Source organism: Bacteroidales bacterium (assembly GCA_035342335.1).
Classification (GTDB): Bacteria; Bacteroidota; Bacteroidia; order Bacteroidales; family JAGONC01; genus JAGONC01.
Genome location: DAOQWY010000003.1, coordinates 124,310 through 223,592, shown reverse-complemented (window position 1 = coordinate 223,592; position 99,283 = coordinate 124,310). Strand labels below are relative to the sequence as shown.

General features: G+C 48.5%; 66 protein-coding genes, 3 tRNA genes and 2 pseudogenes. 32 read left to right on the top strand and 39 right to left on the bottom strand.

Annotation, left to right across the window (positions count from 1 at the left end):
- The 3 genes from PKI34_02940 to PKI34_02930 form a co-directional block, all read left to right on the top strand.
- Nucleotides 1-1,555 (top strand): FISUMP domain-containing protein (locus PKI34_02940; protein HNS16758.1); only part of this gene is annotated, 1,555 nt, incomplete at its 5' end.
- 441 nt (nt 1,556-1,996) lie between these two features.
- Complete coding sequence (locus PKI34_02935) at nt 1,997-3,802, top strand: FISUMP domain-containing protein (protein ID HNS16757.1); 1,806 nt, start codon at nt 1,997-1,999, stop codon at nt 3,800-3,802.
- Between the two features lie 105 nt (nt 3,803-3,907).
- Nucleotides 3,908-4,297 carry a hypothetical protein gene (locus PKI34_02930; protein ID HNS16756.1) on the top strand — a complete coding sequence of 130 codons (390 nt, stop codon included), beginning with the start codon at nt 3,908-3,910 and terminating at the stop codon, nt 4,295-4,297.
- Nucleotides 4,298-4,398: 101 nt separating this feature from the next.
- On the opposite strand, the gene PKI34_02925 is transcribed toward PKI34_02930, so the two are convergent.
- A tRNA-Gly gene (locus tag PKI34_02925) sits at nt 4,399-4,471 on the bottom strand.
- 298 nt (nt 4,472-4,769) lie between these two features.
- On the opposite strand from PKI34_02925, the gene PKI34_02920 reads away from it, so the two are divergent.
- The gene (locus PKI34_02920) at nt 4,770-8,021 is read left to right on the top strand and encodes a PDZ domain-containing protein (GenBank protein ID HNS16755.1); all 3,252 of its coding nucleotides are present in this window, start codon (nt 4,770-4,772) and stop codon (nt 8,019-8,021) included.
- Nucleotides 8,022-8,108: 87 nt separating this feature from the next.
- Here PKI34_02920 and PKI34_02915 read toward each other — a convergent pair whose 3' ends face one another.
- A complete protein-coding gene (locus tag PKI34_02915) occupies nt 8,109-8,786 on the bottom strand; it encodes a DUF4918 family protein (protein HNS16754.1) in 678 nt (225 codons plus the stop codon).
- Nucleotides 8,787-8,926: 140 nt separating this feature from the next.
- Here PKI34_02915 and PKI34_02910 point away from each other — a divergent pair, with 140 nt between their 5' ends.
- Nucleotides 8,927-9,778 (top strand): ATPase, encoded by an 852-nt coding sequence (locus PKI34_02910; protein ID HNS16753.1) that lies wholly within the window; start codon nt 8,927-8,929, stop codon nt 9,776-9,778.
- A gap of 10 nt (nt 9,779-9,788) precedes the next feature.
- On the opposite strand, the gene miaA is transcribed toward PKI34_02910, so the two are convergent.
- Genes miaA through PKI34_02895 form a run of 3 tightly spaced genes read right to left on the bottom strand, consistent with a single transcriptional unit; the run spans nt 9,789 to nt 12,782 of the window.
- Nucleotides 9,789-10,742, bottom strand: coding sequence for a tRNA (adenosine(37)-N6)-dimethylallyltransferase MiaA (miaA, locus tag PKI34_02905; GenBank protein ID HNS16752.1), 954 nt, complete (start codon nt 10,740-10,742; stop codon nt 9,789-9,791).
- A complete protein-coding gene (locus tag PKI34_02900) occupies nt 10,739-11,305 on the bottom strand; it encodes a hypothetical protein (protein ID HNS16751.1) in 567 nt (188 codons plus the stop codon). Before PKI34_02900 ends, miaA begins: the two co-directional genes overlap by 4 nt.
- A gap of 55 nt (nt 11,306-11,360) precedes the next feature.
- On the bottom strand, nt 11,361-12,782 hold the full coding sequence (locus PKI34_02895; GenBank protein HNS16750.1) for an HD domain-containing protein: 1,422 nt from the start codon (nt 12,780-12,782) through the stop codon (nt 11,361-11,363).
- Between the two features lie 186 nt (nt 12,783-12,968).
- On the opposite strand from PKI34_02895, the gene PKI34_02890 reads away from it, so the two are divergent.
- The 3 genes from PKI34_02890 (at nt 12,969) to PKI34_02880 (ending at nt 16,771) form a co-directional block, all read left to right on the top strand.
- Nucleotides 12,969-14,162: an isocitrate/isopropylmalate family dehydrogenase gene (locus PKI34_02890; GenBank protein HNS16749.1), complete on the top strand. Its 1,194-nt coding sequence runs from the start codon at nt 12,969-12,971 to the stop codon at nt 14,160-14,162.
- A gap of 86 nt (nt 14,163-14,248) precedes the next feature.
- On the top strand, nt 14,249-14,794 hold the full coding sequence (locus PKI34_02885; GenBank protein HNS16748.1) for an HDIG domain-containing protein: 546 nt from the start codon (nt 14,249-14,251) through the stop codon (nt 14,792-14,794).
- Nucleotides 14,795-14,965: 171 nt separating this feature from the next.
- Entirely contained in the window at nt 14,966-16,771 is a 1,806-nt protein-coding gene (locus tag PKI34_02880; protein ID HNS16747.1) for an aconitase/3-isopropylmalate dehydratase large subunit family protein, read from the top strand.
- On the opposite strand, the gene PKI34_02875 is transcribed toward PKI34_02880, so the two are convergent.
- Nucleotides 16,768-17,412: a hypothetical protein gene (locus tag PKI34_02875; protein HNS16746.1), complete on the bottom strand. Its 645-nt coding sequence runs from the start codon at nt 17,410-17,412 to the stop codon at nt 16,768-16,770. The two genes, PKI34_02880 and PKI34_02875, sit on opposite strands and share 4 nt — an antisense overlap.
- A gap of 359 nt (nt 17,413-17,771) precedes the next feature.
- Here PKI34_02875 and PKI34_02870 point away from each other — a divergent pair, with 359 nt between their 5' ends.
- The 5 genes from PKI34_02870 to PKI34_02850 all read left to right on the top strand — a co-directional run bounded on the left by PKI34_02870 (nt 17,772) and on the right by PKI34_02850 (nt 24,308).
- A complete protein-coding gene (locus tag PKI34_02870) occupies nt 17,772-18,098 on the top strand; it encodes a cupin domain-containing protein (protein HNS16745.1) in 327 nt (108 codons plus the stop codon).
- 197 nt (nt 18,099-18,295) lie between these two features.
- Nucleotides 18,296-18,856 carry a cytochrome c nitrite reductase small subunit gene (gene nrfH, locus PKI34_02865; protein HNS16744.1) on the top strand — a complete coding sequence of 187 codons (561 nt, stop codon included), beginning with the start codon at nt 18,296-18,298 and terminating at the stop codon, nt 18,854-18,856.
- A gap of 39 nt (nt 18,857-18,895) precedes the next feature.
- Nucleotides 18,896-20,374: an ammonia-forming cytochrome c nitrite reductase gene (gene nrfA, locus PKI34_02860; protein ID HNS16743.1), complete on the top strand. Its 1,479-nt coding sequence runs from the start codon at nt 18,896-18,898 to the stop codon at nt 20,372-20,374.
- A 1-nt stretch (nt 20,375) separates the two neighbouring features.
- On the top strand, nt 20,376-21,353 hold the full coding sequence (locus PKI34_02855; GenBank protein HNS16742.1) for a lipoate--protein ligase: 978 nt from the start codon (nt 20,376-20,378) through the stop codon (nt 21,351-21,353).
- 15 nt (nt 21,354-21,368) lie between these two features.
- The gene (locus PKI34_02850) at nt 21,369-24,308 is read left to right on the top strand and encodes an FAD-linked oxidase C-terminal domain-containing protein (GenBank protein HNS16741.1); all 2,940 of its coding nucleotides are present in this window, start codon (nt 21,369-21,371) and stop codon (nt 24,306-24,308) included.
- A 38-nt stretch (nt 24,309-24,346) separates the two neighbouring features.
- On the opposite strand, the gene rpsA is transcribed toward PKI34_02850, so the two are convergent.
- From rpsA to PKI34_02820, 6 genes are all read right to left on the bottom strand, one after another.
- Entirely contained in the window at nt 24,347-26,521 is a 2,175-nt protein-coding gene (rpsA, locus tag PKI34_02845) for a 30S ribosomal protein S1 (protein ID HNS16740.1), read from the bottom strand.
- Between the two features lie 163 nt (nt 26,522-26,684).
- Nucleotides 26,685-28,631 (bottom strand): membrane protein insertase YidC, encoded by a 1,947-nt coding sequence (gene yidC, locus PKI34_02840; GenBank protein ID HNS16739.1) that lies wholly within the window; start codon nt 28,629-28,631, stop codon nt 26,685-26,687.
- Nucleotides 28,632-28,701: 70 nt separating this feature from the next.
- A complete protein-coding gene (locus PKI34_02835; GenBank protein ID HNS16738.1) occupies nt 28,702-30,333 on the bottom strand; it encodes a CTP synthase in 1,632 nt (543 codons plus the stop codon).
- Nucleotides 30,334-30,347: 14 nt separating this feature from the next.
- The gene (locus tag PKI34_02830) at nt 30,348-31,826 is read right to left on the bottom strand and encodes a glyceraldehyde-3-phosphate dehydrogenase (GenBank protein HNS16737.1); all 1,479 of its coding nucleotides are present in this window, start codon (nt 31,824-31,826) and stop codon (nt 30,348-30,350) included.
- A 126-nt stretch (nt 31,827-31,952) separates the two neighbouring features.
- Entirely contained in the window at nt 31,953-32,819 is an 867-nt protein-coding gene (locus PKI34_02825; GenBank protein ID HNS16736.1) for an RNA polymerase sigma factor RpoD/SigA, read from the bottom strand.
- 130 nt (nt 32,820-32,949) lie between these two features.
- A complete protein-coding gene (locus PKI34_02820) occupies nt 32,950-34,419 on the bottom strand; it encodes a Do family serine endopeptidase (GenBank protein ID HNS16735.1) in 1,470 nt (489 codons plus the stop codon).
- Nucleotides 34,420-34,722: 303 nt separating this feature from the next.
- Here PKI34_02820 and dapF point away from each other — a divergent pair, with 303 nt between their 5' ends.
- The 3 genes from dapF to mltG are packed head-to-tail and all read left to right on the top strand — an operon-like array spanning nt 34,723 to nt 37,098.
- Nucleotides 34,723-35,511: a diaminopimelate epimerase gene (gene dapF, locus PKI34_02815; GenBank protein ID HNS16734.1), complete on the top strand. Its 789-nt coding sequence runs from the start codon at nt 34,723-34,725 to the stop codon at nt 35,509-35,511.
- 14 nt (nt 35,512-35,525) lie between these two features.
- Entirely contained in the window at nt 35,526-36,062 is a 537-nt protein-coding gene (locus tag PKI34_02810; GenBank protein HNS16733.1) for a GNAT family N-acetyltransferase, read from the top strand.
- Nucleotides 36,049-37,098 (top strand): endolytic transglycosylase MltG, encoded by a 1,050-nt coding sequence (mltG, locus tag PKI34_02805; protein HNS16732.1) that lies wholly within the window; start codon nt 36,049-36,051, stop codon nt 37,096-37,098. Before PKI34_02810 ends, mltG begins: the two co-directional genes overlap by 14 nt.
- A 21-nt stretch (nt 37,099-37,119) precedes the next feature.
- Here mltG and ychF read toward each other — a convergent pair whose 3' ends face one another.
- The 8 genes and pseudogenes from ychF to PKI34_02765 form a co-directional block, all read right to left on the bottom strand.
- Entirely contained in the window at nt 37,120-38,217 is a 1,098-nt protein-coding gene (ychF, locus tag PKI34_02800) for a redox-regulated ATPase YchF (protein HNS16731.1), read from the bottom strand.
- Between the two features lie 50 nt (nt 38,218-38,267).
- On the bottom strand, nt 38,268-40,592 hold the full coding sequence (pbpC, locus tag PKI34_02795) for a penicillin-binding protein 1C (protein HNS16730.1): 2,325 nt from the start codon (nt 40,590-40,592) through the stop codon (nt 38,268-38,270).
- 10 nt (nt 40,593-40,602) lie between these two features.
- A complete protein-coding gene (gene selD / locus PKI34_02790) occupies nt 40,603-41,655 on the bottom strand; it encodes a selenide, water dikinase SelD (protein HNS16729.1) in 1,053 nt (350 codons plus the stop codon).
- Nucleotides 41,656-41,733: 78 nt separating this feature from the next.
- Nucleotides 41,734-42,813 (bottom strand): annotated as a pseudogene (locus PKI34_02785) (cysteine desulfurase family protein).
- 8 nt (nt 42,814-42,821) lie between these two features.
- Nucleotides 42,822-43,856 carry a tRNA 2-selenouridine(34) synthase MnmH gene (gene mnmH / locus PKI34_02780; protein HNS16728.1) on the bottom strand — a complete coding sequence of 345 codons (1,035 nt, stop codon included), beginning with the start codon at nt 43,854-43,856 and terminating at the stop codon, nt 42,822-42,824.
- 24 nt (nt 43,857-43,880) lie between these two features.
- On the bottom strand, nt 43,881-47,066 hold the full coding sequence (locus PKI34_02775) for a UvrD-helicase domain-containing protein (protein ID HNS16727.1): 3,186 nt from the start codon (nt 47,064-47,066) through the stop codon (nt 43,881-43,883).
- Nucleotides 47,063-48,166 carry a hypothetical protein gene (locus tag PKI34_02770; GenBank protein ID HNS16726.1) on the bottom strand — a complete coding sequence of 368 codons (1,104 nt, stop codon included), beginning with the start codon at nt 48,164-48,166 and terminating at the stop codon, nt 47,063-47,065. Before PKI34_02770 ends, PKI34_02775 begins: the two co-directional genes overlap by 4 nt.
- Nucleotides 48,141-52,496: a translocation/assembly module TamB domain-containing protein gene (locus tag PKI34_02765; protein ID HNS16725.1), complete on the bottom strand. Its 4,356-nt coding sequence runs from the start codon at nt 52,494-52,496 to the stop codon at nt 48,141-48,143. The genes PKI34_02770 and PKI34_02765 overlap by 26 nt, the downstream gene beginning before the upstream one ends.
- Before the next feature lie 144 nt (nt 52,497-52,640).
- Between PKI34_02765 and tsaD the strand changes: the two genes are divergently transcribed.
- On the top strand, nt 52,641-53,699 hold the full coding sequence (tsaD, locus tag PKI34_02760; GenBank protein ID HNS16724.1) for a tRNA (adenosine(37)-N6)-threonylcarbamoyltransferase complex transferase subunit TsaD: 1,059 nt from the start codon (nt 52,641-52,643) through the stop codon (nt 53,697-53,699).
- Here the strand turns inward: tsaD and PKI34_02755 are convergent.
- Nucleotides 53,688-55,247, bottom strand: coding sequence for a DUF4301 family protein (locus PKI34_02755; protein HNS16723.1), 1,560 nt, complete (start codon nt 55,245-55,247; stop codon nt 53,688-53,690). The two genes, tsaD and PKI34_02755, sit on opposite strands and share 12 nt — an antisense overlap.
- 124 nt (nt 55,248-55,371) lie before the next feature.
- On the opposite strand from PKI34_02755, the gene PKI34_02750 reads away from it, so the two are divergent.
- Both PKI34_02750 and PKI34_02745 read left to right on the top strand, forming a co-directional pair.
- Nucleotides 55,372-55,455 (top strand) — tRNA-Leu (locus tag PKI34_02750).
- A 5-nt stretch (nt 55,456-55,460) separates the two neighbouring features.
- Nucleotides 55,461-55,545, top strand: a tRNA-Leu gene (locus PKI34_02745).
- Nucleotides 55,546-55,604: 59 nt separating this feature from the next.
- On the opposite strand, the gene PKI34_02740 is transcribed toward PKI34_02745, so the two are convergent.
- On the bottom strand, nt 55,605-56,060 hold the full coding sequence (locus PKI34_02740) for a hypothetical protein (protein ID HNS16722.1): 456 nt from the start codon (nt 56,058-56,060) through the stop codon (nt 55,605-55,607).
- A 282-nt stretch (nt 56,061-56,342) separates the two neighbouring features.
- Between PKI34_02740 and PKI34_02735 the strand changes: the two genes are divergently transcribed.
- Both PKI34_02735 and PKI34_02730 read left to right on the top strand, forming a co-directional pair.
- The gene (locus tag PKI34_02735) at nt 56,343-57,749 is read left to right on the top strand and encodes a thioredoxin-like domain-containing protein (GenBank protein HNS16721.1); all 1,407 of its coding nucleotides are present in this window, start codon (nt 56,343-56,345) and stop codon (nt 57,747-57,749) included.
- Between the two features lie 28 nt (nt 57,750-57,777).
- Entirely contained in the window at nt 57,778-58,986 is a 1,209-nt protein-coding gene (locus PKI34_02730; protein ID HNS16720.1) for a YCF48-related protein, read from the top strand.
- Here the strand turns inward: PKI34_02730 and rplT are convergent.
- From rplT to ffh, 10 genes are all read right to left on the bottom strand, one after another.
- Nucleotides 58,983-59,339, bottom strand: coding sequence for a 50S ribosomal protein L20 (gene rplT, locus PKI34_02725; protein HNS16719.1), 357 nt, complete (start codon nt 59,337-59,339; stop codon nt 58,983-58,985). The genes PKI34_02730 and rplT overlap by 4 nt on opposite strands.
- Before the next feature lie 77 nt (nt 59,340-59,416).
- Nucleotides 59,417-59,611, bottom strand: coding sequence for a 50S ribosomal protein L35 (rpmI, locus tag PKI34_02720; GenBank protein ID HNS16718.1), 195 nt, complete (start codon nt 59,609-59,611; stop codon nt 59,417-59,419).
- Between the two features lie 22 nt (nt 59,612-59,633).
- On the bottom strand, nt 59,634-60,182 hold the full coding sequence (gene infC, locus PKI34_02715) for a translation initiation factor IF-3 (protein HNS16717.1): 549 nt from the start codon (nt 60,180-60,182) through the stop codon (nt 59,634-59,636).
- A 71-nt stretch (nt 60,183-60,253) separates the two neighbouring features.
- Nucleotides 60,254-62,203 carry a threonine--tRNA ligase gene (gene thrS / locus PKI34_02710; GenBank protein ID HNS16716.1) on the bottom strand — a complete coding sequence of 650 codons (1,950 nt, stop codon included), beginning with the start codon at nt 62,201-62,203 and terminating at the stop codon, nt 60,254-60,256.
- Nucleotides 62,204-62,267: 64 nt separating this feature from the next.
- Complete coding sequence (locus PKI34_02705) at nt 62,268-63,290, bottom strand: deoxyhypusine synthase (protein HNS16715.1); 1,023 nt, start codon at nt 63,288-63,290, stop codon at nt 62,268-62,270.
- Between the two features lie 16 nt (nt 63,291-63,306).
- Nucleotides 63,307-64,155, bottom strand: coding sequence for an agmatinase (gene speB, locus PKI34_02700; GenBank protein HNS16714.1), 849 nt, complete (start codon nt 64,153-64,155; stop codon nt 63,307-63,309).
- 89 nt (nt 64,156-64,244) lie between these two features.
- The gene (locus PKI34_02695) at nt 64,245-66,164 is read right to left on the bottom strand and encodes an OmpA family protein (protein HNS16713.1); all 1,920 of its coding nucleotides are present in this window, start codon (nt 66,162-66,164) and stop codon (nt 64,245-64,247) included.
- A 44-nt stretch (nt 66,165-66,208) separates the two neighbouring features.
- Nucleotides 66,209-66,841 (bottom strand): 7-carboxy-7-deazaguanine synthase QueE, encoded by a 633-nt coding sequence (locus PKI34_02690; protein ID HNS16712.1) that lies wholly within the window; start codon nt 66,839-66,841, stop codon nt 66,209-66,211.
- Nucleotides 66,838-67,719 carry a bifunctional methylenetetrahydrofolate dehydrogenase/methenyltetrahydrofolate cyclohydrolase FolD gene (folD, locus tag PKI34_02685; GenBank protein ID HNS16711.1) on the bottom strand — a complete coding sequence of 294 codons (882 nt, stop codon included), beginning with the start codon at nt 67,717-67,719 and terminating at the stop codon, nt 66,838-66,840. The genes PKI34_02690 and folD overlap by 4 nt, the downstream gene beginning before the upstream one ends.
- A gap of 40 nt (nt 67,720-67,759) precedes the next feature.
- On the bottom strand, nt 67,760-69,103 hold the full coding sequence (gene ffh, locus PKI34_02680) for a signal recognition particle protein (GenBank protein HNS16710.1): 1,344 nt from the start codon (nt 69,101-69,103) through the stop codon (nt 67,760-67,762).
- Between the two features lie 107 nt (nt 69,104-69,210).
- Here ffh and PKI34_02675 point away from each other — a divergent pair, with 107 nt between their 5' ends.
- The 8 genes from PKI34_02675 to PKI34_02640 all read left to right on the top strand — a co-directional run bounded on the left by PKI34_02675 (nt 69,211) and on the right by PKI34_02640 (nt 85,146).
- The gene (locus tag PKI34_02675) at nt 69,211-70,389 is read left to right on the top strand and encodes a DUF362 domain-containing protein (GenBank protein HNS16709.1); all 1,179 of its coding nucleotides are present in this window, start codon (nt 69,211-69,213) and stop codon (nt 70,387-70,389) included.
- A gap of 15 nt (nt 70,390-70,404) precedes the next feature.
- On the top strand, nt 70,405-71,247 hold the full coding sequence (locus PKI34_02670) for a hypothetical protein (protein ID HNS16708.1): 843 nt from the start codon (nt 70,405-70,407) through the stop codon (nt 71,245-71,247).
- A 139-nt stretch (nt 71,248-71,386) separates the two neighbouring features.
- Entirely contained in the window at nt 71,387-74,437 is a 3,051-nt protein-coding gene (locus PKI34_02665; protein ID HNS16707.1) for a TonB-dependent receptor, read from the top strand.
- Between the two features lie 18 nt (nt 74,438-74,455).
- Nucleotides 74,456-75,997: a RagB/SusD family nutrient uptake outer membrane protein gene (locus PKI34_02660; GenBank protein HNS16706.1), complete on the top strand. Its 1,542-nt coding sequence runs from the start codon at nt 74,456-74,458 to the stop codon at nt 75,995-75,997.
- Nucleotides 75,998-76,028: 31 nt separating this feature from the next.
- Entirely contained in the window at nt 76,029-77,087 is a 1,059-nt protein-coding gene (locus PKI34_02655; GenBank protein ID HNS16705.1) for an Ig-like domain-containing protein, read from the top strand.
- 133 nt (nt 77,088-77,220) lie between these two features.
- Nucleotides 77,221-79,743, top strand: coding sequence for a glucoamylase family protein (locus PKI34_02650; GenBank protein ID HNS16704.1), 2,523 nt, complete (start codon nt 77,221-77,223; stop codon nt 79,741-79,743).
- Between the two features lie 165 nt (nt 79,744-79,908).
- A complete protein-coding gene (locus PKI34_02645) occupies nt 79,909-81,822 on the top strand; it encodes a T9SS type A sorting domain-containing protein (GenBank protein ID HNS16703.1) in 1,914 nt (637 codons plus the stop codon).
- Nucleotides 81,823-81,975: 153 nt separating this feature from the next.
- Nucleotides 81,976-85,146, top strand: a complete 3,171-nt coding sequence (locus PKI34_02640) for an FISUMP domain-containing protein (protein HNS16702.1) — start codon at nt 81,976-81,978, stop codon at nt 85,144-85,146.
- 35 nt (nt 85,147-85,181) lie between these two features.
- On the opposite strand, the gene PKI34_02635 is transcribed toward PKI34_02640, so the two are convergent.
- The 5 genes from PKI34_02635 to PKI34_02615 form a co-directional block, all read right to left on the bottom strand.
- Nucleotides 85,182-85,463 carry a type II toxin-antitoxin system RelE/ParE family toxin gene (locus PKI34_02635; protein ID HNS16701.1) on the bottom strand — a complete coding sequence of 94 codons (282 nt, stop codon included), beginning with the start codon at nt 85,461-85,463 and terminating at the stop codon, nt 85,182-85,184.
- Nucleotides 85,460-85,687, bottom strand: coding sequence for a ParD-like family protein (locus tag PKI34_02630; GenBank protein HNS16700.1), 228 nt, complete (start codon nt 85,685-85,687; stop codon nt 85,460-85,462). The genes PKI34_02635 and PKI34_02630 overlap by 4 nt, the downstream gene beginning before the upstream one ends.
- A 74-nt stretch (nt 85,688-85,761) precedes the next feature.
- Entirely contained in the window at nt 85,762-88,056 is a 2,295-nt protein-coding gene (bglX, locus tag PKI34_02625) for a beta-glucosidase BglX (protein ID HNS16699.1), read from the bottom strand.
- A 10-nt stretch (nt 88,057-88,066) separates the two neighbouring features.
- Nucleotides 88,067-88,735 carry a GDSL-type esterase/lipase family protein gene (locus tag PKI34_02620; GenBank protein ID HNS16698.1) on the bottom strand — a complete coding sequence of 223 codons (669 nt, stop codon included), beginning with the start codon at nt 88,733-88,735 and terminating at the stop codon, nt 88,067-88,069.
- A 22-nt stretch (nt 88,736-88,757) separates the two neighbouring features.
- Nucleotides 88,758-90,503 carry a family 43 glycosylhydrolase gene (locus tag PKI34_02615; protein HNS16697.1) on the bottom strand — a complete coding sequence of 582 codons (1,746 nt, stop codon included), beginning with the start codon at nt 90,501-90,503 and terminating at the stop codon, nt 88,758-88,760.
- 515 nt (nt 90,504-91,018) lie between these two features.
- On the opposite strand from PKI34_02615, the gene PKI34_02610 reads away from it, so the two are divergent.
- From PKI34_02610 to PKI34_02600, 3 genes are all read left to right on the top strand, one after another.
- On the top strand, nt 91,019-91,972 hold the full coding sequence (locus tag PKI34_02610; GenBank protein ID HNS16696.1) for an NAD(P)-dependent alcohol dehydrogenase: 954 nt from the start codon (nt 91,019-91,021) through the stop codon (nt 91,970-91,972).
- 111 nt (nt 91,973-92,083) lie between these two features.
- Nucleotides 92,084-92,422 carry a DUF3795 domain-containing protein gene (locus PKI34_02605; protein HNS16695.1) on the top strand — a complete coding sequence of 113 codons (339 nt, stop codon included), beginning with the start codon at nt 92,084-92,086 and terminating at the stop codon, nt 92,420-92,422.
- Between the two features lie 88 nt (nt 92,423-92,510).
- Complete coding sequence (locus PKI34_02600) at nt 92,511-95,228, top strand: carbohydrate-binding protein (protein HNS16694.1); 2,718 nt, start codon at nt 92,511-92,513, stop codon at nt 95,226-95,228.
- A gap of 31 nt (nt 95,229-95,259) precedes the next feature.
- Here the strand turns inward: PKI34_02600 and PKI34_02595 are convergent, their stop codons facing one another.
- Nucleotides 95,260-97,419: a glucoamylase family protein gene (locus PKI34_02595; protein ID HNS16693.1), complete on the bottom strand. Its 2,160-nt coding sequence runs from the start codon at nt 97,417-97,419 to the stop codon at nt 95,260-95,262.
- A gap of 44 nt (nt 97,420-97,463) precedes the next feature.
- Nucleotides 97,464-98,177: pseudogene (locus PKI34_02590) on the bottom strand (glucoamylase family protein).
- Between the last annotated feature and the right edge of the window lie 1,106 nt (nt 98,178-99,283).

The following is a 99,283-nucleotide window of genomic DNA, read 5'->3' as shown; positions in this document are numbered from 1 at the left end:
GGTAACCTATGAAGGCCACATCTATAATACGGTGCAGATCGGGGACCAGTGCTGGCTCAGAGAGAACCTGAATGTAGGCATGATGGTCAATGGAAATATCAACCAGGCAAATAATGACATTCTGGAGAAGTTTTGCTATGATAATAATCCTGAAAATTGCGTTATCTATGGTGGACTTTATGAATGGCGGGAAGCATTGCAATATGTAACAGGAGAAGGTGCCCAGGGTATCTGCCCGGCAGGTTGGCATATTGCATCGGATGACGAATGGCAAATATTGGAGGGTACCATCGACAGTCAATATCCGGTTGGGGACCCAGAATGGGACAATACCGGCTTGCGTGGTCTTGATGCAGGAGGCAAGCTAAAGGAAACAGGTTCAACTCACTGGGACACGCCAAATACAGGAGCAACCAATGAGTGTGGATTTACAGGTCTTCCAGGCGGATCACAGTCAGGTAGCGGTTTTTTTAACAATATCAATGCGCAGGGGGTCTTTTGGACTTCTTCACAGCAAAACACAAATAGCGCAGTCGACAGGCGGCTGATCTATAACGATGCTGCCATCTTTCGGGACGCCGACAGCAAACAAAACGGGCTATCCGTGCGTTGCCTCATGGGCTGCTGGCCGGAACCCACACAATCCAATGCCGGCCCGGATCAGGTGGATGTACCCGGCACATCCACCACCCTGGCAGGAAATACTCCCACCTATGGCACAGGAGTATGGGCGATCGAAAACGGAACGGGTGGAACAATTGTTACTCCCGCAAGCCCGGCCAGTGAGTTTCAGGGTGTGGTTGGGAATGAGTACACACTTTCCTGGACGATTACAACGCAGTGCGGGAGTTCTGTGGATGAGGTAGTGATCAGCTTTGCTTCTGCCGGGTTTACCTGCGGGGATGATCTGGATTATGAAGGGCAGTCCTACACCACGGTTCTGATCGGTACGCAATGCTGGATGGCAGAGAACCTGAACGTCGGGGTCATGATCAACAGCACTTCAGGGGGATTTCTGCAAACGGACAATGATATCATTGAGCGATATTGTTACGAAAATGATATCACCTATTGTGATACATATGGCGGATTGTACGAATGGCCGGAAGCGATGCAATATATGGCAACAGAAGGCGCTCAGGGCATTTGTCCATCCGGCTGGCATATTCCAACCGACAATGAGTGGAAGATACTGGAGGGGACGGTTGATAGTGATTATGGGGTCGGGGATCCCGAGTGGGACAGGACGAGCTGGAGAGGAAGCGATGCAGGTGGCAATCTTAAAGAAGCAGGAACCGAACACTGGATTGATCCGAATGAGGGTGCCACCAATTCCAGCGGTTTCACAGGCCTTCCGGCAGGAAACCGCAGTTACCTCCGGCTGGGCTTCGAAATGCTGGGGTATTACAATTTCTTCTGGACTTCCTCGCAGGACGATGCCTACACTGCATGGACCCGATACCTGTACTTCAACTCCGCCTATTCATACCGGGAACCCGACTACAAGGATCTCGGATTTTCTGTGCGTTGCATCCAGGATCAGCTTGCGCCGTGAGCGCAGAGCGCGAAGGGTGAATTGATTAATTGAATTCCGCCCGCAGGCAGAACCGATGCGCCAAATGACGGTACCAAGAGGGTAAAGAGATCCCTCGTTGTGCTTTAGGATGACGGTGATCGTTGACATTAGACAGATCCCTCGTTTCACTCGGGATGACGGCTCGCGATAAATCAGAGCAGGCAGCGGTGCGGCACACATCTGAAAATTTACAATGGTGTGCCGCACCGCTGCCCTTAATACTCCTTGCGCGCCCGTCATCCCGAACGAAGTGAGGGACCTTTTTCTTATAATCCATCCATTCCGCTTATTGAAAAACTCCTGATATTCATACAGAAATCTGTATCGCTCATGAAATAAGTCCGCATATCAGTACCCTGTTTGTATAACCTATCGAATCTTTGTATATTTAACGCCTTGACAACCGAAATTCTTTCTCCTATGAAACGATTATACACTGTGATTATCCTGATAGCGGTAATGCTATTTGCCTTCACAAACAATGTACAGGCTTCTGTTCCAAGTGTGCCGGAGGATGAAATCCTGTGTGCGGATGTGAACGAGGATGGCCTGGTCAACGTGCTGGACATCATCACCCTGGTCAACTACATCATGGGAGCCAGTCCCGATCCGTTTAACGAGGAGGCAGCGGACATCAATGCCGACAGTTTCATCAACGTGCTGGACATCATCGCCCTGGTGAACATCATCATGCAGGTGCCGGGGATCCCGTGCCCTTGTATCCCTTCGGTAACCTATGAAGGCCACATCTATAATACGGTGCAGATCGGGGACCAGTGCTGGTTCAGAGAGAACCTGAACGTGGGCACAAAGATCAACAGCACGCAGGGCGGATTTCAGCAAACAGATAATGTAACCATTGAGAAGTACTGTTACAATAATGATGAAATGAACTGTAACACATATGGTGGCCTGTACGAGTGGCCGGAGGCAATGCAATATGTAACAACGGAAGGCGCACAGGGCATTTGTCCGACAGGCTGGCATATTCCCACGGATGGGGAGTTTACTGCATTGACTGATTATTTAGGGGGTTCATCCGTTGCTGGAGGGAAAATGAAATCCACGGGTACTATTGAGGATGGAACAGGCATTTGGCATGCACCTAATATAGAGGCCACCAATGAAAGTGGCTTCACAGGTCTTCCAGGAGGCTGCCGTGACTACTACGATGGGAGCTTCCTCAACCTTGGCTACACTGGTTTCTTCTGGTCTTCCTCGCAGTACGGTACAAACAGCGCGTGGGGCCCGAGCCTGAGCTACGACTACGCCGGGGTGGACCGGGACACTGACAGCAAGGACGTCGGGTATTCCATCCGTTGCCTCAAAGGCTGCTGGCCTCAGCCCTCCCAGGCTAATGCAGGACTGGATCAGCTGAATATGCCCGGCACCTCGATAACTCTGGCTGGGAACATACCTGAATATGGTACAGGACTATGGACGATCGTGAGTGGCACTTGCGGAACAATAGCTGATACCGCAAGCCCGGCCAGTGAGTTTCAGGGTGTGGCCGGGAATGAGTACACACTTTCCTGGGCGATCACAACGCAGTGCGGGAGTTCTGTGGATGAGGTAGTGATCAGCTTTGCTTCTGCCGGGTTTACCTGCGGGGATGATCTGGATTATGAAGGGCAGTCCTACACCACGGTTCTGATCGGTACGCAATGCTGGATGGCAGAGAACCTGAACGTCGGGGTCATGATCAACAGCACTTCAGGGGGATTTCTGCAAACGGACAATGATATCATTGAGCGATATTGTTACGAAAATGATATCACCTATTGTGATACATATGGCGGATTGTACGAATGGCCGGAAGCGATGCAATATATGGCAACAGAAGGCGCTCAGGGCATCTGCCCTGAAGGCTGGCACCTCCCGACGGATGGAGAATGGACTACTTTATCAGACTATTTGGGGGGGGCATCCGTTGCCGGAGGGAAAATGAAATCCACCGGTACGATTGAAGAGGGTACGGGCTTGTGGGATGCACCAAACACAGGTGCGACCAATATCAGCGGATTCACAGGTCTTCCGGGGGGCTACCGAGACGGCTATTATGGTATCTTCAACAGCCTCGGCGGCAGTGGTGGCTTCTGGTCTTCCTCGCAGTGGGAAACGTATGGCGGGTGGTACCGTGGGCTGAGCTACAGCCTCGCCGACTTGTACCGGTACATCTTTAACCAGAATTACGGATTTTCCATCCGCTGCCTCAAGGATCAGTGATAGGGCGATTACCGATTGCCGATTACCGATTGCCGATTGCCGATTGCCGATATTCGAAATGCCACAGGAAATAAATACCTTTTATCCTCCGATAATACCCGTTCCATGAATGATAATAAATCATCCCTTCCTTTTGCCCACGTGATCATTCCATTGCTGATTGCCCTGGCTGCATTGATTTTGGTTTCAAACCTGGACAGAAAATTCAGGAATCCGTTTTATATAAAAAAGGATACTTACCAGGGTGGTATTGTGGTCAGAGGAATTCCAATTCCTTTGGCTGTCAAGGGTCAGAAGCTCCCTCCGCTGACCGGGCAGCAAATTGAGGCGATCAGGGCTGAACTCGGCAAGGATGTAAAACTTGAAAATATTCAAAAAAACAAGAGATGGTATAAACACCCAGCCCTGAGGTCATTTCTCATTTTAGTCACCTGCCTGGGTTTTACAGTAACTTTTTTTGAATTAAAAGACTCCCTAAAACGAAACTTCGGATAAGTGGGATTGAATTTTATTAACCTGTAAAGGTAACATCTGGTATTAACTCAGTCAAGATACATCAGACCGAAGGGAAGCCTGGCAGTCAACACCTTTCTTCGAGCGGAAAACGGGATTCGAACCCGCGACCCTCAGCTTGGGAAGCTGATGCTCTGCCAACTGAGCTATTTCCGCATCCGGAGGACAAAAATAACAAAATTTTGTCTAAAACAATACTATTTCTTTCGAGCCTCAGATGTTTCTGTACCTGATATCGTAAAACCTTTGTGCACCTTCGTGAATCCTTCGTGTACTTAGTGGTTAAAATTAAAGTGACTTAACCACTATGGCGCTCAAAGGATCAATCAGAAAAATCTGGCATTCTTATACAGATTGACACAGTACCTCAGTAGAAAAATTTAATTAATTTTGAACTTCCGGACTTGCATTTTTTGATCCAATCAATTTGTTTTAAACATTAATATGGAATTTCATGAAAACACAAATTCTCCTCCTCCCCTTTTGCTTTTTGCTTTTTACTTTTTGCTCTTTGACCTCTACAGCCCAGGCTCCCCTGATGCGCTTCCCTGACATCCACCAGGATCAGATCGTCTTCGTCTCCGGCGAAGACATCTGGTCAGTACCCGCCACCGGCGGTATCGCACAGCGCCTTACGTTCCACAACGGCGAAGAACGCTTCCCGAAATTTTCGCCCGACGGATCCCTGATCACCTTTACAGGTTATTATGACGGCAACCCGGATGTGTACGTCATGAACCCTTACGGGGGAGAAATCACACGCGTCACCTGGCACCCTGGCTTCGATGAGGTGGTGGGCTGGCACCCGACAAAAAACAAGATCATCTATAAGGCTGCCAATGGCGACTATCCAGGATACACCAAGCTCTTCCTGGTATCCCCTGACGGCACGGGCACCGAGGAACTGATCCTCCACGAATCCGGGAACGGGTGTTTCTCATCCGACGGCAGCAAGATCGTCTACACAAAAGTCTCCACCGAAAACCGGACCTGGAAACGTTACCGCGGCGGACTGGCTCCTGATCTTTATATCTACGATTTCAAGACCAACGAAGACAGGAACATCACCAACTTCGAAGGAACCGACGGCCTGCCCATGTGGATCGGAGAAAAGATCTTTTTTAATTCTGACCGCTCACGGGCCTCAAACATCTGGAGCGTCGATCCCCGGACACTTGAAATGAAACAGCTTACCTTCCATACGGACTACGAGGTGCGGCGGCCAAGCGAAGGGGGAAACAAGATCGTGTATGAACTCGGCGGTAAACTCATGGTGCTGGACCTGACCACAGAAAAAACAAACGAGGTGCCTGTCCGGATCCTTGCCGATCTTCCGGAAGTACGACCGTATTTAAAAGATGTCAGGGATTTCATTACTGATGTCGCACTTTCTCCCAAAGGTGAACGTGCACTGATCGTTGCCAGAGGAGAAATATTTACGCTACCCGTTAAAGAGGGTGCGATCCGCAACCTGACACAGAGCAGCGGTGCCAGGGATAAAGATGCCGTGTGGTCACCCGATGGGAGTCAGATCGCCTATATTTCCGACAAAACAGGCGAGTACGAAATCTATGTCTCGGATCCCAAAGGGGAGAATGAGGCCATCAGGCTTACAACAAGCAAGAATGGATACCGGCATACGCTGAAATGGTCGCCCGACAGTAAAAAAATTGCCTACACAGATCAGACGCTGACACTCTATATTCTTGATGTTTCATCAAAACAGATCACAACCGTGGATAAGGCAGATTATGAAAATATTGATGTCAGCATTGATATGAAGCCCATCTACGATTTTTCGTGGTCGCCGGATTCACGGTACATCGCATACACGAAACGGGATGCCGACCTGGTCAACAAAATCCATATCTATACGCTGGAAACCAACGAGATACATTGTCTGAGCACCATGTACAACGACTTCCACCCTGTCTTTTCGCCCTGCGGAAAACACCTTTTCTTCATTTCCAACCGGCGGTTTGATCCGACTTATTGTGATTTTGAATGGCAGATGGTGTATAAAAGAGTCGCCGGGATTTACTGCCTGACGCTGGCAAAGGATGGAACGCCCCTGTTCCCGTTTGAAAGCGACGAAGCCCTGTCAGGAAAGACCGAGGCTGCCAAAAAAGATGAAGCTACTTCCGATAACCGTGTCGTCATTGATTTCGAAGGGCTCTACGACCGCATTGAAGCGCTCCCGGTTCCTGCCGGCAACTACCGCCGCCTGTCGGTGACGGATGAAGGTTTGTTATACCTCAACAGCGATAAGGGCGACTTTAACGAGTTTGAGTTCCGCGTTCCTGAAACCATGGATCTGTACCGGTTTGGTTTTGCCGACAAGGCTGAAACCTCTGTCATCAAGGAGATCAACAGGTACGAACTCTCTGCCGACGGCAAGAAGATCGTTTACCAGCAGGGCGATAAAGTCGGCATCCTGCCTGCAGGTGCATCGGATTCCAAGGGACAGCCCCTTGCGCTCGGCGATCTGAAGATGTGGCTGGATCCGGGATCGGAATGGAAACAGATCTTTAATGAAGCGTGGCGATATGAGAGGGATTATTATTATGAACCCAATATGCACGGCATTGACTGGGACCTGATGAAAGAACGGTACGGTAAGATGATGGAAAAAGCCACCTGCCGCCAGGATGTGGTCTTTATCATCGGGGAACTGATCAGCGAACTCAACACTTCCCACACCTATGTCTACGGGGGCGATGTGCAGCGTAAAGCCGACCGGGTCAGCGTGGGCCTGCTGGGAGCCGATTATGAAGCGGATGCCACCGCTGGAAGATACCGGTTTAAACGGATCCTGCGCGACGCCAACTGGTCATCCGAGGCGTTTCCACCGCTGGCACGCCCTGAAATCAACGTGAAAGAAGGTGATTACCTGCTTAGTGTCAACGGCACGGATGTGCTCACCAGCAAGAATATTTACAGTTATTTTCAGAATCTGGCCAACAAACAGGTGACCATCACGGTCAATGACAGACCGGTCATGGAGGGCGCCAGGACGTATGTCGTAAAACCGGTAGCTTCTGAGAACAACCTGCGTTACATGGCGTGGGTGGAAAACAACCGCAGGATCGTGAACGAAGTTTCCGGCGGCCAGATCGGCTATATGCATTTTCCTGACACTTATACAGGTACTGCCGTACAGTTCCCTGCATATTTTTATTCCCAGACGCAGAAAAAAGGGCTGATTATCGACGGCCGGTTCAACGGCGGAGGGCTTGATCCTGACATCTTTCTCAAACGGCTGAGGGCGCCCCACTCCTATTGGACGCGACGGTACTCCAGCGACCAAACCAGTCCTGCCTACAGTACAACGGCGCACATGGTCTGCCTGACCAACCGCCAGGCAGGGTCCGGTGGCGATGAACTTCCCTTTGAATTCCGGCAGTTTGGGATGGGACCGGTCATCGGCACCCGCACCTGGGGCGGACTGGTGGGCGTCTCGATGTTCATCCCCCTGATCGACGGCGGCGGAATGACGGCACCGGATTACCGGATCTACTCGCCTGAAGGCAAATGGGTTGTGGAAAATGTCGGCGTCACACCCGACATCATCATTGACCTTCATCCGGCAGAAGTTGCAAAGGGATACGACGCACAGCTTATGAAAGGAGTGGAAGTACTGCTGAAAAAGACCAAGGATGATCCCCGTCCCTGGCCAGGGCATGAGGCGTTTCCGGTGGATCGGTAAGATTGATTTAAGGAACAAAGGAACAGAGGATTTAATATTTTAGAAGCATTCCAAAATCAAAAACCCTTTGTTCCTTTGTTTCTTAAATCAGGAAATCCCGTTAAGAAGCTTCGCGTAGTCAGAAATATATTCTTCAATCCGTTTCCGTTTGTACTGCATGATGAACCTCGGATGCGGCAGCGGGTGAATGCGCTGGAACAGGCCCAGTTCCTCATTCAATTCCTTGATGAACCGGTAATTATCCCCTTCCCCGAGAACAATGCAATCCTCCGGATACCCGCAGATGGCGTGCTGCTGTAAGAAGGTGGTTTGTATGAAAGGTCGGACGGTGTTTTTCAGTTCACGGTCATCGTAATAGTTGTAATTCTTCCCTTCCTTTGTGAAACCCAGCGGGCAGATTGCCGTAAGGAAAAAACGGTGAAAGAATTTTACGGTTCCCCCGTACTGTTCAATGACCTTAAAAATGAAAGTAGAGGATAATTCCGGGCGTTTTTCGATCGGATTGGCAATTCCGCAGGCCACCTCCATGTTCACAGGATCGGTGAAGGAGATCCCTGTCACTCCGCCGCCGTATCGTCCCGGATTGATTCCCATTACGGGAATCCTGGCAGCGGTATCGTCATAGAATTTCCTGAAATAGGCATCTAAGAGTGGGATGATTTCAGGTTCCTGGTAAGGATTCAACACCGAAATGCCGTCAGGCAGGTCCGCAGGTGTTTGCAGTGACTCAAAAAACGGTACTATCTGATCAGCGAATGTGGTCATGTCTGAAAATATCTTCAAAGATACTACCCTATAGCAAATCACACCCAATTGAACAATGAAGACACCATATTCCAAAAATGAATTTGAATTAAAAAATAATATCTTTACACGCTTTTTCAAATCTCCCGGAATTATCACCTATGATCGCCATTGCGGACAGCGGAGCAACAAAGACCGATTGGGCTTTCATCAACCATAAAAATGAAGTCTCCCATGCCCAGACGCTTGGCTTTAATCCGTACTTCATCAAGACGGATGAAATCCGGGAAGAACTGGAGAAAAACCTGTATCCCTATGTCAATAAACATCTCGTAAAGGAAGTCTATTTTTACGGAGCCGGCTGTTCCACACCGACCAACTGCGATATTGTCCATTCTGCACTGGAGGACTTCTTCTTTAACGCACATATCGATGTGGACCATGATCTCCTGGGAGCCGCCAGGGCACTGCTCGGCAAAGAAAAAGGGATCGTATGCATTCTTGGAACAGGTTCAAACTCATGCAGCTACAATGGTATTTTCATCACAGAGAACGTAAATTCCCTCGGGTATGTTCTGGCAGATGAGGGAAGCGGAGCCTATCTTGGCAAACAGCTGGTCCGCGATTTCTACCTGAATGAGCTTCCAGCCGATTTAAAAGAAGCATTTGATAAAAAGTACAATTACAGCCTTGAGAATATTTTGAACGCCATCTATAACCGCCCCTATCCCAACCGGTTTCTTGCTTCATTTTCCTATTTTCTGAGTGCGAACCTTCAGCACGAGTACATCCAAAACCTGATCCGGAATGCATTCAGGGCTTTTTTCATCCACCAGGTCACGAAATATAAGGGATACAAGGAACTGCCTGTCAGGGCCCTGGGTAGCGTGGCCTGGCATTACAGGGAATTCCTGATCCAAGCGGCAGAGGAATTCGGAATACACATGGATAAGATACTGCAGCAACCCATTGACGGTCTGATCGAATATCACAGACCTTTTTCTTCAATGTAATTTCAGCGGGTTAATCCTCCTGACCAGGGGTAAGCTGCCGGCTGATCAGTTCGATCATTTCGGAAAAGCGGTCAGGATGCAGCCAGTGGATGGTGTGATCCCGTTTGAACCACGTCAGCTGGCGCTTGGCGTACTTTCTCGAATGTGTTTTAATATCCTCCACGGCTTCCTCAAGGGTGACCTTTCCGTCGAAATGCTCAAAAAGTTCCTTATATCCAACGGTGTTCAATGCATTCAGATGCCGGCAAGGAACCAGGGATCTGGCTTCCTCCACCAGGCCATTCGCCATCATCTGGTCAACCCGTTCGTTGATCCTTTGATAAAGCTGATCCCTGGGCAGATCAAGCCCTATCTGTAAAATTTTGAAATTCCGTTCTTTGGGCTGATTCACCCGTTGCGATGAATAGGACCTGCCGGTCACCAGGCAGATCTCAATGGCTCTCAGGAGTCTCTTGGGGTTGTTCTTATCAACGGCATCATAGTATTCAGGATCCAGTTCCTGCAGCATTTTCTGCAGGGCGCCAATGCCCTCCCCTGACCATTTTGCTTTTAGTTGCTCTCTCACGACCGGATCAGGGTCAGGCAGATCATCGATCCCCCTGATAACGGCACCAACGTACAATCCGGATCCACCCGTCATAACGACGATCGGGTGATCCCGAAAAAGCTTTTCCAGCAGCTGAAGAACTTTTTTTTCAAAGCGATATACATTATAGTCATCGTGAACGGAGAGGTGCCCGATGAAATGATGTGGGGCCAGGGATAATTCCGCATCGGAGGGAACGGCAGTCCCAATTCTCATTTCGCGGTAAAACTGGCGCGAGTCGGACGAAATGATCTCGGTCTGAAAATGTCGTGCAGCCCTAATGGCGAAGGCTGTTTTGCCGACCGCAGTTGGACCTACAATGACAAGCAACAGATGATGAGTGGAGGGGGATCCGGGATCAGCCAGCACCCGGATCATTCTTCAATAAAGGTTTCAAAGCCTTCGCTGGTGGATTCCTCATCGTTAAGCATCTCTTCAAATTCCTTCAGAAGTTCATCTTCATCCACTTCCGCTATCACCATATCTTCATCGGTTATTTTTTTTGCCTGCAGGGTTCCTTCGCTTTTAACGCACACGGGATATTCAGTGTTTGCGTCGGCGGGTACGACCTTCATCAGTTCAATGAACAGGGATGACTGGTTCAGAATGTCATATTCATAAAGGATACGCTGATGAGGATCATCAATGTAATCTTTGATCACCGACTCTTCCATAATGGTGATCGGGATATGATAGAATTCCTCATCCTCATCATCCGTTCCATCTTCTATGCGGTCCTCCATGTCGATGAGGGTGATTTCTTTAAGCTTATTCCAGCGCCTGTCGCAAATGAAAAAAGATGCAAGCTCCTTGCCATCAAGTTGAACGCTCTCACGGATCACATCATGAAACTCCTTGAAGGTCTGAATCGCCCTGATGTCGATATCCCTTACAAACTTATCGTTTTCATCGCTCAAAAGTCGAAATCTGTAAGCGTGCATGGCTCTTTTTGGTTTAAAAAATCCACTGCAAAAATAACGATATTCCTAACAGAAATTACTTTTGGGGGTAGATGCCAATTTTTTTACCCTCGGTGACCATCAACTCATAGGCTGCCTCAAATTCATTGGGGATGATCCCGTCAAGTATGGCTTCCCGTATGGCATTTTTAATGATCCCAACTTCACGGCCGGGACCGATCCCAAAGGTCGTCATGATCAATTCCCCTGAAATGGGAGGTTGCCAGTTCCGGATCCGGTCCTTCTCCTCCACTTCTTTTAATTTTTCCCGAACCAACAGAAAATTTCTCAGGTATTTTTTTACTTTTTCCTGATTTTTTGAGGTAATGTCAGCTTCGCACAGAAGCATCAGATCATCAATTTCATCGCCTGCATCAAAGAGCAGCCTTCGCACCGCAGAATCCGTCACAGCGTCCTCGGCAAGCACCTGGGGACGCAGGTGCAACAAAACCAGTTTTTTGACATATTTCATCTTTTCATTCAGCGGCAGCCTGAGCCTGGTAAAGATCTGGGGAACCATTTTGGAACCCAAAAAGTCGTGCCCGTAAAACGTCCACCCCAGCTGAGGATCATATTTTTTGGTGAGGGGTTTCGCGATGTCGTGCAGCAGAGCTGCCCATCGAAGCCAGAGGTTATCGGTTTTGGCTGCCAGGTTATCCACAACCTGCAACGTATGAAGAAAGTTATCCTTATGTCCTCTTCCATCCACCATCTCAACTCCTTTCAGGGCCACCAGCTGAGGGAAAAATATTTCCAGGAGACCCGTCTCAAACAACGGCAAAAGTCCCTTCGATGGCTTATCAACCTGCATGATCTTATTGAATTCATCCATGACACGCTCCGTGGAAACGATCTGTAACCGTTCCCTGTTGCGGGGAATGGCCACGTACGTTTCGGGGGAAACCCTGAAATCAAGCTGTGCGGCAAACCTGACCGCCCTCATCATGCGCAGGGGATCATCCGAAAATGTTATGTCCGGGTCAAGGGGTGTGCGCAGGATTTTCTTATCCAGATCGTATAACCCGTTGAAAGGATCGATCAGCCTGCCAAAATCATCTTTGTTCAGGCTGACGGACAGCGCATTGACTGTAAAGTCCCGCCTGTTCTGATCATCCTGCAGGGTACCGTTCTCAACCAGGGGTTTCCTGGAATCCAGGCGATAGGATTCCCGGCGTGCCCCAACAAACTCCAGTTGCCACAACTCATCACCCTCCTTATAGATCACCGAAGCGGTCCCGAAATTTTTGAAGACACTTACCTGAACGTTTCCCTTCAATGATCCGGCAACGCGTTCAGCCAGTTCAATCCCGCTGCCCAGCACCACGACATCCACATCTTTTGAAGGACGGTTCAAAAGGGCATCCCTGACAAAACCGCCGACTACATAGGCCGGAACGTTCAAATCCCGGGCAGCCTGAGCAATGGTATCAAAAACCGTATGGGAAAGGTACTGTTTCACCCTTGCGAATTTGATGCAAAGGTAGCAATTTGAAAGCGAACCTTTGGCTATGTTGTCCGAGAGTTGTAATTTTGCGACCTAAATAGCTACAAGCTACAGGTTCCAAGCTTCAATCTTTTAATTGACAATCTGTAGCTTGTAGCTTGCAGCCACATTTCAACTTAGTAATTACAAACAAAAAAACCTATGTCAACACGAACAATCGTAGCTTTACCCGGGGATGGGATCGGGAAGATCGTTTTGAACGAAGCAATAAGGGTTCTGGATGCATCCGGATTCAAAGCAAATTATGTCCATGGCGATATCGGATGGGAATTTTGGTGCAAAGAGGGAAATCCTTTGCCCGAAAGAACATTGAAGTTGCTTGAACAGCACAGGATTGCTCTCTTTGGAGCCATCACTTCCAAACCAAAGGACAAAGCTGCAGCCGAACTTTCCCCGGAACTTCAGGGGAAAGGATTCACCTATTACAGCCCGATCGTTTCCATGCGGCAGCATTTCGACCTGGACATCTGCATGAGGCCGTGCCGCACGTTCAAGGGAAACCCGCTCAATTTCATCCGCCGGGGACCCGGTAATGCGATTCAGGAACCATTCATTGATACGATGATCTTCCGGCAGAATACGGAAGGATTGTACGGTGGCGTGGAATGGACCAATCCTCCTGATAGCGTGTATGATGCCCTGATGACTCACGCCAAATTCAGGGCAAATTTTGCCTGGTGCCCACGGCCTGAACTTGCAGTCTCCACCCGGATCTTTACGCGAAAATATACGACGCGGATCGTCAAAGCGGGTTTTGAATATGCCAAGTCAAAGGGATTCAAAACAGTGACGGTTTGCGAAAAGCCAAATGTGATCCGGGAAACCTCTGGCATGATGCTGAAAATTGCCCAGGAAATGGCCAGGAATGAGTATCCTGACATCCGGGTCCAGGATGTGAACATTGACGCGCAAATGATGTGGCTGACCAAGAATCCTGAAGATTTCAACGTGATCATTGCAGGCAACATGTTCGGTGACATTGTTTCGGACGGCTTCGCCGGTTTGGTGGGAGGCCTTGGATTTGCCTGCAGCGCGAATATCGGACCTGAAGTGGCTGTTTTTGAACCAACCCACGGCTCAGCTCCCAAATATGCCGGATACGAGGTTTCCATCGTCAATCCCATTGCCATGATCCTCTCCTGCTGCATGATGCTCGATCATATCGGCGAGGCTGAAACAGCAACGCGCATCAGAAATGCCGTCGCAGCCGTTATTGAAGAAGGAAAGGTGAAAGCGTACGACATGCTCAAACTGAAGGGCAGCCCCGATGTCATCCATCAGGGTGCAGCCTCCACAATCCAGATGACCGACGCAGTGATCGCGAAACTGAGATAAGTCAGCAGTCGGCAGTCAGCAGTCAGCAATAGAGCAATAGAACAATTGAACGATGCTCAACTATCTAACTATTAAACAATTTATCAATGAACATCTACGATTTATGGCCTGAACTCAACTGGATTCAGGATAAGGAACTCAGGGACAAAACAGCCCGGACCTGGGAACTGGCCCTGGAAAAAAGTGTGCTTACCCCGGAAGATCTAAACCGCATTCCCTTCACACTGCTCTGCGGGCCCGATCTGAAGGTAACCTTCATGGACCACAAGCGTTCCGTGGTTCATATTGCCCGGACAGCTGGAGAAAAAATGAACGAATTTTACAAAGATGACCTCCCTGTCAACATGGATGTGCTGATCGCAGGTGCCATTCTTGCTGATGTCGGAAAGTTACTGGAATACACCCTTGATAAAAATGGCGCTGCAGTTCAGGGCAGCTACGGAAAATATCTCCGGCATCCTTTTTCAGGAGTTTCACTGGCCGAACAGTGCGGCGTACCGGCAGAAGTCTGTCACATCATAGCGACGCATGCACACGAGGGCGACCTGGTCAAGCGCTCGACCGAGGCTTACGTGGTGCACCATTCGGATTTTATGACGTTTCTGCCGTTCAAGGAAAGACTCAAAATCTAAAATCCTAAATCACAACCGCCAAATCCCAGACAAAACCCAAATCCCAAATTTCCAATCATCAAGAACAGAAAATAATGGGTAGAACATCTCCTGGACGTTCTAACAATTTCTCAATTTAACAGTTTAACGATTTGACAATTTGACAATTTGACAGTTTAACAATTTGATAAAATGAACCTCATCGAAAAAATTATCGCGAACCATTCGAAATACGACACCGTGAAACCAGGCGATATAGTGGATATTGAGCTTGACGTGCGGGCAGCAAGGGACTTTGGTGGCGCCAATGTGGTGAAGAACATCGTGGATCATCAACTGTCCATCCACGATCCGTCAAAGACATTTTTCACCTTCGACTGCAACCCGACCGGATCCGATCAGAAATACGCCCAGAACCAGCAGATCTGCCGGTTATTTGCACGGGAGAACGGGATCAGGGTGTACGACATCGACAAGGGAATCGGGACACATATTCTCATGCATGAGGGGCTGGCCTATTCAGGATCCACAGCCGTTACGACCGACTCGCACGCCAATATCCTCGGTGCAGTTGGAGCGTTTGGTCAGGGGATGGGTGATCAGGACATTGCAGCTGCCTGGGCAAAGGGCAAGGTCTGGTTCAAAGTTCCCCCTTCGGTCAGGATCGATCTGAACGGGAAGCGACCTGAAGGACTGAGTGCCAAAGACATCGTCCTCAATTTACTCAATGTATTCGGCGCCAATAAGTTACTGGGTTACTCCATTGAGATCTATGGCGAAGAAGTCGACAAACTGACGCTGGACGAACGGGTAACCATTGCTTCAATGGCCACGGAAATGGGAGCCATCATCATCCTTTTCACACCTTCACCCGAGATTCTGGAATACAGTTCACAAAAAGCCGGCAAAAAAATCGTGCTGATCAAGGCTGATCCGGATGCCCATTATGAACAGACCTTCGAACTTGACCTGGAAAAATTTGTTCCCCGTGTTTCAAGACCAGGAAAACCACACGATACGGTTGACATCCGGGAAGTTAAAAAAACACGCATCGATTCAGCCTTCATCGGAAGCTGCACGAACGGCCGTATGGAGGACCTGAGAAAAGCGGCTTCCCTTTTGAAAGGCAAAAAGGTTGCCCCGGGTGTCGTGCTGAAGATCGTTCCCGCGACGGACGAGATCTGGCAGCAGTGTCTGAGCGAAGGCATCATCGAAGTGTTCAAGGAGTCAGGAGCCCTGATTTCCAATGCCGGATGTGCCGGATGTGCTGCCGGGCAGGTTGGACAAAACGGGCCCGGGGAAGTGACCCTGAGCACCGGAAACCGGAATTTTCCTGGCAAACAGGGAAAAGGCGAAGTATACCTGGCCTCCCCGGAAGTTGTGGCAGCTTCGGCCATAGCCGGATATATTACAACACCTGACGATATACCTGATCAACCAATGATCTATACCCCCGGGAAAAAAGCAGAACAGAAGCCAGCTTTCACTGCCAGTGCCACGTCAGCGGAACACAAACCCACCGTTGTTGAAGGGAAAGCCTGGTTTATCAAAAAAGATGACATTGATACCGATATGATCTTCCATAACCGTTACCTTACCATCACCAATGTCAGCGAAATGGGACAGTATACTTTTGACAACCTGAAAGGCTATGAGGATTTTGCCAAAAAAGCTAAAGCCGGTGATATCGTGGTAGTTCAGAAGAATTTCGGCAGCGGGTCCTCACGCCAGCAGGCCGTAGACTGCTTCCTTTCGCTTGGGATACAGGCCATTCTTGCTGAATCGTTCGGGGCCATTTATGAAAGAAACGCCATCAATGCAGCACTTCCGATCATGACCTACCGCTCAGTGCAACCCATTGACCTGGAAGACGGTGACATTCTCAGGCTGAATTTCGAAACCGGGGAAGTTACGAATGTAACGAAAGGGAAGTCGATGATGGCCGACAAATTCTCAGAGGTCCAGCTGGAAATCTATCAAAACGGCGGTCTGTTCTAGTTCAGTTTGATGTTCCCGCTTTTTTTATCCGGTTCATTCCCGAACCTGGTGGTGATGGAGATATACCCCGGATAGACGATTTCACGCGATCCAACCATAATGGTGGGCTTTGCTTTTACCGTAATGCGCGTGGGCTCCCCTCCCAGTCCGGCAAGATTGAATCCAAAATTGATGATCGTTTCGGCAGATTTTCCGGACAGAACTTTCTTCAGGTCCATGTTCATCTTCAGGGGGATCACGGATACTCCACCATTGCCGGGAATTTGAATCTTTTCCGACATGACTCCCTGCAGCATTTCAATATCGTCAATGAACAGGATCCAGTCAAGGCGGTTCATGGCGGCCAGCTGATCATTCGGGTTTTTGGCTTCGATGTTCAGTGTGAAGTTCAGGGGCAATTGTCCGCCAGCCAAGGCAGCGGTAATGATGCCGGCATCGATCAGTCCCAGGTCGGAGATCGATTTGATTTCCTGAATGTTGACTCCCGCAAGCGTCAGTTGCTGAACCGATTTCAATCTGAAGTCGCATTTGGCCAGCGTGGCCATCTGGCCGACTTGTTCAAAAAGTCCGCACGAACTGAAAAACAGGGCCAATCCCGTCATAAGGATCAGACCGCGATGAGAGAAGCTGTTGATTTTCATTGAAATTTAAGTTGAAGCGACAAAATTAACATTTTAACCTGAGCCGTTCTGAACCGGTGGCAGAAAAAAATACATCTGCTCTGCCTCCCTGGCCATCCATTGCCTGGCTCTGGTCACCGGCAGCAACGAATCACTGAATGCTGCCTCCATGGCCAACCAGTTGAGTGCCTCGCGAAACCACCTGACCAAAATCCTGCATCAACTGGTGAAACATCACTACCTTTGCCCCACAAGATGACCCCGAGGCAAATTTACTCAGTGCTATCATCGTGCACTTAAACATACCAATATGTTGAATAACCAAAAATACCTGCAAATAATTACACATAACCATTGCTAACCATTAATCACGCACTAACATGACCGAAAATCCATTCTCCTCCTCCACCGTTTTCAAGCTGGCTGAATCCGTCATTTACGCAGATTCAAGTATCGTCAGCAAATCGGTAATCAAGAAAAACACAGGGAACATTTCTTTGTTTGCATTCGCCAAAAACGAAGGACTCAGTGAACACACCGCACCATTTGATGCGATGGTCTATGTTTTTGATGGCAAGGCCGAGATCATCATCAACCAGGTTTCGCATTACGTCTCCGCAGGAGAACTGATCATCATGCCTGCCAACATACCCCACGCCGTGAAAGCTTTCGAAAATTTCAAAATGATGCTGGTGATGATAAAATAGTCAGCAGTCAGCAGTCAGCAATACAATTTCACAATTAAGTAATAAAAAACAGTGAACAGGTGAGCATTACCAGCGGATGACATGGGTAGCACGCTGGCACACATCTTATTCAGAATGAGTTTAAATTTTAGAAAATTCTTGCTGCTATTGGATTTCAGTTTTAATTTCGGGCTTTGCTAACCTGGAAACCTGCATTTATGGGAAGTATCTTCCGATGGTTGCTTCCGCCCCGGTCCTGGAGAGTTCCGGTGATTATCCTTCTGGGAATCATGACAGGTTTCATCGCCCTGTTGTTTCATATTTCAAGGGCCGGTTCCTACCTGACCAATGATCCCTCTGCGTGTGTGAACTGCCATATCATGTCACCCTATTACGCCACCTGGAGTCACAGCTCCCACAGGGAAGCCGCCACCTGCAATGAATGTCACGTGCCCCATAATAACCTTGCCAATGCCTACTACTTCAAGGCGAAGGATGGCCTGCGCCATGCCACCATCTTTACGCTGAGAAATGAACCTCAGGTGATCTTTATCCTGGAACCAGGCAAGAAGGTCGTCCAGGGCAATTGCATCCAATGTCATGAAAAATTACTGACGGAAACCAAATGTCTGGGAAATGGCAAAGAATGCGGCAGCGAACGGTTATGCTGGGAGTGCCACAGGGAAGTGCCACACGGACGAGTGAACAGCCTGTCGAGCGTACCTTTTGCACCCGTACCGCGACCCACTTCGGTTGTTGCACCCAGGCTGGCAAAATAAACAAACGATTCATATGGTAACATACTTATACTTGAACCTATGAAATCCATCACGGAACACATCGCTCAAAAGCCCTGGCTGGGCTGGCTCATTTTCCTGCTTACCATGGTGGTCGTGTTTATTCTTGGTATACTGGCATCTTCCATTGTTGAGCGGCGCTCAGAAGCTGTCCTGATGGATAAACCAAAGGTGGAGGTGAGCCAGTGGGAAGCAAGAAATGAGATCTGGGGGCAGAACTACCCGCGGGAGTACCAGAGCTACCTTCAAACAGCAGATACCGCTTTTCGAAGCGTTTATGGAGGGAGTGCGATGATCGACATGCTGGAATCGGACCCCAAGCTGGTCGTCCTGTGGGCAGGATATACATTTTCAAGGGATTACAGCCAGGGGCGGGGGCATTTTTATTCCGTGACCGACATACACCGTACACTCAGGACCGGTGCCCCGATGGGTCCTGATGAAGGACCGCAGCCAAATACCTGCTGGGCATGTAAAAGCCCGGATGTGCCGCGCGTAATGCACCAGACAGGCGTAGCTGAATTCTACAGGGGCAAATGGGCCTCAAGGGGTAACCAGATCATGAATCCCATTGGTTGCGCCGACTGCCACGATGCTGCCACGCAAAATCTTCGGATCAGTCGTCCAGCCCTCATCGAAGCCTTTGAAAGACAGGGAAAAGACATCCGCACCGTCAGCCACCAGGAATTGCGAAGCCTGGTGTGTGCCCAGTGCCACGTGGAATATTATTTCAAAGGGGATGATAAATACCTGACATTTCCCTGGGATAAGGGATCTACCGCAGACGAAATCGAAACATATTACGATTCCTATGAATTTACGGACTGGACACATGCCCTGAGCAAAACACCAATGCTGAAAGCTCAACATCCTGATTATGAATTATTTATGACAGGGATTCATTATGAAAGGGGCGTTGCCTGTGCCGATTGCCATATGCCTTATCAAAATGAAGGGGGACAAAAATTCACGGATCATCATATTCAAAGTCCGCTGAATAACATTTCAAATTCCTGCCAGGTCTGCCACCGGGAAAGTGAAAAAACACTCTATGATAATGTCTATGTACGACAGAAGAAAACGCTGGATATCAGGGATAAAGTGGAAGAAAACATCTGTCGTGCCCACGTCGAAGCAAAAGCCGCCTGGGATGCTGGTGCCACAACCGAAGAAATGAAACCTGTTTTGACACTTATCCGGCATGCTCAGTGGAGATGGGATTATGTCGCCGCCAGCCATGGAGGTTCGTTTCACTCACCGGTTGAAAGCCTGAGGCTGCTGGGCACATCCATGGACAAAGCCCAGGAAGCCCGTATTCTGCTTTCACGTATCCTGGCAGGTCACGGAGTCACACAACCTGTCGTCTTCCCTGATATTTCAACGAAAGAAAAAGCCCAGATATTCATAGGTCTGGAAATGAATAGTTTACGCGAAGATAAACAAAAATTTCTCGACCAGATTGTGCCTAAATGGATGGAAGAATACCGTAATCAGTTTTAAAATGCTCGTTATTGAACGGCTGGAAGCAGATCCCTGGTTTAATCTGGCCGCAGAGGAGTATATTTTCAGAAACTATCATGAGGATGTCCTGATGCTCTGGCGGAACGCACCCGCCGTGATCATTGGAAAACACCAGAATCCCTACCGGGAAGTCAACCTTGCCTTCACCAGGGATCACCATCTGCCTGTCATCCGCAGGATCTCCGGAGGCGGTGCGGTCTACCATGATGCCGGGAACATCAATTATACATTCATCCGGTCAGAACAATCCGGTGATCTGGTCAATTACGGGTTGTTCCTGCAACCTGTGATGGCCATTCTGAACAGCTGGCAGATCCCGTGTGAACTGTCCGGCAAAAGCGATTTGATGATCCAAAACCGGAAGATTTCAGGCAACGCACAACATGTTTTTAAAAACCGGATCCTTCAGCATGGCACATTACTCTACGCCTCCAACCTGGAGGAACTGGGCAAGGCATTGACCAAGGGGGGATCAGCATACAGAGACCGGTCCATACGGTCCAACCTGGCTCCGGTGACCAATATCAGCAATTTCATCACCAATCCTCCTTCAGTCGTGCATTTCCAGGAGCAGCTTTCCGCTGAACTCATAAAGGTCTTCTCCCCTGCCACCAGGATCCGTTTGAGCAACCACGACAAAAAAAGCATCTGGTCACTTGCGGAGAAAAAATACAGAACCTGGGAATGGAACTTCGGATACGCACCCCCTTATCGTTTTAGATCAACACTATCAATTGAAGGAAAGCAAATAAAAATTGACCTTTCGGTCAAAAACGGGATCATTCAGAAAATCCATATCTTTGATTCCCCGCAGGCTGCTGGCTGGGTGTCTCTTTTGACGAAAGCGGAAGGCATCAGGCATGAAGAAAATACCATCCGGCAATACCTTGATGCCAATCCTGGTCTGGCAGCTGAACTTGGGATGCCATCCCAGGACATATGCCGGGCGTTGTTTTGATTCAATCTTGTGCCGATGGATAAGGAGAAGCTGACATTTCCTCTAAAGGTACTGAAGGATTCACTAGAGGGAGATTTGTTCCTGGAGGAGCCCTACCGGCTGCTCTATGCAACGGATGCATCGGCATACCGGGAAGTTCCGCTGGCAGTGGCAAGACCAAAAAACAAGGATGACATCCGCAAGCTGATCCACTTCGCCCGGCAACACCATACATCCATCATACCGCGCACAGCCGGAACATCCCTGGCAGGACAGGTGGTCGGTGGCGGGATTGTGGTGGATGTGTCGCGCTACATGACACGGATCCTCGAACTGAATACGGCTGAAAGGTGGGTTCGCGTTGAACCAGGGGTCGTTCTGGATGAACTGAATAAATCCCTCGAACCCCATAACCTGTTCTTTGGCCCGGAAACATCAACATCAAACCGTTGCATGATCGGGGGAATGGTCGGAAATAACGCCTGTGGGGCCCATTCACTGATCTATGGAAGCACACGGGATCACACGCTTGAAGTGCAGGCACTTTTAAGTGACGGCACTGATGTATGCTTTAAACAGCTTAACAAGAAGGAATTTTCAGAAAAGTGTAACGGATCTGCACTTGAAAACCGGATCTATCAGCATATCCGCCAAATCCTGAGTGAACCTGACAACCAGAAAGAGATCCGTGAACAGTATCCTGATCCGGTAATAAAAAGAAGGAACACGGGATATGCAATTGATCTTCTTCTTGAAACAGAACCATTTACAATAAACGGACCTCCATTCAACTTTTGCCGCTTACTTGCAGGCTCTGAAGGCACGCTGGCATTCACCACGGAAATCAAGCTTAACCTTGTTCCTCTTCCTCCAAAGAACAAAGGCTTGCTTTGCATCCATTTTCACAGCCTGGAAGAGGCCTTCCAGGCCAACCTGATCGCCCTTTCATACAAACCGGGAGCCATTGAACTGATGGATCATCATATCCTGGAACAAACTAAAAGCAACCTCGAACAACGAAAAAACCGTTTTTTCATTCAGGGGAATCCGGCGGCTGTTCTCATCGTTGAATTTGCCCGTGAATCAAAAGATGAAATCACCGGTCTTGCCGAACAGCTGAAAAATGAACTGCAGCAGGCCGGATACGGCTTTCATTATCCTTTGCTGTTTGGAAGCGACATTCCAAAAGTATGGGGGCTCCGAAAAGCGGGGCTGGGTTTGCTGACAAACATTCCGGGCGATGCCAAGCCGGTATCGGTCATCGAGGACACTGCAGTCCGCCCGGCTGACCTGCCAGCCTATCTGAAGGATTTCCGGGAAATAATGGAGAAGCACCATACAAATTGCGTTTACCATGCCCACATTGCCACCGGAGAACTTCATCTCCGTCCTGTTTTGAATCTGAAATTAAAGGAGGATGTGGAACGCTTCCATTCCATTGCACTGGATACAGCCCGGCTGGTTAAAAAGTACCGGGGATCGTTCAGCGGCGAGCATGGCGATGGAAGGGTCCGGGGAGAATTCATCCCTCTGATGGTGGGTGCAAGGAATTTTGAATTGCTGAAATCCATCAAAAGAACCTGGGATCCTGAACAGATCTTCAATCCAGGTAAAATTACCGATACGCCACCGATGAAAACCGGGTTGCGCTACACACCCGGACAGGTCACCCGGCAAATCCCGACATTCTTTGACTTTTCCGACACTTTGGGAATTCTCAGGGCGGTGGAACAGTGCAATGGTTCGGGCGACTGCAGGAAATCCGAACGGATCGGCGGTGTGATGTGCCCCAGCTATATGGCCACCAGGGATGAAAATGCAACCACAAGGGCCAGGGCAAACATCCTGAGGGAATTCCTGACTCATTCACCAAAAAGCAATCCGTTCAACCATCCTGAGATCCGCGACATTCTGGACCTTTGCCTTTCGTGTAAAGGCTGTAAGGCAGAATGTCCTTCCAGCGTGGATATGGCCACGTACAAGGCTGAATTCCTGCAGCAGTACTACGCATCCAACAAGATCCCTCTGCGGACACAAATCGTGGCAGGCATTGGCAGGATCAACCGCGTGTTTTCACATGTTCCGGGGATTTACAATGCGTTCATCAGGAACAGGTTTTTCTCCGGATTCCTTAAAAGAATTCTTGGGTTTGCGCCCGGTCGCTCTCTTCCCATGCTCCACAAAACCACACTGACGGGATGGTACCGAAAAAATTCTAAACGGTTATCTCCTTCTGCCCCTTTGAACGGAACGGTTTATCTGTTTGCCGATGAGTTTACCGAATTCAACGATACGGAAACCGGGATCAAAGCACTCAAATTATTGACAAGGCTTGGTTACCAGGTAATCATCCCGCGTCACACCGAAAGTGGCAGGGCAATGTTGTCAAAGGGACTGGTATGCCGGGCAAAGAAAATTGCTGAAAAAAACGTTGGATTGCTGCACGAACGGATATCCGGCGAAGCGCCTCTGGTGGGTATTGAACCCTCCTGCATCCTCACCTTCAGGGACGAATACCCGCGGCTTGTCGGCGACGGACTGAAGCCTCGTGCTGCTGCACTTGCAAAGAACACCCTGCTCTTTGAGGAGTTCTTCATCCAGGAGGTTCAAAAAGGAAAGATAACGCCCATGCAATTTACAAAAGATAAAAAAACGATCAAACTGCACGGGCACTGTCACCAGAAAGCGCTTGCATCAACAGCTCCGACACTTGAAATGCTCTCATTCCCTGTTAATTACACCGTGGAAGAAATTCCGTCCGGATGCTGCGGAATGGCCGGTTCTTTTGGTTTCGAAAAGGAACATTACGATCTATCGATGCGCATCGGGGAACTGGTGTTGTTCCCGGCTGTAAGAGCCTGTCCGCCGGATACCCTCATCGCCGCGCCCGGAACCAGTTGCAGGCATCAAATCCTGGAAGGAACCGGAAGAAAAGCCCATCATCCCATTGAGATCCTTTATGACGCCCTTGCCTAAAAAAAATCCCGCGGGGTACGCGGGATTTTTTCAGGAGGTTAACTTAGGTCGTTTTGTAATTTTTCCTTTTTGACCTTATCTTTCTTCTCGGTTTCCTCCAGGTTTGATTTGAGTGTAGCCAGCGCTTCGATATCACCAAGGGTTGTTTTTTCAAGTGTATCCTGCAGCTTCTTCACCACCCGTTTGGCAGACCTTGCTTCCGTTTTGGCCGGGTCAGTCGTTTTGGACTTCTCAGTTACCTGGGCATCCTGATAAACCCTGGTGTGAGAAAGGATGATCTTCTTGTTGTCCTTTGAGAATTCGATCACCTTGAACTCCAGTGACTCATCAACGTGCAATCCCGAACCATCCTCTTTTGTGGAATGCCTCATCGGGCAGAATCCCTCAACGCCGTAAGGCAGGGAAATAATGAATCCCTTATCGGAGGCGCTGATGATGGTTCCTTTGTGAATGCTTCCCACCTGGAAGATTGATTCAAACACGTCCCATGGATTCTCTTCAAGCTGTTTGTGGCCAAGGCTCAGCCTGCGGTTTTCAACATCCACATCCAGCACGACCACTTCAATTTCTTCCCCGATTTTGGTAAACTCAGCAGGATGTTTGATTTTCTTTGACCAGGAAAGATCGGAAATGTGGATCAGTCCATCCACTCCTTCCTCCAGCTCAACAAAAATCCCAAAGTTGGTGAAATTCCTCACAATGGCCTTATGCCTGGAATTGACAGGGTATTTTTCCATGATATTGGCCCAGGGATCAGGAATGAGCTGTTTGATACCCAACGACATTTTCCGTTCGTCGCGGTCAAGTGTCAGAATGATGGCTTCAACTTCGTTGCCGACCTTCAGAAAATCATGAGCGGTGCGAAGGTGCTGCGACCAGGACATTTCGGAAACATGGATCAGCCCTTCCACTCCCGGAGCAATCTCCACAAAAGCGCCGTAATCAGCAATGACCACTACTTTCCCTTTCACTTTATCGCCGATCTTCAGATTTGTATCGAGTGCATCCCACGGATGCGGGGTGAGCTGCTTCAGACCAAGGGCGATCCGTTTTTTGTTATCATCAAAATCCAGAATGACCACCTTGATCTTCTGGTCCAGTTCCACGATCTCTTCCGGGTGATTGATCCTTCCCCAGCTCAGGTCAGTGATATGGATCAGGCCATCCACACCGCCAAGGTCAATGAACACCCCGTAAGAGGTGATGTTCTTCACCGTGCCTTCCAGTATCTGTCCCTTCTCCAGTTTGGCGATGATTTCTGCCTTTTGCTGCTCAAGCTCGTCTTCGATCAGTGCCTTATGCGATACGACAACATTTTTATACTCCTGGTTGATCTTGACAACCTTGAATTCCATTGTTTTTCCAACAAAGATGTCATAATCCCGGATTGGTTTCACGTCAATTTGTGAGCCGGGCAGAAAAGCCTCAATGCCAAAAACGTCGACGATTAAGCCTCCCTTGGTACGGCACTTCACAAATCCGTTGATGATCTCCTGGTTTTCATAAACCGTATTGACACGTTCCCAGGAACGAAGTATGCGGGCCTTCTTATGCGACAGGATCAGCTGCCCTTCAGGATCTTCCTGGTTTTCAACATAAACTTCAATTTTATCGCCTATCTTGAGATTCGGATTGTAGCGTAGCTCGGACAGGGGAATGACACCATCGGATTTAAATCCGATGTTCACGACCACCTCGCGATTGTTCATGGCCACGACGGATCCTTCGATGACTTCGTGTTCGACGATCTGGTTTAAGGTATGGTCATAGATCTCTTCCAGCTTATGTCGCTCATCTGATGTGTAATTCTCCTGCTTTTTGCCAGCCAGTGACCAGTCGAAATCCTGTTCCCGATGGATGCGCTGAAATGGCTTGGCGGATGGTTTTTCCTCTAACGCGGGCTGGTCAGGAAAGAGGTCAGGAAGTGGGGATGGTGGTACGACAGGTACCTCAACAGGTTGTTCGTCGCCGGCTGCAGCTGGTTCTTCCGTAATTTCGACCGGAGCTGATTCGACCATGTCTGACACCTGCTCTTCACCCTCTTCAGACTGGACCTCCGGAACTGTTTCTGTAATGGGTTCTTCCCGGATGTTAACTGTTTCAGGTTCAGATGGTGTATCCTGAACCAATTCCGAAACTTCGTCCTGAACCGCCTGTGTTTCGTCGGTGACGGGCTGCTCCAGCTCTTCATTTTTGAATTCTTCTTGCGTCATTAAATCATTCAATGTGTTCCTGGACGCCGGAACGGGTTAAACTTCCGTTAATGCTCAGATTTCAGGTAAATGCCTGATAATAGCGAAATCCCATCGTCCGCGGATTTCGGGCTGCAAAAGTAGAAAAATAAATTGAAAATTGACAGGATTCCCGATAATTTGTTCACTTTCTGACAGGATATCCTCTTTGCTTGGCCATATCCTCCAAACGCTTCTGAAAGCCACTTTTCCTGACGGGTTTCTTTTTATTTTCCTCAATCCGGGCATGGATCTTTTTCTCATCAACAAGCCGTCTGAACAGGTACATCTGCAGGAAGGTGAAAACATTCACCAGCAGGTAATAATAACTCAAGGCGGAGGCATATCCGTTGAAGAATCCTAAGAACATGATCGGCATCAGGTAGGAAATGGTCTTCATCCCGGCGATCTGCTGTTGTCCGGTCACCATCATGTCGTTGTTAATCTTGGTGTAGATGATGGTGGATACGGTCATCAGCAAACAGAACAAACTAACGTGATCTCCGTAGAATGGGATGGTGAAGGGCAGATTCAGGATGGAATCGTATGAGCTCAGGTCATTTGCCCAGAGAAAAGATTGCTGACGCAGTTCAATGGAGGAAGGGAAGAACCTGAAAAGGGCGATCAGGATCGGAAACTGAAGCAGCATCGGTATGCATCCTGCCATGGGATTGACACCCGCCCGTTTATACAGCTCCATGGTCGCCTGCTGCTTCTTCATTGCGTCCTCTTTTTTTGGGAACTTCTGATTGATCAGCTCAACATCAGGCCGCAATACCCTCATTTTTGCCGTTGACATATACGTCTTGTAGGCAATGGGTAAAAGGACAATTTTGAGCAAAATGGTCAAAACCAGAATGATGATCCCATAATTTAGTCCGAAGCTACTTAAGAAATCAAAAACGGGGATGACGGCAAAACGATTGATCCATTGCATCAGGAAAAAACTCCACCCCATGGGTATCTGCTGCTCGAGATCCAGCTTATAATCACGCAGGATTGAATATTTCAATGGCCCGTAATAAACCGACAGGTCCATCGTCGTCTTCTCCCTGTCGGAAAAGGGCACCCCAAAAGTGGACTCCATGGATCGCTCATAATGAACCTTTTCTTCCTTGCTGGTGTAAGCATTGATCAGGCCGCTGCTGAAATAATCGTCAGAAATGATGGTCGAGCAGAAGAAGCGTTGCTTGAAGGAGACCCACTTCAAACGTGTTGGGATATCTTCCTCATCGTCCTTGGTTTCCGACAGGTATTCCACTTCACCATCGGAGTGTTTGTAATAAATGGTAGGACCATTGTATCTGTCGATGCTTCGCTCCTGCTGCATAAGATCCGCATTCCATATGCAATCCAGGTAATCCGTGTTGGAAGCCATCACGCCCTGCATTCCGTTGAAATGAACGGTAAGGTCGAGCAGATGATCCTCACCGGTGAGTGTGTAAACATACTCAACGTACTGTGAGGAAGAAAACGATGACAACGTATCTGCCCCATTGGCATACAGGCGCATTCCAAACGACAGGGCATCCTTTCCGGAAACCGACATCCGGGTGTTCCCTTTCTGAGCATCATCGTACCACCAGGGCTGGAAATAAAGCGCATCGGTGTTGACTAACCGGTTGTTGGCAAAAAACGTAAAACCGAAGGTCACCGAAGAAGTATCGTATAAAACCAGTGGCAGGGAATCGTAGGTCCTGTAATTCTTCAGTTCAGCATAGATCACCTTGCCGCCTTTACTGGAGATTCCTAACCTGACTACATCATTCTCAATAAAATAAAGTTCCTGATTCCCCGAGGCTGACCTAGAAAAAATACCCAGAACGTCATCCAGGGCTGTCTGACTGGCCGGTGCTGTTTCCTGTGTGGCTGCCTGCAGTCCGGTATCGGCTGTTTGCTGCGAAGCACCGGCAATGAGTTTAAGCGAATCGGCAAGTGCCAGTGAATCCAGCCGTTTCTGCTGCACGATCCACAAGGAGTCCTGAATTCGCTGACGTTTTTGGAGTTCTTCCCCGGAGGGCTTTGTAAGAATGCTGTAACCAATCATCACAGCAAAGATCAAAACCACACCAATGATGGTATTTCTGTTCATTCGTATTGATTAGGTCGAGATGGAAATATGCCGCAAAGATACAAGTTAGCGCGACATGCACCGGATTTCCTCACGGATTTTGAACAGGGGAATGCTCCCGCCTGTAATTTTTTGCTGCGCTAACCAGTCCTGCAAACAGAGGATGAGGACTTGCAACGGTACTTTTATATTCCGGGTGGAACTGTATTCCGATAAACCACGGATGGTTCTTCAATTCCATGATCTCGACCAGGTTGTCCTTTGTATTGATTCCCGATGCTGTCATCCCACCGGCTTCAAAATCATGCAGGTATTTATTATTGAATTCATACCGGTGACGATGGCGTTCGGTGATGTGAAGCTGGTCATAAATGGAGTGGGCAAGGGTACCTTTCGCGATCTGACAGGGATAGGCTCCCAGCCGCATGGTCCCTCCCATCCCGGAAATCTTCTTCTGTGCCTCCATGATGTCAATCACCGGATAAGACGTACGTTTGTCCATTTCCGTACTGTGGGCCTGGGGCATGTTCAGGACATTGCGTGCAAATTCCACCACGGCGCACTGCATCCCCAGGCAGATCCCCAGGAAAGGTACGTTATGGGTGCGTGCATACCGGATAGCCAGGATTTTCCCATCGATCCCCCTTGACCCAAATCCTGGCGCCACCAGAATCCCGTCAAGATCACACAAACTATTCTCAACTGTTTGTGCATCAATACTTTCTGAATGGATTCTTTTGATGTTCACCCTGCAGTCATTCACTGCCCCGGCGTGGATAAAGGATTCAACGATCGATTTATAGGCATCCCTCAGCTCAATGTATTTTCCGATTAATCCGATCGTAACCTCAGATGCCGGATTTTTGAGTTTGTACAGGAAATCTTCCCAGGTCGCAAGATCAGGTTCTTTACCGGCCAGGATATTGACCTTTTTAAGCACTTCCAGGTCCAGCTTTTCATCCCGCATCAACAGGGGGACTTCGTAGATCGTTTCCGCATCGATCGACTCAATAACAGATGTGGGTGATACATTGCAAAACAGGGATATCTTCTCCCTGAGGGCTTGTGATAGGTGCTTTTCAGTCCGGCAAACGATGATGTCAGGTTGAACCCCTGATTCAAGCAATGTTTTAACGGAATGTTGTGTGGGTTTTGTCTTGAGTTCACCTGCGGCGGCAAGAAATGGCACGAGTGTCAGGTGGATCACAAGGCAATTGCACCCCAGTTCCCACTTCATCTGCCTGACGGCTTCAATATAGGGAAGGGACTCAATATCGCCCACCGTCCCTCCTATCTCCGTAATGACAAAATCAAAGTTCCCCGTGTTGCCAAGCAGTTTGATCCTGTATTTGATCTCATCGGTAATGTGTGGGATGACCTGTACGGTTTGCCCCAGGTAGTCTCCTCTTCTTTCCTTTTCGATCACCGACTGGTAGATGCGTCCGGTTGTGATATTGTTGGCCTGGGATGTGGGGATATTAAGAAAGCGTTCATAATGGCCCAGGTCCAGATCCGTTTCCGCACCATCTTCCGTTACATAGCATTCACCGTGCTCGTAGGGATTGAGTGTTCCCGGATCGACATTGATGTACGGATCGAGTTTCTGGATCGTGACCGAAAAGCCCCTGGCCTGCAGCAGTTTTGCCAGTGATGCGGAAATGATTCCTTTGCCCAGGGAAGAGCTTACACCACCGGTTACAAAAAGATATTTCGCCTTGATCATGGGATGATGAACTATTATTGATACCGATAGCGTTCAACTTTTGCGATGAATTTAGCCAGTCGGACGACCTGGACCGAATAGCCATATTCATTGTCATACCAGACATAGATCACAATACTTCTTCCATCGGATGAAACCTTGGTGGAAGGACTATCAAAAATCAATGTCACGGGATCATCAATGTAATCCGATGAGACGGATTCCGTTGAGGTGGAATAACGGATTTGTTCCACAAAATCGCCATGAAGGGCAGCATTTTTCATCAGGACATTGATTTCCTCCACCGATGTGGTCTTTTTCACACACAAATGCAATATAGCCAGGGAGACATTCGGGACGGGTACCCTGACCGAATTCGCCGTCAGCTTTCCTTTCAGGCTTGGGATTGCCTTTGCTGCAGCCGTATCTGCACCCGTATTGGTGATGACCATATTTATCGGTGCAGCCCTTCCCCTGCGCGCTTTCTTATGAAAATTGTCCAGCAGGTTCTGATCGTTGGTGTAGGAGTGAATGGTTTCAATGTGACCTTTTTCGATCCCGAGGGTTTCCTCAATCACTTTAAGTGCCGGTACGATCGCATTGGTTGTGCAGGATGCCGCTGAAAAGATGGTTTCCTGTTCGATGTCCAGGTCCTGGTGATTGACACCGTATACAATGTTGGGTATATCTCCCTTACCGGGGGCCGTGAGCAGTACTTTACTGATCCCTGCAGCTTTCACATGACGCGACAGTCCCTCTCTGTCCCTGACAACACCGGTATTGTCGATCAGAATGGCATCGTGGATGCCGTACTGGGTATAGTTCAAATCCTCGGGATTCAGGGTGGAGAGGAACTGCACCGTATGGCCGTTTGCATACATGGATCTGTTTTCCAGGTTTTCGACGGCGATACCCCTAAACGGTCCGTGAATGGAATCATGTCGGAATAAATGTGCCCTTTTTATCAGGTCTTCAGGCTGGTTGCTCCGTGTCACGATGGCCCGCAATCGCAGCTGGGATCCGTTTCCCATCTGTACAAGCTCCCTGGCGACCAGCCTGCCAATACGGCCAAATCCATAGAGGACAACATCCCGTGGTTTCACAAAGGAAGGTGCCTTGTCAATGAACGACTTGAGCTTATCTTGAATGAAGGCCTTTGGCCCGGCATATTTCTGACGGTCGTTGGTCCATTCAAAATTCAAACGGCCAATATCGATCCGTGCCGGTGGTATGTCCATTTCATACAACGCTTTCGCCAAAATGTATGAATCCTGGATCTTCAGTGTTTTGCCAATGGTATGAACGGCATACGAATGAAGGAACAAGATCACGCTGGCGCTTCGGTCATACAGTTGATTGCGGAATAGCATCAACTCGATGGATTTCTCGTAAAAAAGCTTGACCAATACATCAACGAACTCATAGCCGAGCATTTCATCGGATATCCATTTTGATAATTCATCCTCAAAATGAAAATTGGCCTCATTTTGATTTTTTGTGTTATAATTGTTCATAGTAGTGATTTTGATAGCCCCGGATTTCAAGGGACTAAAATTAAAACAAAAGGACAAGTAACCAAAATAATCTGATCCTTAGCCTTTTTTTATTATGAACAATTTTCTAACAGAGTGGGATATGGCCTACTGGCCAAGGTATGCTTTCAGCAACCTGCTTCTGGAATGGTGTTTGAGCCGGCGAATTGCTTTTTCCTTGATCTGGCGGACCCGTTCCCGGGTGAGGTCAAACTTCGCTCCTATTTCTTCGAGGGTCAATCCGTGTGCCAGCCCGATTCCATAATAAAGGCTGATCACATCGCGTTCCTTATCCGAAAGGGTGGCAAGTGAGCGTTCGATTTCTTTCATCAGGGATTCCCGCATGAGCCCTGCATCCGTATTGGGGGCATCCTCGTGAACATAAACATCCAGGAATTTAACATCTTCATCCTGAGCAAGGGGTGCGTCCATTGACACTGTCCGCGTCCCGATGCGCATGGCTGCATCGATCTTATATTCAGGTACTTCAAGCGACTCAGCGATTTCGTCGCTACTGGGTGTGCGCTGGAACTTCTGCTCCAGCTTGGAGGATTCTTTTTTGATCTTGTTGAGTGAACCAACCTGGTTCAGCGGAAGCCTCACAATGCGCGATTGTTCAGCAAGTGCCTGCAGGATGGACTGCCGTATCCACCACACCGCGTAGGATATGAACTTGAATCCCCGGGTTTCATCGAACCTCCGGGCAGCTTTTATCAATCCAAGATTTCCTTCATTGATCAAATCCGGTAAACTCAGCCCCTGATTCTGATATTGTTTGGCAACAGACACCACAAACCTCAAATTGGCCTTGGTCAGCTTATCAAGTGCTTTCTGATCACCGTTTTTTATCCGGCGTGCCAGCTCGACCTCTTCCTCTGCCGTGACCATCTCCTCTTTTCCGATATCCTGAAGATACTTGTCAAGTGAAGCTGTTTCCCTGTTGGTTATGGACTTGGATATTTTTAATTGTCTCATGGACAACCTCTGCTCTCTCTTTTATTTAAAATTCTGTTTTTTGAAAAAGTGATCCGCAATTTACAAAAATTATTCCATTTATGCAAAATTATTTGCTGTTTACAACAATAAATCCCGCAGGATTATTTATTTACCACCCCACGCCATAATAGGCCCTTAATCCATTTGGATAGATACCCTCGATCAAAATACCTCCTGAAGCGTTCACCAGAACATTTTCAATATCGGCGACGGAATGGATGGTTTGCTTATCGATCCTTATGATAATGAATCCTTCACGAATTCCGGCATCACTCAGTTTACCCTGTTGTAATCCGGTAACCTTCACGCCATTGTTAATTCCAAGACGTTCTTTTTCCTGATTTGTTACAGGTTCCAGTTTCGCACCCAGCAAAGCAGCGGCATTTGAAATGGCCTGCTTTTGAACAACCTCCACGGTACCCGCTCTGTTTTTCAGTTGAAGCCTGAATGATTTTTCCTGATTTTTCCGGTTAACAACGAGAATAACCTCCTCCCCAGGCCGTTTCTGACCAATCTGTTCCAGCAGCTCGGAGGTGCTGTTTACTGTTTTATCATCGATCTGAAGAATGATATCTCCTGATTCAACACCGGCAGCCTTGGCCGAGCCGTTATCCGAAACACCTGCTACATAAACGCCCTTGATTTCCTTCAAACCGAGATCGGTCGCAAACTTACTGTCGATATCCCGGATCGACACGCCCAGGAGTGCACGCTGAACCTCACCGTACTCTTTGAGGTCTGCAACGACCTTTTTAACCAGATTCGAAGGAATGGCAAAGGAATATCCTGAATAATAACCGGTACTGGAAGCAATGGCAGCATTGATGCCGACAAGTTCACCCCTTGTGTTGACAAGCGCTCCTCCGCTATTGCCTTTATTGACCGCAGCATCCGTCTGAATGAACGATTCGATGGCAGAAGTGCCGTCAGGAGTCTGCAATATATTTATGTTCCGTGCCTTGGCGCTCACAATACCAGCTGTCACCGTAGAAGTCAGGTTAAAAGGATTGCCGACTGCCAGTACCCATTCACCCACTCTCAGTTCATCAGAGTCTCCAAAAGTTATGTACGGCAGCGATTCCTCTTTGATCCTGATCACGGCCAGGTCGGTTGAAGGATCCGTTCCCACGATCGTCGCATCGTAAGTCCTTTTATCATTTAAAACCACCTGAATCTGATCCGCTCCCTCCACTACATGATTATTGGTAACAATATAACCATCACCTGAGATGATCACTCCTGATCCGGATCCCATGTACATAGGATCATTTGGCCGGTTATCGGGCTCTCCAAAAAAGTCACGCCAGTCAAAAAAATAGTCATAAGCGCTCATCTGACGCTGATACTGCGTCATGACATGAACCACTGCGTTGATCGTTTTACCAGCCGCTTCAGAAAAATCAGGCAGCACCTGAGGTGCACTGACCTGAACATCCGATGTCATCGTGACAGGCGCTTTTACAGGAAGACTCACCGGGACATTGTCCGATTTGAACCTATGACCCAGAGATCCAATGACAACCCAGGTAAGAAGCGCTCCAACTACCGCAGCTAAAACCAAACTCAAGAATTTATTCATAGATCCTCCGAATTATTAACATTTTTCAAGTGATTTTGTTCAATTATCAAGAACTGTACCTTTTCTGAGTGAATTCACCTGTCATCCAGCCTCATTAAAGGTTCAAAGCATTAACGTAACACTGTTTGCAATGATTATATCCTGAATGTTAAAATATGTTAATCTGACGATAAAACCTTCGGAAGAGTGATGAAATCAGCCTGCCGCGATCAGCAATGTGCTGCTTTTTGTATTTTTGCATCCTTGCATCAAGCTGAAACGTCACAGGGATCAGACCATCATTATCTTAATTTGCACCGATCCATGAAAATAACCTTCTTCAAGTACCAGGGCACGGGGAATGATTTCATCATGATTGACAACAGGTCAGGTTTTTTTCCATTAAGTGGCCATATTGTCAGGTCGCTCTGTGATAGAAAATTTGGGATCGGGGCTGACGGGCTGATCCTGATGAACAGATCCGGGAGGTATGATTTTAAAATGATCTACCACAACTCCAACGGCGATGAGTCCACCATGTGCGGCAACGGAGGCAGGTGCCTCGCAGCCTTTGCCCGGCGCACAGGATCCCCGGGACTGAGCTTTACCTTCGAGGCTATCGACGGCCTGCATCATGCCCTCATCGTGGATGAAAACAGTCATTCTTCTGTCGTTCGCCTGAAAATGAAAGATGTGGTGTTCCCGGAAATTATGAATGTCAATTCAATCATTGATTCTGGCTCTCCTCACGTCATTAAGCAGGTCAAAAATCTGAAGGATCTTGACATAAGAAAGCTGGGCAGGGAGATTCGCTTCAGCGATCCCTTCCGCGAGCAGGGTGTCAACGTCAACTTCATTGAAACGACGCACAACAGAAATTACATCCGGACCTATGAGCGCGGCGTTGAAGATGAGACACTGTCCTGCGGAACGGGAACGGTGGCATCCGCGCTCCTGCTGGCTTCACAGGCACCTGAATCCGTTGACCCAATTCAATTCCAGACGCTGGGAGGAGAACTGACCGTTCATTTCAAACGTTCAAAAAATCTTTTTCACGATGTATGGCTGGAAGGGCCAGCATCGTTTGTGTTCCAGGGTGAAATCATTATTTAACCAAAAGCACGGTCATGATCGGTAAAAAAGTGATCCTCAGGGCTCCGGAGCCCTCTGACATTGACTTCCTGTATGCCTGGGAAAATGACAGATCGGTTTGGCATGTGAGCAATACCAACGCTCCTTATTCCCGGTTTGCCATTGAGCAGTATGTGATGAATGCTCAGCTGGATATTTTCTCAGCGCGGCAGTTGCGATTCATGATCGATAAGGCTGCATCCGCTGAAAAAGCAGCTGCCATCGGAACGATCGATCTGTACGATTTTGAACCTGCCCACCGCAGAGCCGGTGTCGGCGTCCTCATCACCCGGGAAGAACGCGGTAAAGGATATGCCTCCGAGGCCCTTGACCTTCTGATCGATTATGCCTTCACTACACTGAACCTGCACCAGCTCTTCTGCCACATCTCCGCAACCAACATTGTCAGCCTCAACCTTTTTGCGAATCATCAGTTTGAAATCATCGGACTGAAAAAGGAGTGGTTGCTAATTGACAATAAATGGATGGATGAATATATTCTCCAACGATTCAATCCAGATGAAAAAAAATAAGCGGAGGCTGCTCAGAATCCTCCTGTTCATCTTCATTATCATTGTCACGCTCTGTTCAGCCGCTGTTTTTGCTGTTTACCAGATCTGGTTTAAACCCAATGTCAGGATTACCGATCCCGAAAATGCCTCCATCTATATCCGGACAAATTCGGATTTCAACGACGTGAAGACTCTTTTATACGCTCAGGGATTCATAAAAAGACAAAGGACCTTTGAATGGCTTGCCGTCAAAAAAGACTATCCCTCGCAGATAAGTGCTGGCAGATATCTGCTTTACGACGGGATGAACAACAACGCGCTGATCAACATTCTCAGGGCCGGTCTCCAGACACCGGTAGAGGTTGTTCTGAACAATACCCGGCTGAAAAAAGATCTGGCAGGTAAGGTGTCGCACCAGCTGGAAGCGGACTCGCTCGCCATCGTACTACTCCTGGCCGACTCGGTCTTTGTTCAGAAATACGGTTTCACCACCGAAACCATCCTCACCATGTTCATTCCCAACACCTATGAATTTTACTGGAACACGGATGCCGCTGGATTTATGAGCCGTATGTACAAAGAATATCAGAAATTCTGGACAGAGGAACGGGATCGGAAAAGAACGCGTTGCGGAATGACTCGGCAGCAGGTGAGCATACTGGCATCCATCGTTGAGAAAGAGACCCTTAAGAATGATGAAAAAGCCAGAATGGCAGGGGTTTACATCAACCGCTGGAGGGATAACTGGAAACTGCAGGCCGATCCTACGATCGTTTATGTTGTAGGGGACTTTAAGATGAAGCGTGTCCTGACCAGGCACACCAGAATTGACTCACGTTACAACACCTATCTCTACGAAGGTCTCCCTCCGGGACCGATCTGTGTTCCTTCCATTGCTTCCATTGATGCAGTGCTGGACTATGAAGAACATGGTTATTATTATTTCTGCGCCCGCGAAGATTTTTCCGGATACCACAACTTCGCAAAGACCTACAACCAGCATCTGATCAACGCCCGCAAATACCAGCGTGCTTTTCAGGAACGGCAGGGCAACTGACGGACGGAGGGAAATCAACCTTTACACGTTGAACCGTATGTGTAAAATATCGCCTTCGTGAACGACATAGTTTTTACCTTCCACGAAAAATTTTCCGGCTTCCTTGCAGGCATGTTCCGATCCGTAACGAAGAAAATCATCGTATTTCATCACTTCCGCCCGGATGAAGCCACGTTCAAGGTCGCTATGGATCACCCCCGCCGCCTGAGGGGCGGTCATTCCCCTGTGAATCGTCCATGCCCGCACCTCTTTCGGCCCTGCAGTAAAAAAAGATTCCAGATTCAGGAGCTTATACGCCGAGCGGATCAGCTTGTTGACACCGGGCTCTTCCAGCCCTGCATCTGCCAGAAATGCCATTCGGTCATCGGGATTATCCAGTTCCGTAATTTCAGCTTCCAGCTTCCCGGCAATGATGATCACTTCCGTATTTTCATGCTTTACAGCCTCCTTCACCCTGTCAACATACGCATTCCCTCCGACAGCAGAGGCATCATCCACGTTGCAAACATAGATCACAGGAATGTCGGTAAGCAGGAACATGTCTGCCAGGTACTTCCTGTCTTCCTCCGTAAGCTTGAGATTGCGGATGGAAATGAAATTATCCAGGTTGTTTTTGATATGCTCAAGGATCTCCAGTCCTTTTTTTGCATCTTTCTCACCAACCTTGGTCAGCTTCTCATACTTCTGGATTTTGCGTTCGATCATCTCCAGATCCTTCACCTGAAGTTCCAGTTCCAGTATTTCAATATCCCTTACCGGATCAACTGATCCTTCGATATGGGGAAGGGTTTCGTCATCAAAACACCTCAGGACATGGATCAACGCATCCGTCTTCTGTATGTCTTCCAGAAATTTATTTCCAATCCCTTCGCCGTGGCTGGAGCCTTTGGCCAGGCCAGGGATATCAATGATCTCAACTGTCGCCGGTATGATCTTCTGCGACTTTATCAGCGCATCGATCTTATAAAGCCGCTCATCCGGCACGGGAATGATACCCAGGTTGGACTTGGAAGATGTAAATGCCGTGCGCGAAGCTTCAGCCTTTGCAGGCGACATGCAGTTAAAAATCGTAGTTTTACCGGAATTCGTCAAACCAATGATTCCACATTTCAGTGACATAATGTTATTTTTTTTAGCTAAAACAAATGTACGTAAATTACCCGAAATGTCTAAATGTATTTTACGACGATCCAGATGTCTGTATTCCTGCCCTTGTCATCAACGCAGGATACCTTCACCTCGCCTTCGGGCGGTTCAAAGAACAAAGCTTCCTGAGCAAGTGCTGTCGACAGGAATTTGTTATTGACATACCAGAAGATCTTTCCGACGTCACTTTCCGGTTGACAGGCGAGTTTCAGGCGTTGATGCTCTTCCCGGTACAGAATATACTCCGCATTTTCCGTCAGGGAGGTGATCCTGGGGGCATTTTCCCGGAAAATCCTTTCACAGCGTGGATTGTGTGCGGGAATGGCCTCATAGGGTATATTTTCTTCATTCATGTAAGCGATGACCTCCGGAGGATAGTTCGGATAAAATTTCGTCAGGAAGCCACCTTCGGGCAGACAGGCTCTGCAAAAGGACAGGGAGCTGTCGGCGTTGACAAAAACAGCCCGCAGATGCTGGCAACGTTCGCCGGGCGAAATTCCTGGAATATATGCATCTTCGATCAGGTCGGTACAGAAATCTGACGGAGGCAATCCCGAACGGGCGCACACATCGCGTATCCTGAGACCGGGCGGTAGTTCGAACCAGGAAAGGCTGTTGTCCCTGTCGAGGAGACGGAAAATCTTAAAAAGCAGGGGCGCCGCAAAATCAGTTCCGTTGAGTTCCGGAATGCCATTACCCTGAAAATTTCCTATCCATACCCCAACAGTGTAATCCGGATTGTATCCGACGCTCCAGGCATCCCTCCTGCCGTATGAAGTACCTGTTTTCCATGCAATTCGCGGAAGATCAATGATTTGCTCGGCTTTTACCGGGAAATCAGGTCGTTTGAGGGAGGTCATCATTTCCGTTACCAGAAAAGCAGCCGGAGCACTGAAAAGTGTGTCAGAAGAAAAACGTTCCTGAGTGGAGAAATAACGTGAAGGGCTTAGTATTCCTTTGTTTGCAAAAGAACAAAACAGGTTGGTCAGCTCCTCCAGTGTAACCCCGCACCCACCGAGGATCACCGATAACCCGAGTTCTTTTCTCTTGAGTCCGACGGTTTGGAAACCTGCATCCACGAGTTTACCGATAAAATAATCCTCGTGCAGGTCATTCATCAGTTTCACAGCCGGTACATTCAATGAAAGCGCCAGTGCATTTTTGGCCGATATCATTCCCCGGTAGGTACCGTCGTAATTCTCGGGATGGTATCCGCCAAACCGGGCCGGGACATCGGTAAGGATGGTGGCAGGCGTTATCAATCCTTTATCAATGGCCAGTGCATAAAGAAATGGCTTCAGCGTGCTGCCCGGCGACCGTATGGCACGGATACCGTCGACCTGGCCAAAGGATTCCGCGTCGTTGAAATCAGCTGAGCCCAGGTAGCTGATCACCCCGCCCGTTTCATTATCAACAACCATCACTGAGGCATTCTGTATCCCCTTCACCCGAATGCTCCGGATGTGATTCCAGGTGATCGTTTCGATACGGGTTTGTAACTCCAGGTCAATGAATGTTTGCAACAGATCCTTCTCAGGATAATCAGCATGAAGACGGGTGGCAAGATGGGGTATTCTTCGTGGCAACGGATGTCTTTCCAAACCCACCTCCTCCTCTTTTGCATCCCTGATCACCTGCCCGCTGAAAATTCCTTTCCTTAAAAAGAAATCCAGCCAGCGGTTCCGCTCCCTCAAAAGATCCCCTTCATTCTTTCCGCTCAGATAAACAGAAGGATTGTTCGGGATGATGCTAAGGGTGACGATCTGTGCAAGGCTGAGCGCCTGGGGTGATTGTTCATAATAGATGAGGGAAGCGGTCTTCACTCCTTCAATGTTTCCTCCGTAGGGCAGGTGGTTCAGATACATCCTGATGATTTCCTTTTTGCTGAAGTGCCACTCCAGCTGGACTGCTCTGAACATCTCGATCAGCTTGCTTTTATAAGACCTGGGCCTGGGATCCAGAAGCCTCGCCAGTTGCATGGTGATGGTGGAAGCACCGGAGATCCGTTCCCCTGAAACCGTATTTTGAACCAGCGCTCTGACCAGAGCAATGGGATTGATCCCAAAATGATAATAGAAGAACCTGTCCTCCTTGAAAACGATGCTCTTTCGCAACTCCGGACTGATCTCGTCCAGCCCGGTCTTGACCCTCCACTTGTCTTCCTTATTCAGGAATACGTGAAGGATCGTTCCGTCGTTCGAAGTAATGACCTGTGAAAAATCCAAGGGAGGATTGAAAGGGAAAATACGGTCAATCAAAAGGAAGCTAAGTACAATGGCCAATAAAGAGCCTGAAAGAATTTTTAACCATTTCTTCACTAATCGTTTGTCAGGACGGATCGGCTCCACTGGAAGGAAATTATGGTCTGATTTTGATCCTGCCTGTTCCCTTGCCGGTAATGGTTCCAATGATTGCAGAGGAGGACAGGCCTTCCTGCCAAAGGTCATCCAGGAGATTCCGGGCAGTGTTTTGCGGCAGTGAAATGAGCAATCCCCCCGATGTCTGGGCATCGCAGAGTACAAGACGGGTCTCCCGGCCGATTGACGGGTCCCAATCCGTCATTTCCGCCACAAAATCAAGATTTGACAGTGTGCCGCCCGGGATCATGTTTGCCCGGATCATGTCCCAGGCTTCTTCAATGACGGGCACGGCCGAAGCCACAACCTCTGCATCCACAGCGCTGGCCTGGGTCATCTCGTTGAGATGACCCAGGAGTCCGAACCCAGTGATGTCCGTGCAGGCGTTTACCGGGTAGTTCATCATGATCCTGCAGGCCCTCAGGTTTAATTGGCTCATCAGTGCAATGATCTTTTTCCCGGTCTCCTCTGAGGCCATTTCCCTTTTCAGCGCGGTGGCCAGGATCCCGAGACCGATCGGTTTTGTAAGGATCAGGGCATCCCCCACCCTTGCCCTGGCATTGGTCAGGATACGGTCGGGATGAACAAAGCCTGTCACAGCCATGCCAAACTTGGGTTCAGTATCTTCAACGGAATGTCCGCCCAGGATGCAAACGCCGGCTTCCTGTGCTTTATCCTGCGCTCCCCTGAGAATTTCTCCAAGCACTTCCAGGGGAAGGCGGTTGCTTGGAAATCCGACGATATTGAGTGCAAATCGCGGTTCGGCCCCCATGGCATAAATATCACTCAGTGCATTGGCAGCAGCGATAGCGCCAAAACTGTAGGGATCATCCACGATGGGAGTGAAAAAATCAACGGTCTGGACAATGGCGATCTCATCGTTGATGCGGTAAACGGCGGCGTCATCATTGGTCTGCATATCCACCAATACATTGCTGTCGACCGGAATGGGCAGGGATTGGAGCACTTTTTCCAGCTCCTGGGGCCTCAGTTTGCAGGCGCAACCCAGTCCGTGGGTAAAACGGGTGAGTTTGACAGCCTGATCCTGGCGCATTTCTATCGGTCCCAACTCCGATGACCTGGTCAGCATCCTCACTTTTTGAGCAATGATTTCAACGGCCCTGTCAATTTCCTCCGGGGTCGTAGTTTTGCCAACGGATAGCCGGATCGTCCCCAGGGCATACTCCTCCGGCACCTGCATGGCCTGAAGTACGGATGATGCGGTTTGTCCGCCGACATGACAGGCCGCACCGGCAGAGGCAGCGATCTCAGGCATATCGCTCAGCAACGTATGAATATCCATTCCGCCGAAACCCAGGCTGAGCGTATTGGGCAGACGGTGCTCCGGATGGCCGTTAAGCCTTATGTCGGATAATTGCTCGGTTAATCCATCAAATAAACGGTCCCTCATGGCTTTTAAATAGGCCGAAACTAATTCCAGATCACGACCGGCAACTTCACAGGCTTTCCCCAATCCGACAATTTCCAGCAAATTCTCCGTGCCTGCCCGCCGGTTCTGCTCGTGATCCGCACCGTGCATCAATTTTTCCGGAACAATCCCCGACCGGACATAAAGTGCCCCGATTCCCTTTGGCGCATAAAACTTATGACCGGCGATGCTGAGCAGGTCCACCTCCATCTCATCAACAAGGACCGGTATTTTCCCGACGGACTGGGCAGCATCGGAATGAAACGGGATCCCGTGCGAACGGCAAATCAGCGCCAGATCACGTACAGGCTGGACAGTGCCAACCTCGTTGTTCGCATGCATGATGGTCACCAGGATCGTCTGCGCCGTGATCGCCTTTTTCAGGTCATCCGGATCAACCCTGCCAAAACGGTCAACCGGAAGGATGGAGAGCCTGAATCCATTCCGAGAAAGGTAATGGCATACTTCCAGCACGGCCGGATGCTCAACCGCACTGGTAATGATGTGGTTACCGATGCTTTTGCTGGCATGTGCAATGCCTTTGATGGCCATGTTGTTGGATTCCGTTCCACCGCTTGTGAAGACAATCTCTTCCGGTTTGCAGCGCAGTAGCATTGCCACCTGAAGGCGGGCTGTCTCAACAGCCTTTCTGGCTTCAATCCCATAGCGGTGCATGGAGGAAGGATTGCCAAAACGTTCATCCAGCCAGGGACGCATGGCAGCGGCAACTTCACGGTCGATGGGTGTCGTGGCGTTATAATCGAGGTAAATCGGATTATCCATCATACTATTTATCGTTTCTCAGGTTGATAGTGGCCAAGGAGGAATTTAGCATTTTCCAGTGGATCATCCTGTGGCAATGGCAGACTGATACGGCTGATCTGGGCTGCCCTCATTTGAAGACTCCTGTCATAAGCCCTGTCGTAATAGGTTAATAGAATTTCTGCAGTACGGGTAAAATCACCTTCTTTAACGGCATCAATTGCTTTTCGGGTGTTGTCGCCCCCCAGTTTTTTCTCGATTCGTAAGATACAGGAAATAAGATCGTCACCAGGAAAATTCGAATATTCCCTGACCAGCCGTTCAACGCGCCGGGAAAAACTGACCTCAATCTCCAGAACGGGGCTTGCAAGCAACTGACTGAAAAGTGGTTCGGGAATGGATACCGATCCGACAGAAAGACTTTCATCCTCAATCCAGATGGGTCTGCCCAGGTCCAGCTGGCTCCAGGCTGAATAAAGGCCATTTTCAAATTGCTCGTTGGTGGGCTGGGGCATCATTCCCAGTCCTCCAAACACAGATCCTTTGTGGTGGGCTATCTTTTCCAGATCAAGAACCTGTTGCCCCGACTGTGCCAAAGCGTGCAAGATACTGGTCTTTCCGCTGCCGGTTTTGCCTGCCAGGACTACCAGGCGGGCAGGTTTACCTAATTCCTGCCGGATATGGTTTCTGTAAGCCTTATACCCGCCGGAAAGCACAAGAACATTCATTCCGGCCAGGTCGAACAGCCAGGCCATACTGGCACTTCTCAATCCCCCCCTCCAGCAGTGGATGAGAAAAGGTCCGTCAGCCGCTATTTTACGGGCCTCATTCAGGGTTCCCGAAAGCTTGTGCCCCACCAGGTCCAATCCCAGTTGAACGGAAGAGAATCGTCCTGTTCTGACAAACCGTGTACCCACCAGGGCCCGCTCCTCATCGTTGAACAGGGGAAGATTGAAAGCGCCTGGAATATGACCGCTGCGGAATTCCTGCGGAGACCTGACGTCGATCAGGGGCAAGGAATCCAGCAAGCCAAAAAGCTCGGTAATGTCAATGGTTTTGATCATCCTTACAACAGGGATAAAATTACATTAATTCACCTTAACCAGGCTGATCTCTTCATTCAGGTAGATCAGATATTTCTCCACGGCCGGGTATCCCATATCGTGAAGCAACCCACCGTAAAATCGCAGTTGCTTTTGATGTTCCTCCGATGGAAGACCTGTTTTGTAATCGATCACGATGGCTTTTTCATCCTTTAAAAGCAACCTGTCGGGCCGGTACGACCGACCGGAAGGCAAAAGGATTTCCGTTTCGGTCTTGGTGATCAGGTCCCCGCAAAAGAAATCCCTGATCAGGGGATGTGAGATGATCCCGGAGATCATCTTTTCCAGCTGAACCTTCTGATCAGTGGTTACCAGGCCTGATGTCAGCAGTGAAGAGGTGATCGCCGGAACATCAGCCGGTGTAATGATAGATGAAAAGATCCTATGGACAAGCTTTCCCCATTCCCGGTTTCTGTCGGGATTCTCAGCATCCCAGGCCTCAGCAGCCTGAAAGGTCAGCTGTGCATTTTGCCTCCAGTCGTTTGAAATGAGGCTGAATTCAGGAGAATAGAAACCTTTCGCCTGTTCGTCGCCGGCCTTTCCGCTGCTCGACGGGATCTTCTCGCCGGTTTCGAACGACGCCACGCCATCTTGCAGCCCTCCAATGGATTCCAGATATGTATGGAAAAGCTCCGGCACCGAAAGGAATTTCTCGGCCTTGGTGGGAGGTTTGATGGTAACGATGTAAAGTCGCTGTGAGGCACGGGTCATCACAACGTATAGAAGGTTGACCATGTCGAGGTATGACTTGTTTTGTTCATCATCATAGAGGTCAGCATATCCCGCATCCCTTAATTTGCCGGTCAGTTTGAGGACGGCAACCGGTAATTCCGCAAGTTCAGGATTGGCTAATTTGAGCCAGGTGTAGTGCTTTGTCATTCTATGACCTTCGTCGGCAAAAGGATAGATCACCACCGGAAACTGAAGCCCTTTGGCTTTGTGAATGGTCATGACCTGCACAGCTTCCGATCCCTGCGGGGCGATGATCGAAAGCTTGTCCCTCTTCTCCTCCCACCACGTAAGAAACTCACGAAGGCCATTGCCAACGTTGGCAGAAAAATCAAGAACCGCATCCAGAAAAAACTGAATAAAAGGATCTTTTGTTTCGTCCAGGGAAAAACATCGGAGCAGCGCTTCGGCCAGTTCATATACCGGCAACCTGACGAGCATATCCGGATCAAAGCAGAATCCGTTGTTTTTAAGGATTCCAAAAAATGACTGAGGAACATAGTTATTTCCTTTAACGTTCCTGATCAGGCCAGCCTCCCATTCATTCCGTGCGATTCGGTCATTATCCGTCAGATAGCGAATGAGTGCCATTTCAAGCAAGGCGTCTGGGCGGTTAAGGAAGGTCATAACCGAAACAAGAAACACCACCTCCGGAGAATTTTTAAGAAGCAATGACTCCGATGAAATTACCTGGATGCCATTTTCAAGCAGATAGCGGGCCAGGGCGCTTGCACGATCGTTGGTCCGGCACAGGATCGCAATCTGGCTCAGTGAATAGTGATCAGCGGTCACCTCCCCGATGATTTCGTGTACACGCCTGAGGTTGTAGGGTGCGAAACCTTCCTCCGTTGTTTCCTGATCAAAAAAACCGATTTGGACATACCCCCCTTTATGGTGGGCGACCGGCTGCTGGATGACGTCTTTGTAGATCTCCATCAGGTTAGCCGGAAGTAAATTCCGGGTATACTGAAAGAAAGAATTGTTAAAACGAATGATCTCCTCGGCTGACCTGTAATTGATGGTCAGTGCATTTGGATGGTAATGACGTTCCAGGGTGCGTTCGCGTTCAGCCTCTGCAGTTGAGTCACGTCTCCGGTAGATCTTCGGTAAGCGGATGAACTGTTCCACTTCGCCATTTCTCCACCGGTAAATGGATTGCTTGGGATCCCCTACGATCATATTGAAATGATCGGATGCCAGGGAGTTGTCGACCAGCGGTAGCAGGTTGTGCCATTGCAGGACCGAGGTGTCCTGAAACTCATCAATGAGATAATGAAGGAATTTTTCACCCAGTCGTTCATAAATGAACGGGACCGGTTCTTTCATGACGATTGCGGCAATGCGCTTGTTAAATTCAGAAATATGGATGGAACCGGTCTGTTGCCGAAGTTCATTGATGATCTTTTCGATCTCATTGAGCAGGGCCAGTGGATAGAGATGCTGATACAACAGCCTGAAAAGGACAAATGATTGTTTGTGTTTGTCAGCAAAAGCCATCATCTCCCTATAATGGCCGAGCAGTTCGGATTGTATGGTCTGGATGGCTGTTCGTTCATAATCGGATGCATCCGAAGAGCACCATTTACCCTTTTCAATGGTCTCCAGTGCAAACTTTCCGGGAGTCAGATTCTCATAATTCTTCAGCGCGATGCGATGAACAAATCCATAAAAACCCCGATCCTTATAATAGAATGCACCTTGCGAAATTTCATTGGAAGCAATCAGCGACAGGATGGATCTTGCTTTTCCTGAAAGCGTTTCATCAAATTTCCGGATCTTCCCGCCAAGCCTGTTCCGGAGGTTGAAGAAATCTTCCAGTGACAGATTCCTCAAAAAACCCACTTGATCATATCCGTCTTCATTCATAAGGTTCTCCGAAAAACTTTGCAGATCGCCCTCTATTTGCCAATGATACTCCTCAGAGGCTTTAAATTCCGTATATCCCACCAGCATCCGCGTGATCCTGTCATCCGTACCTGCCTTGCTGACCAGCAGATCAACCGCTTTGGCAATCAACCTGTCGGTATCCAGTTCCACATCAAAGTCGACCGGCAATTGCATGTCGTACGCAAAGGTTCTCATGATCCGGTAAACAAAACTATCGATTGTGGAAACCGCAAAGTCGGAATAGTTGTGCAAAATAAGCGTGAGTGCCTTGCGGGATCGCTGCCTGATCAGCTCCGGAGATAAGGAGGTTTCCGAACATAATGTCGATAACAGTGCGTCCTTCTGATTTTCATTTGATTCGTCCGCCGTTTCTGCCAGGTGGGTAAGACTTCTGACAATCCTGGATTTCATTTCAGTGGCAGCCTTGTTTGTAAAGGTAATAGCCAGAATATGCCTGAAACCTGCCGGATCCCGCAGGACAATCTTCAGGTATTCCTTTACCAGTGTAAAGGTCTTGCCTGAACCTGCAGAGGAGCTGAATACTTCAAAACTCATGGACGGTAGATAAACTTTTTAATCACAGGCGGAAGATCGTTGACAACAAGGCAAATGAAGCAGACTCCGCTGTCAAGGCTCAAGCCTTCCAGTGAAATCGTTTCCCGGATATATCCGTATGAAGCCAGAGGCATTTCCTTCAGATACACCTCCCGGCCTCTGGAATCACAGATCCTGATGAGGGCCTGTCCGGGGGTAATGTTTTCCCATTCCAGGGTAACCACCTTACCGGCAGGATTGGGATAAATCCTTACCTGCTCGGGAATAACGGGTGGGCCAGGTACGGATGTGATTATCCTGGGAAAATCAATATAGGTTACAGTAAGCAGCGATCCTTCTTCATCGACCTGAAGAAGAGGTACGCCAAAATCATTGCCTATCCATTTATACTGGACATAATTCCGCGGGATCCGGTAGCCCGCATTCAAACTATCAATATAGACCGTATCCGTTTCATTGACTTCTGATTTCAGCCGCAGGACATCAAATGTTCCGAAAGGGGTTGCCAGTGTGCCCCAGCCATCCACAAAATTTCTCCTGTCCCTGTCAATTTTTAAATAATATAGGCCGGGGAATTCCGATTCGACACCAGCATGGCAGGAGTCCACATTCCCAAAACTCACCGGGAACGTATAGAGTACGTCCGGTTCGTCGTATTTGACGGGCAGGGGCAATCCGGGCAGGGTCAGTGCAACACCGGCTTCCTGAAATCGCTCATCGGATTCCTTGAAATAGGTGAACACATCCGTCACCGGGTAACCCGGAATGATATCCACACCCGGTTCAGGCCGGGCGATGGTGGCAACAGAAGCAGTGAATACGATCCGGTAAAGAAAGGGAGTTGAGCTGACGCTGACGAAGGTGTCAACCTGCTGAGCGACAGGAACAAGGGAAGAGAAATCCCAGTAATGGTTTTCACCTGTCAGTTTATGATCCACACTTCCGGTACTTAATGCGGAGCTCAGCCTGATGGTATCGCCCACGTTGGGCATATCATCCCTTGTCAAGGTGATCTGAGAAGTGACAATCTGTGTTGGCAACGACAGGAAAACAACTAAAAGAAGTGCGCATAGCTTATTGTTCACCAGTATCATTTTCATTGACAGGTTTATTTGTTTTACGTTTTCGATTAAAAATATCCTTTACTCTGTTGAAATCACTTCTGAAGGAGACACCCACGCCCTGGGTGTAGGGAGCGTTATCATTGAAAAGGTCGTATGTATTGGTTTTATTATAGGCTCTCACCCTGAAGCGGCCATCCCTGGTGATCCTGACTTCTACCAGGACGTCACCAACGATGCTACTGGTCTTTTCCGAATTCTTGTAAGTACCCACTCCAAAATTTCCATTCACGGTTACCCGGTCGTTGAAAAGCTGTGTTGACAGGGCCACCTCCAGCTGTTCAGGAGAAATGGCGTCACCTTTCTGATAATTGACTCCGATATCGAACTCATCGCTGATTTGAGAAAGCCAGCTGTTCAGTTGATTGGCCAGCAAGTCATATGAACTCAATCCCATGCTGCTTGCCACGCCTGTTCCTGTATTCAGGCTGAAGCTGTTCAGCACCAGAAGGGATATCATCTGCTGGTTCAGCTGGGCTTCATTGGTCGTGTCAATGGAATTGTAAACGAATGTCCTAATTGATTCTTCCTGAACATCAGGCATTTCCAGCCCAAAACGGATGGTTGGATTAAAAAGGTCACCGTTCAGGTTGATGACGCAGTCAACCGGGATTCGCTGGCTATACAGGGAAGAATCTGCCATGGAAGAGGACGCAGGCAGTGTGCTGAGGGAGGGTTTTACCTGGTAAACTGCTTTCAGGTTAATGTCTGCATCAAACATATCCCCTGTCCAGGAGATCGTACTGCCCGACCTGATATGAAAGGTCCTGCTGATCAGGTTCCGGAGCGTAAAGTAAAATGTACCGCCTTCCATCACGTACGTCCCACTGAGGCCCATATCTCCTGCAGGCGGCATGTTGAACCGCATGAGACCTTCTCCGTTCACCTTGATATTCCCCATCTGGTTTGGAAGAAAGATGTGAATGGTGGCATCATCGGTGACCTGTATCTCCATGTTCAGATCAAGACTGCCCTTTGGTTGCTGACGAATTTTTCCGGCCGGGAGAAGGGTATCTTCCTTATTCACAAAAACAATATACGGATTATCAGATACATCTGCTGTATAGCTGATGGGCAGGTACATGGCCGTACCGCGTTCTGTTAACGCACGTATATCAAATGCAAGATTGTTTCCCGGCCCTTTAATGGTCACCGTTCCGCTCGTAACACCTGTTCCATAAAAATAGGGGCTCTCCTGCGACGTCGTATTGATACCTAACAGATCCTTGGTCTGAATCGCCAGGTCCAACTTGAAATCCTTGAAAAAGCGGTGAAAGATCTTGCCATCCAACATACCTGTGTTTCCAAGGGTATCGTGGAAGTTCATCTGTTTGAACCCAATATGGTCTGGCTCAAAATAGACATTATCGGAGAAAATATATTTCGTATTCAGGAAATCCACACGGAGCTGTCCGCGCCTGACACTGACCTCACCGGTGAGTTTTGGATCGTTCTTATTCCCTTTGAAGTAAAGCTGGCCACTGGCGTAACCTCCAAAATCAGTAAAAATGCCCTCCAGGAACTGCCCGATAGGTTTGATCTTAAGGTTGTCCATTTTAAAGCTGAAATCAAAATTATCCGTTAGCGCCGAAGGTGCATAGGTGCCTGTAAGAGCGAGGACCCTCACAGAGGTATCGTTGCCCGCATAAATGATCTCTCCCAGCGTATTGATCTTATTGTTCGTGTTGTCCCATTCGGTTCGGAGGTTAAGATCACCAAGCAGTTCACTGTTAAAGGTGAAATCCCTGACCTGAAGGTCAGCTATCAGGGTTGGATTATTGAAAATATCAGCCAGTTCAGCATTGCCGAAGGCCATGCCACCAAAACTGAAATCCGGACTTTTCAAAACACTCCGCAGGTTGTCAAGGTTAAAAGGATTGAACGATATACTGAGTGCTTCACCGGGCAATGACGACAAGGCACCATCGATCCTTAACTGCTGCCCCTGTCCGGATAGGGTCAGGTTGTCAATTCTGACGTGGGAAGAATCGATCAGAAAGTAATTATTCCGGTCGATGTTCCAGGTTGAGCCATTAACCAGCAGTTTTGCATCGGAAATGGTGCCTTCCAGGCTTGGGTAACGATCGAGCCTGACCTGCAGGGCAAGGTTCCCGGCATTGGAATCAGTCTTCCTCCCGTCGTCCCACGAAAGCCCCAGAAAAAGGGTATCGTGGATGACATCCGTCCGTATCCGCAGGTTGTCAAAGCCAAAAGAACCGGCATCTGCATGAGCCAGTTTCCCCTGAAACATTCTCCCTGCTCCAATTTCACAGCTCAGTTTCGTAAAATCCGTACTGGCCTGAACATCAAGATCATCCAGATGGATGGTCTTGAAGGTGACATTGTCCGAGATTATATGTAATTGAATGTGAGTATGTTGAGAGTCAACAGAACCCGTAATTCCGGAATTGAGCGCAACAGCTAAGTCTGGCAGCAGCAATGCTGTTAAGGGAGCAGTATTTTTCAGGTCAATGTTGAACTGAAAATTTTGATTCTTCAGTATATTGGCAAGATGCAAAGAATCTTTGGTGAAGGCAGAAAATTGCGGATCAATGATGGAACTCAGCATCGGTAAAAATTGCTCAAAAAGGATGTCACCCCTCAGGTGTCCGTCGATATAATCGGATTCCAGATCAACGGACTTAATGGAAGTACCCTGTTGGGATGCAGTTAAACGAAGCCGGTCCATTTTAAAATTGTAATTACCTGTAATAAATGTTGTACTGTCAAGTATCAGCTGACCATACGTACTGTCGAGGCTTTTACCACCAAGCTGCAGGGTCATCCGTGTTGTCAGGATCCCGAGGGAATCAGAATCGATCAGGCCAAGATCATGCAGGCGGGCATTAGTGATCGCTGCAGAGAAATCAAACTGAGGGATCCTGCCTTTAAGGTCAATCAAACCCGAAAAGACAAGGTGAATCAATGGATCGTCAATATTGACCTTGCCGATGAACTTTTCATTGCTATAAAGTCCGTTCAGATAAATCGCCTGATAACGGTGATTGTTCAAATCGAGTGAGTCGATGGTGCCATCGATCTGGATGGTGGCGGTCTGCCGGGTGGTTCCGCTTCCCTGGATCTGGGCTCCCAGGGTGACTTTTCCAAGCTTATCCTGCAACTGGCTGATGGTTCCCAGATCAAACTGGTCGGCGAAGATCTTCCCCTTGTATTGAATATCTTTCCTTGATGGTGTGGCCTGAAGTTCAAGGTCCGTTGAAATCGCGCCCAGGTCGGTCCGGAAATCGGCAAACGACACAAAATCATTGATAAATCCTGTGAAGCGGCCTGTGACATGGATCGTCCCGAGCGGCTGCAGGTTCTCGGGCAGCAGGGTTGCAGGAGCGATGCCTTCAGCAAGCATTTGCTGGATGTCCTCTATGCAGGTGTTGAGATCTTTGATCTTCATATGCATATAGGTCTCCTGGATCTCCGGCAGACCGGTCATGGAGATGTCTCCGTAAAGGTTAGTCATACTGCCGTAAAAAAGATACAGATCCCTTATTTTTAAATTGCTGACCGGGCCTTTGATCTCCCCGCTCAGGTCAATTTTATGGGAAAGAGTGCCAAGGGATGGGACAAAAAAAGCAAGGTCCCCTGCAGCAAGCGAAGACGGCCGGATGGCCGACTCGATGGTAACATCATGGAGAAAGTCAGAAAAACCAGCGTAGTCATCAAAATGAAAAACCAGATCCATGTCAAGTTCCGAATCATTGGTTACCATATGCGTCTTAAGGGCTTGAATGCTTACCGGGCACACCTTCACCTGTGACTCAAATGTCGTAAGCCTCAGGCCGCAGTGCTCTTTAAACTCCAGTTTGCTGACCTGTGCAGATACAGTGTCTCCGTTCAGGTTGATGTTGCTGAAAAAGGCATTCAATGAGTCCAGGTCAAGGTTGTTGAAGTTTATGCCTGGCTTTACGGAATTTTGTCTGTTAAGGTCCTGCAGGACAAAATGACCGTTTATTACTTCGAGTCCCCCGCACAAGATCTGCCAGTGCGTTGCAGAGGCAGTAGTGTCACCGGAAGCAAAAGCTGACAGGAAACGGGTCAGGTTGAGCACACTGTCAGATTCGTACTTTCTAAGAATGAGCGTAAAATCCTCAGTGACAAGGCTGTTGATTTTCAATAGATGTTCCCTGAAACGGATACGGCCGATATCCGTTTTCAGTACCGCAACCTCCAATAGAAGGCTGTCGCGATGGTCCAGCATGCGTAGATTTTCAAGACTCAGTTCGCTCAGACGGTAAAATCTGAGCTTCTCGATCGTAACTTCGCAGTCGCTCTTTGCTGACAGATAGGACGCCACCTTCTGGGCAACATAGGTTTGGACAGGCCCGACCTGGAGAATACCTGAAATTAATACCGGAATGAGAAGCGCTACCAGTATCAGGTACAGTACGATCTTCAGTATCTTATTTTTGATAATTTTGTTCCTTATAAATTTTCCCTGATGCCCGGAAAAGCTATTTATGTCCTGGGAATTGAATCATCCTGTGATGATACGTCGGCTGCTGTAATCCGTAACGACGAACTCCTTTCCAACATTATTGCGAACCAGGATGTTCACAAAAAGTACGGAGGTGTCGTACCGGAACTGGCCTCGCGTTCACATCAGCAAAACATCATTCCCGTAATTCAGGCTGCGTTGGATACAGCAAATGTAAATAAAAATGAATTACAGGCAGTATCTTTCACAAGGGGTCCCGGATTACTGGGATCCTTGCTGGTTGGCTCCTCCTTCGCCAAGGCTCTTTCCCTGGGTCTATCCGTTCCGCTGATCGAGGTTGACCATCTGGAAGCGCACATTCTGGCCCATTTCATTCAGGAACCGGGTGCTTCCAAAGCGGTACCCGCCTTTCCTTTTCTTTGTCTCACCGTTTCAGGGGGGCATACACAAATCGTATTGATCCGTGACTATTTCGATATGGAAATCATTGGCAGGACGATGGATGATGCAGCAGGAGAAGCATTCGACAAAGCGGCAAAAATCATGGGACTTCCCTATCCGGGAGGACCCTGGATCGATCAGCATTCCAAAGGAGGTAACCCAACGGCTTACTGCTTTTCAAAGCCCAGGATCCCCGGCCTCGACTTCAGCTTCAGCGGACTTAAAACGTCGTTCCTTTATTTTCTCAGAGACCGTTTAAAAGAAGATCCAGAATTCATCAGCAAGAACATGGCTGATTTATGCGCTTCAATTCAGCAAAGCATAGTCGATATCCTTCTGAATAAACTGATACAGGCTTCTGAAAAAACCGGGATCAGCACCATTGCCATTGCAGGTGGTGTGGCGGCAAATTCCGCCCTGCGGGATGCGGTGCGCAATCAGGAGAACATTCGTAAATGGCAGGTATTTGTTCCCAAAATTGCCTTTACGACCGACAATGCTGCAATGGTGGCCATCTGCGGATATTACAAGTACCTTCGCAATCAAGTTGCAGGCTACGAAATCTCACCTTATTCCCGCAGTTCAAAATCCCGGGCAGATGATCAGGATTCAGCTCCATGACTCCACCTGGTGTTCTTTCCGGAGCAGGTCATTCACTGTTTTGACCGGATTGAACGTGATCAAAGGCACCTCAATGAAAACTGTGATCCAACCGGCCATGGCCCCGTTCCACAATCCCGGAAGTTCCATCGCCTTTAGCTCCCTGCCATCTTTCGATTTCCTGGATATAAATCCGGTGGACGAATCAACATACATCGTCAGATCGAATTTCTTCCCCTGGTGATCTCTGATACTGCAGACCAGGTCAACAGGATTGAAATGGGTAGCCTCGAGGAAGTGCCTTTTTTGTTCCGGATCTGCGTTGTTCACCTGGGATGATTCCACGATCTGGAGACTGATCCTTCCCTGACCATCCTTCACCCAGAAAGGCCCCCCGCCTGGTTCGCCAACATTTTTTACCATTCCGCAGACACGAATTGGCCTGTGAAGCAAATGGAACAACGCCAGTTGCTTCTTCTCCCAGTCCAAACCATCTAAAAACGAAGTATCCATAAACAGTTTATCTCGTGCAAACAATGCCATCTCGTTCATTTCCTGCTCGTCAGGTAAAGGTTCCTGTAACCTTTTCAGACAGGTGAAAACCTTCTGGCGAAGTGTCAGAAGATATCCTGCAAGGGCTTTTTTGAAGAGTGTGTTTTCAGGTTTCAGGTGGTCCGGAACGACATTATCAATGTTTTTGATGAAAATGACATCAGCTTCCAGATCATTCAGGTTTTCGATCAGTGCACCGTGACCGGCAGGTCTGAAAAGCAGTCTGCCATCAGAATTCCGGAAGGGTTCATTGTTCAGGTCCACCGCCAGGGTATCAGTGGAGGACTTTTGAACCGAAAAGTCCACCTGATAGGTAACCCCGTAACGTTTTCCATAGCCATCTATTTTGTGGCCGACAAGGTCACGGAACGCTTCCAGATGCTCCGGGGATACGGTGAAATGCAGGCGAACGTCCCCGGTAACATTCCTGCAATATGCCGCTCCTTCAACAAGATGTTCTTCCATAGCAGTCCGGATTTCGCCGGGATAACGGTGAAAGGAAAGCAATCCTTTCGGCAGTGCAGCATAGTTCATTCCGTCCCTGTCAAGGAGATGATGGATGATCTTCTGATAATCATTTTTTTTAAGTAAATTACGCAACTCCAGTCCTTGATTACGGAGTGTAGTCTGAAGTTCACCGGTAAAAGGGAACCTGTGCAAATCAGCAATGAACACCGCCACAGCCGGGTATTTCTTTTCAAGCGCTATAATGTCAGAAGGAAAGTCAGGTGACCGGTGGGCCGACTGGAACTCAAAAAGGTCTTTGAACATCCGGGTTGCGGCCCCCGATGCGGGAACAAATTTTATCATCTGGACGCTGTTTTGTTGTGCGTCGAATGCGTCGGCACTGGCTTTTACCTGTTGGTCATCTAACCTGACGATGCCATTGTCGATGGTAGCAGGCGCTACCAGAACGACAAAGGGAAATCCTTCTTTGAAACGGGCAAGTTGATTCCCGACGTTCTGCAGGCCAATCCCCTGTGAATTAAACTGTTCCAGATCAGTTGATGTAAACATGGATTTGAATTTGATCAGTCATTGAACAAAAATAACGATTGACGCCGTCCCTTTACCCCAACGTATAAAATATTTTGTACGAATCATTCCATCAAAAATTTTTATATATTTGCACCTCATTTTTGCCCAGGTGGTGGAACTGGTAGACACGCTACTTTGAGGGGGTAGTGACCGTAAGGTCGTGCAAGTTCGATTCTTGTCCTGGGCACCCCGGCCCAAGTGGCGGAATTGGTAGACGCGCTAGATTCAGGGTCTAGTGACCGTTCAGGTCGTGCAAGTTCGAGTCTTGTCTTGGGCACTTTCAGAAAGCTGGGATTCCATTTTATGGCCTGCATCTCTTCCTGAAGGTTTTTGGTTCTATCCGGATTTCCTTATCCTGGAAAGCAAATCAGCAATTTCTTCCTCCATTTGTTTTCTGACCTGTTGTTCCCCGATCAGATTCCGTTTCAGTGATTGGATCTCATTCCTTAAATCTGTGATCTCCCGCTCAGGTTTGTCCCCTTTCCCTCCAGCACAATCAGAACGTTCTTCGTTCACGGGAGTTGAACTCCTTCTATGACTTTCACCCGCCAGATCGCGCTGAGCATCCTTTATCTGTTGATCCAACTGTGCAACCATCCGGCGCAGTGACCTGTTTTTTCCACAATGGATCAGTAACAGGATGAACAGGGCGATCATTAAAATGATCAGCAATCCAACTATAAATTCAAGCAACCGGGTAAAATAGTCCATTTCGGTCAACCGGGTCTTCACCAGGTCAAAATCCTGAGTCGTTCGCTGGATTTCATCCCTGAATCCTTGATTCTGAACCAAAAGTGAATCAATGGTTTGCTCATAAAAAATATGTGTAGAATCAATAGATTGATTATCAATAGAATAAATATTATTAATTAAATAAAAGATTAAATATAATATAAAAATAATTTTAAAAAAAATATAACTAATATTTTTATTTTTTATGGACATTGATATTGATGATTATGAAAAAATGTTACTGTGCCATTTCATTGCAACACCCAAAATTATAGGAATTTTCCGCTCATGAAGTGAATATTGTAAATTTGTGGGGTAAAGATGAAGAATGAAGGATGAAGGATGAAGAATAATTTTTTTATTTGGGGAATCATTTTACTGTGGCAGGTGAACAGTCATACTGCTCTTGGTCAGGAAAAATACCATATTGCATTTTCGGTAAAGAATCTGCCTGACAGCGTTTGTTATCTGGTCAGGTACACTGGCGACAAAACCTATCTTGTGGATACGGCCCTGGTAAAAGAGCATGCATTCGCATTTGAGGGGGACGCGGATCTGGAAAGGGGAATGTATATGCTCGCCGGGCAGGCAAAAAACAAGTACATTGATTTCATTGTCAATGATGCCAGCAGGTTTCGTATCGAAACCGACACCGTGGACTGGATCGGAAACATCCGTGTCAGGGGATCGGAAGAGAATCAATTGTTCTTCGACTACATCTCCTATCTCCAAAATAAAAGAAAACTGGTCGACTCACTGAACCGCTTACATTCTGCCGATTCAATGAATGATCCGATGAAAACTACCGTTGAGGCGCAAATCAAATCCATCGACAGCGAGGTGTATCGTTATCAAAAAGAGCTGGTTGACCTGCACAGGGGTACCTTTTTTGCGGCTTTCCTTCTGGCATCGCTGGAACCTGATGAACTGAATGCATTGAAGCAGAACCCCCTGTCCGCCGAAAAAGAAAAATTGTTCCGGGACTATAAGGACCATTACTGGGATCATTTTAACCTTACGGATGAACGACTGCTGCATTCGCCGTTATTCCATCCCCGGATGGAACGTTACATGGATGATCTGGTCTTTCCTGCTCCGGACTCGATAGCGCAGGAGATTGATTCAATTTTGTCACGGACCAGCACGAACAAGGCTGTTTATGAATACCTGATCTGGTACTTCACGCTCAAATACGAACGTTCAAAGATCATGGGCCACGATGCCGTCTTCGTCCACATGGCCAATCGCTATTTCAAGACCGGGAAGGCAGACTTCATGAATGAGACCGTCAGGCAAAACATCATCAAACGTTCCAACATATTGGAGCCATTGCTGATTGGCAAAGCCGCTCCGCTGATGATCCTCCTTGACACCAGTGACATTCCCGTATCACTTTACCAGATCGGGAAAGCCTACACCATCATTTATTTCTGGGACTCAGATTGCAGTTTTTGCCGTAAGGAAACACCCCGTCTGAAACAGTTTTATGATGAAAAGAAGGACTCCCTCGATCTGGAGGTGTATGCCGTTTGTATCGATACATCGTTGGTTGAATGGAAAAAATACATCATTGAGCATGAGTTGGAATGGGTCAACGTCAACGGCTACCTTAGTCTCACACCTGATTTTCATGATCTTTATGATGTTCACAGTTCACCTGTGATGTATTTATTGGACAGGGAAAAAAATATCATTGCCAAACATATTCTTACGGAACAGATCATTGAGCTTCTGGGCCGGAAACAATAAGAATGGAAAACCGGATAAAAACAAACCTATGAAGAAGAGCCTGTCCTATTTACTTTTATTTTTTTATCTTACTAATTCGCAGATGGTTTATGCCCAAAAGGGATGGCAAAAGCTGTCGACACAGGTTGTTGTAGATCTCAATGATGTTTTTTTCATTAATGTTATGGAGGGATGGATCGTTGGCCGGTCGGGCACGATTCTGCACACAGCGGATGGAGGCATTCACTGGGAAGTTCAACCGACAACCACCTCCAGCTTTCTGCAGAGTGTCTGGTTTCAGAATGATTCGTCAGGATGGATTGTTGGCAGCGCCGGGATCATGCTTGCAACATCCGACAAGGGAGAAAACTGGTCACTGCCCGCTTCCCCATACACGATGGATTATGCCGACATTGTGTTCAGTGATGCCGAGAATGGATGGATTGTCGGAAACGAGGGGATCATCCTGCATACATCGAATGGAGGGCAAAAATGGCAGTACCAGTATGCGGGCGTGCAGGAATCGATCCTTTCGGTTTCCTTTTCCGATGCGAACAATGGATGGTTAGCCGGGACGTACGCAAGCGGGTGGTTATCGCACACGACCAATGGCGGTACGGACTGGGCGGACTATACACAACCCATTGAGGATCTGACCTATGATGTTTTCTTTATCAATCCGTACAGGGGATGGGTTGGAGGTGAGGGAAAGCTGCTTTTTACGGATGACGTTGGCGAAACCTGGGAGGTCCGTCCCCTCCCCGTGGGTACCGGTCCGGTAGTGGATATTGTCTTTGTGAATGATACCCTGGGATGGGTCATCACCGAAAAGAACCTCTTTGCCACAACCGACGCGGGTCTTACATGGGCTTTGCAATTACAACTTGACGATTATAACTATTTTAAGGCCATTTACTTCGCTGATCCGCAGCATGGCTGGATCGTTGGCAGAAAGGGACTGGTTTATGCTACAACAGATGGCGGAGGGATGGGCATCAGCGAAATGGATGTTTCCGATCAGTTGCTTCTATATCCAAATCCATCGGATGGAAGCTTTACGCTGAAGTTACGGGAAAATCTAACCAAAGGTGAACCTTTTCTGATCGAAATTTTCAGCCTTTCCGGTCATCTTGTTTTCAGGGACAGCAATCCCCTGCAGGAAGATTATCAAATCAACCTGGGAGGGAGTTCCGGCGCAGCTGTTCTGAGGATCTCCCAGGGCCGGATGACAGGAAGCCGACGGATTATTTTTCCTTAAATAGTTGAAGCTCTGGCCGCTTCGACAACAGCCTTGAATGCATCAGGATGGTTCATGGCCAGGTCGGCCAGCACCTTTCTGTTCAGCTGGATCTTTTTTTCATTGAGCAGTCCCATCAACGCTGAATAGGATAAGCCATGTTCCCTGGCTCCTGCGTTGATGCGAATGATCCATAATCCCCTGAAGCTTCTTTTTTTGTTTCTCCTGTCGCGATAAGCATACGCCAGGCTTTTGTCGTGGGCATTCTTTGCGACGGTAAGGACGTTCTTTCTTCTGCCGAACTGACCTTTAACGCGGGAAAAAACTTTCTTTTTTCTTTGATGTGATGCTACAGAATTGACTGATCGTGGCATGATGATTTTGATTTATTGCTTCAGCGTTCCGTATTTCAGGACCCTTGTAGGCTGAGAGCAAGTGAAACATGATTAAATTAGCTGGCAAGCATTTGTTTTACAGTGCTCACATCCGCTTTATCCACCAGCGCGGCATATCCCAGGTTACGTTTCCTTTTGGTGGTTTTTTTGGTCAAAATGTGACTTTTGTATGCATGCTTCCTTTTAATTTTGCCGGTACCCGTTAAGGAAAAACGTTTTTTGGCTCCGGACTTGCTTTTCATCTTTGGCATTTCCAATGATTTTATGGTAACGTTATTTTCTCGGTGCTATGATCATGATCATCCTTTTACCTTCCAGCAGCGGCAGTTTTTCAACCTTCCCGTATTCAGTCAGTTCATCGGCAAACCGAAGCATAATAAGCTCTCCCTGGTCTTTATAGACAATCGATCTGCCCCTGAAGAACACATCCACTTTTACTTTAGCCCCTTCCTGGAGGAATTTGATTGCATGCTTGAGCTTGAAGTTAAAATCGTGATCGTCTGTGTTAGGACCCAGCCGTATCTCCTTCACAACCACTTTCGCGCTCTTGGCTTTGATTTCCTTTTGTTTCTTCTTTAATTCATAGAGGAACTTTTTATAATCAATCACCTTACAAACGGGTGGATTGGCAGTGGGAGAAATCTCCACCAGATCAAGACCGAGGTTATAAGCGATCTCGAGTGCTTCCCTGATCCCATAAATTCCTTGCTGGATATTTTCACCTACCACCCGCACCACGGGTGAAGTTATGCGTTCATTGATCCGATGTTTGTCTTCCTTCGGTTTTCTTGCCGGATTGTATCTTCTTCCGGCATCATACATTTGTGCAGCTATGAGTCTTCCTCCTATGTTTAGTTAGTACTGGGGAAAAGGGTTATACTCCTTCCCTGATGTCAATTGTCAAGAAGGTGTTGAATTTCATTCTTGATCAGGTCAGCAAACTGACTGACAGTAAACGTGCCAAGGTCGCCTTCTCCCTGTTTACGAACGGCAAGTAACTCCTGTTCCGCTTCTTTCTCGCCCACGACAATCATATAGGGAATCTTCGCCAGTTCAGCATCACGGATCTTCTTGCCTATCTTTTCGTTCCTTTCGTCAATGCGGCCGCGAATTTCGTAATTATTCAGCAATTTTAAAACTTTTTTTGAATAATCCTGGTATTTTTCACTGATAGGCAATATAATAGCCTGATCCGGCGCAAGCCAGATCGGAAATTTCCCGGCCGTATGCTCAATCAGGACGGCTACGAATCGCTCCATGGAGCCAAAGGGTGCACGGTGGATCATGATGGGGCGGTGACGCTGGTTGTCATTCCCGATGTATTCCAGTTCAAACCTGTCGGGCAGGTTATAATCAACCTGGATCGTTCCCAACTGCCATTTCCTTCCCAGGGCATCCTTCACCATGAAATCCATCTTGGGTCCGTAAAAAGCTGCCTCACCATAAACTACGACCGTATTGGGCAGCCCCTTTTCAACAGCCACTTCCTGGATTGCCCTTTCAGCTTTTTCCCAGTTCTCATCCGTACCAATGTATTTTTCCTTGTTCTTCTGGTCACGCAAAGATATCTGCGTGATGTATTCCTTAAAGTCAAGCGCTTTAAAGATTTTCATTACGATGTCGATGACTCCGATGAATTCTTCCTTCAGTTGATCGGGCGTACAGAAGATATGGGCATCATCCTGGGTGAATCCCCGTACCCGGGTCAGCCCATGCAGTTCACCGTGCTGTTCGTAACGGTACACCGTCCCAAATTCCGCCATCCGCAAGGGTAAATCTTTATAGGATTTGGGCTTGTCGCGGTAAATCTCGCAATGATGCGGACAATTCATCGGTTTAAGGAAAAACTGCTCTCCTTCTTCCGGTGTTGAAATGGGCTGGAAAGAGTCTTTGCCATATTTGTCGAAATGGCCTGACATCTTGTAAAGGTTCACATTTCCGATATGCGGGGTGAGTACCTGGACGTATCCAGCTTCCTTTTGGAGTTTTTTCAGGAAGGATTCGAGGCGTTCCCTGAGTTGGGCGCCCCGTGGCAGCCAAAGGGGCAAACCGGCTCCCACTGCCTCTGAAAACGTGAACAGTTCCATTTCACGACCAATACGGCGGTGGTCCCTTTTTTTGGCTTCTTCGATCATGGCCAGATAGTCATCCAGCTCTTTCTGTTTGGGAAAAGTGATCCCATAGATCCGCGTCAGTTGCTTGCGTTTGACATCTCCCCTCCAGTATGCGCCTGCAATGCTGAGAAGTTTGATCGCTTTGATCGGTGAAGTATCCGGTAAATGGGGCCCCCTGCATAAATCAACAAAATTGCCGGATGAGTAAAATGTGATCTGTGCGTCCTGAAGGTCCTGAATCAACTCCAGCTTGTATGGATCATCCTTGGCCGTAAAATACGCCAGGGCTTCCTCCTTTGAAACTTCCTTCCTGACAAATACCTGTTTTTCACGGGCAAGCGCAAGCATCTTTTCCTCAATCTTCCTGAAATCGTTTTCAGAAATTGCGTAGTCACAAAAATCAATGTCGTAATAGAATCCATTTTCGATGTCAGGGCCGATCCCGAATTTCACACCGGGGTAGAGGCTCTCGATCGCTTCGGCCATCAGGTGTGCGGAAGAATGCCACATGGTTGCCTTACCCTCATCGTCATTCCAGGTAAGAAGCTGGATATGTGCATCACAGGTTATGGGTCGTGTGGCATCGATGACCTCACCATTCACGTTCACCGACAGTACATTTCTTGCAAGCCCTTCACTGATCCCCCGGGCAATCTCCAGGCCGGTAATGCCAGCCGGGAAAGATCCTACAGACTGATCAGGGAATGTTATTTTGATTGAATTGTCCATTTCATGAAAAATTGGGTGCAAAGATATAACATTTCCGCAAATTAATTACCCGCTCCGGGATTCATCAGGCCTCATCCAGCATCTTTGTCCATTCCCTTTTGGGGCGCTTCTTCCATTCACCCCTGTGATACACATAGCTGGCAATCAGGGGAAGTACCGTCGTTGCCTCAGCATAGACCATTTGTTCATAAACTGTTTCCACCTTACCCCAGGAGGAAGCTTCCTTCAACGTAGAGCTGGAACAGGCACCGTCACGTGCGTCTGCTACGGTGATCTGAATGGCATATTGATGCATGGGCACATCCTTTCCCAGCACTTCAGCGCACACGACCGTGTCCTGTGCAAAATTCTTGGGTACGCCGCCGCCAATCATCAGGAGGCCGCTGTTTTCGGCATTCAGCTTTATCTTCGTCAATTCCAGGAAATCCTTCACCGAATCAATGGAAACATGTTTTCCGGGGTGATCCCATTGATGCAGGGCCAGCCCGAATCCGGCGCTGCTGTCGCTGAATGCAGGGCAAAAGATCGGGACGTTGTTTTCAAACGCAACCTGCACCAGTGAATCCTTTTTCACGGAATGTTCGGTCAGGTAGCGGCCCATCTCACGGATGAATTCCCGTGAAGAATACGGACGGGGAGGCAGTGCGTCAGCGATCTTTTTGATCGTCGTATCGCACACCTGAAGCTCCTCTTCATCAATGAAGGTGTCATAGATGCGGTCGATGTAAAGCTCCCTGAGATGGTGGTCATTGATGAACGGGGTTCCCCTGTAATGCTTGAAACCAAGCGCCTCAAAAAAGTCCATATCCACAATCGACGCTCCTGTCGCCACAATGCAATCGATCATATTGTGTTTCACCATATCAACGTACACCTGCATGCATCCCCCTGCACTGGTGCTGCCGGCCAGGGTCAGCCATGCCGAACAGGTTTTGTCGGCAAGCATACGGTTGAAAATGAACGCTGCATTGGCCGTATCCCTCGACGAAAATGACATCCTGGACATGGCTTCAATGATGGGTGTGGAGTCAAACGATTTGAAATCGATGTGTTCAATAGTCTCTTTTAACAGTTCTTTTTTCTTCATTTCAGTATCAATTGATTTAATCTGTCAAACAATATTTATAGCTCAGAAGTTTATAGACAAGTTTAGCTGCCAGAAAATCCGGCGCCTTATTGTTTTCGGCAGGGCAGAGTTCAACAACGTCAAAACCGACGATATGGTTTCGTTCAGCCACCCTCTTTAGAAGGTTCAGGACCGGATACCATAGCAGTCCTCCTGGTTCAGGAGTACCGGTGGAGGGCATGATGGAAGGATCAAAAACATCAAGGTCGATGGTAATGTAAACGTTTCTGGTGAGGCGTGAAACTACCTGTTCGATCCAGTCGGTTCCCGATTGAATGTGCTCTGCAAGAAACAGGTTATCTTTAACAAGAAAAGGTACTTCACTGATGTCCATGCTTCGGATGCCAACCTGAATGACCGGGCACAGTTCCCTGACGCGCGAAATTACGCAGGCGTGGTTGTAAATGCTGTCCTGGTAATCAGGCCGCAGATCCGTATGAGCATCCAGCTGAAGGACACAGAGTTCGTTGAAATTCTCGGCAAAGGCGATCACCGAACCAATCGTTACCGAATGCTCGCCTCCCAGCAGCACCACGAATTTATCATCCCTGATGTAATGTTTGACTTTCTGGTAAACTACATTCACCATTTTTTTGGGATCCTCGGCCGTATCAATGGACCGTGCCTGAAAAATACCCTTTTCAAACACCTGGCTGTCAGTCTCGATGTCATAAAGCTCCATATTGCACGATGCTTCGAAGATGGCGGCAGGTCCTTTGTCAGCACCCTTCATCCACGTACTTGTCCCGTCAAAGGGAACCGGCAGCACCACGATCCGTGCTTGCTCGTATGAGGCGTATTCATCAGGAATGTCAGCAAAATTCATTGTCAGGAATTAAATGTAACCTCAAAATCAAGTTCAGTTCAAATATATCAGTTATTTTACAACGGCAAAAGAAAAATCCCCGTTCATTGTCATTGATTCGTCAGGATGCGAAACTCCGTCCGCCTGTTCAAACGGCGTCCCTCCTCCGTCTCATTGGAGGCAACCGGGATGGAATAGCCATAGCCATTGTATTGCAGACGGGAGGCATGGATTCCATTTTCAACCAGGTACTGGTAAACCGAAAGTGCTCTCATCAATGACAGCCGTGCATTGTATTCTTCCGTACCTACCAGGTCAGTATGCCCCCGGATTTCAATCTGTACGCCTGGATTTTCGTTCAGGAAGAGCATCAAGGTATTCAACTCGGCCAGTGACTCTTTTTCAAGAAGGTACTGACCGGTTTGAAAAAAGATATTCTTCATCACGATCACCTGATCAGGCTTGATGGGTTTCAGGGCTATGTCAATCAGTAATGGATCGCCGAAGGTCTTTACGCCGCGCAGCGCAATATGCTCGGAATGAAATGCGTACCCCTTTGCGGTCACATTCAGTGCATAATCCTTATCCGTGGGCAGCGAAAGCAAAAAAGATCCCGTTAGTTCGTCTGAAAATGATTCGATGACCGTCAGCCCGGTCTCCAGGTCCATCAGGTTGAACCCTGACCCGACAGGTTCCAGGGTTTCAGCATCAAGAACCTTTCCTTTCATATAGGTCACCTGCAGGGGTCTGACCTCGGGATAGAGATCGAATTTATAAATATCCATCCCTCCCAGTCCTCCGGCTTTAGCCGATGAAACATAAGCTGTAGTGCCGGAGGCATCCACGATCAGGTTCACTTCATCCGCCAGCGTATTGATCGGAAATCCAAGGTTTTTTGGTTCGGTCCACTGCCCAGGTGAGTCCTTCCGGCATAAAAACAAATCATACCCTCCCATTCCGACATGGCCTCTGGATGAAAAATAAAGGGTCCGGTTATCGGGATGAATGAACGGTGCCATTTCATCCTCCGTCGTATTAACCGTTTCTCCAAGGTTTACAGGCTTACTCCATTGTGAATCAGGAAGATAAATAGAATACCACACATCCGATCCCCCGAGCCCACCAGGCCGGTTGCTCACGAAAAAAAGGGTCCGGCCGTCGGAACCCAGACAGGGCTGGGTTTCCCAGTAGGCTGAATTGATGACAGGTCCAAGATTTCGTGGCTCACCCCAGCGATTGTCTTTACGGAAAGAAATGTAAAGATCACAGCTCCCATAACCGTCCGGCTGGTTGCAGGCGGAAAAAAGCAGGTACCGGCCGTCGGGTGAAATGAACAGGGCACCTTCATTGTCAGGTGTGTTCATGGGCGGACCCAGCGGTTCCCTTTTCCCCCAGCCTTCTTCTCCCCCGTGTGAAAGATAGAAATCTTCCTCTTTGATCCCTTTTTTCTCTCCGTCTCCGGTCCGGGAGCCCACTGTCAGATATAATTCACTGTTGTCCAGTGTGATCGCATTGATGTATTCATCAGAGGAAGAATTGACACCTGATCCAAGATTCACAGGACTAAAAGGCACGGGGTGAAGTATGCCCTGAATGGCAAAATTGCTCCGCTCCAGCAGGTTTTCCGCCAGGAGCCTTTTCTCCGCGGTAATGCCTTCCTGATCGAGAAAGATTTCCAAATCAATTTTTGCCTCTGAATAAAGTCCTTCCTTCAGTTCAGCCTTTGCGGCCATCAACCTGGCATCGGGGTAGCAGCCGGGATCCAGTTCAGAAGCTTTTTTGTAAAAAAAAGCCGACTGCAGGGATTCGTCCAGTTCTGAATAAAGATCTCCCAGCATCAGGTATCCTTCGGTGAAATGATCATCCAGTTCAACAGCTCGTTGTGCATACGAAATAGCTTTAGGAAAATCCCCTGCCTTGAAATAGTTTTCAGCCTTATAGAAGGCTTTCTTTGCCTTTTTAAAGGAAGTGCCTGAAGGTTGTTGGCCATCCACACTGAAAACCAGAAGTAAACAGGTCAGCAGGACCAAATACCGGGCTGGTAAACGGAAACGATTATTTAAACCAGCCAGCATCACGGGATACCCATATATTTATGACTCTGCAGGGAAATACGCCAGCGGGGATTTTCCAGGATATAATTGATCACCAGGGGCATCATGGTCTCCCGCCTGCTCCATTCGGGCTGCAACAGAAGGTGGCAGTCAGGGTTCACCTTTTTTGAAAGTTGCTCTGCCCATTCTAAATCATCCACCTCAAAGACAATCATTTTCAGTTCGTTGGCCCACGAAAAAAATGAATCTTCGGGCTCTTTTTTCCTCTTGGGTGATAAGCAGATCCAATCCCAGTTGCCTGTCAGCGGATAGGTTCCGGAAGTCTCCAGGTAGGTTTTGATACCGAATTTCTTCAGTTCGCTGCAAAGATAATTCAGATTGTACATCAGGGGTTCCCCTCCCGTTACGACAACGGCCTTTGCCCTGCAGCCTGACGCATTCTGAATGATCTGATCAGCGGGCGTCAGCGGGTGCAGGGCCGGATTCCAGGATTCCTTCACATCACACCAGCAGCATCCGACATCACAGCCTCCGATGCGGATGAAATAGGCTGCTTTACCGGTATGGATCCCCTCCCCCTGCAGCGTATAGAATTCTTCCATCAGCGGTAGCAGGAGCCCCTGTCGGAGTTGTTCGTGTTGGTGAGGAGTCAAGGGTAGATCTCTTTGTTAAATGCCTTAAGCGTATTATTGAGCAATGCAACGATGGTCATCGGTCCCACACCCCCAGGTACCGGGGTTATGTATTCCGATTTTTTGGAGACCTGATCGAAATCCACATCCCCGGTCAGATGGTGACCGGTTGCTTTGGAAGGATCCTGAATGCGGTGCATTCCAACGTCGATGACCACCGCACCTGGTTTGACCATATCACCTTTCACAAAATGGGGCTGGCCGATTGCAGCGATCAGAATGTCAGCCTGCCGGCACAATTCCTCCAGATGGCGTGTTTTGCTGTGACAGAGGGTCACCGTACAATTTCCCGGGTAACATTTACGGGAAAGTAAAATGCTTACCGGAGTACCGACGATGTTGCTTCTGCCCAGAACGACACAGTGTTTCCCTTCGGTTTCGATGTGATAGTATTCCAGCAGTTTGATGATCCCGTAAGGTGTTGCAGGCAGGTAAGCAGGCATGCCCTGGACCATCCTGCCGATGTTCAACGGGTGAAAGCCGTCAACATCCTTTGCAGGATCAATTGCCTGGATGATTTTTGGCGAAGAGATATGATCAGGCAAGGGAAGCTGTACGATCAGCCCGTGGATGTCCTCATCCCTATTGATAAAATCAATGACCTTCAGCAGCTCTTTCTCCGAAAGGCCGGAGGGATATTTGTAAACGGATGATGTTATTCCGACTTCCTGACAGGCTTTTTCCTTGTTTTTAACATACGTCTCACTGGCGGGATCTTCTCCGACAAGGACAGCGGCAAGATGCGGGGAAATGCCAAAATCATCTATGGAACGAGCCACATCACGGGCAATCCCGGCACGGATCTCCGAGGCAACCTGTTTACCATTCATTAGCTCCATCGGTCAGTAAATTAAATCATTTTTAAGCAGACCCAGGGCATTACATTCTTCTCATGTTCCTGGTAGTGCGGACCAGTTGCATCATGTTTTTCCCTTTGCTTTCCGTCATTTTACGCATCATTTTGCGTGTGTCTTCAAACTGTTTGATCAGGCGGTTCACCTCCTGAATGGAGGTACCGCTCCCCTGGGAGATGCGTTTGCGCCTGCTGCCGTTCAGCAGGGCCGGATCAATGCGTTCATCCGGTGTCATGGAATAAATGATGGCCTCGATGCTTTTGAAGGCATTATCATCCAGGTCAACATCTTTCAGCGCTTTTCCCACACCGGGGATCATGCTCATCAGGTCCTTGACATTCCCCATCTTCTTGATCTGTTTTACCTGGGCAAGGAAATCGTTGAAATCGAACTGGTTCCTGGCTATTTTTTTTTGCAGTTTCCGGGCTTCTTCCTCATCAAACTGCTCCTGTGCTTTTTCCACCAGAGAAACAATGTCACCCATTCCCAGGATCCTGTCGGCCATGCGGTTGGGATAGAACAGGTCGATCGCTTCCATTTTCTCACCGATCCCGACAAACTTGATCGGTTTGTCGACGACAGCCTTGATCGTGAGGGCTGCGCCTCCCCGGGTGTCACCGTCCAGCTTGGTCAGGACCACCCCGTCATAATCCAGGCGGTCGTTAAAAGCTTTGGCAGTGTTCACGGCATCCTGCCCAGTCATGGCATCCACCACGAACAAAGTTTCCTGCGGATCAACCGCATCCTTGATGGCTGCGATCTCCTTCATCATTTCCTCGTCAAGCGTAAGCCGTCCTGCCGTATCAATGATGACGGTGTTATATCCTTTCTCGCGGGCAAAGGAAATGGAACGCCTGGCAATCTTAACAGGTTCTTTGCTATCCTCCTCGGTGTAAATATCCACATTGACCTGACTGCCAAGGACCTTGAGCTGCTCGATGGCGGCCGGACGATAGACATCACACGCCACCAGCAGGGGTCTTCTTCCTCTTTTCGTCTTCAGGTAATTGGCAAGTTTTGCGCTGAAGGTCGTTTTTCCCGAACCGTTCAAACCGGCAATCAGTATCACGCAGGGAGTTCCTCTCAGCTCGATGTCCGCCTTCTCAGTACCCATGAGACGTACCAGCTCATCGTGCACGATCTTGATCATGAGCTGACCCGGAGATACCGCGGTCAGGATCTTCTGCCCCATGGCGCTCTCTTTCACCTGGTCGGTGAACTGTTTGGCGATTTTAAAGCTCACATCGGCATCCAGCAAGGCCTTCCTGACATCCTTAAGCGTCTCGGCTACATTGATCTCCGTAATATATCCCTGTCCCTTGAGGATCCTGAAAGCCCTGTCAAGGCGGTCGCTTAAACTCTCAAACATTCTTGCGTTGTTTCTGTACTATTTTCAGGGGGCAAAATTAATACTTTCTAACGTACTAAAATCGACATTTTAGTATATTTGGCAGTCAATCGAAAACCAGTTTCATCATGGGTAAAAATTCATCAAAATTAAGCAGGAGGGGTTTCTTTAACCTGGCTGCAGCCGGGGGGCTGGGTGCAGCATTGACCCCATTGATCTCAAAAAAGGGATGGTCGCAGGATCCCCAGCCAAAGGTCAAACCTGCAACCAATGTGAAGGATGCCCTGACCTATGATAGGACACCGGATTCAATGCCCGGCAAATATCCTGGAAAGGTCGTCCAGGTGTACCACGAAAATTGTATGGCTGAAAATGAACCTGACCAGCAGGCCGTCGATCGAATGCTTGAAACAGCCATGCTCGAGCTCACTGGTCTCACTACCCTCCGGGATGCCTGGCTTCATTTTGTTTCGCCCCAGGACAGGATCGGCCTTAAAGTGAATCCTGTCGCTGGTAAGCTTCTCTCAACCAGCCATCAGATCGTCAGGGCTGTGATCGCTCAACTGGAAGGTGCAGGCATTCCAAGAGAACAGATCGTGCTCTGGGACAGACGCGAATTTGAGCTGCACGAGGCAGGTTTCACCGCGGAAAACTATCCGGGTATCCGAATCACCGGTACCGAACAGCAGGATGCTGCCGGATCATTTTACGATGCTGATGGTGTACTCTACGGAGAAAAAATGATCGACAAGGACTGGTATTACTGGGCGGAGGTGGAGGAAGAGTATGATGCCTACACCATTCCCTATATGGTGAACAGCGGCAAGTATTCCTACTTCAGCAAGATCTGCACCCAGCAGCTCGACAAGATCATCAACATCCCCATCTTAAAGAATGCAGGTGCATCGGTAACGTTGTGCCTGAAGAACCTGGCTTACGGATGCATTTCCAATACAGGACGCCTGCACAAAGACCTGTGGAGCGAGACCTGCGCCCAGGTATGCGCCTTTCCGCCCATCAGGGACAAGGTGGTGCTGAACATAGCCGATGGGATCCGGGGTTGCTTCAACGGAGGTCCGGGCGCCAATCCGCAGTTCATCACTGATTACAAGACATTGCTGGTAGGGACCGACCCGGTTGCTGTTGACCGGATCGGCTATGAGGTCGTTCTCAAAAAGAGGATCGATGAGGGAATACAGTCAGAAGATCAGCCCCGGGCAAGGCAATTCATGAACATGGCACAGGACCTGGGATTGGGGATTGCCGATCTGGATAGGATCGGGGTGAAGATCATCCAGATGGTGTGAAAAATAATTGAGAGAATGATAAGGGGTGGTTTGCTTTTGCCGCTATTCTTATTCGCTGGTTCACTGACCATCGGACAGGAGAATTTATTTCCACTGGAAAGCGATCCGGGGAATGGAAGGGAAGTGATCAAGACCCGTATCTTTGAGGGCTCAGGCTTGTGGGGATATATCGATGGCGGTGCGGATATTTACATGGAATATGGGTTTGAACGTGTTTATGTTCAGGATATCCTTCTGGATGGTCATCCTTTCACGGCAGAAGCCTATTGGATGGAGGACAGCAGGGCAGCGTTCGGGATTTTTTCCGTCAACCGGTATCGTTGCACCTTAAATGATTCACTGGCGATCCCGCACTGTATCTCTCCGTACCAGGTTCTGGCCGTCCTGGGAAAATATTACCTGGTCCTCTCCGACCAGGAGGGCAGCGAAGCCTTTGCACAGATTGCCACTAAACAGCTGCAGTCCCTTCAGCACAGATATCTATCAGATTCAATTCCTTTACCCGAATTCTTCACCGGTCAAGAGGTCCGTAACCGGGTGAAATACCTGGAAGGGCCTCTTGGGATCCTGAATGGTTATCCCGCCCTTTCCGGTCTTTTTGAGCCTTTCCAGGCGTTTAGCCTGTTTCTTTTGCCTCTGGAAGGGCAGCACGGGCCATCGGTGTTGGCCAGGGTTGATTTCAAGGATCCGGTGAGTCAAAATGTGCTGGGGAAAAACCTTGTACAATGGGAGGAAGAAGGAGAACACAAAATGATGCTTCAAAAGAGGCTTGATCCATTCAGCCTGCTGTTTATGATGGGGAACAAAGCTGACTCGGTTATGCTTCTGCCCGATCTCCGGCACTTCGAATGGGATTAGGCATTCATTAATTAAATTTTTATAACTTTGGTTTGTATCTATCAACGTATTGAAAACTGACATCATTTTCATCATAAACAATACAACGATCCTCTGGATATCCTTAAACATCGACCAGTCAAACCTAAACTAACGCATTATGAAGAACTATCTACCAAGAAAACAAGCATTTAGCCGGGTTAAAAGCATCCTGATGCTTTTGCTGGCTGTTGCCTGTACGGCTGTTTTCGGGCAGGAAAGGACCATCAGCGGCACCGTCACCGACCTGGAAACGAATGAGACCCTACCGGGAGCCACGGTTCTGATCAAGGGCACATCCAAGGGTACGGCTACGGATCTGGATGGCAGGTTCAGCCTGGGTGTCACTCCCGACGAGACCACGATGATTGTTAGCTTTGTGGGATTTGAGTCCCAGGAAGTTGCCATCGGCAGTCAAAATATTTTCAACATCCAGTTGATTCCGACGAAAACCTCCCTGGAAGGTGTTGTTGTTGTCGGATACGGGAGCACAAAAGTCAAGGACCTGACCTCTTCCATTACGACAGTCAAAGCTGAGGATCTGACAAAAACAGTTGCTTCCCAGCCCATCCAGGCTTTGCAGGGCAAGGTGGCGGGTTTACAGGTGGTGACCAGTGGTGGTCCGGGAGATCAGCCTACGGTCAGAATACGTGGCATCGGCTCATTTCCCGGAAGGGATTCTGAGTCACCCCTTTACATTGTCGACGGGATGTTCTTTGACAACATTGACTTCCTGAATCCAACGGATATCGCGTCAATGTCGGTGATGAAGGATGCCTCCGCAGCTGCCATTTACGGTGTCAGGGCTGCCAACGGGGTCGTATTGATCGAGACCAAATCGGGTGCCTACAATCAGAAGACGCAGGTCACCTACGATGGGTACTTCGGTTACCAGGTCGCACAGAATGTGGTCAAAATGGCCAACTCACAGCAGTTCACCACAATGGCCATGGAGTCAGGATCGGAAGCTGATGCAACGTTCATCCTGAATGCCATGCAGCGTTATGGAAGAAGCAGGGTCGATCCCAGCATACCTGAACCCAATACCGACTGGTACAGCGAAATCCTGCGCCCGGCGCCCATCACCAATCACAGCCTCGATTTTTCGGGCGGAACCGAAAAAGCCAAGTATTCGATTGGAGGTAATTATTTCCTTCAGGACGGGATCATGGACATGGAAAACAAATATGAACGTTTCAATCTGCGTACAAAGCTTGACCTGAAAGCCACCAACTGGCTGACAATAGGCGGGAACCTTATTTTCAGCAATGCCTTGAAATACAACGCTCCATATAATGCCTGGAACGATGCGTATTTTGCAGTTCCCGTCATGCCGGTCTATGATACACTCAATACCGCAGCCTGGCCCACCAGCTACGCCAGTGCCCGTTCGATCGGCTACCGGTCAGGCCAGAACCCGTTCCCCTCAATGGAATATAACATTGACCGCATGAAGATCAAAAAGCTGACCTCCAACTTTTACCTGGAGTTCAACATCCTTCCCAATACCCTGACCTTCAAGACCACCTACAATTATGCCTTCCAGTCCATCGACCAGCGGGTAGTCAATCTGCCCTGGTATATAGACGATGGTTTCCAGAATCCGGATGCCACCATCACACGTGCCCTGACCAACTATAACGACAATATATGGGACAACGTCCTCACGTTTACCGAGGCATTCGGCAACCATAACCTGACGGTAATGGCTGGCACCTCTTTCAGGGATGAAGGGTATCAGCTGCTCAGGGCGCAGGGTAAAAACTTTCCTACGGATATGGAGCAATCCTGGTACATTGACCAGGCAACGGCTATCGTCAGCGAAGCAGTTTCCGACGGGGGTTTGAGGGAGTATGGGATGTCCTATTTTGGCAGGGTTGCCTATAATTACAGCAATAAATACTTGCTTTACGCCACTTTCCGTGCCGACGGAAGCAACAAGTACCAGGAAACCTGGGGGTACTTCCCGACCTTCGGAGCAGGCTGGGTGATCTCAGAAGAAACCTTCATGAAAGGGATCGGCGCGATCGACTTCCTCAAACTGAGAGCCAGCTGGGGCAGGCTTGGGAACGATAAGATCCCGGCCAGTGACGGCGCCTACACTACTAATGTTGTGACCACTACCCTGAATGGAATCGTGTATTACGGAACCATCGTTTCCAGTGATTTCTCCGTTCTTAAATGGGAACTGACCGAGGAGACCAACATTGGCTTCACGGCAAGGTTCCTTGACGAAAGACTTTCGGCTGATTTCGATTGGTACACCCGCGACACCAAGAACGCAGCCATACCGGTGATGATCCCATCGGTGGGCGGAAGCGTTTTGAAACCGGTCGGCACGATCCGCAATTCCGGTATCGAGCTTGCCCTTGACTGGACTAACAAAGTAAGCCAGAAATTCACCTACAATGTGGGAGCCAACTTCTCAACATTGAAGAATGAGGCAACGGATCTTTATGGCCAGGACTACATTGATGGCGGAACCGCTGAATTCAGGCAACGCACCTATGTTGGTGAACCACTGATGGCATTCTACGGCCGTGAAGTCATTGGCGTTTATCAGAACCAGGCGGAAATCACGGCCGATCCGTTTGCTGCTGAAAATGGGCTGGTCCCTGGTGATTTTAAGTATAAAGATCAAAACAAGGACGGAAAAATCGATGACGATGACCGCGTGATCCTGGGATCCTATTTCCCCAGCTTTATCTATGGCGGGAACATCGGATTCAAATTTTCGGCATTGGACTTTTCATTAAGTGTTTACGGTCAGACCGGTAATAAAGTCCTCAACCGCAAACGTGGTGAAATCATCTGGACATCAGACGGGAACCTGGATGCCGATCTGGCCGAAAACCGCTGGCACGGTGAGGGAACTTCTGACAAGTACCCATCTTCCTCAGGTCTGCGCAGAGGATGGAACCAGAAGATGAGCGACTATTTTATTGAAGATGGCTCTTTCTTCCGTATACAGAACATCCAACTTGGTTATACACTCAACAGCGGTGGATGGCTAAAGGGTAATTTCCCCGTAACCAGGATTTACTTCACCGCTGAACGTCCTTTGTCACTGTTCAAGTACAACGGATTTACACCTGAAGTGGCCAACGGCTGGGATTCCCAGACCTATCCTGTTGCCGCGGTCTATACATTAGGTCTCAATGTCAAGTTTTAATCAAAAAATCATTCACCTATGAAACCAACTAAATTCCTCATATTCACCACGTGTGCACTCCTGGTCATTTTCACCTACACCGGGTGCGAGAAGTATCTCGATGAACCTCCTGAAAATAAGGCGTTTACAGAAGAAACTGATTACACACAAAGCAAGAACATGATTCAACCTCTGATAGGCGCATATTCAAAACTGAATGCAGTCGATGTCGGGTGGGAGAATTTCCCGCTGATCTCGGTCAGGGGCGATGATGTCAATTCCGGAGGAGAGGGCGACCAGCAGGATTTTGCCGAAACCGACAGGTACAATTACAATAAAGACTACTGGATGTACAATTCGCTGTGGCAAAATTACTACCAGAACATGTTCACCGCCAACTCAGCCATGGAACAAATCGCACTCTATCAGGAGGCTGGAGCTTCACAGACACTTGCTGACCAGTACATCGCAGAAGCCAAGGTATTGAAGTCCTGGTGGCTGTTCCAGGTCAGCCGTGTATGGGGTGCCCTGCCGGTTCCACCGAGTTCGGATCCGGCTGAATTACTGGTCACCCCCTTGTCCTCAAAGGATGAGATCATGCAGATGATTTCCGGCTGGATGGACGAGGCCATCCAGCATCTGCCTGCCCAGCATCCCAACGAACGTACCGATATTCCCGGCGGCGTGACCAAATTCACCGCTTACGCCCTGAAGGCACTGGCCAATCTTGAACTAAAAAACTACCAGGCCGTTGCAGATGCCGCAAGCCAGATCATCAACTCCGGTGCCTATTCGCTTGAGCCTGATTTCTACGAACTCTTCAAGATCAAAGGCAAGCTGAATGACGAAAACCTCCTGGAGATGCAATACTCTGATCTGGGGCAACCATCCGGTGACAATTACTATTACCTGTACGCTTTCTTTGGCCCTCAGGGCTGGACACCAAAAGTTGAAGGCGCCAGTGATGGATGGGGGTTCTACGAACCGAGTATGAAATGGATCAAGTTCATGCTCGACCGGGGTGAAACAATCCGACTGGAAACCAGTGTATTATTTACTAACAAGGGCATTACGGAGATTCAAAAAGATCCCAATTATGCCAGTCTTCCTTCCTGGATATCCAATACCACCCGATCCGGAGACATCATCAATGATTTTGCCCGCGAAATGTTTGTCAGCGGAAAACATTACCTTCCCTCGGATCAACTGACACCTGGCAGAACCACTTACGGAACAAATAAAAACTTCACCTGCATTCGTTATGCCGAGATTCTGCTGATGTACGCGGAAGCACTGACACAGGGAGCTTCAGGATCAGCAGGTTCAGCAGATGCGGCGGTGAATGCTGTCAGGGCAAGAGCCGGTTTGTCAAATCTTTCAGGTGTGACCAATGACCAGGTAATGGATGAAAAGTTCGCCGAACTTGCCATGGAATGGGGAACGCGCTTCTATGACATGGTAAGGCTTGGAAAAGCAAACGAACTGAATTATGATGGAAGAACAGGATTTGACCCCGCTACAAAGACATTCCTGCCTTACCCGCAGAACCAGGTGGACCAGCTTCCGGTTCTTCAGAAGTAGACCAATGTTTAAACATTAAAAATCACAAGAAATGAAATCCATAAAAACCATATTTACCTTTTTCCTGGTGGCATTGCTGGCAGCATCCTGCGAGGATTATCTTGATCCGATCAAAAAGGTCCCGACAGCAAATGATGTATCCGTGCCCCAGGTCACTATCAACTTTCCTACAGAAGGGAAAGTCATTCAGGCATCAGAAGAAGTGGCAACCCTTACCATCCACGTAATAGCCACCGATGACATTGAACTTAAATCCGTCACCCTTCAGTTAGATGGTGAGCAAATCGCTTCCCTGTCATCCTTTAAGGACTACAGGAGAGCTGACATTGCTTATGACTACACGGAACTGACGGACGGAGACCACTCACTTACGGTCAGAGCCGAAGACCTGACCGGAAAAAACGAAACCAAAACGGTCAACTTTTCAAAGATCACCATCCCAACCTACGAGCCACTGGATGGGGAAGTGTTATACTTTCCTTTTGACGGTCATAGTATTGATCTGATCTCCCAAACTCCGGCTGCACTTGAAGGGACACCAGGCTTTGCCACGGGTAAAGTGGGTGAAGCCTACGCCGGGGCAACAGATGCCTATCTGACATACCCTGCTGATAGCGTAACAAAGGGATCCGAATTCAGTGTGTCCTTCTGGTATAAGATCAATGCCGATCCTCCGAGAGGAGGCATCCTGGCCATCAGCCCTCCCGGTGAAAGCAGAAATTCAGGACTGCGCCTTTTCCGTGAAAACAGCGGCGATAATCAGAATATCGGACTGAATTTTGGCATCGGGGAAGCCGAGGTCTGGATCAATCCCGTCACGACCGTTCCCCCCACACAAGACTGGATGCATATCGTCCTTTCCATCTCCACCACCCACACAACCATCTACATTGACGGAGCAATTGCGGTGGAGCAGGATATTGATGCCCAAATTTCCTGGACGGACTGCACTTCGATATCCATTGCATCCGGAATGCCCAATTTCGGATACTGGGAACATTATTCTGACCTCAGCCTGTACGACGAAATGCACTTCTTTACCAAGGCCCTCACGGCTGAAGAGGTACAGAGCCTTTTCGCTGTAAAATAGCAAAATCCTTGTAAAAAATACCCCAGGATGCAACCACGCTCCTGGGGTATTTTCTTATCGGCCAGACGCTGCTTCAACCAGTAATGTCCTTAACTTTGCATATACTTATGCCAATAACCCAATTCAATCAATCATGAAATCATCCTTCCTCCAGCCTTTCTCCTCTCTCCTTTCTCCTCTCTCCTTTCTCCACTCTCCTCTCTCCTTTCTCCTCTCTCCTCTCTCCTTTCTCCTCTCTCCTCTCTCCTCTCTCCTCTCTCCTCTCTTTTTCATCCTACCGCTGTTTCTGAGCATAAATGCCACCGCACAGTCTTATTACTACTTCCAGGATAGCCCGTTGGATGACTATTATGATTACAGCTGGCTGGTGCTGACAACGCCGAGTTATCTTGAGCTGGCAGGTTATGACGGCCACCGGTTTCCCGTTGAAACCGTGACACAGGCTCAGCAGGGCATGAATTCCCTCCGGCTTCACTGGAAGTCGGCTGCAGGCGGTTACTGGCACGCCATCGCTGCCGGTATGGACTGGACAGCCAAAGACCTCACCCAGACCGATACGCTGTCATTTTACCTTCACGCTCCTGATGGACTGGCAAAGGAATATCTGCCCTCCGTGTTTCTTGAGGATGTAAACAATGCAACCACGACACAGTTCAGCCTGACACCTTACTCCAATGATCTGCCTCCCGGGGACTGGGTACGGATCACAGTCCCCATGGAACTCTTTTTCTCAGCCGGTGATCCGGTGGATTTTACCCGGATCAAGACCGTAGGATGGGGTCAGAACCTGACGGACAACACGGAACATACCCTGTTCATTGACGATGTCAGGGTGCAGGTGGGGGATGGCAGTTCTCCACCGGTTGCCACGCCGACAGGGCTTACAGCAAAGGGATACGATAGCCACGTTTACCTAACGTGGGAACCGAATACGGAAACGAACCTGAATGGTTATGAAATATTCCGCTCAAAAGACAGCGGAGCTTCCTGGATAAAAGCAGGAATAGTCAGCAAAACAACCGCTTATTTTACAGACTTTGTTCGATCCCTGGGAACAAATCTGAGCCTGTTGTATAAGATCAATGCCCTGAATGACGCCAATCAACCCTCTGATTTCACGGAACCGGTTGCCACCGCTACCTACGACATGACCGATGATGAGCTGATGAACATGGTGGAGGAAGCCACCTTCCGGTACTTCTGGGATTTTGCTCATCCGGTCAGCGGCCTGGCCCGCGAACGGAACAACTCCGGAGATGTTGTCACCACAGGAGGTTCCGGTTTTGGAGTGATGGCCATCCTGGTTGGCATTGAACGGGGATTCATCACGCGCCAGCAGGGTGTTGAAAGGATGCTCACCCTTGTGAACTTCCTGGAAGCCGCTGACAGGTTTCACGGTGCCTGGCCGCACTGGATGAACGGAATCTCGGGGGATGTCATCCCTTTCAGCACGTACGACAATGGCGGCGACCTGGTCGAGACCGCCTTCATGTTCCAGGGCCTGCTCGCAGCAAAACAATATTTTGATGAGAACTCACCGGATGAGCAAACCATCAGGGAAACCATAACACAACTCTGGGAAACGATGGAATGGGACTGGTACCGCCGGAACAACAGCAATGTACTTTACTGGCATTGGTCACCCAGCTACGGCTGGCAGATGAATATGCAGGTCAAAGGCTATAATGAAGCTATGATCGTCTATGTCCTGGCGGTCGCTTCCCCGACACACGGTGTCCCGGCCAGCCTCTGGAATACGGGCTGGGCTTCAAGTTCGTACTATGTGAACGGGAAATCCTTTTACGGTTACAAACTGGATGTTGGCTGGGATTACGGCGGACCGCTCTTCTTTGCCCATTATTCCTTCCTTGGGTTCGATCCCAGGAACAAAAAGGATGAATATGCCAATTATTTCAACAACAATAAGAGTATGAGCCTGATTAACCGGGCGTACTGCATCGACAACCCCGAAAATTATCCAAACTACAGCGCCTCCTGCTGGGGATTGACGGCCAGCGATGATCCGTTTGGCTACAGTGTCCACGAGCCGATCACCTCACGTGATAATGGCACCATCACTCCGTCGGCAGCTTTGTCTTCGATGCCCTACACCCCGGATGAATCCTTGGCCGCCCTGAAACATTTTTACCGAGACCGCGGAGCGGATCTCTGGGGACCCTTTGGATTTTACGATGCTTTCAACGTGAAGGAGAACTGGTATGCTGATTCCTACCTGGCCATCGACCAGGGACCCATCATCTGCATGATCGAAAACCACCGCAGCGGGCTCCTATGGAATCAATTCATGGCAAACCCCGAGATCGGCCCGGCCTTGGAATCCATCGGTTTTACCGATGATCCTTTTGCGGTCAATGATCCGGGATATGGATCCGGAATGCTTTCCCTATCCTGCTCTCCCAACCCGGCCAGCGAAAACACATTGCTTAACCTTGAATTCAAAAAAGAAAAGACTGTTGATATTGACGTTGTGAGCCTGACCGGTCAAAAGATCAGGTCACCTTATTCCGGTCTTTGCTGTGGCCAGGGAAATAATTTAATCGTGATCGATCTGGCCGGAGTCCCAGCCGGAATATATTTCATCTATATACTTGAGAATGATCGTAATATAGGTGTAACAAAATTATTAAAGTATTGACTTACGAGATTCTTCGTTCACGGAACATGCCAATAATACGGTGCCATAAACAGAAAGTCAATCATTTAATCTGTTAAAATCCGCTCCTGAACTTATTTTTCCCTGAAATATTTCGTATATTTGAGCAATGTTTAAATCCTTATCATTAACCAAAATCCAAGACGTATGAAAAGAATCTTACTATCAATCATTTTATTGTTCGGAGCAACGATGTTCGTGCATGCACAAACATTCGTCGACTTTGAAGATGGCACTACCGGACCTCTCACCATTCACGTCATGGGATGCGGAGAATGGGATAACGATGCTTTACATCCGGTCACAGAAACCTTTATGGTCATTGATAACCCTGATCCTGCAGGAATCAATACCAGCAGCAAGGTCATGAAATTCATCCGCCGCGGAACCGAAGATGGCGGAATGCCATGGGGGGGCTTCTGGGCATCCTGTGACCCGAATGCGGATATTTCCGTCAATAAATACGTTCATGTGAAAGTCTGGAAACCCCGCATCAGCCCGCTGAAATTTAAACTGGAGGGAGGCTCGGCCGGCACACTTGAAACGGCCAGTATGTACGCTCAAACCATCACTGGCGGCTGGGAAGATATTGTATTCGATTTCACATCGAAGGACGGTACGTATCCGACCCTGGCTTTAATGCCTGATTTCGAAGATCCATTGACAGCCACGGGAGTACAGGAAATTTATTTCGACGACATTATCTTCAGCGATGATCCCAATCCCATCGGAGGAAGTGCTCCCCTGATGGTTACTTTTGAAGACGGGACCGCTGGTGCACTCACGCTTCACGTGATGGGTTGCGGTGACTGGGATAATGAAGCCCTGCACCCTGTTTCTGAAACGTTCATGGTGGTTGACAATCCTGACGCCGACGGCATCAATACCAGTTCCAAAGTTATGAAATTCCTTCGCCGTGGAACTGACGAAGGCGGTCTCCCCTGGGGTGGGTTCTGGGCTAACTGTGACCCCAAAAATGATATCACCGGCAATAAATATTGCCATGTGAAAGTCTGGAAACCCAGGATCAGCCCGCTTAAATTCAAAATCGAAGGCGGATCTTCCGGTAACCTGGAAATAGTCAGCATGAATGCACAGACACTTACCGGCGAATGGGAAGACATCGTATTCGATTTCACTTCCAAGGACGGTGAATATCCGGTTGTGGCCTTCATGCCCGATTTTGAAGATCCGCTGACAGCCGGTGCCGTACAGGAAATTTATTTTGATGATATTATTTTCAATAATAATCCGAATCCAATCAGACTTCCTGTTCCGCTCATGGTCGATTTCGAGGATGGAACTGCCGGTGCACTCACACTGCACGTGATGGGATGCGGTGACTATGACAATGCGGATCTCCATCCGGTATCCGAGACCTTTTCCATTATCGATAATCCGGATCCAACCGGAATCAACACCAGCAGTAAGGTCATGCAGTTCACACGCCGTGGCACAACCAATGGCGGCCTGCCATGGGGTGGTTTCTGGGCCAATGTGGATCCCCAAAACGATATCACAGATAATAAGTATTGCCATGTGAAAGTCTGGAAATCCCGGCTCAGCCCTATTAAATTCAAAATCGAAGGCGGACCCGGCGGAAATCTGGAAATTGCAAGCACCAATACGCAGGATCTCACCGATCAATGGCAGGATATGGTATTTGATTTCTCAACGATGGCAAGTGGTGCATACCCTGTTGTGGCTTTTATGCCCGATTTTGAAGATCCGTTGTCCATCACCGATGATATTCTCATTTATTTTGACGATATTATCTTCAACAATGACCCAAATCCCCATGGCACGGGCATTGGAAAACACAATACGATCGATGTGTCCATCTATCCGAATCCATGCAATACCTATGTCAACCTGTCCAACAATACGGAACTGAGAAGGGTCGAATTCCGTAACGTCACAGGCCAGGTGGTCATCTCAATGGAGGATGTACCGGCCGGTCAGACCATCATCAGCACCACAGGCCTGATCAACGGAATCTATATCATCACAGTTGAGGATCATTCGGGAAGCGTCGGTTTCAGTAAAGTGATTGTATACTAAAGGTTTACAACACCGTTAAAAGGCTGTCTCCTACAGGGGACAGCCTTTTTTTGTGATGAATCTTTCATAAACACACAGGCAAAAACTTGTAAATCATTCAATAACTTATTATTTTTACACATAAAAACACCTTCCCTTAAAAATAACAATAAGATGATTGGATTGAGGCGTGTTCCGCTGGTGATATTTCTGTTCACAGGCTTGATAACTGCGGGGCAGAATCAAGCGGTTGATCTGACTTTCACCGCAGTTGATAATCTGAAGTATGTCATGCTGGACAGCGTCAAAGTAATAAACCGTACACAGGGAATCCAGACTATGGTCTACTGGCCTGACACATCCATAACCGTTGAGATCAATGCCGGGGACCTGATGCTGTGCATCGGCTTCACGACAGTTCATTATGTAGAAATACCTGAAGCCGGCCAGGAAATACAATCATTCCAGCTATATCAAAACTTCCCGAATCCTGCGGATTTCCAAACCGACATCCGCATGTACCTACCGGAAAAAGGAAGGGTTGTCGTAAGGCTTTCGGACCTGCAGGGCAGGACAGTGCTTTCCTCCTCCTGGCAACTTGCTCAGGGCAGTCATTCATTCAGCCTCATTCCCGGACAGTACAGCTTCCTGGTGCTTACGGCCAGCTGGAATGGGATCCACCGCAGCATCAAGATCATTTCAACCGGTCATTCCTTTGGGAACAGGTGCGTACTTGATTACAGGGGGAGCAGTCCTGAGAAAGCAGCAATTGAAAAATCATCTTCTCAGAAGGAGCGTGGAAAGGTCCTGGAATCCGGCATCCTGGATACTCCCGATACGGATAAATCATATACGTTCCAGTTTGCACAAGGCATTCCCTGTCCGGGCACCCCTACCATCGAATATCAGGGACAGACCTACGGCACAATACAGGTCTTCAGTCAGTGCTGGATGAGAGAGAATCTGAACATTGGATCCATGATCTTGAGCGATGGTCCTGGTCAATTGCAGACGGATAACGGCGTTATCGAGAAGTATTGCTGGATAAATGAACCTTTTTACTGCAGTCTCTACGGGGGATTATACGAATGGGATGAAGCTATACAATATGTTCCCGGTGAAGGCACTCAGGGTATCTGTCCGGAAGGCTGGCATATTCCTTCGGATGAGGAGTGGAAGTTGCTGGAAGGAAGTGCCGACAGCGAGTATCCATTAGGAGATCCACAATGGGATCTTGATGGGATACGCGGAACGGATGCTGGCGGGAGCCTGAAGGAAGAGGGGTATACACATTGGGAAAATCCTAACACAGGGGCAACCAATGCCTCTGGCTTTGATGGGCTTCCGGCCTCCTGCCGGGAGGCCGACATTCACGGGTATTTTGGCATGCAGGGTGAGTATGGCTTCTTCTGGACTTCCACGCAGTATGATGCTGAATATGCATGGATGCATCACCTGGACTATTCGTATGCCGGTTCCGGGAGGGGATATCACTATAAGCCAGACGGAAACTCTGTACGCTGCCTCCGGGATGTGATATATCTGCCGTATTCTCTTGATCTGACATTCACCGCTGTCAATAACTCCTCCCATATTCTGATGGATAGCATCGTAGTGATGAACCGGACCCGGGGACAGGAAATCACACTGCTCTGGCCAGATACAGTATTGATCCTGCAAACCGAATTACCCTATTCCATCGGAGATGAACTGCTCTATATAGGGTATTCAAATGCGATGGAGTCCGGTAAATACGGAAAACCTCAGGTCAGTGAAGAGGTGACCTTCCAATTCGCCACCAATATTCCCTGCCCGGGAACGCAAACCGTTTATTGTGACGGCAGATTCTACAATACAGTTCAGATATTCAACCAGTGCTGGCTCAAGGAGAGCCTGAATGCAGGAACCATGATCTCCGGTTCACAGGATATGACAGATAATGGCCTAACGGAGAAATATTGCTACAACAATGACACGTACTATTGTTCCCAGCATGGAGGGCTGTACACCTGGGATGAAATGATGCAGTATGAGGATCAGGAGGGCGCCCGGGGTATCTGCCCGCCTGACTGGCATATTCCATCCGATGATGAGTGGAAATTACTGGAAGGGGGATCGGATAACATGTTCACTATTGGCGATCCGGAATGGGACAGTGTATCTTACCGGGGCTTTGATGCAGGTATGAATTTAAAAACAACCACGGGTTGGGTAGCCCAGGGGAACGGCACTGACCTTTATGGATTTGCAGGTTATCCCGGTGGGAGTCACAGCAATGACGGGACTTTTTCAGGCCTGGGAAGTGATGGTCACTGGATGACATCCTCGGCAGTCAGTGACGATCATGCATGGCTGAGGACGTTAGGGTACCTTGAATCAAAATCGTGCAGAGAACATGGCTTTCGGGAGAATGCATTCAATGTTCGCTGCATCAGGAATGATGTTTACAATGAGACTTTTACGCTGACCTTCACTGCCATCAACGATACTGAGTATGTTCAGCTTGACCAGATAAAGATATCAAACCTTTCCCAGGATGGATCAAAGGTCCTGACGTGGCCCGACACCACACTGCTACTGGAATACGAATTACCCTACAAACCCGGTGATGAACTGCTCCTGGTAGGGTATGCAGGTGCCCAGGAATCCGGTATCATCCTGCAACACGATATCGCTGATACTGTTGTCTTTCAGTTTGCCGCTGGCATTCCCTGCCCCGGGATGCCAACCGTACTATACGGGTCCCAGATTTACAACACAGTACAGATATTCAACCAATGCTGGTTCAAAGAAAATCTCAATTACGGATTAATGGTCCTGGGTTCGCTGGATATGACCGATAATGGATTTGTGGAGAAATATTGTTATGACAATAATCCGGCATATTGCGATTTATATGGTGGCCTCTACCAGTGGGATGAGGTGATGCAGTACACCTTGAAGGAGGGTGCCAGGGGTATTTGTCCCCTTAATTGGCACATTCCGACGGATGACGACTGGATGATTCTTTCAGGAGCAACAGACAGCCAGTACTCCATCGGAAGCCAGATCTGGAACAATAGCGTAGCTGGATTTGATGTGGGAACCAACCTGAAAACCATCGCCGGCTGGATCAATAATGGCAACGGCACTGACCTGTACGGATTTTCAGGTTTACCGGGTGGTTACAACATAACTCCCCTGTACGAGTTCTATTTTATGGGTGATCTTGGTCACTGGTGGACATCCGTCGGAAGCTATTATAGTGCAATGTTCCGGGGGCTTGATTCTTCAAACGGGATGATTGAACGGAGCTGGGATCCGCTGACCTATGGTCTCAGTGTGCGGTGCATCCGGGATGATTAATAAGATCTGACCATGTTTTATAAAGATATTGTGACTCATCTTCTTTTTAAGTAACGTTTCAGTTCAGAATAATAGTTCTCATGGGGACCAAACATGATCAGTTCTAATAATTCAGGAGTATAGCTGTAAGCTAACAGATATAACGTCTTATTAATATGAAATTTATAAATAAGGACCATTCTGAGGTCTCCTTTTTTTTGTTCTCCTGTAAAAGGATTTCTAAGAATATTCCTGATGGCATCATCCAGCTGAGCTTTCTGACGATCATTCAGTTTCTTGACCTTTCTTTCAAATAAACCTGATTGAATGATTTTCATCCGGATTCATTCAATTGATATTCACTAAATTCACCGGCCCTGATATCCTCCAATCCCAGCAGGATTTCCTTAATCAATTTGAAACTCAATTCGGGATTTTCTTCAGCAATCTGCCCAATCTTGGCCCAGTATTCAATTTGTCCGGTCAATGAACGATTCTCAACTTTACTGACTTTTCTGGCTGATTTGATGAGGTCATCCGATATTCTTACAGCTGTTGGCATAAATCATGAATTAAATTGCAAAATTAATACAATTTGCAATTAAATGCAATTAAAAGTTGTAAATTGTTTTAAAATTATTTCTCCCAGAAGACCTTGCCGGAATTCACATCCCTCGAATTGCCTCCCACCATGATCACGAATTCTCCAGGTTCCCAGTCATAGACCAGGTCATAGTTGTAAAATTTCAGATCCTCAGGAGTGATCCGGAAGGTAACCGTTTTTGTTTCTCCGGCTTTGATGAAAACTTTCTGAAATCCCTTCAGCTCTTTCACAGGCCGGGTGATACTGCCCACCAGGTCCTGAATATAAAGCTGCACAACTTCAGAACCATCGTAATTACCCGTGTTGGTTATGTCGATGCTTGCTGTCAATGTCTGGTTCCCTGAAAGCGGCGTTTTATCCAGGACCAGGTCATCGTAGGAAAACCGCGTAAAACTCAGTCCAAATCCAAAAGGATAAAGCGGTTCGTTGGTGACATCTACGTAATTGGAACGGTATTTCTGGTACCACTCCCCTTCGGCGAGCGGGCGGCCTGTACTCTTGTGATTGTAATAAAGCGGTATCTGACCGATATTTTGCGGGAAAGTCACCGGCAGCTTTCCGGAGGGATTGACCTCCCCGAAGATCACGTCGGCAATGGCATTGCCAGCCTGGGTACCTCCAAACCACACATTCAGGATGGCCGTTAGGTGCTCCTGTTCCCATGTCAACGTCAACGGTCTGCCAGTGAAAAGTACCAGAACGACAGGTTTTCCGGTTTCCAGCAAGGCCTTCAGCAGTTGCCGCTGGCTTCCCGGTAATGAGATATCCGAACGGCAGGAGCTCTCACCGCTCATTTCAGCAGCCTCTCCCATGACAGCGACGATGGCGTCGCAAGAGGAAGCCAGATCAACGGCTTCTTTCCTTAATTCTTCAGGAGTACGGGTGGGATCAACTCCCGGGGGACCGGAATTGATCCAGCGGTCCAACCGGGGATCATCCACGATGTTGCTTCCTTTGACGTAAACAACCTCGGCCCTGCTTCCAACAGCACTTCTGAACCCTTCGAGGACGGTGACGGATTCACGGTGATCCACAGCAACGCTCCACATGCCTGCCATATTCTCCCTGTTGTCGGCCAGCGGCCCGATCAAAGCGATCTTCCCTTTTTTCTCCAGGGGCAGGAGCTGATCTTCGTTCTTGAGCAATACAAAGGTCCGAGCGGCTGTTTCCCTTGCTATACGGGTATGCTCTTCGGTCGCAATATCCTTTCCGGGACGGTTCAGATCACAGTACCGGTAAGGATCATCGAATAATCCAAGTTTATACTTGGTTTCCAGGATGCGACGACACGCCTGGTCGATCTGCGCTTCAGTCACTTTTCCTTCCTTCAGTGATCTCAACAATGTGGTCAGGAAACCTTCTCCCACCATATCCATGTCAACGCCGGCTCTTAATGCCAGGGCTGACACAGCCTGCAGATCACCCATCCCGTGTGCGATCATTTCGTTAATGGCCGTGTAATCGGTGACAACAAAACCATCAAATCCCCACTGATCACGCAGTACATCCGTCATCAGCCACTTGTTCCCTGTAGCTGGAATCCCGTCGACTTCATTGAAGGAGGTCATCACACTGCCAACACCGGCCCTGACAGCTGCCTGATAGGGAGGCAGGTATTCATTGAACATCCTTATCCTGCTCATATCGGCGGTGTTGTAGTCCCTTCCGGCCTCCGCAGCACCATAAAGGGCGTAATGTTTGACACAGGCCAGGATCGTATTCTCCTTCATCAAATCATCGGCCTGGTATCCACGGACATAGGCCTCTGCTACGCGTGAGCCAAGAAAGGGGTCCTCTCCTGCCCCTTCCGCAATGCGTCCCCAGCGCGGGTCACGGGCAATGTCGACCATCGGAGAGAAGGTCCAGCAAATGCCATCAGCACTGGCTTCCACCGCAGCAACGCGTGCACTCCGCTCGATCAGCTCCGGATCAAAGCTGGCAGCCAGCCCCAATGGAATGGGAAAGGTGGTCTGGTATCCGTGGATGACATCCATCCCAAAAATGAGCGGTATTCCCAGCCGGCTTTCTTCCACGGCTACCCTCTGGACCTCGCGGATCTTCTCCACCGATTTGATGTTCAACAGCCCGCCAACCTGGCCTGATTTTACCTTCATTCCAATGTTGGAACTTGAGGCCTGACCCGTGGTGATGTCACCGGCAGCCGGCAGGTTCAGCTGACCGAGCTTCTCTTCCAGGGTCATTTTTCTCATCAATTCATCAATAAAAAAACGCATCTGCAGGTCAGCAGAAATCTCATTCTTCTGACTGTAACAAACCAGAAAGCTTAACAAAATGAGTGCTGTCAAAAACAAGGGTCTTGATTTCATATAATTTTCATTAGTTGATCAACGCGGGTCGAATTGCTGTTTGCCATAGCCTATAACCATTTGCATTCATATGTAACATGTCCTCCAGAAAAAGTGCAGAATCCGGATAGTATTCGTCGTTCAGCATAGCACCCCAGATATTCACAAAACTCGCATTCGGTTGTAAATCAATAAATTCATGAATAAATTGATTTGCTTCCAAAAATTTGTTGGAAAGGTGCCAGCGACTCGGACTGGGTTTCATGGAGATATAGGTGATCGTTGCATCCGGGAGTTTCAACCGGATCATGTTGAAAAGGCTAATAAACCTGATAGCAACTGTTTTGGGAGAAATGGTGTCGCTGGAAGCAAGGTCGTTCTCACCACAGTAAACGACAACCTGCCTTGGTGAATAGGGAAAGATAATGTCAGCGGCATAATGAACCAGATCAGAAAGGGTTGATCCGCCAAATCCCCGGTTAATAATGTTAAATTCAGGGAAGTAGTCCTGCACATCCTGCCAGAGCGTGAAGGAAGAACTTCCTACAAACAGGATGGCATGCATCGGTGGCGGATGTACCTGGTCCGTTTCCTTAAAATTAAGGATGTCGGCTGCAAAAGGATACTCCATATCCTGGGCATTTCCCATGAAATACCCAAAAATCAGGAGAGTGGCCAGAGCTGTTCTTTTTTTTAACATATTGAATAATAATCTTTTATAATCACTCCGATTTGATCACCGGGTACCGGTTGCTTATTCCATTCTCATTGATAGCTTCGATCGTAAAATAATATGTTTTTTCAGCATCCATGGTCTTGAGCCAGTACTCGTTGACACCGTGAACCAAAATGCAATTGTACAATTTATCAGGTTCAGTGCCCATATAGATATTGTATGCATAGGCGTTGAACCCGGGGCTCCATTTCAGCCAGGCACTGCGTCTGTCCTTTTTTGTCCTGAGCACCAGGAATTCCCCGACAGCTTCCGGCTTGGATCCCTGGCCGTGGCCAAAGATACGTAATCCGCTGATGGCAAATTTTCCCGTGGGCATCTGGATGTTGATCATTTTTATATAACGGGTTTTGACAGGCTTTTTCAGTTCAATGTAATCGTGGGGCACATCGGTTTTATTCTTGCTTTTATCAACGATCAGATTCCACCTTTTTCCATCTTCCGACTCAAAGATGACATACCGGTGAAACACATTTCTGGATTTGCCAATAAATTCAGCGTCCTGGTCGGCATAATTGATCTGGATGGCGTACACGGTTGAGAGTGAGCCAAGGTCCGACTGGATCCATTCGCCGTCGTTGCTGCTCGCAGCAGACCAGTAGGTTTTGATATCTTCATCCACGGCGAAATTGGCTTCATACTTCCCATAGGTTGAAGAAACGGTGACTGGTTTCTGGTAATTGAGAAGCATCCAGCCCGTGAAGCGGCCCTGTAAATGATCTTCCTCCCCCGACGGCAGATAGGCCGGGTAATCGCCAAAGGCCGTATTGCAATACATCACGCCATCTGAATCGAATCCTGCAGGCCAGAGGCCGATCCGGCGTTCAAAGTTGTTCTTGACGGAAATGGCGATGGTCGAAACGTGCCAGTAGTTCCCCCAGTTGTCCTGGAAAGTGGAACCGTGACCTGCCGCGCGTGCAAATCCACCGGGTTTGAAGCTGAAGGGCATTGATTGGGGCTCAAAAGGGCCGAGAGGTGCATCACCCACCAGCACTCCATCGGCATAACCGCTGAACTCTGTCCCCGGGGCGCCATACTGGAGATAATATTTCCCGTTATGTTTGGTCATCCAGGCTCCTTCGATGAACGGATCGAGGAAGGTATTGTCCATGTGCTCGCCAAAACGCTGCCAGCCGTACCGCCAGGGTTCGAGGATGTACATCTCCCTCCTTGCTGTCAGGGGCTGCAGAGTCCTGCGGTCCAGTTCAACACCATAAATGGGGTACTGGTTGCTGCTTCCGTTGTACATATAGAACCGGCCGTCGTCATCAGTAAAGAATGCAGGATCCCAGCCACCAATAGCAAAGGAATCCACCAGTGGGCGCCAGTCATCGGTCTTTGGGTTGGTGCTCATCCAGATCGTAAATCCGCTGGTGTAGGTGGATCCGAACACCAGCATGGTATCTCCGATGATCCCTGCAGCCGGGGCGCAGAGCTCGTCGTATCCTTCGTTCCACGGCCGCAGGAATTTCCGGGGGATGAAGTTCCATTTGACCAGATCACTGCTCCACCAGTATCCCCATTGGTTAGTGGAAAATAAGAAATAATCATTCTGATAACGAACGATGACCGGATCGGCTGTGGTACGGTGCCGTCCCCAATCTGAAATGTTTGGTATGGGAGTGTAACCGTAGTCGATGTTCACCGGATTGCAATAGGTTTTTTGCTGGGCGGTCATACTTACAGGGATAAGAAGAAATAAACACAGGGTGAAGCAGAGTCCGGTTCTTTTCATAATTCATTATTTTATGGTATAGTGAAAGAAAGCAATAGTTGTAAAGTCCGAAGGATATCTCCCCTATGCTGATGAGAACACGACCTGATTTCTTTTCGGATCAAATCTAACCAGGCGGTGGCGGCCCTGCCTTTAATGCTTGAGCTTGTCTTCTTCCATGATACCACCGGACCGATATTGGTGACCTGAGCTGAGGTGACCTGTATTGAACAAAACAGGGTACATAAAATAATGAATGAAATGAAAGGTAACGGCAGATTCATTGGAATGACAGGGATTTCATGTCGTTTTTAAACGTCAAATATAAGTAATGATTTACTTGTCGGAGTATGAAGCAAACGTATTGAGATTATTTTATTTTAACAAATCCTTCACTGCATTCGGGATGACGAGCACATTTTTATAAAAACTTCTACCTTTACGCCGTGACTCCAGTCCAGCCATTATGTCGGCCGCTTTAGCCTTTTCAAATAAAAAGTTTCCGTGTTGACTCTACTATCACCAAAGGAATTATCATGGAAAAAATGAAAGCAGTCGTATATAACAAAAAAGCCCGTCCTGATAAACTGGTCTATGGAGATGTGGATAAACCGGTGCCCGGAGAAAATGAGGTCCTGATAAAAATACATTCTGTCTCACTGAACGCTGCAGATTATCGTTCGATGAAAATGGGGATCATTCCAAAAAGGAGAATATTTGGAGCAGATATCGCCGGACGAGTCGAATCCGTTGGTCAAAACATCTCTTTGTTCAAACCTGGGGATGAAGTCATGGGGGATCTGGCTAATTATGGCTTCGGAGGGCTGGCAGAATATGCCACAGTTCCTGGAATAGCTTTGATAATCAAGCCCGGGACGGTTTCTTTTGATGAAGCAGCTGCGATACCAATGGCAGCTCTGACCGCTCTTCAGGCGCTGCGCGATAAAAGTGGCATCAAGAAAGGACATTATGTGCTCATTGTCGGAAGTGGAGGGGGTGTCGGAACATTTGCAATTCAGCTGGCCAAATTTTATAAAGCGGAAGTAACCGGTGTGTGCAGTTCAAAGAATGTTCAACAAACATTATCCCTGGGTGCCGATCATGTGATTGATTACACCAAAGAGAACTTCACAAAAAGCAGTAAGCGATACGATCTCATTCTGGGAATTAACGGAAATTACCCGTTACTGGCCTACCGGAAAATGTTGTCTCCGGGTGGGACCTACGTCATGATCGGCGGCTCGTTGTCACAGATCTTCAAATCGCTTCTCTTTGGCCGGTTATTTTCTTTAGGATCAAAGCAAATGAAGTCCTTAATGGCCAAAGCAAACCGTAATGATCTGGCATTTCTGGGAGGGCTTCTGGAAAATGGTATCATCAAACCCGTAATTGGCCAGCGGTATCCACTTGAAAAGGCTTCAGAGGCTATGGATTACCTACGCAAGGGACACGCGAAAGGGAAAGTGGTGATCCAATTAAAATCTCCGTAATTTTACAGGTGTTAGGAATTCAGGATAAACTATCGTGTTCAGAATAAAGAAGGGATGGTAGATAGACTACAAGCAAAGCGAGCATCTAACAACAAAAAAATTTTACCTGACATGAAAAAACTGATCTCCTGTTGCGGCCTGAATTGTGCCGCGTGTGACGCGTACATTGCCACCATGGCCAATGATGATGAACTGCGCCAAAAAACTGCTGAAAAATGGAGGGTGGAATACAACGCAGAGGGCATTAACCCTGAAATGATCAATTGTACCGGCTGCAGGGAACCCGGTGTGAAAATTCCGCATTGCGAAACATGCGAAATAAGGGTATGTGCCAGGTCCAAAGGCTTTCAGACCTGTGCTGAATGTGATCAGCTTACAACGTGCTCTATCGTTGGCATTGTCCACAAATTTACACCTGAAGCACTGGAGAATCTGAAATCACTGAATTGATCCTTCTCTGATCCGAATGTATCGTACAAGGAGCGGGTCTTTCCCTCTTCTTCCTGGTTGCAGGCCTGATAATATAATTCAATGCATTATGAATAAATTGACATCCTACGGCATTTTAATTGCCCTTCTGTTATCATTTATCCCGACAGGATCCTCTGCCCAGGGCTTCCTGCATGCCGGCGGAAAATACATTTACGATGGCAACGGGAATGCAGTGATCTTAAGAGGGGTCGGGACAGGAAACTGGCTCCTTAATGAAGGCTATATGATGAAAACGGCCGATTTTGCCGGTACGCATACGCAGTTCCGCACGAAGCTGACCCAGACAATCGGAGAACAAAATACTGCGATCTATTATGAGACCTGGCTTGACAATCATTTCACGCGGAGAGATGTCGATTCCATGAAAGTATGGGGATTTAACAGCGTAAGGGTGGCCATGCACTACAAATGGTTAACGCTGCCCATTGAGGAAGAACCGGTTGCAGGACAGGACACCTGGCTCGAGGATGGATTTGTCCGGATCGACAGCCTGCTTGCCTGGTGCAGCGATAACGAGATGTATCTGATCCTGGACCTTCATGGCGCTCCGGGAGGACAGGGGCAGGACAGGAACATCTCCGATTATGATCCTGATTTTCCCTCATTGTGGGAAAGTGCCGAAAACCGGCGGAAAACTGTGGCTTTATGGCAAAAACTAGCCGAACGGTACGCCGGAGAGCCCTGGATCGGCGGATACGACCTGATCAACGAACCGAACTGGGATCTGCCCAACGGCACGCTACTGAGACAGACCTATGTGAGCATTACAAATGCCATCCGGGAAGTTGACCAGGACCATATGATCATCATCGAAGGGAACTGGTTCGCCAATGATTATACAGGATTGACCCCTCCCTGGGACGATAACATGGTCTGCAGCTTTCATAAATACTGGAACTACAACACACAGGAATCCATCCAATGGATGCTCACAATACGCAATACGCATCAGGTGCCCGTCTGGCTGGGTGAAACTGGTGAGAACTCCAATTCCTGGTTTACGGACCTGATACGACTCGCGGAACAAAACAGGATAGGCTGGTCCATGTGGCCGGTAAAAAAAGCCGGGATCAACAATGTCCTGATGGTACCCGAAAGCAATCCCTATAACAACCTGATCTCATACTGGCAGACCGGGATGCCTCCCATGACACCTGAACAGGCATTCTACGCCGTGCTGGATTGGGCCGACAATCATCGCATCGAAAACTGCACCGTGCAGCGCGACGTGATCGATGCCATGCTGCGGCAGCCTCACAGCAACTCCACCATCCCATTTAAAACACATACCATTGAGAACCCGGTCAACGTGGTGGACTATGACCTGGGTAAATGCTCGTACGCCTACTGGGATGCGGATACGGCAAACTATCGCCTGAATACAAATGTTTTCACAAACTGGAACGAGGGGTGGTCTTACCGCAATGACGGAGTGGATATCGAACGATGTTTCGACACTTATCCCGGAGGAAACGGCTATGATGTCGGATGGACCCAGGATAAGGAATGGATGCAGTATACGATCCTGAGCGACAGCGCTGCTGCCTACCAGGTGCTGTTCAGATCCGCCTCTACATATGATCCAGGAATCGTCCATTTTGAGGTCAACGGAACCGATGTCTGTCAACAGCACCTGCTTCCCCTGACGGGCGGGTGGCAGGCATGGGCATCGTCAATTGTTGAACAGGTTATCATTCCGGCTGGTGAGAACAAATTAAAATTTTATTTTGACAAAGGTGGTTCCAATGTAAGCCTTTTCCAGTTCCTCAACCCGGTTCCTGTCAGTGCTGTCCCCTTTGAATTCATTTCAGGGAAGACAAATGCTACCGGAACAGCTATTACCCTGACGCTCAATAAGCCGGTGTCATCCATCAGTAATGTTGATCACGGATTTGTGGTTCTCGTGAATGAAAACCAATCTGAGATCGATACGATGGCCATTCATCCTGAAAACCTTCATCAGTTGGTAATCCAGCTTCAAGATAAAATAAGGTACGGACAGACGATCTCTGTTTCCTATGCCGGGAATTCAGTGATCAGTGATGAACAGCTATTGCAGCATTTTTCCAATAAGCCTGTTTTCAATGACTTGCCCAGTCGTTTCATTCTGCCGGCCTTGATACAGGCAGAAGATTTCGATGTGAACGTTGGTTTCCAGCTGGAAGACTGCTCTGACATTGACGGAGGTCAGAACATTGGGTATGCCAACAACGGGGACTACCTGGACTACAATATTACCGTGCCGGCGGCCCGTGAATATTCTTTCAGGTTCCGTGTAGCCTCGCTTTACTCGAATGGTAGCATTTCCGTGCGACTAGGAGACGGAAATACATTCACGGCCCTAAAAACGATATTCTTCAAGGGCACGGGGGGCTGGCAGTCCTGGACAACCCAGGAATACTCCATGGATCTGCCCGCGGGGGACTATACGCTCAGGTTGTATTCCCTGTCAGGCGAATACAATATCAACTGGTTCGACATCAACCTGCTGGAAGGGATAAATGACATTCCCCAGCTGAAACATTTCAGGATCTTTCCCAATCCCAATGATGGTCAATTCGTAGTCGAGGCAGAGTTCAAGGAAAACACTCCCGTAACCATTGCCATGTACAATTTTCTTGGAAACCAGCTGCTGAATTACCGCATCGGTAAAACCATATCATTCAGTCAGCGGATCAATTATCTGGGTAATAAACCCGGAATATACTTTCTGAATGTAACCACAGAAATGGGGCAATTAACAAGAAAAGTCGTCATACGCTGAGTCATGCGCAGAGCCAGATATAAGCCGGCCATCACTCTGTCCCCTCTTTCTCCAGTCTCCTTAACCCTTCCCGGATTTCCCGATTCTGCATAAAAAGCTTCCAGATCAATCCCGTGCGGTAGTTTTCGATCATGACCGTCATGGGAGCCTGGTTCAGGCCCATGTAAATCTCTGAGCACCAGTTGTTAGTCAGGTTGAATGCATCCCTGAATCCGTATTCCCCCCAGAGAAAATGGCCGTAATTGAAATAATAATTCTTTAACGCCTTCATTGATTCCTCAGGTGTATAGGGAAAAGAACTGACAGCACCCGTTGGGGTCAATTTACCATGATCCTGCCAGAGTACTGGCTCATCTGCAGAATAATCATACGGACCATCGCTGGCCGTCAGCCCCCAGCCATCCTCCCCATAGCCTTTATATCCTTTGGGATTATCTAAGCAATAACGGTAATTGATCGTTGCAATATTTTGATTATTGATAAAATAATTTACGTGCAGATCAGTAATGAAATGGGGATCATAGCCCATGTACGAATAATGCGTAAAAAACAGCGGACCGCCATTGTTCACACCCACATCCAGTTTGATCCCATAGTACGTATTGCCATTTGTGTACATGGATCCATCAAGGCTCTGGCCCCACCCGCTCCGGTATTGCTGAGCTGTGATTTCCTGGCTGGCCCACCCTTTATAGTACATTTCTGCAGGTATCGGATGTGCGGGAGAAGCGATGGCTAGCAAATAGGTTACCATCGTTTCGTTCCAGCCGATCAGCCGGTGATTGATTACCCACTCCCTGTCAGGAGACCAGTGCCAGAAGAGATAGTCGCCGTCGGGATAGCGCCTGAACCAGTCCCATTCAACCTGTTGCCAGATGCGTGTGATCTTTTCCCTGATCAGCTTCTCCCGGTCATTTCCTCCTGTAAAATACTGCCTGGCAGCCAGCAATCCCTGGATCAGAAAAGAGGTCTCGACCAGGTCGGCACCATTATCCCTTTTGCCAAAAAAAGGCACGGCTTTACCTGTCGGTCCATCTATAAAATGAGGGAAAGCCCCATGAAAGGTCTCTGCTTTTTCAAGAAAGTCCAGGATTTGTTCAAAACGGGCCACAGCCTGTTCCCGTGTGATGAAATCTCTTTGGGTGCCTACCAGGAGCGCCTTGATACCAAAACCAGATGCTCCCGTTGCGATCATATCTTGCCTGCCCGGGATATTTTCCCTTGCCATTCCACTGAGAGGCTCTGCCCCTTCCCAGTAATACCTGAATGAAGCTTCCTGGACCATCGTCATAAGTTCGTCATCCGTCAGATGGAGCGTCGAAGCGATGGCCGGCAAGGAAAATCCGCTTTCCTCATAATTGTCGTTCAGGAATGTGATCATGTAAGAATACTTTTTTCCTGACACACCTGTAAAGTCAGCAAAACGGTCAATGAAGGGCCGCTGGATGCCTGCTGGCTCATAGATGTTCCCATCTTCCGACCGGTATATCTTTACCAGGTGGACAACCGGGTCGGCGACCTTCTCCCAGGCAATATCCACATGCATGGCATAACCCTTTGCCGCAACAATGACCGGAACAGAAGAAAAGATCCTGTCTTCCCTCTCTTGCAGGAATTCAACATCATCCACAAAAAGCGCGTGAGTTCCGCCGGTACCAGTGCAGGTATGGGAAAACACCAGGCCAATTGTCTTACCAGGATGGCTGGCATCGAATTCCCTGAAATGGTTCACAGGGACCAGTACCCGCTGCCATGTACCACCTTTAACCATTGGAATCTGGAAAACCTCCGACAAACTGCTGTCACTGTACATAAGCTGAACCTGCGGGAGATCTTTCTCCAGCAGGTCTTCAGAGGCGCTGAAGATCCAGAAAGATAAATATACAGGTTGTTTAAAGTTATCCATTCCTCTTCTGGCAGGATAAAAAACGGATGCTGTCCAGCTCCCGCCGACAGCATCCTGATAGTGCAATTCAAGTGCATTCTCCGGGGTATGGAAGAACGCCTCACTCACAGGGATCCTTCCATCGTTGTTTTTTACCGATGAGCCATCTCTGAAGGAAACATGGGTGTAGAAATGATCCCCTGGCATGGCGCTGTTTGCAAAGAAGCTGTAGGTGTATTCGCATTCCTGTGCGCTGGACAGGAGCGAGATACAGAGATAAATCAAGAGAAAATATTTCCTGAGCATGTATTCATTTTTTATATCATCAATCGGTAATCGGTAATCGGCAATCATAGTGTCATCCACGGGCTCTTAAACCCAAGCTTTTTCAATCCGTTCTGCACATCCGGGATCTGCATGAACAGCTTCCAGAGCAGCCCTGTGCGGTAGTTTTCGATCATCACAACGATTGGTCCCTGGTCGATGGCCAGGTGGCTCTTTGCCTACCAGTCAAGGCTTTCGCTGAAGCCGTCCACAAAACCATATTCGGTCCAGATCTTTTCCCCGAGGTCATAATAGAAATGTCTTAGCGCCTGCATCGAATATTCCGGAGTATAAGGGAAGGATGACAGTGCCGCAGTTGGCTGGATGACTCCGAAGTCTACTTCCGGGCAGTGAGCTGCATATCCTTTGTAACTGTCGCCGGCTGTCAGTCCCCAGCAATTTTCCCCATAACCCTTGAATCTCTTCGGGTTATCGATGCAATAGGCCCTGTTGATCAGGGTATGGTTGCGGGCCTGTTCAAAATAATCATTTCCCAGGGAGTCTGTCAGCCCGCGGAAATCGATGCCCATGAAGGTATAATGCTCAAAGAACAACGGGCCTCCTCCATCATAATTTCCAAGGGGAAGGGTGATCCCATAATAAGATTTGCCGTTTTTAAAGCTGCTGCTGCCTGTCCAGCTACCGTCGTACACAGCTTTTGAAATTGAATGAAATGGAGAGGATGCTGCCATGATATACGTGATCAGGCACTCGTTCCAGCCCCAGATGGGGAAGTTCATATCAAAGCCGTTGTTGGGGCTCCAGTGCCAGTAGAGTTTGTTTTCACCGTTGGTATGCCAGTTCCAGTTGGCGACATTCCACATTTTTGTGATCCGGTTCCTCAGGTAGACCTCGATCGGTTCGTTCGAACTGAAATATTCACGTACGCACAGGAATCCCATCAGCAGGTAGGAGGTTTCCACCAGGTCGGCCGCATCGTCGAGGCGGTCGAATTTGATCGTTTTTCCGGTCCTGCCGTCCATGAAATGGGGATAGATGCCATGGAAGCAGTCCGCGTTGGCCAGAAAATCAGTCATCTGGACGAGGCGGCGCAGGGCCGTATCCCTCCCGATCCATCCTCTGTCCACCGCCACGATCGTAGCCATGATTCCGAATCCGGTTCCGCCGATCGCACAGGCATCCGGTCCGAAAGGCGTCTTGCTGAAATTCGGTTCATCCCAGGCTTCGTTGATGTAATCCCAGTAATGTTCTGCCAGGACCGTGTCGCTCCGCTCCCTGGCCAGGCCGCTGACAGGGTGCGCGTAATGCCAGAAATAGCGGAATGCTTGACGCTGGATGATGTCCAGCAAGGCAGAGTCGGAAATTCCGGAGATGATGCCGGTCACAGGGATAGAATCGGCGGTGGCGACTGCCCCTCTTCCATGCACCTGTGCCGGCAACGGCAGACTGATCACAGATGCCAGGCTGACCGCTATCAGAATCCTTAATAATATCTTGCTCATATACAATGTGTTGTAATGGTTATCCTGGATGTAATGTTCCATTAAAATTACGGTTTTGTACGAAATAAACAATTTGTCATTCACTGTTTATCCCCCACGGGGAATGCAAATATCTGGATTGATCTGTTGCGGCTACAATGCTACAATACTACAATACTTGAACCGCTACGCGGTAGTGGATTTTGATTGTTGAACCGCTACGCGGTAATGTAGGAAATCAATTAACGCGATGAACTCCACCCTTTGCCTTGCCCGTAGGGCATTTAGTATTGTAAACCGCTACGCGGTGAGGGATAAAATCAATTAACGCGATGAACTCCAGCTTTTACCTTGCCCGTAGGGCATTTAGTATTGTAAACCGCTACGCGGTGAGGGATAAAATC

Coding starts and splice junctions, on each gene's coding strand:
- PKI34_02935 (HNS16757.1), top strand. CDS start 1,997: ATGAAACGATTATACACTGTGATTATCCTGATAGCGGTAATGCTATTT.
- PKI34_02930 (HNS16756.1), top strand. CDS start 3,908: ATGAATGATAATAAATCATCCCTTCCTTTTGCCCACGTGATCATTCCA.
- PKI34_02920 (HNS16755.1), top strand. CDS start 4,770: ATGAAAACACAAATTCTCCTCCTCCCCTTTTGCTTTTTGCTTTTTACT.
- PKI34_02915 (HNS16754.1), bottom strand. CDS start 8,786: ATGACCACATTCGCTGATCAGATAGTACCGTTTTTTGAGTCACTGCAA.
- PKI34_02910 (HNS16753.1), top strand. CDS start 8,927: ATGATCGCCATTGCGGACAGCGGAGCAACAAAGACCGATTGGGCTTTC.
- miaA (HNS16752.1), bottom strand. CDS start 10,742: ATGATCCGGGTGCTGGCTGATCCCGGATCCCCCTCCACTCATCATCTG.
- PKI34_02900 (HNS16751.1), bottom strand. CDS start 11,305: ATGCACGCTTACAGATTTCGACTTTTGAGCGATGAAAACGATAAGTTT.
- PKI34_02890 (HNS16749.1), top strand. CDS start 12,969: ATGTCAACACGAACAATCGTAGCTTTACCCGGGGATGGGATCGGGAAG.
- PKI34_02885 (HNS16748.1), top strand. CDS start 14,249: ATGAACATCTACGATTTATGGCCTGAACTCAACTGGATTCAGGATAAG.
- PKI34_02880 (HNS16747.1), top strand. CDS start 14,966: ATGAACCTCATCGAAAAAATTATCGCGAACCATTCGAAATACGACACC.
- PKI34_02875 (HNS16746.1), bottom strand. CDS start 17,412: ATGAAAATCAACAGCTTCTCTCATCGCGGTCTGATCCTTATGACGGGA.
- PKI34_02870 (HNS16745.1), top strand. CDS start 17,772: ATGACCGAAAATCCATTCTCCTCCTCCACCGTTTTCAAGCTGGCTGAA.
- nrfH (HNS16744.1), top strand. CDS start 18,296: ATGGGAAGTATCTTCCGATGGTTGCTTCCGCCCCGGTCCTGGAGAGTT.
- nrfA (HNS16743.1), top strand. CDS start 18,896: ATGAAATCCATCACGGAACACATCGCTCAAAAGCCCTGGCTGGGCTGG.
- PKI34_02855 (HNS16742.1), top strand. CDS start 20,376: ATGCTCGTTATTGAACGGCTGGAAGCAGATCCCTGGTTTAATCTGGCC.
- PKI34_02850 (HNS16741.1), top strand. CDS start 21,369: ATGGATAAGGAGAAGCTGACATTTCCTCTAAAGGTACTGAAGGATTCA.
- rpsA (HNS16740.1), bottom strand. CDS start 26,521: ATGACGCAAGAAGAATTCAAAAATGAAGAGCTGGAGCAGCCCGTCACC.
- yidC (HNS16739.1), bottom strand. CDS start 28,631: ATGAACAGAAATACCATCATTGGTGTGGTTTTGATCTTTGCTGTGATG.
- PKI34_02835 (HNS16738.1), bottom strand. CDS start 30,333: ATGATCAAGGCGAAATATCTTTTTGTAACCGGTGGTGTAAGCTCTTCC.
- PKI34_02830 (HNS16737.1), bottom strand. CDS start 31,826: ATGAACAATTATAACACAAAAAATCAAAATGAGGCCAATTTTCATTTT.
- PKI34_02825 (HNS16736.1), bottom strand. CDS start 32,819: ATGAGACAATTAAAAATATCCAAGTCCATAACCAACAGGGAAACAGCT.
- PKI34_02820 (HNS16735.1), bottom strand. CDS start 34,419: ATGAATAAATTCTTGAGTTTGGTTTTAGCTGCGGTAGTTGGAGCGCTT.
- dapF (HNS16734.1), top strand. CDS start 34,723: ATGAAAATAACCTTCTTCAAGTACCAGGGCACGGGGAATGATTTCATC.
- PKI34_02810 (HNS16733.1), top strand. CDS start 35,526: ATGATCGGTAAAAAAGTGATCCTCAGGGCTCCGGAGCCCTCTGACATT.
- mltG (HNS16732.1), top strand. CDS start 36,049: ATGAAAAAAAATAAGCGGAGGCTGCTCAGAATCCTCCTGTTCATCTTC.
- ychF (HNS16731.1), bottom strand. CDS start 38,217: ATGTCACTGAAATGTGGAATCATTGGTTTGACGAATTCCGGTAAAACT.
- selD (HNS16729.1), bottom strand. CDS start 41,655: ATGCGCCAGGATCAGGCTGTCAAACTCACCCGTTTTACCCACGGACTG.
- mnmH (HNS16728.1), bottom strand. CDS start 43,856: ATGATCAAAACCATTGACATTACCGAGCTTTTTGGCTTGCTGGATTCC.
- PKI34_02775 (HNS16727.1), bottom strand. CDS start 47,066: ATGAGTTTTGAAGTATTCAGCTCCTCTGCAGGTTCAGGCAAGACCTTT.
- PKI34_02770 (HNS16726.1), bottom strand. CDS start 48,166: ATGAAAATGATACTGGTGAACAATAAGCTATGCGCACTTCTTTTAGTT.
- tsaD (HNS16724.1), top strand. CDS start 52,641: ATGCCCGGAAAAGCTATTTATGTCCTGGGAATTGAATCATCCTGTGAT.
- PKI34_02755 (HNS16723.1), bottom strand. CDS start 55,247: ATGTTTACATCAACTGATCTGGAACAGTTTAATTCACAGGGGATTGGC.
- PKI34_02735 (HNS16721.1), top strand. CDS start 56,343: ATGAAGAATAATTTTTTTATTTGGGGAATCATTTTACTGTGGCAGGTG.
- PKI34_02730 (HNS16720.1), top strand. CDS start 57,778: ATGAAGAAGAGCCTGTCCTATTTACTTTTATTTTTTTATCTTACTAAT.
- rplT (HNS16719.1), bottom strand. CDS start 59,339: ATGCCACGATCAGTCAATTCTGTAGCATCACATCAAAGAAAAAAGAAA.
- rpmI (HNS16718.1), bottom strand. CDS start 59,611: ATGCCAAAGATGAAAAGCAAGTCCGGAGCCAAAAAACGTTTTTCCTTA.
- infC (HNS16717.1), bottom strand. CDS start 60,182: ATGTATGATGCCGGAAGAAGATACAATCCGGCAAGAAAACCGAAGGAA.
- thrS (HNS16716.1), bottom strand. CDS start 62,203: ATGGACAATTCAATCAAAATAACATTCCCTGATCAGTCTGTAGGATCT.
- PKI34_02705 (HNS16715.1), bottom strand. CDS start 63,290: ATGAAGAAAAAAGAACTGTTAAAAGAGACTATTGAACACATCGATTTC.
- speB (HNS16714.1), bottom strand. CDS start 64,155: ATGAATTTTGCTGACATTCCTGATGAATACGCCTCATACGAGCAAGCA.
- folD (HNS16711.1), bottom strand. CDS start 67,719: ATGGAGCTAATGAATGGTAAACAGGTTGCCTCGGAGATCCGTGCCGGG.
- ffh (HNS16710.1), bottom strand. CDS start 69,103: ATGTTTGAGAGTTTAAGCGACCGCCTTGACAGGGCTTTCAGGATCCTC.
- PKI34_02675 (HNS16709.1), top strand. CDS start 69,211: ATGGGTAAAAATTCATCAAAATTAAGCAGGAGGGGTTTCTTTAACCTG.
- PKI34_02670 (HNS16708.1), top strand. CDS start 70,405: ATGATAAGGGGTGGTTTGCTTTTGCCGCTATTCTTATTCGCTGGTTCA.
- PKI34_02665 (HNS16707.1), top strand. CDS start 71,387: ATGAAGAACTATCTACCAAGAAAACAAGCATTTAGCCGGGTTAAAAGC.
- PKI34_02660 (HNS16706.1), top strand. CDS start 74,456: ATGAAACCAACTAAATTCCTCATATTCACCACGTGTGCACTCCTGGTC.
- PKI34_02655 (HNS16705.1), top strand. CDS start 76,029: ATGAAATCCATAAAAACCATATTTACCTTTTTCCTGGTGGCATTGCTG.
- PKI34_02650 (HNS16704.1), top strand. CDS start 77,221: ATGAAATCATCCTTCCTCCAGCCTTTCTCCTCTCTCCTTTCTCCTCTC.
- PKI34_02645 (HNS16703.1), top strand. CDS start 79,909: ATGAAAAGAATCTTACTATCAATCATTTTATTGTTCGGAGCAACGATG.
- PKI34_02640 (HNS16702.1), top strand. CDS start 81,976: ATGATTGGATTGAGGCGTGTTCCGCTGGTGATATTTCTGTTCACAGGC.
- PKI34_02635 (HNS16701.1), bottom strand. CDS start 85,463: ATGAAAATCATTCAATCAGGTTTATTTGAAAGAAAGGTCAAGAAACTG.
- PKI34_02630 (HNS16700.1), bottom strand. CDS start 85,687: ATGCCAACAGCTGTAAGAATATCGGATGACCTCATCAAATCAGCCAGA.
- bglX (HNS16699.1), bottom strand. CDS start 88,056: ATGAAATCAAGACCCTTGTTTTTGACAGCACTCATTTTGTTAAGCTTT.
- PKI34_02620 (HNS16698.1), bottom strand. CDS start 88,735: ATGTTAAAAAAAAGAACAGCTCTGGCCACTCTCCTGATTTTTGGGTAT.
- PKI34_02615 (HNS16697.1), bottom strand. CDS start 90,503: ATGAAAAGAACCGGACTCTGCTTCACCCTGTGTTTATTTCTTCTTATC.
- PKI34_02610 (HNS16696.1), top strand. CDS start 91,019: ATGGAAAAAATGAAAGCAGTCGTATATAACAAAAAAGCCCGTCCTGAT.
- PKI34_02605 (HNS16695.1), top strand. CDS start 92,084: ATGAAAAAACTGATCTCCTGTTGCGGCCTGAATTGTGCCGCGTGTGAC.
- PKI34_02600 (HNS16694.1), top strand. CDS start 92,511: ATGAATAAATTGACATCCTACGGCATTTTAATTGCCCTTCTGTTATCA.
- PKI34_02595 (HNS16693.1), bottom strand. CDS start 97,419: ATGCTCAGGAAATATTTTCTCTTGATTTATCTCTGTATCTCGCTCCTG.